Source organism: Pseudomonas sp. CJQ_9 (assembly GCF_043106615.1).
In the GTDB taxonomy this organism is placed as follows: Bacteria; Pseudomonadota; Gammaproteobacteria; order Pseudomonadales; family Pseudomonadaceae; genus Aquipseudomonas; species Aquipseudomonas juntendi.
Genome location: NZ_JBICMS010000013.1, coordinates 1 through 97,377 on the forward strand (window position 1 = coordinate 1; position 97,377 = coordinate 97,377).

The 97,377-nt window shown below is 61.8% G+C and carries 87 protein-coding genes, 2 tRNA genes and 5 pseudogenes; 48 read left to right on the plus strand and 46 right to left on the minus strand.

The annotated features are described in order from the left end of the window. Window positions 1–463 precede the first annotated feature (463 nt). The 8 genes from ACF8SD_RS02085 to ACF8SD_RS02120 all read left to right on the plus strand — a co-directional run bounded on the left by ACF8SD_RS02085 (window position 464) and on the right by ACF8SD_RS02120 (window position 7,546). On the plus strand, window positions 464–1,795 hold the full coding sequence (locus ACF8SD_RS02085; RefSeq protein ID WP_054913225.1) for an OprD family porin: 1,332 nt from the start codon (window positions 464–466) through the stop codon (window positions 1,793–1,795). Window positions 1,796–1,963: 168 nt separating this feature from the next. Next, on the plus strand, window positions 1,964–2,602 hold the full coding sequence (locus tag ACF8SD_RS02090) for a peroxiredoxin (protein ID WP_009682239.1): 639 nt from the start codon (window positions 1,964–1,966) through the stop codon (window positions 2,600–2,602). 231 nt (window positions 2,603–2,833) lie between these two features. Further along, window positions 2,834–3,427, plus strand: coding sequence for an NADPH-dependent FMN reductase (gene ssuE, locus ACF8SD_RS02095; RefSeq protein ID WP_029884767.1), 594 nt, complete (start codon window positions 2,834–2,836; stop codon window positions 3,425–3,427). 84 nt (window positions 3,428–3,511) lie between these two features. Then, on the plus strand, window positions 3,512–4,477 hold the full coding sequence (locus ACF8SD_RS02100; RefSeq protein WP_029884766.1) for a sulfonate ABC transporter substrate-binding protein: 966 nt from the start codon (window positions 3,512–3,514) through the stop codon (window positions 4,475–4,477). 59 nt (window positions 4,478–4,536) lie between these two features. Further along, window positions 4,537–5,685: an FMNH2-dependent alkanesulfonate monooxygenase gene (ssuD, locus tag ACF8SD_RS02105; protein WP_392484426.1), complete on the plus strand. Its 1,149-nt coding sequence runs from the start codon at window positions 4,537–4,539 to the stop codon at window positions 5,683–5,685. A 10-nt stretch (window positions 5,686–5,695) separates the two neighbouring features. Further along, the gene (ssuC, locus tag ACF8SD_RS02110; protein ID WP_054913222.1) at window positions 5,696–6,493 is read left to right on the plus strand and encodes an aliphatic sulfonate ABC transporter permease SsuC; all 798 of its coding nucleotides are present in this window, start codon (window positions 5,696–5,698) and stop codon (window positions 6,491–6,493) included. Next, window positions 6,490–7,302 (plus strand): aliphatic sulfonates ABC transporter ATP-binding protein, encoded by an 813-nt coding sequence (ssuB, locus tag ACF8SD_RS02115; RefSeq protein ID WP_392484427.1) that lies wholly within the window; start codon window positions 6,490–6,492, stop codon window positions 7,300–7,302. The genes ssuC and ssuB overlap by 4 nt, the downstream gene beginning before the upstream one ends. A 28-nt stretch (window positions 7,303–7,330) precedes the next feature. Continuing rightward, window positions 7,331–7,546 (plus strand): molybdopterin-binding protein, encoded by a 216-nt coding sequence (locus ACF8SD_RS02120; RefSeq protein ID WP_003255829.1) that lies wholly within the window; start codon window positions 7,331–7,333, stop codon window positions 7,544–7,546. A gap of 114 nt (window positions 7,547–7,660) precedes the next feature. Here ACF8SD_RS02120 and ACF8SD_RS02125 read toward each other — a convergent pair whose 3' ends face one another. The 4 genes from ACF8SD_RS02125 to ACF8SD_RS02140 all read right to left on the minus strand — a co-directional run bounded on the left by ACF8SD_RS02125 (window position 7,661) and on the right by ACF8SD_RS02140 (window position 12,731). Then, a complete protein-coding gene (locus tag ACF8SD_RS02125; RefSeq protein WP_182390237.1) occupies window positions 7,661–8,293 on the minus strand; it encodes a TetR/AcrR family transcriptional regulator in 633 nt (210 codons plus the stop codon). Continuing rightward, window positions 8,293–9,870 (minus strand): glutamate--cysteine ligase, encoded by a 1,578-nt coding sequence (gene gshA / locus ACF8SD_RS02130; protein WP_009682246.1) that lies wholly within the window; start codon window positions 9,868–9,870, stop codon window positions 8,293–8,295. The genes ACF8SD_RS02125 and gshA overlap by 1 nt, the downstream gene beginning before the upstream one ends. 153 nt (window positions 9,871–10,023) lie before the next feature. Continuing rightward, complete coding sequence (locus tag ACF8SD_RS02135; protein WP_009682247.1) at window positions 10,024–10,407, minus strand: PaaI family thioesterase; 384 nt, start codon at window positions 10,405–10,407, stop codon at window positions 10,024–10,026. Further along, window positions 10,407–12,731: a Tex family protein gene (locus ACF8SD_RS02140; RefSeq protein WP_274411362.1), complete on the minus strand. Its 2,325-nt coding sequence runs from the start codon at window positions 12,729–12,731 to the stop codon at window positions 10,407–10,409. Before ACF8SD_RS02140 ends, ACF8SD_RS02135 begins: the two co-directional genes overlap by 1 nt. A gap of 216 nt (window positions 12,732–12,947) precedes the next feature. Between ACF8SD_RS02140 and ompR the strand changes: the two genes are divergently transcribed. Together ompR and ACF8SD_RS02150 are read left to right on the plus strand one after the other, a co-directional pair. Then, window positions 12,948–13,688 carry a two-component system response regulator OmpR gene (ompR, locus tag ACF8SD_RS02145; protein WP_009682249.1) on the plus strand — a complete coding sequence of 247 codons (741 nt, stop codon included), beginning with the start codon at window positions 12,948–12,950 and terminating at the stop codon, window positions 13,686–13,688. Between the two features lie 13 nt (window positions 13,689–13,701). Then, window positions 13,702–15,015 carry an ATP-binding protein gene (locus ACF8SD_RS02150; RefSeq protein ID WP_173887263.1) on the plus strand — a complete coding sequence of 438 codons (1,314 nt, stop codon included), beginning with the start codon at window positions 13,702–13,704 and terminating at the stop codon, window positions 15,013–15,015. Window positions 15,016–15,127: 112 nt separating this feature from the next. Here ACF8SD_RS02150 and rimK read toward each other — a convergent pair whose 3' ends face one another. Together rimK and ACF8SD_RS02160 are read right to left on the minus strand one after the other, a co-directional pair. Continuing rightward, window positions 15,128–16,033, minus strand: coding sequence for a 30S ribosomal protein S6--L-glutamate ligase (gene rimK / locus ACF8SD_RS02155; RefSeq protein WP_009681234.1), 906 nt, complete (start codon window positions 16,031–16,033; stop codon window positions 15,128–15,130). Next, window positions 16,030–16,512 (minus strand): ATP-dependent zinc protease, encoded by a 483-nt coding sequence (locus ACF8SD_RS02160; RefSeq protein WP_009681235.1) that lies wholly within the window; start codon window positions 16,510–16,512, stop codon window positions 16,030–16,032. Before ACF8SD_RS02160 ends, rimK begins: the two co-directional genes overlap by 4 nt. A gap of 109 nt (window positions 16,513–16,621) precedes the next feature. On the opposite strand from ACF8SD_RS02160, the gene ACF8SD_RS02165 reads away from it, so the two are divergent. After that, a complete protein-coding gene (locus ACF8SD_RS02165; RefSeq protein WP_054913217.1) occupies window positions 16,622–17,023 on the plus strand; it encodes an RNA-binding S4 domain-containing protein in 402 nt (133 codons plus the stop codon). Between the two features lie 82 nt (window positions 17,024–17,105). Here the strand turns inward: ACF8SD_RS02165 and ACF8SD_RS02170 are convergent, their stop codons facing one another. Beyond that, window positions 17,106–17,900: a phosphatase PAP2 family protein gene (locus tag ACF8SD_RS02170; protein WP_173887265.1), complete on the minus strand. Its 795-nt coding sequence runs from the start codon at window positions 17,898–17,900 to the stop codon at window positions 17,106–17,108. Window positions 17,901–18,009: 109 nt separating this feature from the next. Between ACF8SD_RS02170 and hslO the strand changes: the two genes are divergently transcribed. From hslO to ACF8SD_RS02190, 4 genes and pseudogenes are all read left to right on the plus strand, one after another. Continuing rightward, window positions 18,010–18,909, plus strand: coding sequence for an Hsp33 family molecular chaperone HslO (gene hslO / locus ACF8SD_RS02175; protein ID WP_054905720.1), 900 nt, complete (start codon window positions 18,010–18,012; stop codon window positions 18,907–18,909). A 179-nt stretch (window positions 18,910–19,088) separates the two neighbouring features. Continuing rightward, entirely contained in the window at window positions 19,089–20,630 is a 1,542-nt protein-coding gene (locus tag ACF8SD_RS02180) for a phosphoenolpyruvate carboxykinase (RefSeq protein ID WP_392484428.1), read from the plus strand. A 116-nt stretch (window positions 20,631–20,746) separates the two neighbouring features. Further along, window positions 20,747–21,356: pseudogene (locus ACF8SD_RS02185) on the plus strand (transposase). A 509-nt stretch (window positions 21,357–21,865) separates the two neighbouring features. Then, window positions 21,866–22,306 (plus strand): thioesterase family protein, encoded by a 441-nt coding sequence (locus ACF8SD_RS02190; protein WP_173887268.1) that lies wholly within the window; start codon window positions 21,866–21,868, stop codon window positions 22,304–22,306. Between the two features lie 54 nt (window positions 22,307–22,360). Here the strand turns inward: ACF8SD_RS02190 and ACF8SD_RS02195 are convergent, their stop codons facing one another. The 3 genes from ACF8SD_RS02195 to fdhD form a co-directional block, all read right to left on the minus strand. Next, window positions 22,361–22,840, minus strand: coding sequence for a glycine zipper domain-containing protein (locus ACF8SD_RS02195; RefSeq protein ID WP_392484429.1), 480 nt, complete (start codon window positions 22,838–22,840; stop codon window positions 22,361–22,363). 294 nt (window positions 22,841–23,134) lie between these two features. After that, on the minus strand, window positions 23,135–25,480 hold the full coding sequence (locus ACF8SD_RS02200) for an FdhF/YdeP family oxidoreductase (protein WP_392484430.1): 2,346 nt from the start codon (window positions 25,478–25,480) through the stop codon (window positions 23,135–23,137). 5 nt (window positions 25,481–25,485) lie between these two features. Then, entirely contained in the window at window positions 25,486–26,316 is an 831-nt protein-coding gene (gene fdhD / locus ACF8SD_RS02205) for a formate dehydrogenase accessory sulfurtransferase FdhD (protein WP_047150096.1), read from the minus strand. Window positions 26,317–26,493: 177 nt separating this feature from the next. Between fdhD and lysM the strand changes: the two genes are divergently transcribed. Then, complete coding sequence (gene lysM, locus ACF8SD_RS02210; RefSeq protein WP_392484431.1) at window positions 26,494–26,934, plus strand: peptidoglycan-binding protein LysM; 441 nt, start codon at window positions 26,494–26,496, stop codon at window positions 26,932–26,934. A 130-nt stretch (window positions 26,935–27,064) separates the two neighbouring features. Here the strand turns inward: lysM and yrfG are convergent, their stop codons facing one another. Beyond that, window positions 27,065–27,727, minus strand: coding sequence for a GMP/IMP nucleotidase (gene yrfG / locus ACF8SD_RS02215; RefSeq protein WP_173887276.1), 663 nt, complete (start codon window positions 27,725–27,727; stop codon window positions 27,065–27,067). A 64-nt stretch (window positions 27,728–27,791) separates the two neighbouring features. Between yrfG and nudE the strand changes: the two genes are divergently transcribed. Next, entirely contained in the window at window positions 27,792–28,358 is a 567-nt protein-coding gene (nudE, locus tag ACF8SD_RS02220) for an ADP compounds hydrolase NudE (RefSeq protein WP_173887278.1), read from the plus strand. Then, window positions 28,355–29,173: a 3'(2'),5'-bisphosphate nucleotidase CysQ gene (cysQ, locus tag ACF8SD_RS02225; protein WP_173887279.1), complete on the plus strand. Its 819-nt coding sequence runs from the start codon at window positions 28,355–28,357 to the stop codon at window positions 29,171–29,173. Before nudE ends, cysQ begins: the two co-directional genes overlap by 4 nt. Window positions 29,174–29,312: 139 nt before the next feature. Here the strand turns inward: cysQ and ACF8SD_RS02230 are convergent, their stop codons facing one another. Genes ACF8SD_RS02230 through rfbC form a run of 4 tightly spaced genes read right to left on the minus strand, consistent with a single transcriptional unit; the run spans window position 29,313 to window position 33,573 of the window. Continuing rightward, a complete protein-coding gene (locus ACF8SD_RS02230; RefSeq protein WP_392484432.1) occupies window positions 29,313–29,768 on the minus strand; it encodes a YiiD C-terminal domain-containing protein in 456 nt (151 codons plus the stop codon). Next, the gene (locus ACF8SD_RS02235; RefSeq protein ID WP_392484433.1) at window positions 29,768–31,174 is read right to left on the minus strand and encodes a sigma-54-dependent transcriptional regulator; all 1,407 of its coding nucleotides are present in this window, start codon (window positions 31,172–31,174) and stop codon (window positions 29,768–29,770) included. The genes ACF8SD_RS02230 and ACF8SD_RS02235 overlap by 1 nt, the downstream gene beginning before the upstream one ends. Next, window positions 31,171–32,985, minus strand: a complete 1,815-nt coding sequence (locus tag ACF8SD_RS02240) for an ATP-binding protein (protein ID WP_392484434.1) — start codon at window positions 32,983–32,985, stop codon at window positions 31,171–31,173. Before ACF8SD_RS02240 ends, ACF8SD_RS02235 begins: the two co-directional genes overlap by 4 nt. Before the next feature lie 42 nt (window positions 32,986–33,027). Next, entirely contained in the window at window positions 33,028–33,573 is a 546-nt protein-coding gene (gene rfbC, locus ACF8SD_RS02245; protein WP_173887285.1) for a dTDP-4-dehydrorhamnose 3,5-epimerase, read from the minus strand. 277 nt (window positions 33,574–33,850) lie between these two features. Here rfbC and aguA point away from each other — a divergent pair, with 277 nt between their 5' ends. The 3 genes from aguA (at window position 33,851) to ACF8SD_RS02260 (ending at window position 37,081) form a co-directional block, all read left to right on the plus strand. Beyond that, window positions 33,851–34,957: an agmatine deiminase gene (aguA, locus tag ACF8SD_RS02250; protein WP_173887287.1), complete on the plus strand. Its 1,107-nt coding sequence runs from the start codon at window positions 33,851–33,853 to the stop codon at window positions 34,955–34,957. Window positions 34,958–35,144: 187 nt separating this feature from the next. After that, window positions 35,145–35,342 carry a hypothetical protein gene (locus ACF8SD_RS02255; protein ID WP_249414315.1) on the plus strand — a complete coding sequence of 66 codons (198 nt, stop codon included), beginning with the start codon at window positions 35,145–35,147 and terminating at the stop codon, window positions 35,340–35,342. A 419-nt stretch (window positions 35,343–35,761) separates the two neighbouring features. Then, a complete protein-coding gene (locus tag ACF8SD_RS02260; protein WP_029885603.1) occupies window positions 35,762–37,081 on the plus strand; it encodes an OprD family porin in 1,320 nt (439 codons plus the stop codon). A gap of 186 nt (window positions 37,082–37,267) precedes the next feature. Here the strand turns inward: ACF8SD_RS02260 and ACF8SD_RS02265 are convergent, their stop codons facing one another. Continuing rightward, window positions 37,268–38,644 carry an ATP-binding protein gene (locus ACF8SD_RS02265; RefSeq protein ID WP_173887288.1) on the minus strand — a complete coding sequence of 459 codons (1,377 nt, stop codon included), beginning with the start codon at window positions 38,642–38,644 and terminating at the stop codon, window positions 37,268–37,270. Beyond that, window positions 38,637–39,359 carry a response regulator gene (locus ACF8SD_RS02270; RefSeq protein ID WP_392484435.1) on the minus strand — a complete coding sequence of 241 codons (723 nt, stop codon included), beginning with the start codon at window positions 39,357–39,359 and terminating at the stop codon, window positions 38,637–38,639. Before ACF8SD_RS02270 ends, ACF8SD_RS02265 begins: the two co-directional genes overlap by 8 nt. Before the next feature lie 139 nt (window positions 39,360–39,498). Between ACF8SD_RS02270 and ACF8SD_RS02275 the strand changes: the two genes are divergently transcribed. Next, a complete protein-coding gene (locus tag ACF8SD_RS02275) occupies window positions 39,499–41,796 on the plus strand; it encodes a TonB-dependent siderophore receptor (protein WP_173887292.1) in 2,298 nt (765 codons plus the stop codon). 189 nt (window positions 41,797–41,985) lie between these two features. On the opposite strand, the pseudogene ACF8SD_RS02280 reads toward ACF8SD_RS02275, so the two are convergent. Further along, window positions 41,986–42,351: pseudogene (locus ACF8SD_RS02280) on the minus strand (hypothetical protein); the annotation flags it as partial. A 224-nt stretch (window positions 42,352–42,575) separates the two neighbouring features. Between ACF8SD_RS02280 and ACF8SD_RS02285 the strand changes: the two are divergent. After that, window positions 42,576–42,926 (plus strand): type II toxin-antitoxin system RelE/ParE family toxin, encoded by a 351-nt coding sequence (locus tag ACF8SD_RS02285; protein ID WP_054912525.1) that lies wholly within the window; start codon window positions 42,576–42,578, stop codon window positions 42,924–42,926. Here the strand turns inward: ACF8SD_RS02285 and ACF8SD_RS02290 are convergent. From ACF8SD_RS02290 to ACF8SD_RS02300, 3 genes are all read right to left on the minus strand, one after another. Continuing rightward, entirely contained in the window at window positions 42,923–43,246 is a 324-nt protein-coding gene (locus ACF8SD_RS02290; RefSeq protein ID WP_392484436.1) for a helix-turn-helix domain-containing protein, read from the minus strand. The genes ACF8SD_RS02285 and ACF8SD_RS02290 overlap by 4 nt on opposite strands. A gap of 586 nt (window positions 43,247–43,832) precedes the next feature. Then, window positions 43,833–43,908, minus strand: a tRNA-Thr gene (locus ACF8SD_RS02295). Window positions 43,909–44,006: 98 nt separating this feature from the next. Continuing rightward, a complete protein-coding gene (locus tag ACF8SD_RS02300; protein ID WP_173887297.1) occupies window positions 44,007–44,255 on the minus strand; it encodes a hypothetical protein in 249 nt (82 codons plus the stop codon). Window positions 44,256–44,754: 499 nt separating this feature from the next. Between ACF8SD_RS02300 and ACF8SD_RS02305 the strand changes: the two genes are divergently transcribed. Further along, complete coding sequence (locus ACF8SD_RS02305) at window positions 44,755–45,030, plus strand: DUF3077 domain-containing protein (protein ID WP_029885296.1); 276 nt, start codon at window positions 44,755–44,757, stop codon at window positions 45,028–45,030. A gap of 230 nt (window positions 45,031–45,260) precedes the next feature. On the opposite strand, the gene ACF8SD_RS02310 is transcribed toward ACF8SD_RS02305, so the two are convergent. The 5 genes from ACF8SD_RS02310 to ACF8SD_RS02330 all read right to left on the minus strand — a co-directional run bounded on the left by ACF8SD_RS02310 (window position 45,261) and on the right by ACF8SD_RS02330 (window position 49,568). Then, on the minus strand, window positions 45,261–46,466 hold the full coding sequence (locus tag ACF8SD_RS02310) for a methyltransferase (RefSeq protein WP_392484437.1): 1,206 nt from the start codon (window positions 46,464–46,466) through the stop codon (window positions 45,261–45,263). Window positions 46,467–46,594: 128 nt separating this feature from the next. Continuing rightward, window positions 46,595–47,284, minus strand: a complete 690-nt coding sequence (locus ACF8SD_RS02315) for an ABC transporter permease (RefSeq protein ID WP_009682869.1) — start codon at window positions 47,282–47,284, stop codon at window positions 46,595–46,597. Continuing rightward, entirely contained in the window at window positions 47,284–47,976 is a 693-nt protein-coding gene (locus ACF8SD_RS02320) for an ABC transporter permease (protein WP_009682870.1), read from the minus strand. The genes ACF8SD_RS02315 and ACF8SD_RS02320 overlap by 1 nt, the downstream gene beginning before the upstream one ends. Before the next feature lie 54 nt (window positions 47,977–48,030). Next, on the minus strand, window positions 48,031–48,783 hold the full coding sequence (locus ACF8SD_RS02325; protein ID WP_009682871.1) for an ABC transporter substrate-binding protein: 753 nt from the start codon (window positions 48,781–48,783) through the stop codon (window positions 48,031–48,033). Between the two features lie 11 nt (window positions 48,784–48,794). Next, the gene (locus ACF8SD_RS02330; RefSeq protein ID WP_009682872.1) at window positions 48,795–49,568 is read right to left on the minus strand and encodes an ABC transporter ATP-binding protein; all 774 of its coding nucleotides are present in this window, start codon (window positions 49,566–49,568) and stop codon (window positions 48,795–48,797) included. A gap of 641 nt (window positions 49,569–50,209) precedes the next feature. On the opposite strand from ACF8SD_RS02330, the gene gabP reads away from it, so the two are divergent. Next, a complete protein-coding gene (gene gabP / locus ACF8SD_RS02335) occupies window positions 50,210–51,595 on the plus strand; it encodes a GABA permease (protein ID WP_029887657.1) in 1,386 nt (461 codons plus the stop codon). A 338-nt stretch (window positions 51,596–51,933) separates the two neighbouring features. Here gabP and ACF8SD_RS02340 read toward each other — a convergent pair whose 3' ends face one another. The 5 genes from ACF8SD_RS02340 to ACF8SD_RS02360 form a co-directional block, all read right to left on the minus strand. Further along, window positions 51,934–52,374: a hypothetical protein gene (locus ACF8SD_RS02340; RefSeq protein ID WP_009682874.1), complete on the minus strand. Its 441-nt coding sequence runs from the start codon at window positions 52,372–52,374 to the stop codon at window positions 51,934–51,936. A gap of 184 nt (window positions 52,375–52,558) precedes the next feature. Next, window positions 52,559–52,634 (minus strand) — tRNA-Phe (locus ACF8SD_RS02345). 90 nt (window positions 52,635–52,724) lie between these two features. Continuing rightward, complete coding sequence (locus ACF8SD_RS02350; protein ID WP_173887302.1) at window positions 52,725–52,997, minus strand: oxidative damage protection protein; 273 nt, start codon at window positions 52,995–52,997, stop codon at window positions 52,725–52,727. Continuing rightward, a complete protein-coding gene (gene mutY, locus ACF8SD_RS02355) occupies window positions 52,997–54,061 on the minus strand; it encodes an A/G-specific adenine glycosylase (protein WP_009682877.1) in 1,065 nt (354 codons plus the stop codon). The genes ACF8SD_RS02350 and mutY overlap by 1 nt, the downstream gene beginning before the upstream one ends. Continuing rightward, entirely contained in the window at window positions 54,058–56,304 is a 2,247-nt protein-coding gene (locus ACF8SD_RS02360) for an AsmA family protein (protein WP_392484438.1), read from the minus strand. Before ACF8SD_RS02360 ends, mutY begins: the two co-directional genes overlap by 4 nt. Before the next feature lie 251 nt (window positions 56,305–56,555). Here ACF8SD_RS02360 and ACF8SD_RS02365 point away from each other — a divergent pair, with 251 nt between their 5' ends. The 6 genes from ACF8SD_RS02365 to hisF all read left to right on the plus strand — a co-directional run bounded on the left by ACF8SD_RS02365 (window position 56,556) and on the right by hisF (window position 61,727). Further along, entirely contained in the window at window positions 56,556–58,217 is a 1,662-nt protein-coding gene (locus ACF8SD_RS02365; RefSeq protein ID WP_047150101.1) for an OFA family MFS transporter, read from the plus strand. Between the two features lie 282 nt (window positions 58,218–58,499). Beyond that, window positions 58,500–59,093 (plus strand): imidazoleglycerol-phosphate dehydratase HisB, encoded by a 594-nt coding sequence (hisB, locus tag ACF8SD_RS02370; protein WP_009682881.1) that lies wholly within the window; start codon window positions 58,500–58,502, stop codon window positions 59,091–59,093. Continuing rightward, complete coding sequence (hisH, locus tag ACF8SD_RS02375) at window positions 59,094–59,732, plus strand: imidazole glycerol phosphate synthase subunit HisH (RefSeq protein ID WP_009682882.1); 639 nt, start codon at window positions 59,094–59,096, stop codon at window positions 59,730–59,732. Then, on the plus strand, window positions 59,733–59,993 hold the full coding sequence (locus ACF8SD_RS02380; protein ID WP_009682883.1) for a DUF2164 domain-containing protein: 261 nt from the start codon (window positions 59,733–59,735) through the stop codon (window positions 59,991–59,993). It begins immediately after the preceding gene. Between the two features lie 121 nt (window positions 59,994–60,114). After that, the gene (gene hisA / locus ACF8SD_RS02385) at window positions 60,115–60,846 is read left to right on the plus strand and encodes a 1-(5-phosphoribosyl)-5-[(5-phosphoribosylamino)methylideneamino]imidazole-4-carboxamide isomerase (protein ID WP_173887307.1); all 732 of its coding nucleotides are present in this window, start codon (window positions 60,115–60,117) and stop codon (window positions 60,844–60,846) included. A gap of 110 nt (window positions 60,847–60,956) precedes the next feature. Next, window positions 60,957–61,727: an imidazole glycerol phosphate synthase subunit HisF gene (hisF, locus tag ACF8SD_RS02390; protein ID WP_392484439.1), complete on the plus strand. Its 771-nt coding sequence runs from the start codon at window positions 60,957–60,959 to the stop codon at window positions 61,725–61,727. 102 nt (window positions 61,728–61,829) lie between these two features. Here the strand turns inward: hisF and choV are convergent, their stop codons facing one another. From choV to ACF8SD_RS02405, 3 genes are all read right to left on the minus strand, one after another. Beyond that, window positions 61,830–63,008 carry a choline ABC transporter ATP-binding protein gene (choV, locus tag ACF8SD_RS02395; RefSeq protein ID WP_009682886.1) on the minus strand — a complete coding sequence of 393 codons (1,179 nt, stop codon included), beginning with the start codon at window positions 63,006–63,008 and terminating at the stop codon, window positions 61,830–61,832. After that, window positions 63,005–63,853, minus strand: a complete 849-nt coding sequence (choW, locus tag ACF8SD_RS02400; RefSeq protein ID WP_173891635.1) for a choline ABC transporter permease subunit — start codon at window positions 63,851–63,853, stop codon at window positions 63,005–63,007. The genes choV and choW overlap by 4 nt, the downstream gene beginning before the upstream one ends. Before the next feature lie 81 nt (window positions 63,854–63,934). Beyond that, window positions 63,935–64,882, minus strand: coding sequence for a choline ABC transporter substrate-binding protein (locus ACF8SD_RS02405; protein WP_173887309.1), 948 nt, complete (start codon window positions 64,880–64,882; stop codon window positions 63,935–63,937). Window positions 64,883–65,332: 450 nt separating this feature from the next. Between ACF8SD_RS02405 and ACF8SD_RS02410 the strand changes: the two genes are divergently transcribed. Beyond that, entirely contained in the window at window positions 65,333–66,709 is a 1,377-nt protein-coding gene (locus ACF8SD_RS02410) for an L-serine ammonia-lyase (RefSeq protein ID WP_392484440.1), read from the plus strand. Between the two features lie 447 nt (window positions 66,710–67,156). Next, on the plus strand, window positions 67,157–68,263 hold the full coding sequence (locus ACF8SD_RS02415; protein ID WP_274411380.1) for a GlxA family transcriptional regulator: 1,107 nt from the start codon (window positions 67,157–67,159) through the stop codon (window positions 68,261–68,263). Window positions 68,264–68,367: 104 nt separating this feature from the next. On the opposite strand, the gene ACF8SD_RS02420 is transcribed toward ACF8SD_RS02415, so the two are convergent. Next, the gene (locus ACF8SD_RS02420) at window positions 68,368–68,625 is read right to left on the minus strand and encodes a hypothetical protein (protein WP_028635296.1); all 258 of its coding nucleotides are present in this window, start codon (window positions 68,623–68,625) and stop codon (window positions 68,368–68,370) included. Between the two features lie 379 nt (window positions 68,626–69,004). Between ACF8SD_RS02420 and ACF8SD_RS02425 the strand changes: the two genes are divergently transcribed. Then, window positions 69,005–70,951 (plus strand): zinc-dependent metalloprotease family protein, encoded by a 1,947-nt coding sequence (locus ACF8SD_RS02425; protein ID WP_392484441.1) that lies wholly within the window; start codon window positions 69,005–69,007, stop codon window positions 70,949–70,951. Window positions 70,952–71,189: 238 nt separating this feature from the next. After that, window positions 71,190–73,109 carry a reprolysin-like metallopeptidase gene (locus ACF8SD_RS02430; RefSeq protein WP_392484442.1) on the plus strand — a complete coding sequence of 640 codons (1,920 nt, stop codon included), beginning with the start codon at window positions 71,190–71,192 and terminating at the stop codon, window positions 73,107–73,109. Between the two features lie 25 nt (window positions 73,110–73,134). Here ACF8SD_RS02430 and ACF8SD_RS02435 read toward each other — a convergent pair whose 3' ends face one another. The 4 genes from ACF8SD_RS02435 to choX all read right to left on the minus strand — a co-directional run bounded on the left by ACF8SD_RS02435 (window position 73,135) and on the right by choX (window position 76,620). Next, window positions 73,135–73,629, minus strand: coding sequence for a thioesterase family protein (locus ACF8SD_RS02435; protein ID WP_392484443.1), 495 nt, complete (start codon window positions 73,627–73,629; stop codon window positions 73,135–73,137). A gap of 10 nt (window positions 73,630–73,639) precedes the next feature. Then, a complete protein-coding gene (locus tag ACF8SD_RS02440; RefSeq protein ID WP_173887319.1) occupies window positions 73,640–74,605 on the minus strand; it encodes an L-carnitine dehydrogenase in 966 nt (321 codons plus the stop codon). A 63-nt stretch (window positions 74,606–74,668) separates the two neighbouring features. Next, a complete protein-coding gene (locus ACF8SD_RS02445) occupies window positions 74,669–75,553 on the minus strand; it encodes a 3-keto-5-aminohexanoate cleavage protein (protein WP_054905537.1) in 885 nt (294 codons plus the stop codon). A 122-nt stretch (window positions 75,554–75,675) separates the two neighbouring features. Beyond that, window positions 75,676–76,620, minus strand: coding sequence for a choline ABC transporter substrate-binding protein (choX, locus tag ACF8SD_RS02450; RefSeq protein WP_173887321.1), 945 nt, complete (start codon window positions 76,618–76,620; stop codon window positions 75,676–75,678). A gap of 142 nt (window positions 76,621–76,762) precedes the next feature. On the opposite strand from choX, the gene ACF8SD_RS02455 reads away from it, so the two are divergent. Beyond that, window positions 76,763–77,710, plus strand: coding sequence for a GlxA family transcriptional regulator (locus tag ACF8SD_RS02455; protein WP_173887323.1), 948 nt, complete (start codon window positions 76,763–76,765; stop codon window positions 77,708–77,710). Window positions 77,711–77,713: 3 nt separating this feature from the next. Here ACF8SD_RS02455 and ACF8SD_RS02460 read toward each other — a convergent pair whose 3' ends face one another. The 3 genes from ACF8SD_RS02460 to ACF8SD_RS02470 form a co-directional block, all read right to left on the minus strand. Further along, a complete protein-coding gene (locus ACF8SD_RS02460) occupies window positions 77,714–78,331 on the minus strand; it encodes a hypothetical protein (RefSeq protein ID WP_173887325.1) in 618 nt (205 codons plus the stop codon). A 73-nt stretch (window positions 78,332–78,404) separates the two neighbouring features. Then, complete coding sequence (locus tag ACF8SD_RS02465) at window positions 78,405–79,097, minus strand: hypothetical protein (protein ID WP_173887327.1); 693 nt, start codon at window positions 79,095–79,097, stop codon at window positions 78,405–78,407. A 138-nt stretch (window positions 79,098–79,235) separates the two neighbouring features. After that, entirely contained in the window at window positions 79,236–79,652 is a 417-nt protein-coding gene (locus tag ACF8SD_RS02470; RefSeq protein ID WP_173887329.1) for a lysozyme inhibitor LprI family protein, read from the minus strand. A 285-nt stretch (window positions 79,653–79,937) separates the two neighbouring features. Here ACF8SD_RS02470 and ACF8SD_RS02475 point away from each other — a divergent pair, with 285 nt between their 5' ends. The 7 genes from ACF8SD_RS02475 to ACF8SD_RS02505 all read left to right on the plus strand — a co-directional run bounded on the left by ACF8SD_RS02475 (window position 79,938) and on the right by ACF8SD_RS02505 (window position 89,403). After that, entirely contained in the window at window positions 79,938–80,915 is a 978-nt protein-coding gene (locus tag ACF8SD_RS02475) for a dipeptidase (protein ID WP_009682902.1), read from the plus strand. 77 nt (window positions 80,916–80,992) lie between these two features. Then, entirely contained in the window at window positions 80,993–81,523 is a 531-nt protein-coding gene (locus tag ACF8SD_RS02480; RefSeq protein ID WP_029886397.1) for a DUF5943 domain-containing protein, read from the plus strand. 15 nt (window positions 81,524–81,538) lie between these two features. Continuing rightward, complete coding sequence (gene dgcA, locus ACF8SD_RS02485) at window positions 81,539–83,599, plus strand: dimethylglycine demethylation protein DgcA (RefSeq protein WP_019096852.1); 2,061 nt, start codon at window positions 81,539–81,541, stop codon at window positions 83,597–83,599. Between the two features lie 177 nt (window positions 83,600–83,776). Continuing rightward, a complete protein-coding gene (gene dgcB / locus ACF8SD_RS02490; protein ID WP_392484444.1) occupies window positions 83,777–85,729 on the plus strand; it encodes a dimethylglycine demethylation protein DgcB in 1,953 nt (650 codons plus the stop codon). Then, complete coding sequence (locus tag ACF8SD_RS02495; RefSeq protein WP_392484445.1) at window positions 85,729–86,961, plus strand: electron transfer flavoprotein subunit alpha/FixB family protein; 1,233 nt, start codon at window positions 85,729–85,731, stop codon at window positions 86,959–86,961. The genes dgcB and ACF8SD_RS02495 overlap by 1 nt, the downstream gene beginning before the upstream one ends. A 10-nt stretch (window positions 86,962–86,971) precedes the next feature. Next, window positions 86,972–87,742, plus strand: coding sequence for an electron transfer flavoprotein subunit beta (locus tag ACF8SD_RS02500; RefSeq protein WP_003255694.1), 771 nt, complete (start codon window positions 86,972–86,974; stop codon window positions 87,740–87,742). Window positions 87,743–88,536: 794 nt separating this feature from the next. Continuing rightward, window positions 88,537–89,403, plus strand: coding sequence for an RHS repeat-associated core domain-containing protein (locus ACF8SD_RS02505; protein WP_392484446.1), 867 nt, complete (start codon window positions 88,537–88,539; stop codon window positions 89,401–89,403). 92 nt (window positions 89,404–89,495) lie between these two features. On the opposite strand, the gene gbcA is transcribed toward ACF8SD_RS02505, so the two are convergent. Beyond that, complete coding sequence (gene gbcA, locus ACF8SD_RS02510; protein ID WP_392484447.1) at window positions 89,496–90,788, minus strand: glycine-betaine demethylase subunit GbcA; 1,293 nt, start codon at window positions 90,786–90,788, stop codon at window positions 89,496–89,498. 295 nt (window positions 90,789–91,083) lie between these two features. On the opposite strand from gbcA, the gene gbcB reads away from it, so the two are divergent. Further along, a complete protein-coding gene (gbcB, locus tag ACF8SD_RS02515) occupies window positions 91,084–92,184 on the plus strand; it encodes a glycine-betaine demethylase subunit GbcB (RefSeq protein ID WP_173887334.1) in 1,101 nt (366 codons plus the stop codon). 103 nt (window positions 92,185–92,287) lie between these two features. Here the strand turns inward: gbcB and ACF8SD_RS02520 are convergent, their stop codons facing one another. Beyond that, window positions 92,288–93,160 (minus strand): methyl-accepting chemotaxis protein, encoded by an 873-nt coding sequence (locus tag ACF8SD_RS02520; RefSeq protein ID WP_392484449.1) that lies wholly within the window; start codon window positions 93,158–93,160, stop codon window positions 92,288–92,290. Continuing rightward, window positions 93,143–94,039: pseudogene (locus ACF8SD_RS02525) on the minus strand (MCP four helix bundle domain-containing protein); the annotation flags it as partial. The gene ACF8SD_RS02520 and the pseudogene ACF8SD_RS02525, both read right to left, overlap by 18 nt. A gap of 150 nt (window positions 94,040–94,189) precedes the next feature. Between ACF8SD_RS02525 and ACF8SD_RS02530 the strand changes: the two are divergent. From ACF8SD_RS02530 to ACF8SD_RS02545, 4 genes and pseudogenes are all read left to right on the plus strand, one after another. Beyond that, complete coding sequence (locus ACF8SD_RS02530; RefSeq protein WP_009683367.1) at window positions 94,190–94,420, plus strand: hypothetical protein; 231 nt, start codon at window positions 94,190–94,192, stop codon at window positions 94,418–94,420. Then, the gene (locus ACF8SD_RS02535) at window positions 94,417–94,719 is read left to right on the plus strand and encodes a cell division protein ZapA (RefSeq protein WP_029886391.1); all 303 of its coding nucleotides are present in this window, start codon (window positions 94,417–94,419) and stop codon (window positions 94,717–94,719) included. The genes ACF8SD_RS02530 and ACF8SD_RS02535 overlap by 4 nt, the downstream gene beginning before the upstream one ends. A 248-nt stretch (window positions 94,720–94,967) precedes the next feature. Continuing rightward, window positions 94,968–95,996 (plus strand): annotated as a pseudogene (locus ACF8SD_RS02540) (cache domain-containing protein); the annotation flags it as partial. Window positions 95,997–96,131: 135 nt separating this feature from the next. Then, window positions 96,132–96,860: a methyl-accepting chemotaxis protein gene (locus tag ACF8SD_RS02545; protein WP_392484450.1), complete on the plus strand. Its 729-nt coding sequence runs from the start codon at window positions 96,132–96,134 to the stop codon at window positions 96,858–96,860. A gap of 135 nt (window positions 96,861–96,995) precedes the next feature. On the opposite strand, the pseudogene ACF8SD_RS02550 reads toward ACF8SD_RS02545, so the two are convergent. Beyond that, a pseudogene (locus ACF8SD_RS02550) lies at window positions 96,996–97,377 on the minus strand (beta-eliminating lyase-related protein); the annotation flags it as partial.

Consider the following 97,377-nt stretch of genomic DNA (forward strand, 5'->3'; position numbering starts at 1 on the left):
ACGATGGCTGCTGCGACGCTGAGCGTTTAGGGCCCCTTCGCGCCCCATCGCGACACAAGGCCGCTCCTACAAAGCCTGCGAAGGGTCATAACCTGGGTCAATAGCGAAATCAGATGAGCCTGCCAGGCTTCTCCGTCCCTATAGAACGTTAAGGAATTAGGTTATTAGCAAACGTTTGCAAATAGCTAAATGCTATTAGAACCCGCAGAGCTACAACGATTGGTTGCAAAGGTTCGTTACATATTCCCTAAAAATCTTAGAAATTCACAAAACGGTCATTTTGGATTTATAGGATTGTCATTATCCTGTAGCGCAGGTGGCGCCTTAGACCAAAGTCGAGAAACGTTTAGAAACGTTTGACTTACCAGTCGCACTTTGGGACTAAATCGCCAATCCACGGTGAGCGGGGCACAAGACCCTGCCGCCAGAGATACACAAAAATTAGAACGTAGAGGAGCACAGCATGTACAAGTCCAGCCTGGCCGTGGCCGTGGCACTGGGGGTTTTCGCCCAAACAGCAGGCGCTGCCGGTTTCGTTGAAGACAGCAAACTGTCCCTCAGCTCGCGCACCATGTATTTCAACAACGACAACCGCGATGGCGGTGCTGACAACCGCGAGTCGGGTCAGGGCTTCAAGCTCGACTACATTTCCGGTTTCACTGAAGGCACCGTTGGCTTTGGTGTCGATGCCCAGGCCTTGTGGGGTATCCACCTGGACGGTGGCCGTGGCAAACACCCTGACAACAGCAGCTTCTTCCCAAGCGACTCGGACGGCTCGGCCGCCAGCCAGTGGGCACGTTTTGGCGCCAACGCCAAGGCTCGCTTCTCCAAGACCGAAGTGCACTTCGGTAGCGCCCTGGCGCCAAACCTGCCGATCCTGGTAGCCAACGACGGGCGTCTGCTGCCGCAAACCTTCGAGGGTGGCACCATCCAGTCGAAGGAAATCGACAACCTGACCATCAACGCCGGTCAGCTGACCCACGCCATGGGTCGTGCGTCGAGCAACCGTACCGGCCTGTCGGTCGCTGGCGCCACTGCCGACAGCAACAAGTTCCGCTACGGCGGCCTGGACTACAAGCTCACTCCAGACCTGACCCTGCAGTACTACTACTCGAACCTGGAAGACTTCTACAAGCAGCACTTCCTGGGCGCCACGCATGTCTTCAAGATCGCCGACGACCAGTCGTTCAAGACCGACCTGCGCTACTTCGACAGCAGCAGCGACGGCAACAACGGTCACGGCGGCGGCTACAACTTCAGCAACAACGGTGGTTACGCCAAGAACACTGGCAAGGTCGACAACAAGACCTGGACCGCCATGTTCACTTACACCCTTGGTGGCCACGCGCTGATGCTCGGTCGTCAGCAAGTCAGCGATGACGGCGGTTTCGTCTGGCTGAACCAGGGCAACGTGGTTGACGGTAACGGCCGCCCTGAAGGCGCTGCCGGTTCCAGCTTCTACCTGTTCACCGACAGCATGATCAACCAGTTCGCCCGTGCCGGTGAGAACACCAACTTCGGCCAGTACTCGTATGATTTCGCCTCGCTGGGCGTTCCGGGCCTGAAGGCTTCGGTTTCCTACCTGCGCGGTGACGACATTCGCTATAAGAGCGGCCACGGCACCTACAATGAATGGGAACGTGACGCCCGCGTCGACTACACCATTCAGCAAGGTACCCTCAAAGGCCTGGGCTTCAGCCTGCGCCAGGGTGTGTACCGCGGTGGCAGCAACGAAGCCAGCGCCGACCAGGACCAGACTCGCTTCATCGTGAACTACACTTACAGCTTCCTGTAAGCCGCAGCGACACCAAAGAGCCTCGCCTAGTGCGAGGCTTTTTCATGTCTGCAGACTGTAATGTCAAAAAGCTATAAATAAATCATTATTTATTCTTTTTGTTTTTAGTCAGTTGCAGGCACAGTCAATTCACACGCTGACCACAACCCAGCCCAGGAGCCGCAGCCTATGAGCCTAAAACTCGGCGATATCGCCCCCGATTTCGAACAGGATTCCAGCGAAGGCAAGATCCGTTTCCACGAGTGGCTGGGTAACAGCTGGGGGGTGCTGTTCTCCCACCCGGCTGACTTCACCCCGGTATGCACCACTGAGCTGGGCCTGACTGCCAAGCTCAAGGACGAATTCGCCAAACGCGGAGTCAAGGCCATTGCCTTGTCGGTCGACCCGGTCGATTCGCACCACAAATGGATCGCCGACATCAACGAAACCCAGAACACCGTGGTCAATTTCCCGATCATCGCCGACGCCGACCGCAAGGTTTCAGACCTTTACGACCTGATCCATCCGAACGCCAGCGACACCCTGACCGTGCGCTCGCTGTTCGTGATCGACCCGAACAAGAAGGTGCGGCTGACCATCACCTACCCCGCCAGTACCGGGCGCAATTTCAATGAAATTCTGCGGGTGATCGACTCGCTGCAACTGACTGACAACCACAAAGTGGCCACGCCAGGTAACTGGCAAGACGGCGACGACGTGGTGATCGTGCCTTCGCTCAAGGACGAAGAAGAGATCAAGCAGCGCTTCCCCAAAGGGTACCGGGCCGTCAAACCCTACCTGCGCCTGACCCCCCAGCCTAATCGTTAACGCATTCCTCGTTGCATCGCTCTTAGCCACACAGGGATTTTCGGGCCGTTTCGACGGCCCTTTTTTAGCTGCAAGCTGCAAGCTGCAAGCTGCAAGCAAAAGCAGGTCAGCTTGCGGCTTGTAACTTGAAGCTTTAAACCAAAATGGAATAAACAAATAAAAAAATATGATTTCTAGATATATAAACTGATTGCTAATGTCACCCCCAACAGAACACAAGGAAGCGCTGCAATGTTGGTCGTCTCAATCGGTGGTAGCCCAAGTCCTCGTTCACGCTCCGGCGTGCTGCTGGAGCGTTCGCGCCAGTGGCTGCAGCATCGCGGCGTCGAAGTGGTGACGTTCCAGGTACGTGACTTCCCCGCCGAAGACCTGCTGCATGCCCGTTTCGACAGCCCGCAGGTACAGCACTTTCAGCAACTGGTGGCCCAGGCCGATGGCCTGATCGTCGCTACACCGGTTTACAAGGCATCGTTTGCCGGTGCTCTGAAAACCTTGCTCGACCTGCTGCCGGAACGCGCGTTGGCACACAAGATCGTGTTGCCGATCGCCACCGGCGGCAGCATCGCCCACATGCTGGCGGTGGATTACGCACTCAAGCCCGTGCTGTCTGCACTCAAGGCGCAAGAGACCCTGCAAGGGATCTTCGCTGACGACAGCCAAGTCGCTTACGCAGAGGGCAGCAAGCCCGCGCAACTGCTCCCCGCGCTGGAAGAACGCCTGCAGGACTCGCTGGAAACCTTCCACGTTGCTCTGGCCCGTCGGCCGCGCCCCGTGGCCCCCGGTGTACTGAACGAACGCCTGCTCAGTGCTCGTTGGAGCATCTGACCGGTTTTATCCGCTTCACCACCTTACTCGCCCGTCAACGAGGCAAGCAGGTGCAACCCGAACCCTATCGCACAGGAGAGCGCCATGCGCACAGTCTTCTTGCGTCGCGGTCTGGTCGCCCTGTTCGCGGCGGCTGTGTCCTTCGGCGCCATTACCCAAGCCCAGGCCGAGAGCCTGCGTATCGGTTATCAGAAATACGGCACCCTGGTGCTGCTCAAGGCCAAGGGCACGCTGGAGAAGCGCCTGGCCGAGCAGGGCGTACAGGTGCAGTGGACCGAGTTTCCCGGCGGCCCGCAGCTGCTTGAAGGGCTGAACGTCGGCTCGATCGATTTCGGCGTCACCGGTGAAACACCACCGGTATTCGCCCAGGCCGCCGGCGCCGACCTGCTCTATGTGGCCTATGAACCGCCCGCGCCGCACAGCGAAGCGATTCTCGTGCCCAAGGGTTCGCCGGTGCAGTCGGTGAAGGACCTCAAAGGCAAGAAAGTCGCCCTCAACAAAGGCTCCAATGTGCACTACCTGCTGGTGCGTGCACTGCAAGACGCAGGCCTTCAATACAGCGACATCCAGCCGGTTTACCTGCCGCCGGCCGACGCCCGCGCAGCCTTCGAGCGCGGCAGTGTCGACGCCTGGGTGATCTGGGACCCGTACCAGGCCGCCGCCGAGCAACAGCTGCAGGCGCGCACCCTGCGTGACGGCAAGGGCCTGGTCGACAACCATCAGTTCTATCTCGCTACCCGCAACTACGCGACCGAGCACCCAGCGGTGATCAACACCGTTATCGAGCAAGTGCGCGCCGTGGGCGAATGGTCGCAGGCCAACCCGCAGGAAGTCACCGACCAGGTGGCGCCGCTGCTCGGCTTGCCTGCCGACATCACACTTACCTCGGTCAAACGCCAAGGCTACGGCGCCGCGCCCCTGACCCCGCAGGTAGTGGCGGCGCAGCAGAAGATCGCCGACACCTTCCAGGCGCTCAAGCTGATACCCAAGCCGTTGAGCATCAAGGATGTGATCTGGACACCCCCGGCCAAGGTCGCTAGCGCGCCTTGAATGATGCGCCATGCCGGGGCACCGCCCCGGCTCGTGCCCCCCTTGAGGAGACAACTCCAATGAGTCTGAACATTTTCTGGTTCCTGCCCACCCACGGTGACGGCAAGTACCTGGGCACTGCCGATGGCGCCCGCGCGGTCGACCACGGCTACCTGCAACAGATCGCGCAAGCTGCCGACCGGCTTGGTTTTGGTGGGGTATTGATCCCGACCGGGCGCTCCTGCGAGGACTCCTGGCTGGTCGCGGCCTCGCTGATCCCCGTGACCCAGCGCCTGAAGTTTCTGGTGGCCCTGCGCCCCGGCATCATCTCGCCAACCGTGGCTGCTCGGCAGGCAGCCACCCTCGATCGCCTGTCCAACGGCCGGGCGCTGTTCAACCTGGTCACCGGCGGCGACCCTGACGAGCTGGCCGGTGACGGCCTGCACCTGAACCACCAGCAGCGCTACGAGGCGTCGGTCGAGTTCACCCGTATCTGGCGCAAGGTGCTGGAAGGCGAAAACGTCGATTATGACGGCAAGCACCTTCAGGTGAAGGGCGCCAAGCTGCTCTATCCGCCGATTCAGCAGCCCCGCCCGCCGCTGTATTTCGGCGGTTCTTCAGAAGCTGCCCAAGACCTGGCGGCTGAACAGGTCGAGTTGTACCTGACGTGGGGTGAGCCACCGGCAGCCGTGGCCGAGAAGATCGCCCAAGTGCGCAAAAAGGCCGCTGCTCAAGGCCGCGAAGTACGTTTCGGTATCCGCCTGCACGTGATCGTGCGCGAAACCAACGAAGAAGCCTGGGCCGCCGCCGACCGCCTGATTTCGCACCTGGACGATGACACCATTGCCCGTGCGCAGGCCTCGCTGGCGCGCTTCGACTCGGTGGGCCAGCAGCGCATGGCCGCCCTGCACGGCGGTAACCGCGACAACCTGGAAGTCAGCCCCAACCTGTGGGCGGGTGTTGGCCTGGTGCGTGGCGGTGCGGGTACCGCGCTGGTAGGTGATGGCCCGACCGTGGCCGCACGGGTCAAGGAATACGCCGAGCTGGGCATCGATACCTTCATCTTCTCCGGCTACCCGCACCTGGAAGAGTCGTACCGAGTGGCCGAGCTGCTGTTCCCGCACATTGACGTGAACCGCCCGGAACAACCCAAGACGGGTGGCTACGTGAGCCCGTTCGGCGAGATGGTAGCCAACGACATCCTGCCCAAGTCTGTCGCGCAGAGCTGAGGGCCAGGCCATGAGTCGTGCAACTTCCAATAACCTTGCCCAGCGGCTGGCGCCATGGGCGCTGCCGGTGCTGCTGCTGGCCGCCTGGCAGCTGGCGGTCAGCGCTGGCTGGCTGTCGACGCGCATCCTGCCGGCGCCTAGCGCCGTGGTCAGTGCTGGCGTCGAGCTGGTGCGCAGCGGTGATATCTGGACCCACCTGGCCATCAGTGGCTGGCGTGCCGGGCTGGGCTTCGTCATCGGCGGCAGCATCGGCCTGGTGCTGGGCTTCATCACGGGCCTTTCGAACTGGGGCGAGCGCCTGCTCGACAGCTCGGTGCAGATGATACGCAACGTGCCGCACCTGGCACTGATCCCGCTGGTCATCCTGTGGTTTGGTATCGATGAGTCGGCGAAGATCTTCCTGGTCGCGCTGGGCACGTTGTTCCCGATCTACCTGAACACCTACCACGGCATTCGCAATGTGGACCCGGCGCTGGTGGAAATGGCCCGCAGTTATGGGTTGTCCGGCTTCAGCCTGTTCCGCCAGGTGATCCTGCCGGGTGCGCTGCCGTCGATCCTGGTGGGCGTGCGCTTTGCCCTGGGCTTCATGTGGCTGACCCTGATCGTTGCCGAAACCATCTCGGCCAACGCCGGCATCGGCTACCTGGCCATGAACGCCCGTGAATTCCTGCAGACCGACGTGGTGGTGCTGGCCATCGTTTTGTACGCCGTGCTCGGCAAGCTCGCCGACCTCGCCGCCCGTGGCCTGGAGCGTGTGTGGTTGCGCTGGCACCCAGCCTATCAAGTGGCGAAGAAGGAGGGCGCATGACCGTGCTCAAGAAACGGCCGCCACGCCTGCTGCGTTGCATCCCGCTGGCCGCCAACGGCGTGCGCAAGGCCTTTGGCCAGCGCGAGGTATTGAAAGGTATCGACCTGCACATTCCGGCCGGCCAGTTCGTGGCCATTGTTGGCCGCAGCGGCTGCGGCAAGAGCACCTTGCTGCGTTTGCTGGCCGGGCTCGATCAGCCCAATGCCGGGCAGTTGCTGGCTGGGGCCGCGCCGCTGGACGAAGCGCGCGAAGAAACCCGCCTGATGTTCCAGGACGCACGCCTGCTGCCTTGGAAGAAGGTGATCGACAACGTGGGCCTGGGCCTGTCTGGCGACTGGCGCTCGCGAGCGCTGGATGCCCTGGAGGCGGTTGGCCTGGCCGACCGCGCCAATGAGTGGCCGGCAGCGCTCTCGGGTGGCCAGAAGCAGCGTGTGGCGCTGGCCCGGGCGCTGATCCACCAGCCGCGCCTGCTATTGCTGGACGAGCCGTTGGGCGCGCTGGATGCCCTGACCCGTATCGAGATGCAGCAACTGATCGAACGCCTGTGGCGTCAGCACGGGTTCACCGTGCTGCTGGTTACCCACGATGTCAGCGAGGCGGTTGCCGTGGCTGACCGGGTGATCCTGATCGAAGACGGCGAGGTCGGGCTCGACCTCACTGTCGACCTGGCACGGCCTCGGGCGCGTGGTTCGCACCGCCTGGCTGCGCTGGAAAGCGAAGTGCTCAACCGTGTGCTGTCGGCCCCGGGCGCTGCGCCCGAGCCGGATCCTGTAGCCCCTCTGCCCACGCAACTGCGTTGGGCGCACTGAACCCCCAGAAGCCAAAAGGAAGCCAATCATGACTATCAAAGCCATCAACGTGCGCAACCAGTTCAAAGGCACTGTGAAAGAAATCCTCGAAGGGCCGGTACTGTCGGAAATCGACGTGCAGACGGCTTCGGGCATCGTCACTTCGGTGATCACTACCCGCTCCGTGCGTGAGCTGGAGCTGCAGGTGGGCAGTGAAGTGATTGCCTTTGTGAAGTCGACGGAAGTGTCTATTGCCAAGCTGTAATGGGGCTGCTTTGCAGCCCTTCGCGGGTAAACCCGCTCCTACATTAGTCCGCAAACGCAGGCCAATGTAGGAGCGGGTTTACCCGCGAAGGGCCGCAGCGCGGCCCCAAGATCTTCAGCTGGAACGCTTGGCCAGAAACGGCGGCAGATACAACCCCAGATACGCCTCGAACACCCGCTTGCCTTCCTCGGCCATACGCGGGGTGATCGCCTCATGCAGCTGCACCGAGCGCGCATACACCCGGTCGCTCAGCTCCATGGCCAGGGCAAACACATCCACATCCAGCGGCATCACCGGCAGGTGGAAATGCTGGTCGAACAACTTGTACATCAGGTCGCCCAGTTCCATGTCGTGCTGCCGATCGGCTTGCACCACTTCACTCAGCCCGTGCTGGGCCAGAATCAGTTGCCGCGCTGCTGCATCCTGGTTGTAGATATCCAGCATGCGCTGCTCGATCAGCCGTGACAGCTCATGCCAGGTACTGAACGCCTGGCTGTCGATCGGTGCCCTCAGAGCCTCACGGAAAGCCCGGTGCACGTCGGCGGTCAACGCCTCGAGCAACGCCGGCACGCTGGCGAAGAAGTGATAGACCGACGACGGCGGAATCTGCGCACGCTCGGCCACGCTGTAGATCGACATTGCCGCCACCCCCACCTCGGCCAGCAGTTCGCGGGCAGCCGCCAGGATCGCTTCGATCCTGGCCTGGCTGCTGGCACGCGGTTTGCGCGGGGTAGCGGTACGCGTCATCAGTTGCTGATCGCCAGGATGCTGGCTTGATAGGCACCCACGAACAGGTCGAAATCACCGACTTCTTCCTGCTCCAGCTCGGCCTGCCTGGCCAGCGACTCGCGGGCCAGCGTCTCGTAGGTTTGTTGCTGCTCCTGGCTCAGCGGCTGTTCACGGAAGGTCTCGGCGTGAATACGGCTCTGGCGCAGCGAAAACTGCACGAAGCTTTCGTCATGCTCGGTCATGCGCGCCAGCACCTGGGCCGAAGGCGTCAGCGAGGCGTCATCGACCTTGGCCTGTTGCGCATCCAGCGCCTTGCTGTGGGCGTCGGTATCTTCGGCTTGGTCCAGTAGCTCGGCCAACTGTCGAATACGCTCGATCAGCTCGCCGGCCCACACCTTCAGGCTGACCGGCTGGCCGTTGCGCTGCAATTCCAGGCCCGGGCGGCGACCTTCCTTGACCACGGCCAGGAAGTTGCTGGTGCACTGGCCACACTCGGCATTGCCCAGTTGCGGGCTTTCTTCCAGGGCACAGAACAGCAGGAATGCATCGAGGAAGCGCGCCTCGGTTAGGTCGATGCCAACGGGCAGGAACGGGTTGATGTCCAGGCAGCGTACTTCCACATACTGCACGCCGCGCGAAGTCAGGGCCTGGATCGGCCGCTCGCCGGTATAGGTGACGCGCTTGGGGCGTATGTTCGAGTAGTACTCGTTTTCGATCTGCAGGATGTTGGTATTCAGTTGTACCCACTCACCGTCGACGTGCGTGCCGACCTCGACATAGGGCGGGTAGGGCGTGCCCACCGCCTTGCGCAGGCTGTCGGTGTAGCTGGCCAGGTTGTTGTAGCAAGGCGTGAGGCCCGCCTGGGCGTTGCTCTGGTAGCCCAGGTCGCTCATGCGCAGGCTGGTGGCGTAGGGCAGGTACAGGGTTTCGGCGTCCAGCTCTTCGAGCTGGTGCGGGCGGCCACGCATGAAGCCTTTATCCAGGGCCGGCGAGGCGCCAAACAGGTACATCAACAACCAGCTGTAGCGGCGGAAGTTGCGGATCAGCGCAATGTAGGCCGACGACTGATAGTCGCGGTCGGGCTCGCTGCTGCCTTCGGCAGCACGCAGCAAAGGCCACAGAGCCTCTGGCAGCGAGAAATTGTAATGGATGCCGGCGATGCACTGCATGGTGCGGCCATAGCGCAAGGCCAGGCCTTTGCGGTAGACGTGCTTGAGCTTGCCGATGTTCGAGCTGCCGTACTCGGCGATCGGGATGTCCTCTTCGGCCGGCAACGTGCATGGCATCGATGGGCTCCACAGGTACTCGTCGCCCAGCTTGCTGTAGACGAAACGGTGGGTCTGTTCGAGGCTTTCGAGCACTTTCGCCGGGTCGGCCAACGCGGGGGTGATGAATTCCAGCAGCGACTCGGAATAGTCAGTGGTGATCTGCTCGTTGGTCAGCGCCGATCCCAGTGCATCCGGGTGCGGGGTCTGGGCCAGGCGACCTTCGTCGGTCACGCGCAGGCATTCGCGCTCAATACCGTGCAGGCACTGCTTGAGCAGGGGAAGATTGGCGCCGAGCAGGCTCAGGCGGCGGTTGAGGAGTTCGCTCAAGATGTATTCCTTCACGCGTCAGTCGCCCCAATATGGGGGTAGAGATAACGGTCTACAAGGGTAGGGAGAAAGGAACTGGCGTTGTCGCCTGGTTTACGCGGGTCCAGCAGTGCCAGCGCACTGCTGAAAATACCGCAGATACTGCTTGGTGAGCTAGAGAACCGCAAAGGTTCCTTGCGCCTTGGCCACCAGTTTGTCGCCCTGGACTACGTCGGCGTCGACCACCAGGGTACGCCGCCCGGCATGCAGCACGCGGGCGGTGCACAGGACCTCACCGTCACTGACGGCGCGCATGTAGTTGATCTTGCATTCGATGGTGACGCTTTGCTGGTCAAAGCCATGGTTGGCCGAACAGGCCAGACCCATGGCGATATCCACCAGGCTGAAAATAGCCCCGCCGTGCAGCTTCTGGCCACGGTTGCGCAACTGCGGCTGCAGCGCCAGGGCGACCTCGGCAACGCCGGGCTCCAGGCGTTGCAGGCGGCAGCCAAGGAGCTGGCTGAAGGCGCTTTCGACATATTCGCGTGGTATGTCCATCACTTCTTCTTCAGTTGCTTGGCGTTGGCGAACAGCGCGGCCATGGCGTTGTTGGCCGGGGCCGCGGTAGCGGTTTCACGTTGGCGCGGCGCCTGTTGCTGGCGGTTGCCTGCCGGGCCACGGTTACCGCCGCGGTTGCCGTCGACCTTTTCGCCCGGGGTGTCGCTCATGCGCATCGACAAGCCCACGCGCTTGCGCGGGATGTCCACCTCCATGACCTTGACCTTGACCACGTCGCCGGCCTTGACCGCCTCGCGCGGGTCCTTGACGAACTTCTCCGACAGCGCCGAGATATGCACCAGGCCGTCCTGGTGTACGCCGATATCGACGAAGGCACCGAAGTTAGTGACGTTGGTCACCACGCCTTCGAGGATCATGCCTGGCTCCAGGTCCTTGAGGTCTTCGACGCCATCCTGGAAGGTGGCGGTCTTGAATTCCGGGCGGGGGTCGCGGCCGGGTTTGTCCAGCTCCTGCAGGATGTCGGTCACGGTCGGCAGGCCGAAGGTTTCGTCGGTGAAACGCTTGGGGTCCAGGCGCTTGAGGAAGCTGCTGTCGCCGATCAGCGAGCGAATGTCGCGGTCGGTATCGGCGGCGATGCGCTGTACCAGGGGGTAGGCTTCGGGGTGAACCGCCGAGGCGTCCAGCGGGTTGTCGCCGTTCATCACCCGCAGGAAGCCGGCAGCCTGCTCGAAGGTTTTCTCGCCCAGGCGGCTGACCTTTTTCAGCGCCGCGCGGGTGGCGAACGGGCCGTTGGCGTCGCGGTGCGCGACAATGTTCTGTGCCAGCGTGGCGTTAAGCCCGGAGATGCGCGTCAGCAGCGCCACCGAGGCGGTATTCACATCCACGCCCACGGCGTTCACGCAGTCCTCGACCACGGCGTCCAGGCCACGGGCCAGCTTCAACTGCGAGACGTCGTGCTGGTACTGGCCGACGCCGATGGATTTCGGGTCGATCTTCACCAGTTCAGCCAACGGATCCTGCAGGCGGCGGGCAATCGATACGGCGCCGCGGATCGATACGTCCAGGTCCGGGAATTCGCGGGCGGCCAGTTCCGATGCCGAGTACACCGACGCGCCGGCTTCGGAGACCATGACCTTGGTGATTTTCAGGGCTGGATATTTCTTGACCAGTTCGGCGACCAGCTTGTCGCTTTCGCGGCTGGCGGTACCGTTGCCGATGGCAATCAGCTCCACCGAGTGCTTGGCGCACAGCGCGGCCATGATGGCGATGGTCCGGTCCCAGTCGTTTTTCGGGGCGTGCGGGTAGACCGTGGTGTGGTCCAGCAGCTTGCCGGTGGCGTCGACCACGGCGATCTTGCAGCCAGTGCGCAGGCCAGGGTCGAAGCCCAGTGTGGCGCGCGGGCCGGCCGGGGCCGCCAGCAGCAGGTCGTGCAGGTTGTGGGCGAACACGTTGATCGCCTCGCCTTCGGCGTTGTCGCGCAGTTCGCCGAACAGGTCGGTTTCCAGGTGGGTGTAGAGCTTGACCTTCCAGGTCCAGCGCACCACTTCAGCCAGCCATTTGTCGGCCGGGCGGCTGCGGTTCTCGATGCCGACGTGGTTGCTGATCATCAGCTCGCACGGGTGCAGGGTACCCGGCAGTTCTTCACCGACTTTCAGCGAAGCGCTCAGCACGCCCTCGTTGCGCCCGCGAAAAATTGCCAGGGCGCGGTGCGAAGGGGCGGTGCGCAACAGCTCGTCATGGGCGAAGTAGTCGCGGAACTTGGCGCCTTCCTCTTCCTTGCCGGCCACCACCCGGGCACTGAGCACGGCTTCCTGCTTGAGGAAGCTGCGCAGTTTGTCGAGCAACGCGGCGTCTTCGGCAAAGCGCTCCATGAGGATGTACTTGGCGCCTTCCAGGGCGGCCTTCACGTCGGCCACGCCCTTGTCGGCATCGACGAAGCGTGCCGCTTCGCTTTCCGGGGTCAGTGACGGGTCGTTGAACAGGCCGTCGGCCAGCTCGCCGAGGCCGGCTTCGAGGGCGATCTGGCCCTTGGTGCGGCGCTTCTGCTTGTAAGGCAGGTACAGGTCTTCGAGGCGGGTCTTGGTGTCAGCCAGCTTGATTTCGCGGGCCAGTTCCGGGGTCAGCTTGCCCTGTTCCTCGATGCTGGACAGGATACTGGCGCGGCGTTCGTCGAGTTCGCGCAGGTAGCGCAGGCGCTCTTCCAGATGGCGCAGCTGGGTGTCGTCCAGGCTACCGGTCACTTCCTTGCGGTAACGGGCGATGAAAGGCACGGTCGAGCCTTCGTCCAACAGGCCCACGGCCGCCTCGACCTGCTGGGGGCGTACGCCCAGTTCCTCGGCGATACGGCTGTTGATGCTGTCCATGTAAACCACCTGACATTTGTGAATACGGGGGTCGCCTATGGGCTTTCGCCCGGCGGCGCAGGATGAAAGCGGCGCATTATACCCATCGCAAACCGCTTGCGGTGATGGCGCCCGGCCAGTCGGAACTGGCGCCCGGGGAAAAATCTGCTAACAATGCTCACGGCACGCGTTGCAATGGCTACGCCATAATGCGCGGCGATCTCAGAGGAGTTATTCATGACCGGCACGCCGAACACCGCAGAAGGTGAAAAGATTCTCATCGTCGACGACGATCCGGGGCTGAGCAGCCTGCTGGAACGTTTCTTCACCAGCAAAGGCTACCGAGCCCGCGCGGTGCCCAACACCGAACAGATGGACCGCCTGCTCTCCCGCGAGGTGTTCAACCTGGTGGTGCTGGACCTGATGCTGCCAGGCGAAGACGGCCTGTCGGCGTGCAAGCGCCTGCGCCAGCACAACAACCAGATCCCGATCATCATGCTCACTGCCAAGGGTGACGAGCTCAGCCGCATCAAGGGCCTGGAGCTGGGGGCCGATGACTACCTGGGCAAGCCGTTCAACCCGGACGAGCTGATGGCCCGGGTCAAGGCCGTGCTGCGCCGCCAGGCACCCACCGTGCCAGGGGCACCGGGTAGCGAAGACGAGTCGGTCACCTTCGGCGACTACGAGTTGTCGCTGGCCACCCGCGAACTCAAGCGTGGCGACGAAGTGCACATGCTCACGACCGGTGAGTTCGCCGTGCTCAAGGCGCTGGTCATGCATGCCCGCGAGCCGCTGACCCGCGACAAGCTGATGAACCTGGCCCGTGGCCGTGAATGGGATGCCCTGGAGCGCTCCATCGACGTTCAGATTTCGCGCCTGCGGCGCATGATCGAGCCCGACCCGTCCAAGCCCCGCTACATCCAGACCGTGTGGGGCGTAGGCTACGTGTTCGTGCCGGACGGAAACGCCGGAAAGTGATGCCTGACCGTCGATGAAAACACCGCTCTGGTTTCCGCAAAGCTTCTTCGCTCGCACCCTGTGGCTGGTGTTGATCGTTGTCCTGTTCTCCAAGGCCCTGACCCTGGTCTACCTGCTGATGAACGAGGACGTACTGGTCGACCGGCAGTACAGCCACGGTGTGGCGCTGACTTTGCGCGCGTATTGGGCTGCCGACGAAGAAAACCGCGACAAGATCGCCGAGGCGGCAGGCCTCATTCGTGTGACCGGCTCGGGCGTGCCCGAAGGCGAGCAGCACTGGCCCTACAGCGAAATCTACCAACGCCAGATGCAGGCCGAGCTGGGCGAGGACACCGAAGTACGCCTGCGCATTCATGCGCCGCCGGCGCTGTGGGTAAACGCGCCGAGCCTGGGCCCGGGCTGGTTGAAGGTGCCGTTGTACCCGCACCCGCTACGCGGGCAGAAAATCTGGAACGTGCTGGGCTGGTTCCTGGCCATTGGCCTGTTGTCCACCGCTTCGGCGTGGATCTTCGTGCGGCAGTTGAACCAGCCGCTCAAGCGCCTGGTGTTCGCCGCCCGCCAGCTGGGCCAGGGGCGCAGCGTGCGGTTGCCGATCAGCGACACCCCCAGCGAGATGACCGAGGTGTACAAGGCCTTCAACCAGATGGCCGAAGACGTCGAGCAGGCCGGGCGCGAACGCGAGCTGATGCTGGCCGGGGTCTCGCATGACTTGCGTACACCGCTCACGCGCCTGCGTTTGTCGTTGTCGTTGCTCAACAGCGACAACGACCTGAGCGACGATATGGTCCGTGATATCGAAGACATGGACGCGATTCTCGACCAGTTCCTGGCGTTCATCCGTGATGGCCGGGACGAGCCGGTCGAAGAGGTCGACCTGGCGGATCTGGTGCGCGAGGTGGTCGCCCCCTACAACCAGCCGGAAGAACGTGTGCGTCTGTGCCTGGAGCCGATCCCGCCGTTCCCGCTGCGCCGCGTGTCGCTCAAGCGCATGTTGGGCAACCTGATCGGCAACGCCTTGCACCACGCAGGCAAAGGGGTCGAGGTGGCAGCCTATGTCTCGGGTGACGAAAGTGCGCCGTACGTGGTGCTGAGTGTGCTGGACCGCGGTACCGGCATTGATGAGTCGGAGCTGGAGACCATCTTCAACCCGTTCATCCGGGGTGACCGGGCGCGGGGTGGCAAGGGGACCGGGCTGGGGTTGGCCATCGTCAAGCGTATTGCGGCGCAGCATGGCGGCAATGTCGAGCTGCGCAACCGGTCCGGCGGCGGTATCGAGGCACGGGTGCGGTTGCCGTTGGGGCTGTTGCTGCCGCGTAACGCCGTTTGAACTTGGTTGGCTGGCCGGCCCCTATCGCCGGCAAGCCAGCTCCCACAGATCATGCACAAAGTCTGAAAACTGTGCAGTACCTGTGGGCTTGCCGGCGCTAGGGCCGGGTGAATCAGCCTTTCCCCTTGGTCCGGGTCTGATTCGGCCCGCCATTCTTCTCCAGGTGCTCGATGATCATCCCGGCCACGTTCTTGCCAGTGGTCACTTCAATGCCTTCCAGGCCTGGCGATGAATTCACCTCCATCACCAACGGCCCATGGTTGGAGCGCAGGATATCCACGCCCGCGACACTCAAACCCATCACCTTGGCTGCGCGAATCGCGGTGATGCGCTCTTCGGGGGTGATCTTGATCAGGCTGGCGACCCCGCCACGGTGCAGATTGGAACGAAACTCACCAGGCTTGGCCTGGCGTTTCATCGAGGCAATCACCTTGTCCCCCACCACGAAGCAGCGGATATCCGCACCGCCGGCCTCCTTGATGTACTCCTGCACCATGATGTTCTGCTTCAGGCCCATGAACGCCTCGATCACCGACTCGGCTGCCTGCGGGGTTTCGCACAGCACCACGCCGATACCCTGCGTGCCTTCCAGCACCTTGATCACCAGGGGGGCACCGTTGACCATGCGGATCAGGTCGGGGATATCGTCGGGCGAGTGGGCGAAACCGGTGATCGGCAGGCCAATGCCGCGCCGTGACAACAGCTGCAGCGAGCGCAGCTTGTCGCGCGAGCGGGCGATAGCCACCGACTCGTTGAGCGGGTACACGCCCATCATTTCGAACTGGCGCAGCACCGCACAGCCGTAGAAGGTTACCGAGGCGCCAATCCGCGGGATCACGGCATCGAAACCTTCCAGCGGCTTGCCGCGGTAGTGGATCTGCGGCTTGTGGCTGGCAATGTTCATGTAGGCCCGCAAGGTATCGATCACCACCATTTCGTGGCCACGCTGAGTACCGGCTTCGACCAGGCGGCGGGTGGAATACAGACGCGGATTGCGCGACAGCACAGCGATCTTCATGCAGCACCTGTGACAGGGGAAAGGGTGGCCGGGAAGGCCGGTTTGTCTTGCACGTACTTTACGCCTGGGTTGACCACCAGCTGGCCCTGCACCAGGGCTTTTGAGCCGAGCAGCAGGCGGTAGCGCATGCTCTTGCGGCAGGCCAGGGTGAATTCCACCTCCCACACGCGGTCACCCAACGCCAGTGGCGTACGAATGACATAACGGGTCTGGGCATGCCCGTTAGAGCTGCGGATGATCTTTCTGTTCACCAAGGGTGCTTCGCAGCGGCGATGGCGCAGTTGCACCACCGTGCCCAGGTGCGCGGTGAAGCGCACCCAGGGTTGGCCATTACGCTCGAAGGGTTCGATATCGGTGGCGTGCAGGCTGGAGGTACTGGCGCCGGTGTCGATCTTGGCGCGCAGCCCGGCCACACCGAGGTCGGGCAAGGCGACCCACTCACGCAGGCCGATCACAGTCAAATGGTCAAATGTCTTCACTAAGCACACCCTGCGAATGAGGTGGTGAACTGTAAGCACGGCGGGGACTTTTTGCATCCGTAAGTGAAGGTAGTACAGTTCGATGAAAGACAGAATCCGAGGAAACGCAATGGCACAAAAAGCCGAAGACGACGATAAGGTGCGCCTGGACAAATGGCTGTGGGCGGCGCGTTTCTACAAAACGCGGGCGTTGGCCAAGGCCGCGATCGAGAGCGGCAAGGTGCATTGCCGGGGCGAGCGTTGCAAGCCGGGCAAGGAGCCGCGCGTGGGCGACGAATTCGTGCTGCGAACCGGCTTCGATGAGCGCACCGTGGTGGTGAAGGCGTTGTCGGTGGTGCGGCGGGGGGCGCCCGAGGCGCAGACGCTGTATGAAGAGACTGAAGAGAGTGTGCGGCGCAGGGAGCAGGCAGCCGAAATGCGCAAGGCAGGGGCGATGGGGGTAACTACCGATGGTCGGCCGAACAAGAAGCAGCGGCGGCAGATTCACCAGCTGCATGGGAACTTCGAATAACCGGGGCCGCTTCTACAAGGGTGCACGCAGTGCTGTAGGAGCGGCCTCGTGCCGCGATGGGCTGCGCAGCAGCCTCAGGGGGCTAGCGGACTACCGCCAACCGCCCGACCAACGGCAATTTTGCAGCAATCGAGAACAACGGCGCCGTCCAGCGCATCAGTGCCGCGCTACCCTTGGCCGCCAACGGCGTGTAATAGCTCCAGCCCAACGCCAGCACTGCCATCAGCAACCCGCCGATGTAGTCATCCTGCCCCCAGTGCGCGCCGGCCACCAGGCGCGGCAGCATGAACAGCACCGCCAGCGCCCAGATCACCACGAACTGCACCAGGCGGCGGCTGAACACGCTCATGAACAATGCCCAGATCAACAACACCGAGGCGTGGTCGCCGGGGAAACTCTTGCTGGAGCGGTCCTTCAGCTCCCACTTGGCTTCCAGGTGGGGGTAGTAGTCGCTCAGGTGCACCACGTCGGCGAACATCATCGAGGGGCTCTTGTGTTGCCAGCCCGCGGCATCCACCCACTTGGAAAACAGCGCGCGAATCACCACTAAGAGAAGCAGCGTGACCAGAAAGCCAAAAAACGCCTGGCGAACCTGTGCTGCCTTGAACACCCAATCACCGCGAATCAGCAGTGCCAGCAGGATCAGGCCGACCACGATGTCGAACGGGCGCATGCTGCCCACGGTCCAGATATAGCGCCAGGTGGTGTTGTCAGCCAACGGTGCATTGAGGCTGCGGAAAAGCCACTCGTCGAAAGTCAGGCACAGGATCTGGCCAAAAGGCCATAACCAGAAACACAGTAGAGCGATCGGCAGCAGCGTGCAGGCTGCCAGCGGTCCCCAGGACCACCTTGCTTGGAACAGTGGTCGATTATCCATAAGATACCTCTATCTCCTATAAGGGAAACGAGCGCCTGAAGGCGCTCTGCGATGGGATTACTGATTCCCTTTCATTATTTTGTCATCATTTTCAGATAGCCAGACAACCATGAGCGACTTGCCAGAAAAAGATTTCACCCAACGTTTCATCTTCGACGAGCGCGATGTGCGCGGCGAGTGGGTGTCTCTCGATGACAGCTACGCTGCAGTGCTGGCGCGTCATGAATACCCACAGCCGGTGCAAACCCTGCTTGGCGAGCTGATGGCCGCCACCGCTTTGCTGGTCGGTGCCTTGAAGTTCGACGGCCTGCTGATACTGCAGGCGCGCTCCGCCGGGCCGATCCCGCTGCTGATGGTCGAATGCTCCGGTGACCGTGACATCCGCGGCATGGCCAGATATGAAGCGGATCAGATCCCGGCCGACGCCAGCCTGGCGCAGCTGATGCCCGACGGCCACCTGACCCTGACAATCGACCCGGTCAAGGGCCAGCGTTACCAAGGGACTGTCGACCTCGATGGTGCCAACCTCTCGGAGTGCTTCACCAATTACTTCGTTCAGTCCCAGCAGTTGAACACGCGGTTCTGGCTGAATGCCGAAGCTGGCAAGGCGCGCGGCCTGCTGCTGCAGCAACTGCCACGCGATCGCCAGCCGGACGATGAAGAGCGCGAAGACAGCTGGCAGCACGTGGTTGCCCTGGCCCAAACCCTCAAGCCGCAAGAGTGGGCAGAAGCCAATGAAACCCTGCTGCACCGCCTGTACCACGAAGATGCCGTGCGCCTGTTCGATGAACAGCCGCTGCGCTTCAAATGCAGCTGCTCACGCGAACGTTCCGGCAATGCCCTGGTCAGCTTGGGTGAGCATGACGCCAAGGCACTGGTGCAAGAGTGCGGCGGGCAGGTAGAAATCGATTGCCAGTTCTGCAACCAGCGCTATTTCTTCGACGCCAGCGATGTGGCGCAACTGTTTGCCGGCGGCGGCACGGACGTAGCCTCAGAAACTCGCCACTGAAACGTTTAAGCTCAGGAAAATCTCCTGTCGAATTGCGCAAAAACGCAGTTCTGACAGGAGGGGCCTACTTTTTTTGGGCTTTTCTGGCATAATCCGGCCACTTTTTTCGCTGTAGTAGTTTTTTCGAAACAACTACAAAACGTTTGGAGCACTCGGCCTCGGGCCGGATGGGGTATCTCATGACGCAAGCCAATAACACCGTGTACACCGACCTGAGCGTCGATGAGCTGGTAAAAGAAGCGCTGCAACGCGGTGAAGGTGTACTAGCCGATACCGGCGCGCTGGTCGTGGAGACCGGTCACCGTACTGGCCGTTCGCCGGCTGACCGTTTCATCGTCGAAGAGCCTTCCACCCAGGACGCCATCGCCTGGGGCCCGATCAACCGCAAGTTCCCGGCCGACAAGTTCGATGCCCTGTGGGACCGCGTCGAGGCGTTCAACAACGCCCAGGATCACTTCGTTTCCTACGTTCACGTAGGGGCTGCCGCCGAGCACTACCTGCCGGTGAAAATGACCACCCAGACTGCCTGGCAGAACCTGTTCGGCCGTTGCCTGTTCATCAACCCTGAGCAGTACAACCCGGTGGGTCGCGGCGAGTGGCAGGTGCTCAACGTGGCAAACTTCGAGTGCGTACCTGAGCGTGATGGCACCAACTCCGACGGTTGCGTGATCATCAACTTCGCGCAGAAAAAAGTGCTGATCGCCGGCATGCGCTACGCCGGTGAAATGAAGAAAGCCATGTTCTCGGTGCAGAACTTCCTGCTGCCGGCTGCCGACGTGCTGCCAATGCACTGCGCGGCCAACATCGGCGAAGCAGGCGATGTAACCCTGTTCTTCGGCCTGTCCGGCACCGGAAAAACCACCCTGTCGGCCGACGAAAGCCGTTACCTGATCGGTGACGACGAGCACGGTTGGGGCGAAGGCGTTGTCTTCAACATCGAAGGCGGCTGCTATGCCAAGTGCATCGACCTGTCCGAGAAGAACGAGCCGGTCATCTGGAAAGCCATCAAGCACGGTGCGGTGCTGGAGAACGTCGTCCTCGACGCCAACAAGCACGCTGACTACACCGATGTCAGCCTGACCCAGAACAGCCGTGCGGCCTACCCGCTGGAGCACGTTGCCAAGCGTTCGGAAAAGAACCTGGGCGGTGAGCCAAACGCAGTGATCTTCCTGACCTGCGACCTGACCGGTGTTCTGCCTCCGGTGTCGATCCTGAACAACGAACAGGCTGCCTACCACTTCCTGTCCGGTTACACCGCGCTGGTCGGCTCCACCGAAATGGGCTCGGGCGGCGGCATCAAGTCGACCTTCTCGACCTGCTTCGGTGCACCGTTCTTCCCACGCCCGGCTGGCGAGTACGCCGAGCTGCTGATCAAGCGTATCAAGGGCTTCAACTCCAAGGTCTACCTGGTCAACACCGGCTGGACCGGTGGTGGCTACGGCGTTGGCAAGCGCTTCAGCATTCCGACCACCCGCGCGGTGATCGCTGCCATCCAGAGCGGCGTGCTGGTCGGTGCTGAAACCGAGCACCTGGACATCATCAACCTGGACGTACCGAAGGCCGTCCCAGGCGTTGATACCGAATTGCTCAACCCGCGTACCAACTGGGCTGACAAAGCTGCCTACGACGAGGCTGCCAAAGGCCTGGCCAAGCTGTTCATCGAGAACTTCAAGAAGTTTGAAGTTTCCGACGCCATCAAGGCCGCTGGTCCGCAGCTGTAAGCTGCAACCAGCCGCAATGAGAAAGCCGCCAGCAGTGGCGGCTAATGAGATGGTCACCCCGACACCCTGCGAGGGCTACGCTTTCGCAGGGTGTTTTCATTCTGGAGGCCATCATCATGAGCGATTTGCCACTGGTCGGTATCGACCTCGGCAAACACACATTTCATCTCCACGGCCAAGATAAGCCCGGCCGGGAGCTGTTTCGCAAGAAGCTCTCACGACAGCAAATGATGCGGTTCTTCGCCAACCTGCCAGCGTGCACCGTGGTGATGGAAGCGTGCGCCGGCGCACATTTCGTCGCTCGTGAGCTGACCGCTCTGGGACATCAGGCCAAGCTGATCTCTCCTCAGTTCGTTCGTCTGTCTGGACGAGCAGATCAAGGCGCTGGATAAAGAGTTGATTGGCCAGCTGGCCGACGATGATCTAGGGCGTCGTTTGTTGAGCATGCCCTGTGTCGGGCCGATCACCGCCAGCCTGCTGGCTGTGGAAATAGGCGATGGCCAGCAATACGGCTGCAGTCGCGATTTTGCCGCTTCTCTAGGCTTGGTGCCCAGGCCGTACAGCACTGGCGGCAAAGCTAACTTGCTAGGGATCAGCAAGCAGAAGGGGGCTCTGGCGGACTGGGTGCGAGCGCTTATGACGCGACGACACTCAAACGTGGTCGCCGGTGCGCTGGCCAATAAATTCGCCCGCATAGCTTGGGCGATTTCTGCTCATCACACCTAATACGAAACAGGGCCAGGCGCTTTGAACGCCTGACCCTGTGGTTGTTGCTGTACCACGATTCACCTTTCAGGTTTTGCGATAGCTGAGCAATAGATGAAATAAACGGCCTACCGGCCTGGCGAGGATCCTGACATAAAAATCGGCTTTCGAAGCCGAGCGGCTTTTAAGGATCGTCAGGCGCGGCTCTCATCGTGGCGCGGGCTTGCCCCAATTTGACGCCGGATAGATTTAAGCAAGCCATCCATTTCATCCGTTAATCAGTATTGCAAAAAATGGGGTGACCATAGATTTTTTGTTGTCCGGCTGATGCAATGCCTTGTAGGAGCGGCCTTGTGTCGCGATGGGCCGCAGAGCGGCCCCGGGATTTTAGCGTCACTGCATAAATTGTCGGGGCCGCTTTGCGGCCCATCGCGACACAAGGCCGCTCCTACAGGGTGAGGCGCAGGCAGCGAGAACCTGGTTTTTCTGTTTCACTGTCAGCATCCATTGCGAAGACAAGAGTCAGCCAGATGACCGAATCCCCTCAGCGCACTGCCTTCTCCCACTTTCACCCGATTCTCACCCGCCCGCAGGACAACGACCTGAACGGCCATATCGCCGGGGCCACGGTGCACGGCTTCTTCGAAGCGGCGATCCAGGCGTTCCTTGTCGAGCAGGCCGAGTTGGACCTGCGTGACGGCGAACTGGCGGCTTTTGTGGTCAGTTCGGCAGCAGATTTCTATGCATTGCCGGGCTTCCCGGATGTGCTGGAAGTTGGGCTGGGCGTAACGCGCCTGGCGGGCAGTACGGTGGAGTACCGCCTGGCGTTGTATCGCCCAGGTGAGCCCGAGGCCTGTGCGGCGGGCACGGTGGTGCAAGTCTTCATCGAGCGTGTCAGGGGCCGGCCTGTGGCGTTGCCAGAGGCGCTTCAGGTGATTCTTTCCGGCTTGGTGCTGGAACAACACGCATAAAAAAACCCGCCGGGAGGGGCGGGGTTTTTGTTGCCGGGGCAGGGCCCTCAGGCGTTAGTCGCGCCAGTGGCGCTTGTGCTTGCGGTGGCCGTAGTGATGGCCGCGGTCGTAGTGGCGACGGTCATCGTAGCCACGGCGGTAGCGACGGTCGTCATGGCGCTCATCGTCGTCGGCCTTGTTGCCCAGGTAGTTACCCAGCGCACCGCCAGCACCGCCGCCGGCGGCTGCACCGATGTAGCTACCAGTAGTGCCGCCTACCGAGCGACCCACCACGTTACCGCCTGCCGCGCCCAGGGCACCGCCAATAGCGGCTTCACCGCGCTGGCGCTTGTCGGCACCCAACGCACCGCCGGCCGCACCGCCCAGGCCAGCACCAATGGCGCCGCCAGTGCTACCGCCGATGGAGTTACCGACAACGGAGCCCAGTACCCCACCCAATGCGCCGCCAATGCCGGCCTCGGTGGTGCCGCCTGCCATGGCAACGCCGCTGAGCAAGCTGAAAGACAACAACAAAATCGAGGAGTACTTCTTCATCAAGAGAGCCTCATAAGGATGACGAGGCGAATTTGAGGCTAAGCGAGGTGGCTGGCAACGGAAATCCGACGAGTAACACGAGTTGTACACAATTCTCTAAGTCACTGTATTTGTTGTGAAACTTAAACCGCTTTCGGCTGTCTGAGATCTTTATGGCAAAAGCCCTGAACCTTGCGGAACAGGGCTTTTTTCGTTTTTGGAGCCTCTGGCCTGTTCGGGGCTGAAGCCGCTCCGACAGGGTTTTGCTCCAGCCTGTGGGAACGGTTTTAGCCGCGAACAAGGCTGGCACCTCTATTACAGGATACGCCCGTCGTCTTGCGCCCGCTCCAGCTTGATGGCGATGAACTTCGAGGTTGGCGTATGGCTGCCATCGCCAATGCTCTCCAGCGGCACCAGCGGGTTCACCTCCGGGTAATACGCCGCCGCCTGCCCGGCCGGAATATCGAACGCCAGCAGGGTAAAGCCGCGCACCCGGCGTACGTGTTCATCCCCCCACAACGACAGGATGTCGACCTTCTGCCCTGGCTGGAAGCCCAGGCGGATGATGTCGGCTTCGTTGGCGAACAGCACTTCACGCTGGCCGCGCACGCCACGGTAGCGGTCGTCCAGGCCGTAGATGGTGGTGTTGTACTGATCGTGCGAGCGCATCGACTGCATGATCAGGTCCGGCACCTGGCCGCTGGCACGCACACGCTCGTCAAGCAGCGTATCGGGCAGCAGGTTGGCCTTGAAGTTGGCGCGGCCGGTGTTGGTCTTCCATGTGCGGCTGGCGGCGTTATTGCCCAGGTAGAAGCCACCTGGGTGCTGCAGGCGTTCATTGAAGCCGCTGAAGCCTGTGATGGTGTCGGCGATCAGGTCGCGGATGCGCGCATAGTCGGCGACCAGCCAGTGCCAGTCCACGGGTTTATTGCCCAGCGTCGCGGCGGCGATGCCAGCAATGACCGCGGGCTCCGAGCGCATCTGCGAAGACAGTGGTTTGAGCTGGCCATTGGATGCGTGCACCATGCTGAACGAGTCTTCGACCGTTACCGCTTGCGGCCCGTCGGCCTGCAGGTCAATGTCGGTACGGCCCAGGCACGGCAAAATCAGCGCTTGCTTGCCATGAACCAGGTGGCTGCGGTTGAGCTTGGTGCTGATGTGCACGGTCAGCTCGCAGTTGCGCAGCGCCTGCGCAGTGCGCTCGGTGTCCGGTGTGGCCTGGGCGAAATTGCCGCCCAGGCCGATGAACACCTTGGCCCGGCCGTCGAGCATGGCGTGAATCGCTTCGACCGTGTTGTGGCCGTTGTGCCGTGGCACGGGGAAGCCGAAGCGCTTTTCCATGGCATCGAGCAGCGCCATGGGTGGGCGCTCGTTGATGCCCATGGTGCGGTCGCCCTGCACGTTGCTGTGGCCACGTACCGGGCACAGGCCTGCGCCTGGTGCGCCGATATTGCCGCGCAGCATCTGCAGGTTGACGATTTCCTGAATGGTCGGCACCGAGTGGCGGTGTTGGGTGATACCCATCGCCCAGCACATGATGACCCGCTTGGCGCGGCAGTACATGCGCGCCGCCAGTTCGATGTCGGCCATGGGCAGGCCGGATTGCGCCTGGATGTGGTCCCATGGCGTGGCATCTACCACGGCCAGGTAATCGTCCACGCCATGGCCGTGCTCGGCGATGAAGGCATGGTCGAACACCGCCGGTTCACCCTTGGCCTGGGCTTCACGCTCCCACTGCAGGGCGAACTTGGCCATGCCACGCAGCAGCGCCATGTCGCCACCCAGCGCCGGGCGGAAGAATGCCGTGTTGGTTGGGCGGTCGCTGTTGGTCAGCATTTCCAGCGGGTTCTGCGGGTGCTGGAAGCGCTCCAGGCCCCGCTCCTTGAGCGGGTTGATGCAAACTACCTGAGCGCCACGTTTCACCGCGTCGCGCAGCGGGTCGAGCATGCGCGGGTGGTTGGTGCCGGGGTTCTGGCCCCAGACAAAAATCGCGTCGGCATGTTCGAAGTCGTCAAACGTGACCGTGCCTTTACCCACCCCGATGCTTTGCCCCAACGCCACGCCGCTGGCCTCGTGGCACATGTTCGAGCAGTCGGGAAAGTTGTTGGTACCGAAGGCGCGCACGAACAGCTGGTACAGATAGGCTGCTTCGTTGCTGGCCCGCCCCGAGGTATAGAACTCGGCCTGGTCAGGGGTGGCCAACTTGTTCAGCTCGCGGGCAACCAGGGCAAAAGCGGCGTTCCAGCTGATCGGCTGATAGCGGTCGCTGGTCGCGTCGTAGACCATCGGCTCGGTCAGGCGGCCCTGGTACTCCAGCCAGTAGTCGCTTTGCTGCAGCAGGGCGGTGACGCTGTAACGGGCGAAGAAAGCAGCATCGACACGCCGCTTGGTGGCCTCCCAGTTCACGGCCTTGGCGCCGTTCTCGCAGAACTTGACCATGCCGCTTTCTGGCGAATCGCCCCAGGCGCAGCCTGGGCAGTCGAAACCGCCGTTCTGGTTGGTCTTGAGCAGGGCGCGAAGGTTCTTCAGCGCGTTATCGCTGCCAACCCAGGCCTTGGCCACGCTGCGCAGCGCGCCCCAGCCACCGGCAGGGCCGTGGTAGGGCTTGTAGCGAGGGGTTGAGGCTGGGGCATTGTCCGGTAGGTGTTGGTACGAGGTCACGACTGTTACGACTCCGCCGCGGGGCTATAGACCCGCGGTGCGCTGTGCTTGGGTAGATGAATGAGGTTGAGGTTGTGCTTGCGCGCCCATTGCAGGGCAAGCCCGGTGGGGGCGGACAGGCTGACCAAGGTCTGGATGCCGGCGCGCAGCACCTTCTGTATCAATTCCAGGCTGCAGCGGCTGGTGACGATCGCAAGGCCGCCCTGGCTGTCGATGCCCTGGCGCAGCAGCGCGCCGATCAGCTTGTCGAGGGCGTTGTGCCGGCCAATGTCTTCACGGCCCAGCAGCAGTTCGCCGTGGCGGTCCATGAACAGCGCGGCATGCACCGCCCCGCAGTGCTGGCCCAGCGGCTGAAACGCATCGATGCGCTCGCGCAGGCCCACCAGCCATGCTGCCGGTGGCAGCGGCGCACCGGGCAGCACGGCCAGTTCGGGCAACGCCTGCTCCAGCGCCTCGACCCCGCACAGGCCGCAGCCGCTGGTGCCGGCCAGCTGCCGGCGCTGGTTTTTCAGGTTCCAGAAGGCTCGGCTGGATATTTCCAGGTCTGCATACAGGGCCGAGCCACTGCCCGAGAGCTTCAGGTCGTAGATTTCCGAGGTGCCTTCGACGATGCCGCTGCCCACGCTGAAACCGACGGCGAAATCTTCCAGGTCGGTCGGGCTGACCAGCATCACTGCCTGGTTGAGGCCGTTGTAGACGATGGCCAACGCAACCTCTTCGGCCAGCGGCGTGCTGTCACCTTTACCGTCGCTGAGCTGGACGTATGCGTAGGTGTTGCTGGCGGCCGGCAGGGACAAGGGCGATGAGGCCGTGCAGACCGGAGGTTTGCTGTTCATCGGGGCGGGCTGTTCATTCGGCGGCTGGGTATAGCACAAGCCTAGGCGCGTGGGCCTGTGGCGTCTAATCGCTAAGGTCTATGCCTTGATAGAGCGCGTCGATTGGTCGCAGGCGGCAGGTAGGGAAATCCTGGCCTAGACTTTCGTCTCCGAGGTTTATGTCACAAGGAGAACGCAATGAGCCTGATCAGTTTCGTGAAAGAAGCCGGCGAGAAGTTGATCGACCTGCTGACCCCAGGCAATGCCAACGCTGAGGAGCAGCTCAAGGAACACGTTGCCAAGGTTGGCCTGGGCAACCCGAATATCAGCGCTACTGTAGAAGGTGACAAGATCATTCTCAAGGGCGAGGTGGCCAGCCAGGAAGAGAAGGAGAAGATCATTCTGGCGGCAGGCAATATCAATGGTGTGGCCAGCGTAGACGATCAGATCACTGTGACTGGGCCGGTGGTGATGGCGGCCCGGTTCGTCACGGTGAAGAAGGGTGACACGCTGTCGGCCATTTCCTTGGCGGTGTACGGCAATGCCAACCAGTACAACAAGATATTCGAGGCCAACAAGCCGATGCTTTCGCACCCGGACAAGATCTACCCTGGGCAGGCGCTGCGTATTCCTGAGTGATTTTTGCAGGCTTTATCGGCTCTATCGCCGGCAAGCCGGCTCCCACGAGGTTGCTGCAAGGCCAGAGGCCGGTGGTCACCTGTGGGAGCGGGCGTGCCCGCGAACACCGGCGTAGCCGGTGCCAGGGCCCTTACAAGCCAATCAACAGCTGCCGGTAATCCTCGACCGCAGCAAACTCTTCGGTATCGCGTGGCTGCGCCTGGCTATCCGGCTGGCGCACAGCCAGCAGGTGCGCCACACCAAAGTGCCGTGCGCTGCGCAGTATCGCCAGGGTGTCATCGATGAACAGGCTACGCCCCGGCTCAAAACCGATGTCCGCCTGCAAGGCGTCCCAGAACTGTGGGCTTTCCTTCGGGTAACCATAGTCATGCGAGCTGATCAGCCGCTCGAAGTAGGGTGCCAGCTCCACCCGTTCGAGCTTCAGCGACAGCGAATCACGGTGGGCATTGGTGATCATCACCACGCGCTTGCCTGCACCGCGAATCGCCGCCAGGAACGTGTCGGCATCCGGGCGCAACGCGATCAGGTCGGCAATTTCCCGCTTCAGCTCCCGGATCGGCAGGCGCAGCTCCCGGCTCCAGAAGTCTAGGCAGTACCAGTTCAGCGTGCCGGCATTGCGCTCGAACAGCGGTTGCAGTTCCATTTCTGCCATGGCCCGGCTCACCCCATGCAGTTCTGCATAGCGCTGGGGCAGGTGGTCCAGCCAGAAGCGGTTGTCGTAATGCAGGTCGAGCAGGGTACCGTCCATATCCAGCAGGACGGTATCGATGGCAGACCAGGGAAGAACAGGCATGGGAAACTCTCGATCAGTCGGCAAGCCACGGTATAGTAACCCGTTCACGCCAAGGAGCCGCCCCATGCGCCAGAAACCCACCGTCCTCAGCCGCGAAATCGTCGCCAGCAGCCGCCTGTTCCGCGTAGAGGCTGTGCAATTGCGCTTCAGCAATGGTGCCGAGCGCACCTATGAGCGCTTGGTCGGCCGGGGTAACGGCTATGGCGCGGTGATGATCGTGGCCATGCTCGACGCCGAGCACGCCGTGCTGGTGGAAGAGTATTGCGGTGGCACCGATGAGTACGAGCTGTCGCTGCCCAAGGGCCTGATCGAGCCCGGCGAAGATGTGCTGGCAGCCGCCAACCGCGAGCTCAAGGAAGAGGCCGGGCTTGGCGCGCACTTGCTCGAGCACCTGACCGAGCTGTCGCTTTCGCCGGGCTACATGAGCCAGAAAATCCAGGTGGTGCTGGCCACCGACCTGTACGAAGAGCGCCTGGAAGGCGATGAGCCGGAGCCGATGCGGGTCGACAAGGTCAACCTGCGCGAGCTGTCGGCCTTGGCCATGCATCCGCAGTTCACCGAAGGCCGCGCCCTGGCGGCGCTGTACCTGGCGCGCGACCTGCTGATCCAGCGGGGGCTGCTGGCGCTATGAACGACGAGCAGCTGATGGTTGAAGTGGTCAAGTTGGCCTTGACTGCGGGCGAGGCGATCCTGCCGTTCTGGCGTGCGGATGTGGCAGTGACCAACAAGGCCGATGATTCGCCGGTGACTGCCGCAGACCTGGCAGCACACCGGGTGATTGCCGATGGCCTGCTGGCGCTGGCGCCGCAGATTCCGGTGTTGTCCGAAGAGGACTGCAACATTGCGCTGGCCGAGCGCCAGGGCTGGAGCCGCTGGTGGCTGGTGGACCCGCTGGATGGCACCAAGGAATTCATTGCCGGCAGCGAGGAGTTCACAGTCAATATCGCCTTGATCGAAAACGGCGAGGTGGTGTTTGGCGTGGTATCGATGCCCACCAATGGCCGCTGCTACTTTGGGGGCCGCGAATTGGGGGCCTGGCGGGCAGAAGCGGGTGAGGCGGCCCGGCCGATCCAGGTGCGCAACGCCCCGCCGGCGGGTGAGCGGTTTACCGTAGTTGCCAGCCGCCGGCACTCCAGCCCCGAACAGGAAGCATTGTTGGCGGGCCTGGGTGCGGCAGTGGGTGAACTGGAGTTGGCCAACATCGGTAGCTCGTTGAAGTTCTGCCTTTTGGCCGAGGGCAGCGCCGATTGTTATCCACGCCTGGCGCCGACTTCGCAGTGGGATACGGCGGCGGCCCAGGGTGTGGTGGAAGGGGCGGGTGGTGAAGTGATCGGGCTGGACGGTTTGCCGTTCCGTTACCCGGCGCGCGAGTCTTTGCTCAACCCGTATTTCCTGGCGTTGCCGGCCAAGGCAGCGTGGCGCCAGGCCTTTCTTGAGCTGATCTAGCGGGCCTGGCCGGCCTTGTGTTGCGATGGGCTGCAACGCAGCCCCCAAGGTTTGGGGATGGTGCATAAATTGCCGGGGCTGCTTTGCAGCCCATCGCGACACAAGGCCGCTCCTACAGGGGGCGCGACAGCCTTCGTTCTCAGCGGTGCAGCACGTACTGGCCGCTGAAGGTGACGGCCGGCTCATCACTCCCGGCATTGCTTACCGTGGTTTCCAGCGTCAAGCGCGCCCGCCCACGACGCTGGTACAGGGTGAGGAAGCGTTCCCAGGCTTTCCCTTCCGGCGCCGGGCAACGGGCTATTGCCGCCCCGGTAACCGGCAGCGGGTAGCTGATTTGCCCTTCCTGGATGACGATATGCCCGTCATCTATCCCCAGTTCGCGCAGCCGCAGGTGCAACCAGCCCCAGCCCACAAGCACTGCTGCACAGTACAGGCTGCCGCCGAACATGGTGCTCTTGTGGTTGACGTTGGCCGCCAGCGGCAATTGCAGGCGTAGGGTGTGGTGTTGCCAATCAATGACCTCCAGGCCCATTTCGCGGGTCAGCGGGATGTCGCCATGCAGTACGGACTGCAGGTACTGGCTATCGGTGCTCATCAACGGTTGTCCTCATGGTCGTCGTGCCCGCCACTACCGCCCTCGAAGCTCAAGCCATGCTTGCGCAGCTTGTCGTGCAAGGTTTTGCGCGGGATGCCCAGCGCCTCTGCCAGGCTGCGCATGGAGCTGTGGGGCTGGGCCAGCTCGGCGGCGATCAGCGAACGCTCGAACTGCTCGACCTGTTCGCTCAGGTTGCCACTCAACACCGAAGGCGCCGCAGCCGCAGTCGCTGGCAGCTGACCATCCAGCGCCAGCTCAAGGCCAAGGGCGAAACGCTCGGCGGCGTTCTGCAATTCACGCACGTTACCTGGCCAGGTGTGGCGCAGCAGCATCGCCCGCTGCGCCGGCAGCAAGGCGTGTGGCGCCAGGCTGTGGCGCTGGCTGGCGGCGTCGGCAAAATGCTGGAACAGCACCAGGATGTCGTCGCCGCGGTCCCGCAGCGGCGGAATACGCAGTGGCGCTACGTTTAGCCGGTAGTACAGGTCGGCCCGGAAGCGGCCTTGGTCGGCGGCCTGGCGCAGGTCTTCCTTGGTGGCGGCGATAATGCGGATATCCAGCGGGATCAACTGGTTGCCGCCCAGGCGCTCCACCACCCGCTCCTGCAACATGCGCAGCAGCTTGACCTGCACGTCCAGGCTCATACTCTCGATTTCGTCGAGGAACAGCGTACCGCCGTTGGCGAACTCGAATTTGCCGATGCGCCGTTTTTGCGCCCCGGTGAACGCTCCGGGTTCATGGCCGAACAGTTCGCTTTCGACCACCGACTCGGCCAGTGCCCCGGCGTTGATCGCCACGAACGGCCCATCACGGCGGCTGGAAAGGTCATGCAGCGCACGGGCGACCACCTCCTTGCCGGCACCGGTTTCACCCAGGATCAGCACATCGGCGCGGGTTCCGGCCAAGGCGCCGATCTGCTCGCGCAGGCGCTGCATGGCCGGCGAATGGCCGACCAGGCGCGTGGCCAGTTGCTGGCGGTCGCTCAGCGCCAGGCGCAGGCTGCGGTTGTCCAGCACCAGGCGGCGCAGGGCCAAGGCACGGCGTACGCTGTCGAGCAGGGCGTCGCTGGCGAAAGGCTTTTCCAGAAAGTCATAGGCACCGGCGCGCATTGCCTGTACCGCCAGGGGCACATCCCCATGGCCGGTAATCAACAGCACGGGCAGTTCGCTGTCGCGGCCGTGCAGTTGCTCCAGCAACTGCAGGCCATCGATGCCGGGCATGCGGATGTCGCTGACCACCACGCCGGGCCAGTCGGTCTCGATACGCTCAGCCAGACCTTGGGCATCGCCCAGCGCGACCACTTTCAGCCCGGCCAGGTCCAAGGTCTGGCTCAGGGCCTGGCGCAGGTGCGGGTCATCGTCGACCAGGATGACCTGGGCTTGGCTGTCGATCTGTGTCTCGGGGGTCATGCCGAGGGGTCCTCCGAATTGGGCAAGGTCGCGCCAGGCGCAGCCTTGCGTAGCTGCAGGGTCAGCAGAGCACCACCTTCCGGGTGGTTGGCCAGCAGCAGTTCACCCCCCAGGGCGCGCATCAGGCTTTCGCAGATGGCCAACCCCAGGCCCAGGCCCTGGGTGCGGGTCTTGGTGGTGAAGAACGGCTCCTTGGCATGCTCCAGGGCCTGGCGGCTGAAGCCGGGGCCATTGTCGCGGATGTACAGGTAGACGCAGTCATCACGCTGTTCGGCACTTAGCCACAGGCGGCGCGGGTTGGCTTTTTCGGTCAGGGCATCCAGGGCATTGGCCAACAGGTTGCCCAGCACCTGGCGCAGGCGGGTTTCACCGGCCTGTACCCACAAGGTGGCTTCCGGCAGGTCGCGAATCAGCTCCACGGCCATTGCCCGGCGGCGCTTGGCCAGCAGCGCCAGGGCATCGTCCAGGGCTGGCTGCAGGGCGACGCTTTCCGGCGCATGCCGATCACGGCGGGCGAAGGCCCGCAAGTGGGCGATGATCGACGCCATACGCCCGGTGAGCTCGCCAATCAGCTTGAGGTTGCCGCGGGCGTCCTCGGTGCGTTGGTGGTCGAGCAGGATCTCGGCGTTTTCCGCGTAGCTGCGAATGGCCGCCAGCGGTTGGTTGAGTTCGTGGCTGATACTGGCCGACATGGTGCCAAGCACCGAGAGCTTGCCGGCCTGCACCAGCTCGTCCTGGGCGCGCACCGCCTCTTGCTGGGCGTTTTCGCGCTCCAGTACGGCGCGCTTGAGGCGGGTATTGAGGCCCTCGAGGTCGGCGGTGCGTTCGGCTACGCGCTTTTCCAGCTCCTGACGGGCGCGGGCTTCGAAGTCGATGCGGTCAATGTAGTGGCGGCGCCGTTGCATCACCAGCCCGGCCAGCAGCATTGCCACCAGCAGGGTGCCGGCGCCAATGGCCATCACCGTTTGCACCGAACGGTCTACCAGCATGCGCGGGGCAAGGATGCTGACCTGCCAGCCGGTTTCCTTGATGTCGCGGGTCTGGGTGATCCAGGCATCCGGGCCGAGCACCAGCGGTTGCGGAGCCTGGGTGGGGTAGGGCTGGATGGCGATGATGGCCTGACGCTCGGCATCGCTCAGTGCGCGGGTGGCACGGAAGCGCCAATCGGGCCGCGAAGTGAGGATGACCACGCCATTGTGATCGGTCAGCAACAGCTGCTCTGGTGTGCGGCCCCACAGGGTTTCGGTGTGGTCGAGGTCGACCTTGACCACCAGCACGCCCACGATGCGCTCGCGATCACGTACGGCGGCGGCGAAGAAGTAGCCGCGTTTGGCCGACGTTGTGCCCTGGCCGAAGAAGCGGCCCAGGTGGCCCGCCATGGCTTCGTTGAAGTACGGTCGGAAGGCGAAGTTGCGGCCCACGAAGCTGTCGTGCTTGTCCCAGTTGGACGCTGCCAGGGTGTTGCCGCTGACATCCATCAGGTACATCACCTCGGCGCCGGTCTGCTGCACGATGCCCTTGAGCAGGCGGTTGGCGTTGGTCACCGCCTCCAGGCGGAATGGGTCGGCCAGTACGCTGCGCAGTGCCGGCAGGTCGCCGAGGATCTGCGGCAAGGTTTCATAGCGGTGCAGGGTGCCGAGCAGGTTGGCTACGTACAGGTCCAGGGTCTGGCGGTTCTGCGAGGCCAGTTCCTGCTGGTAGTAACGTTCGGCCAGGTGGTGCAGGGGCCACAGTAACGGCGCCAGGCACAGGGCCAGCAAGGCCAGGCTGCGCCAGCGGGGACGGCGTGGGGGCGTGGGTTTAGCAATCATCACGTAAATGCGCCAGAAAGGTCTGGCGCAATTATGCGCTAGTTACGGCAGCAGTTCCGCCTCTGCCCATGCCAGGCCAAGCTTGTCCTTGTCTGATAGCAGCGGTAGTTGCTGCAGCCCCCAGTCGATGGCCAGGTGCGGATCGTCCCAGCGGATGCAGCGATCGGCGCCGGGGTTGTAGTAATCGGTGGTCTTGTACAGGAACTCGGCCGACTCGCTCAGCACCGCAAAGCCATGGGCGAAGCCTGCCGGTATCCATAACTGGCGGTAGTTGGCTGCCGACAGATTCACCGCGACCCACTGGCCGAAGGTTGGCGAGCTTTTGCGCACATCCACGGCGACATCGCGGATTTCGCCCTGAACCACGCGCACCAGCTTGCCTTGGGTATTCTCAACCTGAAAATGCAGCCCGCGGAGCACGCCCTTGACCGAGCGCGAGTGGTTATCCTGGACGAATTCGACATTCACCCCGGTCTGCCTTGCGAACTCGCGGGCGTTGAACGCTTCGAAGAAAAAGCCACGGCTGTCACCGTAAACCGTGGGCTCGATGATCAGTACATCGGGGATTGCAGTCGGGATGATGTTCATGGCGGTTCGCTTGCCGTTCGTTAACTATTGACCCTAGTCGCCCTTGCTGGAAATTTCCGCATTCAGCAGTGACAGGATGCGTACGATATGGCCAGGGTAGGCGGTCAAGCGATGGATGCTAACGGGTTAACCCGCATTAAATTCGATTTCTATCGATATTGAGATAACAGCTTGTCTGAAAATCCGGCGTATCAGGCTTTGAATATCGATATGTATCGGTTATAAATAGATCAACGTCTTACCGCAATCCGGCCCAGGGCCATCACAGAGGTCAACCATGAAAACCCTCAACTCCACGCCACGTGCCGATGGTTTCCACATGCCCGCCGAGTGGGCTCCGCAAACCCAGGTATGGATGGTTTGGCCGGAGCGTTCGGACAACTGGCGCCTGGGTGGCAAACCGGCGCAAGCAGCGCATGTAGCCTTGGCCAAGGCCATTGCCCGTTTTGAGCCGGTTACCGTTGCGGTTTCCGCAGGGCAGTACGAGAACGCGCGTCGCCAGCTCGACCAGCCGAACATTCGGGTGGTCGAAATCAGCAACGACGACGCCTGGGTGCGTGACACCGGCCCGACCTTCGTCATCAACGACCAAGGCGAAGTGCGCGGTGTGGACTGGGGCTTCAACGCCTGGGGCGGCTTCGATGGTGGCCTGTATGCGCCATGGAACCGCGACGAGGAGCTGGCGGCCAAGGTGCTGGAAATGGAGCGCTGCCAGCGCTACCACACCGAAGGCTTCGTGCTCGAGGGCGGCTCGATCCACGTGGACGGTGAAGGCACGCTGATCACCACCGAGGAATGCCTGCTCAACCGCAACCGCAACCCGCACCTGACCCGCGAGCAAATCGAAGCGGTGCTGCGCGACCACCTGGCGGTGGATACCGTGGTGTGGTTGCCCGATGGCCTGTACAACGATGAAACCGACGGCCACGTCGACAACTTCTGCTGTTACGTGCGCCCGGGCGAAGTGTTACTGGCCTGGACCGATGATTCCAACGACCCCAATTACGCCCGTTGCCATGCCGCCATGGAAGTGTTGCAGAACACCCGTGACGCCAAGGGCCGAGCATTCATCGTGCACAAAATGCCCATTCCAGGCCCGCTGTACGCCACGGCTGAAGAATGTGCCGGTGTCGACCACGTGGCCGGCAGCCAGGAGCGTGACCCTTCGGTGCGCCTGGCCGGTTCCTACGTGAACTTCCTGATCGTCAACGGCGGCATCATTGCGCCAAGCTTCGATGACCCGGCAGATGCCGAAGCCAGAGCGATCCTTGCGCGGATATTCCCCGACCACGAAGTGGTGATGATTCCTGGGCGCGAGCTGCTGTTGGGCGGTGGCAACATCCACTGCCTGACCCAGCAGCAGCCGGCACCCGTCACGCGCTGATTGCCAGCCCGGTGACAAAGAGGCTCGTCTGCTGACGGGCCTTTTTTTCGGGCGACGCCCAGCTGCTTGTTTTTGGCATAGGTTTTGTATTGTTTTTCAAGGAGATAGCTTGGCTCTGCCAGGTTATCCGAGCTGTAACAATACCTACGTAGATTAGCCGCTCACGGGTTAGGGAGTACGTGTAGACATGAACGCAGCAAGTGAGTCGGCTTTGCGCCCATCGGCAGTTGGTCACCCATCGCTCAAGCGGGTCGCGGCGTGGTTGAAACACCATGGAAGCATCAGGGTCAGGACGACCGACCCACGACGTCTGCTTGCCGGACGCTACCCGCAAGGTTTGATCAGCGACGCTGAAATGCAAGCGCTGATGGCGGTGTGGCACTAATCGATTACAGCTGTGCCGACCTCTTGGCGGCGATAGCCGCGAAGAGGCTGGCACCTGCCACGCGCCCCTCCCCACACGCACCCGGTAAATTGTCGGGGCAGTCAAGATGCCGTTTCTGACAAAAAGATAAAATCCCCGCCTATAGCGCCGACATGCATTGAAATGCCTCGTATCACGGGATGATCTTGGTTATATCAACCTGCATTTCACGACTTTTTGACATTTGTAATCGCACGCGGCTAGGATTCGGCCCAACGCCTGCTGGCCACCTCCGTTGGCCATGCTGCTGCCAGAGGCCGCCCGTGCAGTTACCGGCCGGCCTTCAAGTCTGGATCCGCATAGCGTCGAACCTACGTAGGGGCGTTGGTTCCTGGCGTTGTATTGCAGAGCGTTTTTGATTAAGCGATAAGGAAAACAACATGTTGAAAACCAGGATCAGCCTGGTCGCCCTGGCGATGATCGCCGCGACCCAGGCACAGGCCAATGATCAGGCCGAGAGCAAGGGCTTCATCGAGGACAGCCACGCCAACGTCCTTCTGCGCAACGCTTACATCAACCGTGACAAGAAGCACGGCACCGACGACCAGATCGAATGGGGCCAAGCAGTCATCGGCAACTTCTCCTCCGGTTTCACCCAAGGCACTGTCGGTGTCGGCGTCGACGCATTCGGCCTGTATGCCCTGCGCCTCGATGGCGGCAAAGGCCATAACGGTGGCGCGGGTGTCGACTTCTTCAAGCCGCACGAAACCACCAACGCCGACGGCAACGCCAGCTCGCCGCACAACCTGGCGCGTGGTGGCGCAGCCGTGAAGTTCCGCATTTCCAATACCGTGCTCAAGTACGGTGACCAGATGCCAGCACTGCCAGTGCTGCAGTACGACGACGCACGTCTGCTGCCAGAAAGCTTCACCGGCACCCTGATCACCTCCAAGGAAATCAAGGGCCTGGAGCTGAACGCCGGCCGCTTCACCCAGGAAGCGCGCAAAAGCGCCGAGCGTCGTGATGGTGGTGGCCTGAAGTCGATCAACGTGCTGGGTGGTAGCTACAAGTTCAGCGACAACTTCACCGGCTCGCTGTACACCGCAGACAACGAAGACGTAATGCGCAAGCACTACCTGGGCTTGAACTACGTCTTCCCGATTGCCAGCGACCAGTCCCTGACCCTGGACTTCAACGGCTACAAGTCGGACATCAACAACAAGTACGTCAAGGCCGCCGGCCTGAACGGCGACTCCAACACCATTTGGAGCCTGGCGGCCACCTACGCGTATGGTGCGCACTCGTTCACCCTCGCCCACCAGCGCAGCACTGGCAGCACCGGCTACAACTACGGCTGGTACCAGAACCAGGGCGGCGTGGGTGACGGTGGTTCGACCATCTACCTGGCCAACTCGTACTGGTCCGACTTCAACGCCGAGGACGAGCGTTCCTGGCAGCTGGGCTACGGCCTGGACTTCGGTGCCTACGGCATCCCTGGCCTGACCTACAAGCTGGCCTACGTAGTGGGTGACAACATCAACACCCGCAACAACGCCAACCCGCAGGGCTTCGGCGAAGGCAAGGAACGCGAAATCTTCAACCAGGTCCGTTACGTGGTGCAGGACGGCCCGGCCAAAGACCTGTCCATCAAGCTGCGTAGCTCGTTCGTGCGTACCAACAACGCCGTACAGCAGAACGGCTACAACGACGATGGCAACGAAGTACGCGTATTCGTCGAGTACCCGATCAGCATCTTCTGATGGTGAGCTGAGTGTTCTGGGGCTGCTTTGCAGCCCATCGCGACGCAAGGCCGCTCCTACAGGAATGCCCCGAACCGGGCACCTTGTGGGAACGGCCTTGTGTCGCGAAAGGGCCGCACCGCGGCCCCGGCGATCTGCGCCACACCCCCAAAAATCGAGCTGCCACGCCGCCCCTAGCGACACGGCTCACCCCGGTAGCAACACGCTAACCCGCAATCCACCCCCTTCGCGGTTCATCAGCAGCAGCTCACCGCCATGGCTGCCAGCGATGCGTTGCGCAATGCTCAACCCCAACCCGTATCCCCCGGAGGACTGGTTGCGCGACCCTTCGCCGCGTACGAACGGGTCGGTAATGGTCGCCAGCAGCCCCGGCGCAATCCCCGGGCCACGGTCGTCGATATGGATCAGCACCCCGCTGTTCGCCCGTTCCAGCGTGACTGAAACCTCCTTGGCATAACGCAGTGCATTGACCAGCAGGTTCTGCAGGCAACGCTGCAGCAGCAACGCATCCACACGCACGCCGCCTGCCTGGCCATGCACCGGCAATGGCTCTTTGTCGGTCGCCAGGTCGGCGCACAGCCGTGCTACCAGTCGGTCCAGGTCCACCTGCTGCAAGTTCTGCTGCTCCCCGGCTCGCAGGTAGTCGAGCACCTGGCCGATCATGTCGTCCATCTGCCTGATGTTCTGCCGCAGACGCTGGTGGTGTTCATCGTCCGGCAAGCGTTCCAGGCGCAGGCGCATGCGGGTCAAGGGGGTGCGCAGGTCATGTGACACAGCGGCGAGGAAGTAGGCCTTGTCGTTGACCATGGCAATCAGGCGCTGCTGCATGGCGTTGAACGCCTGGGCAGCCTGGCGTACTTCCTGCGGGCCATCCAGCCCCAGTGGCGGCTGCTCAAGATTGGTGCCCAGGCCGCGGGCAGCATCGGCCAGGCGCTGCAACGGGCGCAGGCACAGGCGCACGGCGATCAGGCAGACCAGCAGCACCGCGACAATGCGCAGTGCATACACCCGCAACAGGTAATCGCTTATCAGTACCCAGGCCGATTCGCCGCTCCAGCCCTGCAGCTCCTGGCCCTCGATGATAAGCCAGTGGCCATCGGCCAATGGCACCGCAAACTGCATATGGGCCTGGGCGGTACGCAAACCGAACAGGCTGCGCCAGACTATCGGTTGGCCCGACGCGTCGGTCAGTTGCACATTCATCAGGCGTACCGCCTGAGCATGCCCCAGCTCGTACTTGAGGGCTTGGCGCAGCAGCAATTCGACCCGCCGGCGCTCCCGGCGCTGGTCATGCGTTTGTTCGGGCAGGTGCTCGGCACAGCGCAACTGGTAATGAGCCGGCACTGGCAGCGCGGCATCGTGGCAGTCGGCGCGGGAGATCAGGGGCGCACTGCGCGCGGCGATCAGCCGCACGGGGGCTTCGAACACCTGGGCGAAGCGCACATCGAACCAGATGCTGCTCGACATCAGCTGCACCACCAGCGTGCCGCTGACCATGATCAGCAATAGCTGGCCGAACAGGGTGCGCGGCCACAGCCGGCGAAGCCAGCGCACCTCAGGCATCGGCCTGGTGCTGGCCGATGGTCAGCAAGTAGCCTTCGTTGCGGATGGTGAGGATTTGCGCGGCCCCGTCCGGTGCGCGCCGCAGGTGCTGGCGCAGGCGGCTCACGCACATGTCCACCGAGCGGTCATCAGGCAGGTGGTCGCGGCCGAATGCGCTGCGCGTCAGTTGGTCGCGGGAAACCACGCGGTTGTTGGCCTCCAGCAGCTCGCGCAGCACCCGGTAGTCGGAGCGTGGCAGGGGCAGGGTCTGGCCATCGGGGCGCGTGAGCAGGCGCTTGACGTGCTCCAGGCGGAAGCCGGCGAACAGTTGTGCATCGCCCCCTGCAGTGTCTTGCGCCTGGGTTTCCAGGCGTTGCGGGCGGCGCAGCACCGCCTTGATCCGGGCAATCAGCTCGCGTGGCTCGAACGGCTTGGCCAGGTAATCGTCGGCACCCACTTCCAGGCCGATGATGCGGTCCAGCGTGCTGCCTTTGGCCGACAACATGATCACCGCCAGCCCGGGCGTGGCCTGCAATTGGCGACAAAGGCTGAGTCCGTCTTCACCGGGCAGCATCAAGTCGAGTACCACCAGATCCACGGTGTGCCTGGCCATTTGCGCGCGCATCTGCTCGCCGTCGGCCGCCTCCAGCACGTTGTAACCGGCGTCGGCCAGGTAATCACAAAGAAGTTCGCGGATCTCGTCGTCATCGTCGACGACCAGCAGGGTCGTGCTCATGCGGAAAACACCTGTCGGGTGAGGCCCAGGGGCGCTCATTACATTCAATTACATCCCCGTACATGTCGGGTCTGGCGCCGGGAGGGCCGATCCCTAGAATCCTAACAAAAAATCATCTGCAAATACGAAGCCTTCCCAAATGAATCCCTACAGCATTTCGAACGCGCTCCCCCCCACCCTTGCAAGCGGCAACCGCCTCAAGCCACTGGCGTTCTGCATTGCCGTGGCTATCAGCGGTGGTGCCATGGCCGCCGACAGCCAACCCCTGGAGCTGGACGCCACGCAAATCGAAGACAGCGCGCTGCTGCCCACCGACGCTGCAGGCCAGCTGGGTTACACCGTCGAGAGCACCCGCAGCTCCACCGGCCTGAACCTGACGCCACGGCAGACCCCGCAGTCAGTCACCACCATCACCCGCCAGCAGATGGAAGACCGCGGCATCCACACCATCGAACAGGCGCTGGAAACCACACCAGGGGTAACAGCCAACAAGTCCGAAGTGGGCGGGCGTACCGACTACCGCGCCCGTGGCTATTCGATCAGCAACTGGAAGGTCGATGGCCTGCAGACCCAGGGCGGTTCTGACTTCAGCGGCAGCGGCAATGCCCTGAACATGGACCTGTACGAGCGCATCGACATCGTGCGCGGTGCCAACGGCCTGCTTGGCGGCACCGGTGACCCATCGGCCACCGTCAACCTGATCCGCAAGGCGCCGACCAAGACCTTTGGCGGTAGCGCCTACGCCACCTACGGCAGCTGGGACAAACGCCGCCTGGGTGCCGACCTCAACCTGCCGCTCTCCGAGGACGGGCGCCTGCGCTCGCGTTTCGTGATGACCCAGCAGGACGCCAATTCGTTCCGCGACAACCAGTCCGACCGCTCCCGCGCGGCGCTGGCCAATTTCGAGTTCGACCTGGACGACGCCACCACCCTCGGTGCCGGCTACCAGTACGAGTACAACAAGGTGGTGGGTGGCGGCTGGGGCGCGAACATTCCGCTGTGGTACCGCGACGGCAGCAAGACCGACCTGCCACGCAGCACCAACGTGGTGCCCAGTTGGAGCTTTGGCGAGTACACCACGCGCACCGCTTTCGGCTCGCTGCAGCACCGCTTCGACAATGACTGGACGCTGGACCTGAAGGCATCCCAGGCCACCACCGAAGCCCTCAACCACCGCGGCCTGGCCAAGGTCAACTCGGCAGGGCGCGGCACCTATGGCGGCTACTGGGACCAGGATGGCAGCGGCGCCGTACTGAACGGCCTGCACAGCTCCACCGACACCACCCAGCAGTCGGCGCAGATCGACCTGTCTGGCCCATTCCAGCTGTTCGGCCGCACCCACCAGGCCATGGTGGGCTATAACGACAGCCGCACCGTGGGTTGGTCCCCGCAGTACACCTGCACCATGGTGGGCGACGGCATGGCCAGTGCACCGGCGCTGGGTTGCCAGTTCCGCGCCAACAACGGCTTCCCGGTGAGCGATTGGCACAACGGCGTGGACGACGACTACGACCTCATCGCCTCGCGCACCGGCCTGCACAGCAAGACCACCACGCGCTTGCAAGGCATGTACGCCGCTACCCGCCTGAGCATTACCGACCCTTTGTCGGTGATTGTCGGCGTGCGCACCAGCAACTACGCGTCGGTGACCCGTAGCGTGGCCGGCGAGCGCAGCAGCCAGGAAGAGAACGGCATCGTCACCCCATACCTGGGCGCGGTGTACGACCTCAACGACACCTACTCGCTGTACGCCAGCTACACCGACATCTTCACCCCGCAAACATCGGAAACCGTGAGCGGCAGTAAAGTCGAGCCGATTCGTGGGCAAAGCTATGAAACGGGTATCAAGGGTGAATGGTTCGACGGCCGCCTGAACGCCTCGGCAGCCTACTTCCGCACCAAGCAGGAAAACAAAGCCGTGCTCGATGGCGACCTGACCACCCCGACCGGTGCCAGCGCCTACAAGGCCGGCTCAGGTGTGGAAACCGACGGTATCGACCTGGAAGTGGCAGGCGCGTTGACGCCTGAATGGAACGTATACGCCGGCTACACCTACCTGCACTTCCGCCGTGTCGACAGCGACGGCCGCAGCGACCCGTCGCACCTGTTCAAAGCCTCCACCACCTATCGCCTGAGCGGCCCGCTCGACCGCCTGACCGTAGGTGCCGGTGTAACAGCCCAGAGCAACATCCGCGCTATTTCCAGCCCCGCAGGCCAGCCGGTCAACGGCGTGAGCAGCGGTGCAACCGATGTGAACTGGTCGGGTTATGCCATCTGGAACGCCATGGCCAAGTACCAGGTAACCGATGCCACCAGCGTTACCCTCAACGCCAACAACCTGTTCGACAAGCACTACTACACCCAGTACGGGTTCTATGCCGGCGGCATCTACGGCGACCCGCGCAACCTGTCGCTGACGGTAAGCACTGCCTTCTGATATGTAGGGGCGGCCTTGCGTCGCAGCCCTACGAGTTGCGCTGTCGCGCAGAGAACACAACTCGTAAGCGCGACGCGGCCGGTGTGGGAGCGGGCGCGCCCGCGAAGAATCCAACGCGGTGGCTGGCACCGGCTGCGCCGGTGTTCGCGGGCGCGCCCGCTCCCACAAGGGCCCTGCTAAATCCACCAGTTACATCGGGCGAGTTGGGCGGGGCTCTGGGGCGTGGGCTGGAAACAAAAAGGCCCACCTTTCGGTGAGCCTTTTGAGTACTGCATAAGCATGTAGCGTCACATGGGCCTCGCGGTTCGCCTCCAGAAACCGGCTCCACCAGGTCATGATCATCCGGCGCTCTTCGAGAAACTCGGCCTTGTGGGTATAAGCGGCCCGCACGTTGTTGCGTTCCTTGTGGCTCATCTGCCGTTCGATGGCCGTCTCTGACCACAGCCCGTACTCGACCAGCGCACTGCACGCCATGGCTCGGAACCCGTGGCCGCAGATATCCACTTAGGTGTAGTAACCCAACGCCCCGTATGCCGCATTCACCCGGTTCGCAGAATCGTTTTCACAGTTTGGCATCCTCTACGAACGCCACATTCAGGCCACCTCAAGTTGCCGAGTTAGAGATCGAACCCGTCGCAGCAGGTAGGACGCAACACGATATTTCAAGCTTAAACCGCGCAACATTTCTATTCCCACCAACTGCAAGCGACTGCGCTAAGTTCCCCACCCTCTGGCAATGATGCCGCCCCCAAGCTCACTATCTCGCCGTGGATAGACCATTGAAAAAATTTGCGTTTGTAAGTGCAGCCGCGGAGCGTGAGTACAAAGAACTGCCCAAGGACGTTCAGGACGATTTCGGCAAGGACCTGCGGCGCATTCAGTATGGCCAGGACCCTGTTCGGCCGTTCAAGTCATTGACGGAATCAGTAGGGGCGGGGGCGATCGAGCTCATCATAAACGGCAGCCCGGCATTCCGATGCGTGTATGTGGCCAAGTTCGCGGACATGGTCGTTGTGCTGCATTCGTTCGTAAAAACGACCAACAGGTCCGACCGGCACGCGATGCAGGTCGCCCAAGAGCGAATGAAGGAGCTCAAGCACGAGTTGCGCAAAATGGGGTACAGGGTTTAGCTGCCCGGCGCTTGGGTGATCACGATCTGGGGAGATGAACTGCCATCGTTTGTGGGAAGCGTCAGGCTGGTACGAAAGCCAAGCTTGTCGAGCATATCCATCATGGCGTCCAGGGTGAATTTCTCGATTTTGCCATTCGCCAACTCCGATACCCGAGACTGGGTTACGTTCAGCCTGGCGGCCGCCTCGTGTTGTTTGAGGCCCGTTTTTTTGATGCAGTCGGTAATGAAGATGGAAAGGTCCATTTTCAAGGCCATTTTGCTGGCCGTTTCTGCATCGTGGGTGGCGTGGAAGGGGCTTTCGTGGAATTGAAGCGGCATGGGCTTGCCTCAGCAGAAATATCTAAAATTTACGATAAAATCTTAGGTGGGCTCGATGGGCAAGTCAAAGCGTTTGTGTTTGGGGGCTTTTCTTGATGGTCAGAGAATGCGCCACTTGAGATTGCTGGGGATGCTGCGCAGCCCATCGCGAGGCAAGGCTCCTGCATTGGTCCACGCGACGGAGCGGGTTCACCCGCGAAGGGGCCGGGCCTGCTGGCGTGATTTCCTGGGTATTCACCGTGGCAGCCACCACCGCATTCGCGGCTGAAGCCGCTCCTACATCGTGCGAGTTGGGCAGGGCTCAGGGGCGAGGGCTGTAAACAAAAAAGGCCCACCTTTTGGTGGTCGGTGGTCGGTGGTCGGTGGTCGGCACATATCTGCGGCTCGACACCGCCCGACGTAGGAGCGGGTTCACCCGCGAAGGGGCCGGGCCTGCTGGCGAGATTTCCTGGGTATTCACCGTTGCAGCCACCACCGCATTCGCGGCTGAAGCCGCTCCTACATCGTGCGAGTTGGGCAGGGCTCAGGGGCGAGGGCTGGAAACAAAAAAGGCCCACCTTTCGGTGAGCCTTTTGAGTACTGCGTATGGTGCCGGCACCAGGAATCGAACCCGGGACCTACTGATTACAAGTCAGTTGCTCTACCATCTGAGCTATACCGGCAATGGGGCGTCATTATAGCGATCGGTTGGCGCCTGTAAACCACTTCGTTGCGATTGTTCGCAAAAGAGCTAAGTCACCGACCCAAAAGAAGAAATTTCTTACCAGCCGCGGTGCAGCGTGGTGACGCTTGGCTCGCTTTTACCTGGGTTGAAAAACAGCTTGTCGTTGTCGCAGCCGCGCTTGCGGCAGGGGCTTTCGGTGCGCATGGGCAGGCCGTTGTCACCGCCCAGCTGCATGCCGGGGTGGTTCCAGCCCAGGTTGTCGTTGGGGTGGGACGCTGGGTGTTGGGAGCAGGCGGTCAGGGCCAGGGCGAAGCTGAGCAGGGCGAGGGGCTTGGTTAGCGGCATGGGTGGGTCCAATGTCGAATCTGGCGCAATGCCAGAAGATCGCAGGGCCGCAGGGCAGCGCGCGATTCACTTTTTAATGATTTGGGGCGCGGATGATACACCGATGTGGGTGGATTTAGCATGGAATTGCCTGGCAGGGCCTCTTCGCGGGTGAACCCGCTCCTACACTTATCGATTAGCCTGCAGGTACGAAAATTCTGAACCTGAGACCTGAAGGCTTCAGGATCTGTAGGCTTCAGACGTATCCTACGCGCGCCGCCGAAGTATCGCTGTTGTCGGGGAAATGGCTCACGGATAACGTTTCCGGGTCGCTCAGGCGACCGGGTGTGAGAACCCTGCTTCGAATAATGCGCTACCCCTTTATGGCGGCCGTACGTGGGCAGACTTCGGTCTGGCCGGGCTTCCTTATTCGACCGGTTTCTCACCCCGCGTACGGCTGCCACCTGAAATCCGTGAGAAAGATTTTTGGCAGTCCCTTTTCCCCGAATAAGGTTTTGCCATGAAGAAAGAAATTACTGACCCCATCACCACCGCAGGCGTAGAAACCTTCCTCCCCGCCGGCAACCCCTCCCTCAATCTGCTCCGCGTCGAGCCCGGTATCCCGGTCGATGCCGCCTATGAGCATGTCTCCATCCTGATGGGCTACATCAAGCACTTGGTCCGTGAGGGCGATATGGAAGACGACCATAAATTCCTGGGTGCTGCCGATTACCTGTGCGACATGGCCAAGGCGCTGATGAACGATATCGAGATCGCCAAGAACAAGGCGCACTAGGGCCCCGCAAACGCTCCCTGTGCTAACCACAAGAAATGTTTATGCACAAGTGGCATTCGCAGCTTTAGCGAAAGCCATGCCGCATCGCTACACCGCTTGTCTTTGCGCAAATGCCTGTTTTTGCTGGGCTGCAGGTGCGCGGCGGAATAAGCCAAGCGTTTGAAATAGCGCTTGGCTCCAACAGGTAATCACAAGCTTGTTCACAGAGTTATCCACAGGTTGTGCTGCGGCTAACGGTCGCGTTCAGCGAGGATCAGCAGGTTGCGTGGGGTCAGTGGATAGTCGCAGAAACGCCCCAGCCGCACTTCGAAACCCTGCTCTTTCAGGAAGAGGGCGCGATCGAGCACCAGCCACAGCTCTAACGGCCGGCGGAACAGGTTACGCACCCGCTCCAGGTTGCGTACCTCGGCGAGGCGTTGCCAGCCTGCGGCTTCCAGCGCTGGCCAATCAGGGTTGCCGCTTAGCGGCAGGTTTTTGAGCTGCGCCAGGTCACGGCAGTAGTGCTCGAAGGGCTTCTCCAGCCAGGCCACTGGCAGGGAAGGTGTGGGCAGGTATTGGTCATGTTGCCGTTGCTGGCGTTGCAGCAAGTCGAAACCGAGGCGGCGGGCCATGGAGGCGTCGCGCTGGCGCCGTACGCGGGCGCCAGCGGTCACGGTTTCGCTCAGGGGCAGGCCAAGGTCGTCCAGCGACAGTTGCAGACGGGAGGCTTGTGCGGCTGTGGATAACGCCTGGTACTGCTGCTGCGCGATCCGGTTGTAGCAGCACGGCGCCACGGCCAGTTGCCGGCAACCTTGCTGGCTGGCCAGCTGCAACAGGCGTACATGCAGGTCGCCACAGGCGTGCAGGGCAACCACGCTTCGTGCACCATCAAGGTGGCGGGCGCTGTCGCCGGCCATCACGTCCTGGTGTACGTGCACGGCTGGCAGGTGATGATGCGCACTCAGGGCTTGGCCAGCGGCGACCAGCTCGGCATCGTATTCCAGGCAGGTCAGTTGCTGGCCGGGTTGCAGCAGGCGGCGGCCGAGGTGGCCTTTGCCCGAGCACCAGTCCAGCCAGTGGCGGGGCTGGTTGCGGAAGGCCAGGTGGCTGGCGAAGGCTTCGATCTGCTGCCACTTGCGGCCGGGGACTGCTACGTCCAAGCGGTGGGCGGCGGGGGGCAGGTCGGTTGCTGGGAGGTTGCCCACGGCGGATAGCTTTTCTGCTTGCCGGGCCAGTTGAGGGAACGGGGCCGGCAACACATCGGCAGCGTCGGGATGTTCTGCATCTGCCAGGGACGATTTGCGCAGGTGGGCGGCCAGCTCGGGGTGTGAGGTTTCCCAGTCCAGTTGCAGGGTGGTGAAGGGGCGCGGTTTCCACAGCTGTTGGTGCTCGATCAGGAACTGGTCGAGGGCCTGGAAGCGGGTGCTTAGCTGGTCGCTGTGGAGGTAGTTGGCCATGGGTAGATGTGTGTAGGTTTTAAGGGCCTCTTCGCGGGCACGCCCGCTCCCACAAGTACAGCGCCAGCCTTGAATATGGCGCTATACCTTGTGGGAGCGGGCGTGCCCGCGAAGCAGTCAGTGAGCGATCAACGGCCCTGGCTGGCATCCACGCGCAGCCAGCGCTCCAGCAGCTTGAAGCCCTGCACCAGCAAGAACGAGATCGCCAGGTAGAACACCCCGGCCGCGAAGAATATCTCCACTGGCAGGTAGGTGCGCGCGATGATGGTGCGGGCCATGCCGGTCAGTTCCAGCAGGGTCACGGTACTGGCCAGGGCACTGGCCTTGAGCATCAGGATCACTTCGTTGCTATACGCCGGCAGGCCGATGCGCGCGGCGCGCGGCAGCATGATGTAGAACAGCGTTTTGCCCCGCGACATGCCCAGCGCCCGTGCCGCCTCGATCTCGCCCTTGGGTATCGATTGCAGGGCGCCACGCAGGATCTCGGCAATATAGGCCGCCGTGTGCAGGGTCATGGTCAGCACCGTGCACCAGAACGGATCGCGCAGGTACGGCCACAGCGCGCTGGAACGCACGGCATCGAACTGCGCCAGGCCGTAGTACACCAGGAACAGCTGTACCAGCAGCGGCGTGCCACGGAAGAAGAAGATATAGCTGAACGGCACTGCGCGCACATACCAGTGGCGCGAGGAACGGGCGATGCCCAGCGGGATGGCCAGGATCAACCCGGCAACCACCGCAATGGCCACCAGCTCCAACGTCAGCACGGCGCCTTCAGCCAGGCGTGGCAGCCATTTGAAGATGACTTCCCAGTTCATTATTCGGCCCTCGCAAAGCCGCGAGCGGCGCGTTTTTCCAGGAAGTACATGCCGGTCATGGCGATTACCGTCAAGCTCAGGTAGATGCAGGCCGCGACCATGTAGAAGGTGAACGGTGCCTTGGTCACGGTCACGCCGATTTGCGCGTGGCGCATGATTTCTTCCAGGCCGATCACCGACACCAGTGCGGTGTCTTTCATCAGGATCATGAACAGGTTGCCCAGGCCGGGCAGGGCGATGCGCCACATTTGCGGCAGAATGATCCGCGACAGGATGCGGCCCTTGGACAGGCCCAGCGCCAGGCCGGCTTCACGGTGGCCCTTGGGGATCGCCAGGATCGCCCCGCGGAACACTTCGGTGGCGTAGGCGCCGAAGCACAGACCCAGGGCAATCACCCCCGCAGCAAAAGCGCTGAGCTCAAGGCCGGGCATGTTCAGGGCTTCGCCGAGGGTGTTCATCAGCCCGACGGTGCCGAAATAGATAAGCAGTACCCACAGCAGCTCGGGCACGCCGCGCACCAGGGTCGAGTAGAAACCGCCAAGCCATTGCAGCGGCTTGATCGAAGAGGTCTTGGCCAGGGCGCCAAGCAGGCCCAAAACCAGGCCCAGCAGCAAGGCGCATAGCGCCAGTTTTACGGTCATCAGGGTGCCGGCCATCATGGCCGGACCGAATCCGTGCAGGTCGATATTCATGGGCAGGTCATTCTAGGGACTTGCGCGCCCCAGGGGGCGCGCAGTCAGGGCGGATCATTCGATGCTGAACGGGAAGTACTTGTCGTTGATCTTCTTGTACGTGCCGTCGGCCTTGATTTCTGCCAGGGCCTTGTTCAGGTTGTCGCGCAGCTGGGTGTCACCCTTGCGCACGGCAATGCCGATCTTGTCGCTGTCCATCACCGGCTCGCCCTTGAATTCGAAGTTGGAGCCGTCTTTGCTTTTCAGCCACTCGTACTGCACGTACTTGTCGGCCAGGATGCCGTCGATGCGGCCGGACACCAGGTCCAGGTAGGCGTTTTCCTGGGTGTCGTAGAGTTTGACGTCTACGCCCGGGTAGTTGTCTTCAAGGTAGGTGCCGGCCAGGGTGGCGCGCTGGGTGCCGATGACCTTGCCCTTGAGCGAGGCCTTGTCGGTCTTGAAGTCGACGTTCTTCGGTGCGATGAACTGCAGCTTGTTGGAGTAGTACGGGTCGGTGAAATCGACAGCCTGCTTGCGCTCGTCGGTAATCGACAACGACGACACCAGGAAGTCGAACTTCTTGGCGTTGAGGGCCGGAATGATGCCGTCCCAGTCGGAGGTCACGACCGAGCACTCGACCTTCATCTTGGCGCACAGGGCGTCGCCGATGTCCTTGTCGAAGCCGACCACATTACCGCTGGCATCCTTGTTGTTGAACGGTGGGTAGGCGGCTTCGATACCCATGCGCAGTTTTTCTGCGGCCATGGCGTTCGCCGACATCACCAGCGTGGCAGCAGCTGCCAGGAGAAACTTCTTGTAGGTGTGCATGTATTGCTCCGTTAGCGGTGGCTGGACATGAATTGCTTGCAACGCGCCGAGGTCGGGTTTTCGAAGACCTGTTGCGGCGATCCCTGCTCTTCTACCAGGCCCTGGTGCAGGAAGACGACTTCACTGGACACATGGCGGGCGAAGCTCATCTCGTGCGTCACCAGCAGCATGGTACGGCCTTCTTCGGCCAGTGCGCGGATAACGTTAAGCACTTCCTGGACCATTTCCGGATCGAGCGCCGAGGTTGGCTCGTCGAACAGGATGACCTTGGGCTTCATGGCCAGGGTACGGGCAATGGCGGCGCGCTGTTGCTGGCCACCGGAAAGCTGGGCAGGGTAGCTGTGGCGTTTGTCGTAGATGCCGACCTTGTTCAGCAGCGCTTCGGCGGCTTCTACAGCCTCGGCCTTGCTTTGGCCGAGTACACGGCGTGGCGCCTCGATGATGTTGTCGAGGATCGACATGTGCGGCCACAGGTTGAAATTCTGGAAGACAAAGCCGATTTCGCTGCGCAGGCGGTTGATCTGGCGATTGTCGGCGGCGATCAGGTCGCCGTTTTTGGCGGCCTTGAGCTTGAGGCTTTCGCCAGCGACCAGGATTTCGCCCTGGTGCGGGTTTTCGAGCAGGTTGATGCAGCGCAGCAGGGTGGACTTGCCGGAGCCTGACGACCCCAGGATGGAGATCACGTCACCGTCGCGAGCGGTCAGCGAAATACCCTTGAGAATTTCCTGCTCGCCGTAGCGTTTGTGCAGATTGCGGATTTCCAGCGCGGGCGTGGCCTGAGCCATGTGCGGTCCTCATGTGTACGGGTGCGTTCCCAGCTGTTGGCGGCCTTCCTGGCGTGCGCCAAGCTAGCATAGCGGCATTATGACGGCCAACAGGGTCGCCGGGGACTGTAGGCGCTGGTGGGGCAGTTTGTCGCATCGCTACAGCGTAACGTCGCGCAGATGTCTGCGAAGGTGTCGCCCGGCACCAGTGCCTTGATGAAAAAAGGCGCGATGGTGCCAGCTTTGGCCAGCTCATGGAAGCGGTTTTAGACCATTCGCCGGTAAACCCGACGTTCCACGTTGCGCGCCCCTCGCCGCAGCGGGTTTGACCGCGAAGACCCATCCGGCATTTCTGGTTGTACCTGGCGGTTGCACTTTTTTGCATTGCAGCGGTGCACGGGTGTTACCGAGGGGCACCTTTGGTGCGTTTGTAAGTGGGTATTTCAGTAATCTGCCTTATTAACGGCCTTTTGGTCACTTACTGGCCGAATGCCCTCCAAACAGAGTCCTGCAAGGCCCTGCGAGCATTCTGACGAATGCAGTGCGCACCTGGCGCGCTTATTGCCAGCAGGAAACCGCCGATTGCAGCGACGCCTAGTCCAACCCCAGGCGCGCTCCGTAACCGCAGTCGGAGTGGTCCACTCCTTACAAAGGTAGTTTCAATGAGCGGTAACAATTCCAATGACCTCGCTCAGGGGCTCAAACAACGGCATGTGACCATGCTGTCCATCGCTGGCGTCATCGGTGCCGGCCTGTTCGTAGGCTCTGGCCATGCCATCGCGGCCGCCGGCCCGGCCGTGCTGCTGGCCTACGCCGCCGCCGGTACGCTGGTGGTGCTGGTAATGCGCATGCTGGGTGAAATGGCGGTCGCCTCGCCTGACACCGGTTCGTTCTCTACTTATGCCGACCGTGCCATCGGGCGCTGGGCCGGCTTCACCATTGGCTGGCTGTATTGGTGGTTCTGGGTGCTGGTGATCCCGCTTGAGGCCAACGCCGCTGCGGCCATTCTGCATGCCTGGTTCCCGGCTGTAGACCTGTGGGCCTTCTCCCTGGTCATCACCCTGGCGCTGACCCTGACCAACCTGTGCAGCGTAAAGAACTACGGTGAGTTCGAGTTCTGGTTCGCCCTGTTGAAAGTGCTGGCGATCATCGGGTTCATTGCTGTGGGTTGCGCGGCCATGTTCGGTTTTGTGCCCAATAGCCAGGTCAGCGGTGCCAGCCACCTTTTCGATACCCAGGGCTTCATGCCGAACGGCCTGGGTGCCGTGCTGGCGGCCATGCTCACCACCATGTTCTCGTTCATGGGTACGGAAATCGTCACTATCGCCGCTGCCGAATCGAAAGACCCAGGCAAGCAGATCAGCCGCGCGACCAATTCGGTGATCTGGCGTATCTGCCTGTTCTACCTGGTGTCGATCTTCCTGGTGGTGGCTCTGGTGCCGTGGAACGACCCGGCGCTGGCCGAAACCGGCTCCTACCAGACTGTGCTCAGCCGCATCGGCGTGCCGAATGCCAAGCTGATCGTCGACATCGTGGTGCTGGTTGCGGTGACCAGCTGCCTGAACTCGGCGCTGTACACCTCTTCGCGCATGCTGTTCTCGCTGAGCAAGCGCGGTGATGCCCCGGCTGTTGCCCAGCGCACCACCAAGGCCGCTACCCCGCATGTGGCGGTATTGCTGTCCACGGCTGCGGCGTTCCTGTGCGTGTTCGCCAACTTCGTGGCCCCGGCCCAGGTGTTCGAGTTCCTGCTGGCAAGTTCAGGTGCCATTGCGCTGCTGGTGTACTTGGTGATTGCCGTGTCGCAACTGCGCATGCGCGCACAGCGTGAGGCCCGTGGTGAGAAGATCACCTTCAAGATGTGGCTGTTCCCGGGCCTGACTTGGGCGACCATTGCCTTCATCGTGGCGATTCTGGTGGTGATGGCCCTGCGCGAGGACCACCGTGCCGAGATTATCGCAACGGCGCTGCTGAGCATTGGTGTGGTGGCGGCTGGCTTGCTGGTGCACCGCAAGCGTGAAGCTGCCGGGCGGGTGGCGCTGGATAACTGATCCACGCTGGCTGCACTGAAAAGGCCGCGCCCTGAGGGGGGTGCGGCCTTTTTTGTTGCCTGTGCCGGCCCTTTCGCGGGCATGCCCGCTCCCACAGGGTTGGCGTTGCCCTCGGGCTTGTGCTTGACCTGTGGGAGCGGGCGAGCCCGCGAAGAGGCCGGTACAGGCTATATGGCCCTGTCAACCAAACTGTTTTTGCTGCTGCTTGGCCACCAGCTCGGACGCGCCCTTTCGCGGGCATGCCCGCTCCGACAGGGGGGGCGTGGCCCTCGGGCTTGTGCTTGACCTGTGGGAGCGGGCGAGCCCGCGAAGAGGCCGGTACAGGCTACATGACCCTGTCAACCAAACTGTTTTTGCTGCTGCTTGGCCACCAGCTCGGAGGCCGCGACATAGGCCGCCTGGAACTCATCGCTCTCCAGCCAGGCCATGGTCGCCTCTTCATCGGCGCCGTCGAGCCACGCGCGGTAGGCGGTGAACACCAGCACGATATAGTCAGTGGCGTGCTCTTCCTTGTGCCCCTTGAGCACCAGCGCCAGAAGCGGGTCAACCAGGAATACCGAAATCATCGGCACCAAGCCGCCGCTCTCCTGTGCTTCCTTCATCTTGGTGAACATGGCGTCGTAGCTGCCCGACTCCATCGCCTTGTTGTACACCTGCTCGACGCTGGCGCTGTCACCGGCACTGGCCTTGACCGCCTGCCCGCTGCGTACCATGCGGTTCTGCTTGGCCTTGCTGGCGGCACGCTTGGCGCGTTTTTGTTGCTTGGTAGGGGTGGCCATGAGGGCTTGAATCCTTGGGTGTGTCTGGAAAGTGCGCGTATTGAAGCGCAGTTGCCCAGGAAACCCAAGCACCGGAGAGCGAAGAGGCCCCGCGGCTGAGAAATGCCAGGCAACAAAAAACCCGCACTAGGCGGGTTTCTTGTTGTCGCTTCGGGTAACTTTGCAACCACCAGAAGCTTGAAGGTGGTGCCCAGAGACGGAGTCGAACCGCCGACACGAGGATTTTCAATCCTCTGCTCTACCGACTGAGCTATCTGGGCGACGAGGTGAATTAAATAGATTTTCTCCCGGGCCGTCAACGACTTTTTCAAAAAATTTTAAATTAATTCCGTCGCTTACGGTTCGTGGGGTCATTCCGAGGGTGGCACGTAGCCTTCCGCCTGGGCGTATTCCTCACCGGCGAAAAACTTGTCCATTTCAGCCTGGAGGAATTTGCGGTCCTCGGCGTTCATCATGTTCAGGCGCTTCTCGTTGATCAGCATGGTCTGGTGCTTCTGCCAGTCGGCCCAGGCTTTCTGCGAGATGTTGTCGAAGATGTCCTGGCCCTTGGCGCCGGGGTAGGGCGGGCGTTCCAGGCCTGGCAGTTCTTCGTTGTATTTGCGGCACATCACGGTGCGGGTCATCAGGCATCTCCTGCAATCAGTTCGTCGGCCGCGCGCTTAAGCAGTTTTTTCACCGGAGCGGCAAGGCCCAGGCGCGGCGGGGTGGCGAGGTTATACCAGAGCCAGTCAGCCTCGGCCACGTGCTCGCCAAGCGGCGCGACACGTACCAGCCAGGGCTCGATCGCCAGCTGGAAGTGGCTGAAGGTATGGGTCAGGCCATCCATGGCCTGGCTGCCGGCCAGGCGCAAACCGTGCTGGTAGGCCAGGTCGTCGAGTTGGGCGATGTCGTCCAGCTCTGGCAGGCTCCACAAGCCACCCCACAGGCCGCTGGACGGGCGCCGATAAAGCAGAATGGCGCCCTCGTGGTTGGCCAGCAGTGGCATCAGCGTGCGGCGCTGCGGCAGCGCCTTGCGCGGTTTGGGCTCGGGGTAGCGGGTTTCTTCACCGTGCAGGTGGGCTTCGCAGCCACGTTGCAGCGGGCAGATCAGGCAGCTTGGCTTGCTGCGCGTACACAGCGTGGCACCCATGTCCATCATGGCCTGGGTGTAGTGGTTGGCGCGCTGCTGCGGGGTGAAACGCTCGGCGGTGGCCCACAGCTGGTTGGCCACCTTCGGCTCGCCCGGGTAGCCGCCCTGGGCGGTGAAGCGGGCCAGCACGCGCTTGACGTTGCCGTCGAGGATCGGCGCGCGAATGCCCATGCTGATGCTGGCGATGGCACCGGCCGTGGAGCGGCCGATGCCGGGCAGCTCGGTGAGCTGCTCGACACTGCGCGGAAACTCGCCACCATGTTGCGCCACGACGATCTTCGCGGCTTTTTGCAGGTTGCGGGCGCGGGTGTAGTAACCCAGCCCGGTCCACAGGTGCAGCACTTCGTCTTCGGGCGCTTCGGCCAGCGCCTGCACGGTCGGCAGCGCCTGCATGAAGCGGTCGAAGTAGTTCAGTACGGTGCTGACCTGGGTTTGCTGCAGCATGATTTCCGACACCCACACCCGGTACGGGGTTATGCCCTGTTGCCAGGGCAGGTCGTGGCGGCCGTGTTCGTCGTACCAGTCCAGCACAGCGCTGGAGAACTGCTCGGGGGTCATCGCTTGAATAGCCCCTTGAGCGCGTCTTTCAATTCCGGGCTCACTTTGTCTCCGAGTTTTTCATCGAGTTTTTCGTCGATCTTGTCTTTCAGTCGGTCACCGGCCAGCTTGGCTGCGACCTTGCCCAGGCCGTTCTGGTCCAGGCGGCAGGCCTTGGCGCCCAGCTCCAGCGGGCCGCGGCACTGCAGCGGAACTTCAACCCCCACGTAGCGCTCGTTGACCTGGCAGGCCGGGTCCGGCATGGCACGCTGGTCGCCTTCGACGATCACGCCGATGTTGTAGTCCATACCCAGTACACGCAGGTCGAGGTCGCCATGGCCGTTCACGGTCAGGCCCGGGATGCGTGCCTTGAGGTCTGGGTTGCTGGCAACGCCATTGCGCACCACCAGGCTGCCACGCAGTTCCTGGAACGGGGTGTCCTTGCCGCGTGGCTCGCCGGTGAGGGTTTTGCGGTTGAGGGTGGCGATGGCCTGGCACAGTTGCTGCTCAAGGTTGGCATTGACCAGCACACCGTCGTTGATGGTGAAGTTTGCACTGCCGTTGAGCGTGTCCACCAGTGCCTTCTGGCTGTTGCCGGTGGCGGTCAGATCACTGGTCAAGGTCAGCAGGCCCTTGACCGGTGGTGCCTGCTCCTTGCCGTCGGCCTTGATGAAGTGTTCCACCGGCACCCGTTGGATGCTGGTGCTGACGCCCAGCTGTGGCACGGCAGGGCGCACATCGACCGTACCCTTGGCGTCGAAGGTGCCGTTGTACAGGCCGCCGCGTAGCGTTTGCAGGGTCAGCAGGCCGCCCTGGCCGCTGGCCTTGAGCTGGGCGTCGACGATCGGCAGTTTGTCCAGGGTCAGCGAGCCAAAGGCCAGTTCGGCCTGCAGGTCCAGCGTACGCAGGCGGTCGACCGGCAGCAGCTTGTCATCGCTCCAGGCTACCTGGGTCGGTGCGTTGGGCAGCGGTGTGGTGCCGGCACCGGCAACCGCGCTGGCTTCCTGTTGCTTGACCTCGGCCTGGCGCGCAGCCGTGGCGCCTTTGGCTTGTTCGCTCTTGGCCGGCAGGTAGCGGTCGGCGTCGAAGCTGTCGCCTTTAAGCTGCACGCGCAGGGCTTGCCTGGCGAAGTCTTCGATGGCTACGTGCCCGCTGAACGTGCTGTCGTCAAGCTTCACTGCCAGGTCGTCCAGGCTCAGGCTGCTGGGTGTGCCTTGCAGGCGGGTCACCAGCTCCAGCTTGCCGAAGGCTGCCGGGTCGTTGGTTGCCGGTAGCGGGTGGCCGATGCCGTCCAGGAAGGTGCGCAGGTCGAACTGGGCAATGGACAGGCCGCCGCTCAACTGGGGCGTCTTGTCCAGGTCGCGCAGGTTCAGTTCACCCAAGGCGCGCAGTTGGTTGGCCGAGACTTTCAGGCCGTTCCAGGAGGCGACGTTGGCGGCCATGTCGACCAGCAGCTGGCCCTGGGCAACGAAGGCCACTGTTTTGCCGCCGGTCGGTTCACCCGAAGTTTCGCCCGACAGGCGCATGTCCTCGAAGTTGTAGCGCTTGAGCTTGCGGTCGAAACGCAGTTCGCCGGCCAGCTCGGTGCGGGCTTTGATATTCGGCTGGCTGGCACTGACAAAAGCACTGGCCTTGAGCGGGATGTTCGCGCCTTCATGCACAGGGCCGGTGCTCAGCTGGATGCTTTCGGCGCTGTAGCTCTGGCCGGTCTTGGCGTCGGTGTACTGCACCCGGGCGTTGTTGACGGTCAGGCTGTCGATGTCCAGTTTGACAGGGCGTTCGTTGCTGTCGGCGGCCGCGGGTTTCTGCCCGGTGGCTGCCTGGGGCGGTGCGTCGGTGGCAGAGCCAGCCTGCGCAGGCAGCGGCTTGCCAATGTCTTCCCAGTTGCCGTGGCCTTGTTCGTCACGGGCCAGGGTCAGGTTCAGGCCCTCGACGCGCACGTCGCTCATTTGCACCTCGCGGCGCAGCAGCGGCAGTACCCGTACCGACAGGCCGAGCATCTGCAGGTCGGCGAACGGCTCGTTGGGTTTGGCCAAGGTGGCGATGCTGGCCTCGTGCAGCTCCAGGCCCAGCCATGGGAACAGGCTCCAGCCGATATCACCGTTGAGGGTCAGTTCGACATGTGCCTTGTCGCGCGCCAGTTGGCGAATCTCGTCTTTATAGTCGTTGGGATCGAATAGGTGGGTCAGGGCGAAGCCCAGCGCCACGATGATCAGCAGCAACCCGAGAAGCCCCAGTCCCAGGATTTTGCCGAACGCTTTCATGGGCGAATCCTTGTAGTCCGATTTTGAAATTCAAGCGGCTGAGTATAGCGCCGCCATGCATATCCCTGCGTATTCGACCAGAGATGCAGGATATTTCCTACGCTTTTAGCCGGTAGTACGGCTTTAAAAGGGGGACATGATCGATTCAGCCGAGCAAAAAAACACGATATCAGATTGCTTTCACGCGACTCGATCCTGCTAACCTTGCGCCGCTTTGCCTGCCCTCACCCTATAAGAAAAGGATCATGTTCATGACCAGTACCGTCACGACGGGCGCCCCGGCGAGTACGCCAGGCTTCCTGTCGAAGGAGCGCATCATCGCCCGCCCGGGCTTCAACCGTTGGCTGGTTCCGCCAGCTGCCCTGGCCATTCACCTGTGTATCGGCATGGCCTATGGCTTCTCGGTGTTCTGGCTGCCACTGTCGCAAGCCCTGGGCATCACCGCCCCAGTGGCGTGCGCGGCCGACATGGGCTTCGTGGCCCGCCTGTTCAGCGCCGAATGCGACTGGCCCATTTCCATGCTGAGCTGGATCTACACCCTGTTCTTCGTCTTCCTGGGATGCTCGGCGGCCGTGCTGGGTGGGTGGCTGGAGCACGCCGGCCCACGCAAGGCCGGCCTGGTATCGGCGCTGTGCTGGTGTGGCGGCATGCTGATTTCGGCCATTGGGGTCAAAACCCACCAACTGTGGCTGATGTGGCTGGGTTCCGGGGTTATCGGCGGTATCGGCCTGGGGCTGGGGTATATCTCGCCGGTGTCGACCCTGATCAAATGGTTCCCGGACAAGCGCGGCATGGCCACCGGCATGGCCATCATGGGCTTCGGCGGCGGCGCCATGGTCGGTGCGCCACTGGCCACCGCACTGATGGGCCACTTTGGCAACGCGCAGGAAGTGGGGGTGTGGCAGAGCTTCGTTGCCATGGCGGCGATCTACTTCGTGTTCATGACTGCCGGCGCCCTGGCCTACCGCGTGCCGCCCACCGGCTGGAAGCCTGAAGGCTGGACTGCGCCGCTGAAAAAAGCCGGCAATACCATGGTCACCGACCGCCACGTGCACGTCAGCGTGGCGTGGAAAACTCCGCAATTTGCGCTGATCTGGCTGGTGCTGTGCCTGAACGTGTCTGCCGGCATCGGTATTATCGGCATGGCTTCGCCGCTGCTGCAGGAAGTGTTCGCTGGCAAGCTGCTGGGCAACGAGCTGACCTTCAGCGAGCTGAACGCCGCGCAGCTGGCGCAGATCGCCGCGATCGCCGCCGGCTTCACCGGCCTGCTGAGCCTGTTCAACATCGGTGGCCGGTTCTTCTGGGCATCGTTCTCCGACTACATCGGGCGCAAGAACACCTACTTCGCCTTCTTCGCCCTGGGCGTGGGCTTGTACAGCCTGGTACCGAACATGGGCCACCTGGGCAATGTGGCGCTGTTCGTGGCGGCGTTCTGCATCATCCTGTCGATGTATGGCGGTGGCTTCGCCACGGTGCCGGCGTACCTGGCCGACCTGTTCGGTACGCAGATGGTCGGTGCCATTCATGGGCGCCTGCTGACCGCCTGGGCGGCTGCAGGGGTGCTGGGGCCAGTGCTGATCACCTACCTGCGCGAGTCGCAGCTGGCAGCCGGGGTAGAGCGCGCGGCGGCCTATGACATGACGCTGTATATCCTTGCCGGGCTGCTGGTGCTGGGCTTTATCTGCAACATGCTGGTGCGGCCGGTTGCCGACAAGCACTTCATGAGCGATGCCGAGCTGGCGGCCGAGCGGGCGTTGAGCCATGACAAAGGCGCCGATGGCGCACGCTCGCTGGAGTGGAAAGCCGCGCCGGGGAGCCTGCCGCTGGTGCTGCTGGCCTGGGCGGTGGTGGTGGTGCCGTTGGCCTGGGGGGTGTGGATTACCCTGCAGAAGACGGCGGTACTGTTCCATTGATGAGTGATACAGCCGGTTGAGTTTGCCGGCTGTACCGGCACTATCGCCGGCAAGCCAGCTCCCACAGGTCCACCCTAGGCTTTGAACACGGTGGGGGCCTGTAGGAGCGGCCTTGTGTCGCGATGGGCTGCAAAGCAGCCCCCTTCCCTCGGTTGTATAGACCTGTAGCGCTATCAACCCCCCGTCATTGCTCGCTTTGCCATATGTCATCCGCGTTTCAAGCTGGCGCGTTCTGGGCCTATAATGGCACCCTTTTCGCCCAATGATTTTGCGGAGCTGGTGATGGTCGAACGTAAGGCTTCCGTCGAGCGCAATACCCTGGAAACCCAGGTCAAGTGCTCGATCAACCTCGATGGCAGTGGCAAGGCCCGATTCGATATCGGTGTGCCTTTCCTGGAACACATGCTGGACCAGATCGCCCGCCACGGGCTGATCGATCTGGATATCGAGTGCAAGGGTGACACCCATATCGACGACCACCATACCGTCGAAGACGTTGGCATCACCCTGGGCATGGCATTCGCCCAGGCCATCGGTGACAAGAAGGGCATCTTCCGCTACGGCCACGCCTACGTGCCGCTGGACGAAGCGCTGTCGCGCGTGGTCATCGACTTCTCGGGCCGCCCAGGCCTGCAAATGCATGTGCCGTATACCCGGGCCAGCGTCGGTGGCTTCGATGTCGACCTGTTCCAGGAGTTTTTCCAGGGCTTCGTCAACCACGCCCTGGTTACCTTGCACATCGACAACCTGCGTGGCCACAACACTCACCACCAGATCGAAACCGTGTTCAAGGCGTTCGGCCGTGCCCTGCGCATGGCGGTCACCCTGGACGAGCGCATGGCCGGGCAGATGCCGTCCACCAAAGGGTGCCTGTAAATGCAGACGGTAGCCGTAATCGACTATGGCATGGGCAACCTGCACTCGGTGGCCAAGGCGCTCGAGCACGTCGGTGCCGGTAAAGTGCTGGTGACCAGTGATGCGGCGGTCATCCGCGAGGCGGATCGCGTGGTGTTCCCTGGGGTAGGTGCGATTCGCGACTGCATGGCCGAAATCCGCCGCCTGGGCTTCGACAGCCTGGTGCGCGAAGTCAGCCAGGACCGGCCGTTCCTGGGCATCTGCGTGGGTATGCAGGCACTGCTCGAACACAGCGAGGAAAACACCGGCGTCGACTGCATCGGTTTGTTCCCCGGCCAGGTGCGCTTCTTCGGCAAAGACCTGCAAGAAGACGGCGAGCACCTGAAGGTGCCGCACATGGGCTGGAACGAAGTCAGCCAGACCATCCACCACCCGCTGTGGCACGACATTCCGGACCGCGCACGTTTCTATTTCGTGCATAGCTACTACATCAATGCCGGCAAGCCTGGCCAGGTGGTCGGCCGTGGCCACTACGGCGTCGATTTCGCTGCCGCACTGGCCGATGGCTCGCGCTTCGCCGTGCAGTTCCACCCAGAGAAAAGCCATACCCATGGCCTGCAGCTGCTGCAGAATTTCGTCGCCTGGGACGGGCGCTGGTAAATGAGCAGGTCAAAGACCAAGGCCCCGATCATCACCCTGGCCCCTGAGCAGGAGCGCGACGCGCTCGCTACGCTCAAACGCTTCCTCGAAGACCGCTTCGAGCTGGAGCTGGGGTCTTTCGAGGTGGCTGAGGTCCTTGAGCTGTTCAGCAAAGAAATTGCACCCCATTACTACAACAGGGCGATTGCCGATGTTCAGCTGCACCTCAAGGAGCGGTTCGAGAGCATCGAAAGCGATCTGTGGGCGCTTGAAAAAAGCTGAAAGCTTCAAGCTTCAAGCTTCAAGCTGCAAGCTGAAGCTGGATCGCCTATCGAATACACGACGCGCATTGCTTGCAGCTTGTCGCTTGCAACTTGCCGCTTGAATTGACGAAGGAAAGAGCATGCTGATTATCCCCGCTATCGATCTGAAGGACGGTGCCTGCGTGCGCCTGCGCCAGGGCCGTATGGAAGACTCCACGGTATTCTCCGACGACCCGGTGAGCATGGCCGCCAAGTGGGTCGAGGGTGGCTGCCGCCGCCTGCACCTGGTCGACCTGAACGGCGCCTTCGAAGGCCAGCCGGTCAACGGTGAAGTGGTCACTGCCATTGCCAAGCGCTACCCCACCCTGCCGATTCAGATCGGCGGCGGCATTCGTTCGCTGGAAACCATCGAGCACTACGTCAAGGCTGGCGTCAGCTATGTGATCATCGGCACCAAGGCGGTCAAGCAGCCTGAGTTCGTCGCCGAGGCGTGCAAGGCCTTCCCGGGCAAGGTCATCGTTGGCCTGGATGCCAAGGACGGCTTCGTCGCCACCGACGGCTGGGCCGAAGTCAGCTCGGTGCAGGTGATCGACCTGGCCAAGCGTTTCGAGGCCGATGGCGTTTCGGCGATCGTCTACACCGACATCGCCAAGGACGGCATGATGCAAGGCTGCAACGTGCCATTCACCAAGGCATTGGCCGAGGCCACCTCGATTCCGGTAATTGCCTCGGGCGGCATTCACAACCTGGGTGACATCAAGGCTCTGCTGGACGCCAAGGCCCCCGGCATCATCGGCGCCATCACCGGCCGCGCCATCTACGAAGGCACCCTCGACGTGGCCGAGGCCCAGGCCTTCTGCGACAACTATTGAATAGGAGCGGCAAGCTGCAAGCTGCAAGCTGCAAGAGAAAAGCCGGACCGCGTACTGCTTTATCTTGCAGCTTGCCGCTTGAAGCTTGCAGCTGCTCCCCAGGAGCTTCCATGGCTTTAGCTAAACGCATCATCCCTTGCCTGGACGTGGACAACGGCCGGGTGGTCAAGGGCGTCAAGTTCGAGAACATCCGTGATGCCGGCGACCCGGTGGAAATTGCCCGTCGCTACAACGAGCAGGGTGCCGACGAAATTACCTTCCTCGACATCACCGCCAGCGTCGATGGCCGCGATACCACCCTGCATACCGTCGAGCGCATGGCCAGCCAGGTGTTCATCCCGCTGACCGTGGGCGGTGGCGTGCGTACCGTGCAGGACATCCGCAACCTGCTCAATGCCGGGGCAGACAAGGTGTCGATCAACACCGCCGCGGTGTTCAACCCAGAGTTCGTGGGCGAGGCGGCAGACCGTTTTGGCTCGCAGTGCATTGTCGTGGCCATCGACGCCAAGAAGGTGTCCGGGCCGGGTGAAGAACCCCGCTGGGAAATCTTCACCCACGGTGGGCGCAAGCCGACCGGGCTGGATGCGGTGGAATGGGCGAAGAAGATGGAGGGCCTGGGTGCCGGCGAGATCCTGCTGACCAGCATGGACCAGGACGGCATGAAGAGCGGCTTCGACCTGGGGGTTACCCGGGCCATCAGCGATGCGCTGGGTATTCCAGTGATTGCCTCGGGCGGGGTGGGTAACCTGCAGCACCTGGCTGACGGTATTGTGCAAGGGCATGCCAGCGCGGTGCTGGCGGCCAGCATTTTCCACTTTGGTGAGTACACGGTGCCAGAGGCCAAGGCTTACATGGCAGCGCGCGGGATCGTGGTTCGCTGAAACGTTGATTGGGGCTGCTTGGCAGCCCTTCGCGGGCACGCCCGCTCCTACACTGTGGGAGCGGGCGTGCCCGCGAAGGGCCGCAACGCGGCCCCAATTGCATCACCCGTGGTTCTTGCCGAGCAGCGCGTGATACAGCTCGGTATCCCCCAGAATCCCCACCAGTTTGTCGTTCTCCTGCAGCACCAGCTTGTTGCCGGTGTGGTAGCGAATCTGCAGCGCTTCACGCATGCCGATATCCGCATGCACCAGCGTCGGCCGACGCCCCAGGCCTTCTACCGACTGCCCCGGCGCCCACTGCTGCATCTCCAGGCCGTTTTGCCCTTGGCGTGCGCGCTTGATCGAGTTGCCTTCGCCCAGGTCCAGCCACGAGTCGCCGCTGGGGTCGAGGCACACCGAACCATTGACCCGTTTGCAGTTGTCCAGGCTGCGCATCAGGCTGCGGCCGCAAAGTACGTTCAGCGGGTTGGTGTGGGCGACGAAGGTACGCACGTACTCGTCGGCCGGGTTTAGCACGATCTCTTCCGGCTTGCTGTACTGGATGATCCGGCCGTCTTTCATGATCGCGATACGGCTACCCAGCTTCAACGCCTCGTCCAGGTCATGGCTGACGAACACGATGGTCTTGCTCAGCTTGGCCTGCAGGCCCAGCAGTTCGTCCTGCAAGCCCTGGCGGATCAGCGGGTCCAGTGCCGAGAAGGGTTCGTCCATCAGCAGGATGTCGGCGTCCATCGCCAGCGCGCGGGCCAAGCCAACGCGTTGCTGCATGCCGCCCGACAGTTCGTCCGGCTTCTTGTTGCGCCACTGGGTCAGGCCCACCAGCTCAAGCTTCTCGTCGACCAGCTTGCGCCGTTCCTTTTCCGGGCGGCCCTGCATTTCCAGGCCAAAGCTGATGTTCTCGCGTACCGTCAGCCAGGGCATCAGGGCGAACTTCTGGAACACCATGGCAATGCGCTTGGTGCGCATCATTTTCAGCTCGGCCGGGGTGCAGTGGGCGATGTCGATGTGCTTGCCTTCATGTTCGACAAACAGCTTGCCGCGGCTGACGGTGTTCAGGCCGTTGATGCAGCGCAGCAGGCTCGACTTGCCCGAACCGGACAGGCCCATCAATACGCAGATCTCGCCCTTCTGGATGTCCAGGTTGGCTTTTTCAACGCCCACCACCAGGCCGGTCTGCTTGAGGATCTGCTCGCGAGTCTGGCCTTTGTCCAGCAGTGCCAGCGCCTCGCGTGGCTTGTTGGAGAAAATGACGTCGACGTCTTCGAAACGAATGATGCTCATGCTTCACCCCTTACCGGCAGTTCCGGTTGCTTGCAGATACGGTCGAGCATGATCGCCAGCAGCACGATCGCCAGGCCCGCTTCGAAGCCCAGGGAAATATCGGCGGTGTTCAGTGCGTTGACCACAGGTTTGCCCAGGCCGTCAGCGCCGACCAGGGCGGCGATCACCACCATCGACAGCGACAACATGATGCACTGGGTAACGCCGGCGGCGATGCTGGGCATCGCATGCGGCAGTTCGATACGGGTGAGCAGTTGGCGGCGCGAGCAGCCAAACGCCTTGCCGGCGTCCATCAGCTCCTGCGGTACGTCGCAGATGCCCAGATAGGTGAGGCGGATAGGGGCGGCAATGGCGAACACCACGGTCGAGATCAGCCCTGGCACCACGCCCAGGCCGAACAGCGTCAGGGTGGGGATCAGGTACACGAAGGTGGGTACCGTTTGCATCAGGTCGAGCACCGGGCGCATGGCGGTGTAGAACATGGGTTTGTGCGCGGCAACGATGCCCAGCGGCACACCGATGGCCACGCACACCACGGTGGCGAAGGTCACTTGTGCCAGGGTTTCCATGGTTTCCTGCCAGTAACCCAGGTTGAAGATCAACAGGAACGACAGGGCGACGAATGCGGTCAGCGACCATTTACGCTGGATGAGGTGCGCCAGGGCGGCGAACAGGGCGGTGAGGACGAACGGGTTGAACCAGGTCAAGGCACTGGTGACGCCGTGGATCATGAACTCCAGGCCCTGTGCGATGGCGTCGAAGTAATTCGCGCCGTGCAGGGTCAGCCATTCAACGAACGAGGCGATGTACTGACCCAGCGGTATTTTCTGATCGATAAGCATGATAGCGAGCTTCCACCTGCATAGATTGAACTCAACCCGGAGCAGGCACGGTCCTGCCCCGAGGTAGCGCTATAGCGAATTGCGTTATTGCGTCAGCTTGGCCTTGGCCGCCTCCAGGCCGGGTTTGCCATCCACGGTGGTCACGCCGGCCAGCCAGGTGTCCAGCTTGCCTGGGTTGTCCTTGAGCCATTTCTTGGCAGCGGCCTCGGGCTTCATCTTGTCGTCCAGGACGTAGCCCATCATGGTGCTTTCATCCTTGAGCTCGAACGACAGGTTCTTCAGCAGTTGGCCAACGTTGCTGCACTCCTGCACGTAGCCTTTGCGGGTGTTGGTGTATACGGTCGCCTTGCCGAAGTCGGGGCCGAAGTATTCGTCACCGCCGGTCAGGTACTGCATCTTGAAGCGGGTGTTCATCGGGTGCGGTTCCCAGCCCAGGAACACCATGGCTTCGCCACGTTTCTGTGCCCGGTCGACCTGCGACAGCATGCCGGCCTCGCTGGACTGCACCAGCTTGAAGCCGGCGTCCTTCAGGCCGAAGGCGTTCTTGTCGATCATGCTCTGGATGGTGCGGTTGCCATCGTTGCCGGGTTCGATGCCGTAGATCTTGCCGCCCAGCTCCTGCTTGAACTTGGCAATGTCGCTGAAATCCTTCAGGCCTTTGTCATACAGCGCCTGGGGCACGGCCAGGGTGTACTTGGCGTTTTCAAGGTTGGCGCGCACGGTGTCCACAGTGCCGGCGTCGCGGTACTGCTTGATATCGTTTTCCATGGTCGGCATCCAGTTGCCGAGAAACACATCCAGGTCCTTGCCGGTAGCCAGCGACTTGTAGGTCACAGGTACCGAGATCATGGTGGTGTGGGTTTTATAACCCAGTGCTTCGAGCACAACGCTGGTGGTCGCAGTGGTGACCGTGATGTCGGTCCAGCCGACGTCAGAGAAACGAACCGTCTGGCACTGCTCGGGCTCGGCGGCTTGAGCCAGCAACGGTGCGGACAGCAACGCAACCAGCAACAGCGAGGGTGAACCTTTCATGGGTGGACTCCTGAGATTTTGTCTTCGGGTTCGCGTGGGTCGCCGGACGTTCTGACGGTCCGGTCGACCAGGCCTGCAGAGGGCAGGATGCGTGGCCGTGCTTTACGAGTCGCTTTCGATAATCCTCCACCGCCGGGCAATCGCCTACTGGTAGGGTCGTATCCAGTACGGAACGGGTCGTATCCAGTATGGGCGATGTCGCTTATGGATTTTTCCAGCCCCTCGCCCGCATTTTTGCGTCACCAGGCCGCTGGAAAACGGCGTATCGGGGCCATTCCCCAAGTAAAACCGTGCGGCGCTGCTGGACAAAATGGCGTCGGTTGTAGACGGCGAGAAGGCCGGTAAAAGCCCGATGATGCTGGCAATTCAAGGCGGCCCTGCTTGAGCCTAGCAGCTACCCCGCCGTGCGCATGGCGCGCACAGACAAGCCCAGCAAGAGGTGATTCGGTAATGGCCATCAGCGTGTTCGACCTGTTCAAGATCGGTGTCGGGCCTTCCAGCTCCCACACCGTCGGCCCCATGCGTGCTGGCGCCCTGTTTGTCCAAGGGCTGCGCGAGCGCGGCGAGTTGGAACGGGTACGGCGGATCGAGGTGCGCCTGTATGGCTCGCTGTCGGCCACCGGCGTCGGCCACGGCACCGACAACGCCACCATCATGGGGCTGATGGGCGAGTGGCCAGACGCCATTGACCCGACCCAGATCGTGCCGCGCATCGCCGACCTGCGCGAAACCAATACCCTCAAGCTGGACGGGCGCCTGCCTGTCGAGTTCGTGTGGGCGCGCGACATGCTGTTGCTGGACGAGAACCTGCCCTACCACCCCAACGCCATGACCTTGATTGCCGAAGGCGAGCAGGGCGAGTTGCACCGAGACACCTATTACTCGGTGGGTGGCGGCTTTGTGGTGGATGCCGCGCAGGCCGCCAGTGGTGTGCTGGATGCCGACCAGACGGTGCTGCCGTACGATTTCAACAGCGCCGCCGAGCTGCTGCAGCTGTGCAAGCAAAACGACCTTAGCGTGTCGCAATTGATGATGGCCAACGAAAAGGTCTGGCGCAGTGAAGAAGAGATTCACGCCGGCTTGCGCAAGCTCTGGCAAGCCATGCAGGAATGCGTCAACAACGGCCTGAAATACGAGGGCACGTTGCCCGGTGGGCTCAATGTGCGCCGCCGCGCCGCCAAACTGCACCGCAGCCTGCAGGAAATCGGCAAGCCTAACGTGATCGGCTCGACCATGAGCGCCATGGAGTGGGTCAACCTGTTCGCCCTGGCTGTCAACGAAGAGAACGCTGCAGGCGGGCGCATGGTGACGGCGCCTACCAACGGCGCGGCGGGCATCATCCCGGCGGTGTTGCACTACTACATGCGCTTCAGTGATGAGGTGGACGAGTCCAGTGTTACCGATTTCTTCCTGGGCGCTGCGGCGGTTGGCATCCTGTGCAAGAAGAACGCCTCCATCTCCGGCGCCGAAGTAGGCTGCCAGGGCGAGGTCGGCTCTGCCTGCGCCATGGCCGCTGCCGGCCTTGCGCAAGTGTTGGGCGCGACCCCGGCGCAGCTGGAAAACGCCGCGGAAATTGCCCTGGAGCACAACCTGGGGCTGACCTGCGACCCGGTAGGCGGGTTGGTGCAGGTGCCGTGCATCGAGCGCAACGCGATTGCTGCGGTAAAAGCCATCAACGCGGTGCAAATGGCCCTGCGTGGCGATGGCGAGCACTTCATCTCCCTCGACCAGGTGATCCGCACCATGCGCGACACCGGTGCCGACATGCACGACAAGTACAAGGAAACCTCCCGCGGTGGCCTGGCGGTCAGTGCCATCGAGTGCTGATGCCGAGTAGGCACCCAGGGCCTCTTGGTGGTGAACCCGCGAAGAGGCCTGCGCGTTTCAAGGCGGCGCAAAAGGCCTGGCCGTGCTCCTTTATGGTGCAGCCAATCCCTACCAGTTGTCGGATGTCGCAATCAGTGTGGGGCTTGTCGGTGACACTAAACAGTGTCGTTTCTGGGCAACCGCCCCACGGCGTGTCACTAAACTGCTCAGCCGTTACCCGCACGGCGCCTAGCACGGCTGTTTGAGACAACTTGGCCAGTACATTCAAAGCCTCTGATTTGCCTGACAAAGGCGTCGTTTTCAGGTTTTTTTGGATAGCCATTCAATTTCAGGCACGGCGTTTGCGTAGGTAATGGTCACCCACCCCCCGGCATGTGGCGGGGGCAATAACAAGAAAATGAGTGCCCGCATGAGGCACATCCAGCATTTGTGTGAGGAGAAACCGCGATGACGTCCTACACCTCCGGGGCCCCGTCCCAGAACCGCACAGCACCCCAGTCCATCGGGTTTCTTCTATTGGACAATTTCACCCTGATTTCCCTGGCTTCGGCTGTGGAGCCCCTGCGTATGGCCAACCAGCTGTCCGGCCGCGAACTGTACCGCTGGCACACGCTGACGGTCGATGGCGGCCAGGTGTGGGCCAGCGATGGTTTGCAGATCACCCCGGACGCGGCCATGCACAGTGCCCCTGCGATCGACACCGTTATTGTCTGCGGTGGTGTGGGCATTCAGCGCACCGTTACCCGCGAGCACGTGACCTGGCTGCAAGCCCAGGCGCGTCAGTCGCGGCGCCTGGGGGCCGTGTGCACGGGCAGTTGGGCCTTGGCCTGTGCCGGCCTGCTCGACGGCTTTGATTGCAGCGTGCACTGGGAATGCCTGGCCGCCATGCAGGAGGCCTACCCGCGGGTCAACATGAGTACCCGGCTGTTCACCCTCGACCGCAACCGCTTCACCAGCTCTGGCGGCACCGCGCCGCTGGACATGATGCTGCACCTGATCAGCCGCGACCACGGCCGCGAGCTGTCGGCGGCCATTTCCGAAATGTTCGTCTACGAACGCATTCGCAACGAGCAGGATCACCAGCGCGTGCCGCTCAAGCACATGCTCGGCACCAACCAGCCGAAGTTGCAGGAAATCGTCGCGCTGATGGAAGCCAACCTGGAAGAGCCGATCGACCTGGACGAGTTGGCGGTGTATGTGTCGGTGTCGCGGCGCCAGCTCGAGCGGTTGTTCCAGAAGTACCTGCACTGCTCGCCGTCGCGCTACTACCTGAAGCTGCGCCTGATCCGCGCCCGGCAGCTGCTCAAACAGACGCCCATGTCGATCATCGAAGTGGCATCGGTGTGCGGTTTCGTATCCACGCCGCACTTCTCCAAATGCTACCGCGAGTACTTTGGCATTCCGCCGCGTGATGAGCGCGTGGGCTCCAACACCACGCAGCAAGTGGCAATGATGCCGATTCCGCAGGCCATGACCTTGTCGCCGCACAGCGGGCCGATGGCGGCCCTGAGCCAGGCGCGTAACGAATCGACCTTTGCCAGCGTAAGGCTCTGAAACGGCATCGCCGGCAAGCCCGCTCCCCTAGGGCTTGCACAGGTCTTGAGCCTGTGTGATCCCTGTGGGAGCCGGCTTGCCGGCGATAGGGCCGTAAGGAGAAATCAGGCGCGCTTGCTGAACTGCGCCAATGCCGGCAGCAACTGCTTGTCGATGGCCTGGCGTACCGCCGGCAGAATCGTCGCGCTACCGGTATACATCTGTTCCACCATCCCCTTCAGGGCCCGTGCATTGGGCTCGGTCAGCCCGCGCACCACTGCCTCGCAGGCCTGTTCGGCAGTGGCCCCGGCTGGAATGTCGAATCCACGCGCCCGCAGGTGGCCTGCCAGGTCGTCCTGATCAATCAAATCCGCATGCATCATGGCTGTTGTCCCTTTTGTCGCGAAGAGAGTGCTGCTGTGATTTACGACCGATTCTGTGACGTGGGCGACAGGCCCGCAACAACAGAATGCCGGCATGGCTGCCATGACTAAGAACAGGTCGTTTACGGCTAAATCCAGCGCCTTCCCAGGCCCCACACTGAGGCCATTCACGGTACCAGAGGGTTTGGTCACCCTCGTTCATGCACAGTGGATGTTGCTCGCTCTTGGCCCCGGATGCTCACGGCTTTCCGGGGTTATTTTTTTGTTTTAAACCAACTGCCTGTGCCTGCACATCCATCCACCTGGCATTTTTGTCAGGTGACAGTAAAGCTGCGCTAGTGATCTGCTGAGGGTGATGGATATCCTCAGGAGCGGCAATGTGAAAACGGCAATTTGGAACAGGATCCTGCTGGCTTCAACGGTGATGTTTTTTGGGGGATGTTCGTCCTCTGGCCCCACCGTGACTGCAGCCACAAGTACCCCAGCCCAACTGTTCACCCTTGAACCCACCCCTACGCGCAAAGGCCTGCTAGACACGGCTAGCGGCAACCTGGCCACATTGCTGGCCGACCCTGCGAACGCAGAGTTTACGCTGGTGAAGATCAACCCGGCACTTATCAGCCAGCAAACGCAGGATTTGGCGGTGAGCTTACCGGACGGTAAAACCGCGCAGTTTCATCTACGCGATTTCACCACCATCACACCGGGTATTGACGGTTGGGTGGGCTACAAGCCGTCGGCATGGAAAGCGGCCCATGCGGCATCTGCTTCGGAGATCGAAAACGATCCGCTTTACTACCTCTCTTTGGTGCGTGAGGGTGACAAGTTGGTGGGCCGCGTAATTGTCGAAGGGCAGCGTTATCGGCTGGATTCAATCGGCTCGGGTCAGTATGTGCTGATCAAGGTTGATGAATCCAAGCTTCCTGCGGAAGGCGAACCCCTCGTCGACCCAGCAGGGCAGGCGCTCGATGAAACCCAAGGGCAAGTTCCGCAGTCCGCTCACAGCACAATACGCGTGATGTTTCTGGCCACTAATCAACGAAGGGCCAAAAGCCCCAACTATCGGATTGAGCTCGCCCAGGCGCTGAACGACGCCAATCAGTACATGAGAAACAGTGACGTACAGATCACTTATGAACTGGCCGGTTTTTTTGATGAGCCTTACGACGAAACCGGAAGAAATTACTCACAGCAACTGGATGATATCCGTCTAGCCCAACCATTCGCGGGGAATGTCTTGCGCAGGAGAGAGGTGTTGGGAGCAGACATGATTTCAATGTATTCTACAGCGACTGAGTATTGCGGTCTTGCCTGGTATGAGTCGAGTAAAGAGCAGGCTCATTCGGTCATCAGCTGTACCACCTCGCTTGCTCACGAACTCGGTCATAACTTGGGCGCCAAACATAACTGGGAGGAAGGAAATGCAGAGCGCAAACCGCCCTATGTGCATGGCTATCGATACACGGGAACGCCTAGGTTCAGCACGCAGATGTCGTATGGATGCTCGCCAGCGTGCCCAAGGGTTGCGTACCACTCTAACCCTCGGCTGACGTACCAGAGCATTCCTCTTGGGACTGAGGCACATCATGATGTCGCGCGCCGCTTTAACGAACGCAGGGAAAGGGTAGAGAATTTCTATCCCGTGCCGCTTGCGCCGCCTATGGAGTTGGAATTCTACCCCGAAAAGAATTTTTCTGGACGCCATTGCAGCCTAGAGTTTCTCCCCAATGACATACGCCCCAACTGCAATGAAGTGCATTCGGTTAAAGTCAAGAATTTCAAAGCTGGAATGAGGTTGTGTTTCTACGCCACCGCCTTTGACTTTGCCTGTTACCGCGGTTCGTACACGGGTGCTTTTGAGGTGGCGGACCTTGATGCGTCAGGCACATTGCCTGCTGGGCTGGAGCGAGAAATCCCTCCTGGTAATACACCTTTGGTCGGGAAAATTCGAAATATCGTGTACACTCAGGACACTTCCGTAACTATTCAGCTTTATTCTCTTGCTGACTATCGAGGTGATACCTGCACATTCCGCCTGTCCCAAGGCGATGCGCGCAAGATTTCAGATTTTTCAGGATGCGACTTAGTAGCCAGCGGAAAATCACGCTCCGCGAAGGTGTACGCTTTCCCCGGGGCTAACTCCAAACTTTGTTTCCTTAACACCGACGACCGTCGAAGTCTTTGCTTCACAGGGAGCTATCAGGGCAACTTTCAGATCAGAAATTGGGACGTGGGCAGTGGCCTGCCCCAGGGGCTTGTTCGTACGCATGCAGGGGGTGGTTACATGAACGGCTCCGTGCACCGTGTTTCCTTCGGCAAACAATAGCCCTGGTTGGCTGCCCGCTCCTCTCTCTGCCAGCCGCCGCGCCCACCGGATGAAGGTGCTGGTGCATGCCGCAGGCAGGCCTGCTGAGCTCGTGCACTTTCGCACGAGCACAACAGTGCAGTCGATGAAGTTGTTCATGATCATCAAGGCAGCGATGCAAACCTGATAAATTTGCCTGTTGTGCCGAGTGGGCAGCTGATCTGTAATTTCACTCTCCGGTGAAAGGGAGACTAGCCCCATGAAACTTTGGTTGCGGTTGATTTCAGCGACTATATTGGTGTCAGCAATTTCGGGCGTGCTTGCCAGTGATCATAATGAGGGTGCATCGCCCACCACACAACTTTTCCAACTAGCCGTAGGCGATGACCTTGAGGGCCTGAAGCGCGATAGACAGGTGTATCCGTTGTTCAGTGATCTGTTGAAAGATCCAGCAACCCAACACGTGCAGCGGGTGGTGGTGAATAGTTCTTTGGTAGACCAGGCCAACAAAACGCTAAGTGTTCCGCTCGGGCATAACAAGACAGCGACCTTCAGGTTGCGGCGCAGTGTTCCACCTGCGCCGGGTATGGTGGGATGGGTCGGAGACTCGGTAGCTGGGCCGCTGGGTAACAACGACACCGAAATCGTTTTTGACCCCTTTACCTGGATTTCCTTGGTACGGGACGGGCAGCGGTTGACTGGCGCTATTCATGTAGAAGGTGCAGCCTACCGATTACAATATGTTGGGGGCGGGCAACATGTATTAGTCAAAGTCGATGAAGCCAAAATGCCTGCTGAACATTTCACCGATGTGCGGCAGCCTCAAACAGACCCTGGTGCTGGAAAGGCACCAGAATCTGACCACAGCACCATCCGTGTGCTGTTTTTTACAACCCATGAACGGCGCGTCAAAAACCCGGATTACCGTGCGACGCTAGCCCGTGTCGTGCAAGATGCCAATCAGGTGATGCTCAACTCGAATGTACCCGTTACCGTCAGTATTGCGGGGTTCATGGAGCCTGATTACAAGGAAGGCGACAAGACCGGTGTTGAGCAGTTCACGGACTTCAGGACGCCGGGGCGGGACTTGAATAATGAGGTGCAGCGCTGGCGCGATGAGCTTCTGGCCGACGTGGTAACGTTGTATACGTCCTACCCGGGGACAGGGGGTGAGGTCGCCACAGGCGGCTATGTCATTGTCGGTGCTGCTGACGCGTTCGCTCACGAGATTGGGCACGTGTTGGGCGCCGCGCATGGTTGGAACGGAACATCGCCTGGCTACAAGTTCGGTTATAGCCATGATAATCCGAAATTCCATACCCGGATGGTCACCACTTGGGGGTCCATACCCTATTTCTCCAATCCAAGGCTCACTTATCAAGGCGTGCCAATGGGTACGCCCGAACACCATGATGTGGCTCGCACCCTGGATGAGCATCGGGAAGAAATCGAAAACCTCTACCCCCCACCCCCCGCACCTAGACTCTATGTTGAACTTTATGCGGAGCGTAATTTTCTTGGTCAGCAGTGCAGCATGTTCATGGTGCCCGGTATGCATCTGCCCCCTTGCACCGCCGTGAAATCAATGAAGGTCAGTGACTTTACCGACGGCAGCAAGTTGTGCTTGAAGTCCTACAGGCTCGATCTGTCGTCTTGTTATGTGGGTGCCTATGCAGGCGACTTTGAAGTCGCAGATATCGACAAGAAAGCGGCATTGCCGCACGGCTTGCGTCGTGAAGCTTCCGGCTCGAAACCACTGGTTGGCAATATCGACCACGTTGAGTATGCGAGGGATGACAAACTCACCATTCAACTCTACTCGCAGGCGAATTTTCGAGGTGCCTCCTGTGAGCTTCGGCTCCCCGCTGGGGCAGTATACGACCTGTCAACTTGGGCGGCGTGCAGTGCGGTGTCCAACGGCAAGTCGCGTTCGGCGAAGGTTTACGGCTTTCTTGGCGATGCCAGGAAACTCTGCTTCCATAGCGAAACCTCGGCCAAGAGCCTGTGCTTCAGCGGGTCTTACAAAGGCCGTTTTGAGGTCGCCAATTGGGACAGTGGCAGTGGGCTGCCTGAAAACCTCATCAGGGTCCATCGGGGAGGAGGGTATATGAACGGGGCCATCTATCGTGTCTCCTACGATATTGATACACATGATCAACCGCCTATGCCCAGCCGTTGATGTGCGTGGGTAAGGGGCCGAAGGGTTAACGGGTTGAGCCATCAGCCGGCTGGCTCAGGCGGCGGATGGTTGCGCCAACGTAGTTGGGTATCGAAATATCATCCTGTTGCGTTTGCAGGCGCTGTATCGCCGCCATGCTGCGCGCTTCGAACGGCGCGGAGGTAGGCCCGGCCAGGTCAACGTGCAGGAGCATCTGCTCGCTGGCAGCCAGCACCTCATCGAACCCGGACCGGTGCAGGCTGTGATAAACATGCAGGCGCTTGCGATCAACGCCGATGATCTGCGTCTGCACCCACACCTCGGTGCCAAGCTTCACCTCATGCAGGTAGTTGATGTGCGCCTCCAGGGTGAACAGCGAATGCCCACTCTGCCCTCGGCTGTCGGCATCCAGGCCGATGCGCTCCATCAGCGCATCGGTGGCGTAGCTGAAAATCAGCAGGTAAAAGGCATCGCGCAGGTGCCCGTTGTAGTCCACCCAGTCCTCCTGGACTGGGGTGCGGTAGGTGATCAGTGCGGGCATTGTGGTCTCCTCATTCGCCGAACGACATGCCGTGCTTTTGCTTGCTGCTCTTTACGGCTTCCAGCACGGCAAGCAGGGTGTCATCACGATAGCGTTCCAGTGCGGCAATGCTGCGTTCTCCCAGTTGCGCCGAGGTGCCGTCCACCACATCGTCAATCAGCTTGTCGGTCAGGTCCGGTGCGGGCAGGTAGGTCCACGGCAGTTTCAGCGCCGGGCCGAACTGCGACATGAAGTGGCGCATGCCTGCGTCGCCACCGGCCAGGGTGTAGGTGAGGAAGGTACCCATGAACGACCAGCGCAGGCCGGCGCCAAAGCGGATTGCGTCGTCGATTTCACCGGTGGTCGCCACGCCGTCGTTCACCAGGTGCAGGGCCTCGCGCCAGAGTGCTTCGAGCAGGCGGTCGGCTATGAAACCGGGCACTTCCTTGCGTACGTGCAGCGGGCGCATGCCCAGGGCGGTATAGATGACCTTCGCTGCCTCGATGGCTTCGGGCGCGGTACGTTTGCCACCGACGATTTCCACCAGCGGCAGCAGGTACACCGGGTTGAACGGGTGGCCCACCACGCAGCGCTCCGGGTGCGTGGCAGACTCGTAGAACTCGCTGGGCAGCAGGCCGGAAGTGCTGGAGCCGATGATGGCCTCGGGCTTGGCCGCGGCGCTTATTTTTGCGTGCAGGTCGAGCTTCAGGTCCAGCCGCTCTGGCGCGCTTTCCTGAATGAAATCGGCATCGCGTACGCATTCCTCGATGGTGGCAACGAACTTCAGGCGGGCTTGTGACGCGCCGGGCGCCAGCCCCTGCTTCTCAAGCGCTGGCCAGGCATTGGCAATACGCTTGCGCAGCGCCGGTTCTGCGCCAGGTGCAGGGTCCCAGGCGATCACGTCCAGGCCGTGGGCCAGGGCGCGGGCAACCCAGCCGCTGCCGATCACGCCGCTACCCAGGGCGGCGAAGGTCTTGATCTGGGTGATGAAGGGCATATCGAGTCCTCAGGCTAAAAAAATGCTCAGAATTGGCGCCAGTCCTTATGGGAGCAGGCGGGATCAGCGGCGCTTGAGGTTCATTTTTTCCCGGCCCTCGGCCGGGGTCAGTACACGGGCGCCAAGGCGCGAGATGATCTCCACCGCCCGTTCGACCAGCTGGCCATTGCTGGCCAGTACGCCACGGTCCAGATACAGGTTGTCTTCCAGCCCCACCCGCACGTTGCCGCCTAGCAACACGGCCTGCGCTGCCATCGGCATCTGCATGCGGCCGATGCCGAAACCTGCCCAGGTCACATTGGCCGGCAGGTTGTCGACCATGGCTTTCATGGTGGTGGTGTCGGCCGGCGCGCCCCACGGGATGCCCAGGCATAGCTGGAACAGAGGGTCGTCCAGCAGGCCTTCCTTCATCATTTGCTTGGCGAACCACAGGTGGCCGGTGTCGAAAATTTCCAGTTCTGCCTTCACGCCCAGTTCGGTGATGCGCTTGGCGCCGGCACGCAGTTGCGCAGGGGTGGACACATAGATCGAGTTGCCGTCGCCGAAGTTGAGGGTGCCGCAGTCGAGGGTGCAGATTTCCGGCAACAACGCTTCCACGTGGGCCAGACGCTCCAGCGGGCCGATCAGGTCGGTGCCGGCGCCGAATTCCAGTGGCGTTTCACCCGGGCCGATTTCCAGGTCACCCCCCATGCCGGCGGTGAGGTTGACGATGATGTCCACGTCGGCTTCACGAATGCGTTCCATGACTTCGCGGTACAGCGCCACGTCACGGCTGAAGCGGCCGGTTTGCGGGTCGCGCACGTGGCAGTGGACCACAGTGGCGCCCGCCTTGGCAGCCTCTACGGCAGCGTCGGCGATTTGCCGGGGGGTGACGGGGACAAGGTGGCTTTTCGAGGCAGTGTCGCCGGCACCGGTAAGGGCGCAGGTGATGATGACGTCGTGGTTCATGGTGCGGTTCCTTGTGGTGTATGTGCTGGCCTTTTCGCGGGCAAGCCCGTTCCCGCAGGGGCCCGTGATGGCCCTGCCCAGGTGTGCCCTGTGGGAGCGGGTTCAGCCGCGAAGAGGCCCTGTCAGTTGGCGGTAAGCTTGAGGTTGTCCGCAGCCGGCTTGCCATCGAAGGTGGTCACCCCTTCCAGCCAGCGCGCCTTGTCTTCGGGGTGGTCTTTCAGCCACTGGCGGGCGGACTCCAGCGCGTCCTTGTGGTCGAGCAGCGGCTGCATCATGCGGCTCTCGTCCTCGGCGCTGAATGTCAGGTTGGCCAGCAGGCGATTGGCGTTGGGGCAGCGTTCGGCGTAGTCCGGCGCGGTCACCGTCCACACCGTGGCACGGCCTTCGTCGGGGCCGAGGGCGTCCTGGCTGTCACCCAGGTAGGCCATGTCGATGTTCACGTTCATCGGGTGTGGTGCCCAGCCGAAGAACACCACGGCTTCCTTGCGCCGCACGGCGCGGTCGACCGCGGCGAGCATGCCCGCCTCGCTGGACTCGACCAGCTGGAATTTGCCCAGACCAAACTGGTTCTTGGTGATCATGGCCTTGATCTGCGTATTGGCCCCCGAGCCTGGCTCGATGCCATAGATCTTGCCGCCCAGTTCCTTTTCGAACTTGTGGATGTCGGCAAAGGTTTTCAGGCCCTTGTCATACAGATATTTCGGCACGGCGAGGGTGGCGCGGGCGTCTTCCAGGCTTGGCTTGTCGAGCACCTTGACCTGCCCGGCGTCGACGAACGGGGTGATGGTCTGGGTCATGATCGGGTTCCAGTAACCCAGGAACATGTCCAGACGCTTGTCGCGGATGCCGGCAAAAATGATCTGCTGCGAAGCGCTGGTCTGTTTGGTCTGGTAGCCCAGGCCATCGAGCAGCACCTGAGCCATGGCGCTGGTGGCAATGACGTCGGTCCAGTTGACCACGCCCAGGCGAACGTTCTTGCAGGCCGCGGGTTCGGCGGCCAACAGTGGGGAAGTGGCGATGCTGCTCAGGGCAAGGGTCAACAGGCTGCGGCGGATCAAGCTGTGCATGGTGGCTCTCCATCGGCAGTGCATATTGTTATGGGGTCCGGTCTCTCTGGACCGTGTGAATACGCTACGCTGGCGTCATCTTGCCCAAGCGCACGCTAGCGACAGGAATTAGCACCTGGGCGACCAGTTTCTGTGGAGGGGGATGATGGAGACGATTGCCTTTCTGTTGGTGCCCGGTTTTTCCGCCATGGGGTTCATTTCCGCGGTGGAACCACTGCGGGTAGCCAACCGTTTTGGCGGGCCGTTGTACCGGTGGCAGGTGCTGAGCATGAACGGTGAGGCGGTGCTGGCGAGCAATGGCATGTCCATCAATGCCGATGCCGCTCTAGGGGAGGGCGAGCCGCCCGACATCCTGCTGGTGGTTGCGGGCTTCGAACCACTTGCCCATGTCGCATCCAAACTGCTGCATGCGCTGCGCCGGCTCAACCATGAGGCTGTGATGCTTGGGGGGATCGACACCGGTGCGATGGTGTTGGCCGAGGCGGGGCTGCTCGAGGGCTACCGGGCGACGTTGCATTGGGAGGCGCTGGAGGCCTTCAAGGAACGCTATCCAGGACTTCAAGCCACCCAGGAGCTGTTCGAGATTGACCGCAGCCGCATCACCTGTGCCGGCGGAACGGCCTCGATCGATCTGATGCTGTACTTGATTGCCCAGGCTCACGGCAGCGAACTGGCGGTGAAAGTCTCCGAACAGTTCGTGCTGGGGCGTATCCGTCAGCGCCAGGACCACCAGCGCATGCAGATCGGCGCGCGTTATGGCATCAGTAACAAGAAGCTGATCCATGCCATTGGCGAAATGGAAAAACACTTCGAGCCACCACTGACCACGCTGGATCTGGCAGCCGCGATCAAGGTCACGAGGCGTCAACTGGAGCGGTTGTTTCGCATACACCTGGGTGCCACACCCAGCAGTTTCTATCTTGCGTTACGGCTGGACAAGGCGCGTCAGCTGTTGGCCCAGACCGACATGTCGGTGACCGAGGTCAGCATTGCGTGCGGGTTCGAACTTCCATCGTATTTTACGCGGCGCTACAAGCTGAAGTTTGGGCGGTGCCCGCGGGAGGAACGCCGGCCGGGCGGTTCCAACTGAGCTTCACTCAAGCTCGCGCTCGAGAATTGCCCTCAGTTTTTCCCGGTTGGTCGCTTGCAGGCCCTTGCGAAGCGGTGCAAAACCTTCTGCATTGAAGCGTGCACCCAGATGGTGGAATATCAGGTTCAACTTTCGGGTGGGCTCGTCCGGGTCGGTAACGCAATAGATATAAAACAGGATCGCGACCGGAACCTGGTCCCCTTCATGGTCCATTTCGATACTTAGATGTGAAGAAGCGTTCATGACGGTGAATGTACGTGCCCCCGCCGACTGCAGAGCGTTCTGAATATTTTCTTCCAGGCTTTTGAACCAAGGCCCTTTGGCGCGCGGTGGCGGTAGAAAGCCGCTGTACACATCGCTTAGCGCAAGCAGGTGCGGCTCATACACGATGGTTTTATGTGTATGTTCATACAGGGTGAATTTCAATGATTTCAAGGTGGCGAGGGCAAGCGCGAACCATTGCCGAGGCTGGGTCTCCATCGAGTATCTTTCATTGGCCAATGCTTGTGAATGACGCAGGCATAGCTGCAAGTCTTCCCAGGTCTCGAGTGTCAGCCAGGGGGCAGGCTTTATTCTTAGCCGCTCCTCGAAGATTCGGGTGTCCAGGCTTGTATCGCTCATGTGGCATTGTTCCTCGATGGCCGCACATGACCAGAACCGGGTACCAGCGCTTTCTGGTACCCGGCCTCGCTCATCAGCTAGTGAAAAAATCGCCGAGGTCTTTTTTGATTTTCTCGTTCACAAGTTCCCGCGCAGCGTCGAAGTGACGAACGCTGAAAGTGCCTTGTTGCGAAGCGCGATAGACGCGGGTGGAAGTTTTATCGACCTTGCGGGTCAGGGCGCCCTCACGCTCGATTTTCGAGTCGTAGCTGGCCTGGAAGCTGGTCATGTGCATGGCGGGCAGGCCTTGTGGCGTCATTTCGCACTGGGCTATCACGAAGGTGCTCGATTTGCCGGATTCGCTATGGCTGTGCTTTTCCAGGTGTGCCTTGACTTCCGGCTTCTGCACGACGGTTTGCAGAGCACGCTTGGCGCAAGCGGCGCGGCGAGGGTCCGCGGAAACGCTGATGGTGACCGACTTGGTGATCAGATCTGCCAGGGTCAGGTTGTCCTCGTCAATGGCGTCTTCGGCATGTGCAGCACCTGTCATGGTCCAGCCGAATTTGCTCAGGCCATCGTTGTAGAAGTTGTACCACTCGCGCTGCTGGGTTTCCTTGTTGAACTTCTTGTTGGCCAGCGCGGTCATCAAGCCCAGGCCGCACAGGATGTCTTGTGCAACGTCGGCAGGCACATTGTCAGCGAAAACGCAGAGGGCCTGGCCGGTAGCGGCAACGCGCTCCTGGCCCTCTTTGCGGATTTTTTCCATTTCAACTTTGATGTCAGCCACTTTGTAATTCCTTGATAGTTTTGAATTTCAAGACACACGTGGTGAGCACGTGGTCTGAGGGCACTATCGAGCAATGACGCAGGCGGCATCAGCGGCATGTGGTTCCTCGGGCGTTGGTCCTTCTCTTGTGCGTGCTGTTCAATCTTCAGGCGCTGGCTCGTCACCGTCTTGCGTGCCCAGGCTGCGCAGGTATTCCGCCCGCTCATCGCTGCGCTGTGCAATGCAGCTGTTCCAGGCGGTCTGGTAGGCCTTGCTGCCTGGCTGTTCAGCGTGGGTTTCGACCTTGCAGTCTGCATCACGCAGTTGACGCCAGAGTTGCTCGGCCGCTTCTATTCGCGACATCAGGCCGGCTTCGTCGCCGAACTGGTCACGCATGCGCGCGGCGAGTTCGTCGTAGGCCGACTGCAGCTCACGCTCGGCGACCTGCTTGTTGAATGCTGCGCAGGCAAAGGTTTGCTGGTCGGTTTCCACATTGTCGCAAGGTGTGCTTTCTTCCTCGCTGGCCTGGGCCCCGCTAACAACGGCCAGCAGCGCCAGCCATGCCATTGATTTCATCCTTTTCCCCCTCACCTGGCTGTCGAATCGCAGGGATTCTCGCTCAGCCTGCGCTCTGGTGGTAGCTACCTGACCAAATGTTCATGAAGTGGCCGGAAATGCCGTTGTCGAGACTGTCTCGCATCGCCAGCCCGCGCGCCAGATGCCCTGTTGTCGCGCATTGACGCTTTCGGCAAACCCCCTGTCGTTTTTGCATCGGGGCGCCTTTGGGCACAGGCATATGCTGGCCCCAAAGCGCCGGCACAAGGTTTGGCGCCAACCCATTCGATAAAAGGGGACAGCCTGATGAGCCCAGCCGAACTTCACGCCGACAGTATCGTCATTGACGGCCTGATCATTGCCAAGTGGAACCGCGAGCTGTTCGAGGACATGCGTAAAGGCGGGCTCACTGCGGCCAACTGCACGGTATCGGTGTGGGAAGGGTTCAAGGCAACCGTCGACCAGATCGCCGCCAGCCAGAAGCTGATCCGCGACAACAGCGACCTGGTAATGCCGGTGCGCACTACCGCCGACATCCGCAAGGCCAAGGAACTGGGCAAGACCGGCATTCTCTTCGGCTTCCAGAACGCCCACGCCTTCGAAGACCAGATCGCCTACGTGGACGTGTTCAAGCAGCTGGGCGTTGGCATCGTGCAGATGTGCTACAACACCCAGAACCTGGTGGGCACCGGTTGCTACGAGCGCGACGGCGGCCTGTCGGGCTTTGGTCGCGAGATCGTAGCCGAAATGAACCGCGTCGGCATCATGTGCGACCTGTCCCACGTCGGCTCCAAAACGTCCGAAGAAGTCATCCTCGAATCGAAAAAGCCGGTGTGCTACTCGCACTGCCTGCCATCGGGCCTCAAGGAGCACCCGCGCAACAAGTCCGACGCCGAGCTCAAGTTCATCGCCGACCACGGCGGCTTCGTGGGCGTGACCATGTTCGCCCCGTTCTTGGCCAAGGGTATCGATTCGACCATCGACGACTACGCCGAAGCCATCGAGTACACCATGAACATCGTGGGTGAAGACGCTATCGGCATCGGTACCGACTTTACCCAAGGCCACGGCCAGGACTTCTTCGAGTACCTGACCCACGACAAGGGTTACGCCCGCCGCCTGACCAACTTCGGCAAGATCATCAACCCGCTGGGTATCCGTACCGTGGGTGAATTCCCCAACCTCACCGAAACCTTGCTCAAGCGCGGCCACTCCGAGCGCGTGGTGCGCAAGATCATGGGCGAGAACTGGGTCAACGTCCTCAAGGACGTGTGGGGCGAATAAGCCGCTCTCCAAGCCTGAATGCCCCTGCCAGCAACGCCGGGGCACCCAAACAAAAATTTTTATGGAGTTGAGTTTCCATGGCCAAGATCGCCCCGCAATTGCCAATCGAAGTCGACAGCGAGACCGGTGTCTGGACCAGCGACGCCCTGCCGATGCTGTACGTGCCGCGCCATTTCTTCGTCAACAACCACATGGGTATCGAAGAGGTACTGGGCGCCGACAAGTACGCCGAGATTCTCTACAAGGCCGGCTACAAGTCCGCCTGGCACTGGTGTGAAAAAGAAGCCGAATGCCATGGCCTGGAAGGCGTGGCGGTGTTCGAGCATTACATGAAGCGCCTGAGCCAGCGTGGCTGGGGCCTGTTCGAGATCCAGGACATCGACCTGGATAAGGGCACCTGCAGCGTCAAGCTCAAGCACTCTGCGTTCGTGTACGTCTATGGCAAGTGCGGCCGCAAGGTCGACTACATGTTCACCGGCTGGTTCGCCGGCGCCATGGACCAGATTCTCGCTGCCCGCGGCAGCGCTATCCGCACTGTGGCCGAACAGGTCTATGGCGGGTCGGAAGAAGGCCACGAAGATGGCCTGTTCGTTACGAAGCCGTTGTAAGCCGGAGATAGCGTCATGGCATTCGAAGCAATGTTCCAGCCGATCCAGATCGGCAAACTGACCATCCGCAACCGCGTGCTCAGCACCGCGCACGCCGAGGTCTACGCCACTGACGGCGGCATGACGACCGACCGCTATGTGAAGTATTACGAAGAAAAGGCCAAGGGCGGTATCGGCCTGGCGATCTGCGGCGGTTCGTCGGTGGTGGCCATCGACAGCCCCCAGGAATGGTGGGCATCGGTCAACCTTTCCACCGACCGCATCATCCCGCACTTCCAGAACCTGGCCGACGCCATGCACAAGCATGGGGCCAAGATCATGATCCAGATTACCCACATGGGCCGTCGCTCGCGTTGGGACGGCTTCAACTGGCCGACCCTGATGTCGCCTTCGGGTATTCGCGAACCGGTGCACCGCGCCACCTGCAAGACCATCGAGGTGGAAGAGATCTGGCGGGTGATCGGTAACTACGCCCAGGCCGCGCGTCGCGCCAAAGAGGGCGGCCTGGACGGTGTCGAGCTGTCGGCAGTGCACCAGCACATGATCGACCAGTTCTGGAGCCCGCGGGTCAACAAGCGTACCGACGAATGGGGCGGCACGTTCGAGGGCCGCATGAAGTTCGGCCTGGAAGTGCTGAAGGCTGTGCGCGCCGAAGTCGGTGACGATTTCTGCGTGGGCATGCGTATCTGTGGCGACGAGTTCCACCCCGATGGCCTCAGCCACGAAGACATGAAGCAGATCGCGGCCTACTACGACGCGACCGGCATGCTGGACTTCATCGGTGTGGTCGGCTCGGGTTGCGACACCCACAACACCCTGGCCAACGTCATCCCGAACATGAGCTACCCGCCAGAGCCGTTCCTGCACCTGGCGGCCGGTATCAAGGAAGTGGTCAAGGTCCCCGTGCTGCACGCACAGAACATCAAGGACCCGAACCAGGCCACGCGCATTCTCGAAGGCGGCTACGTGGACATGGTCGGCATGACCCGTGCGCACATGGCCGACCCGCACCTGATCGCCAAGATCAAGATGGGCCAGATCGACCAGATCAAGCAGTGCGTCGGTGCCAACTACTGCATCGACCGCCAGTACCAGGGCCTGGATGTGCTGTGCATCCAGAACGCCGCCACCTCCCGTGAATACATGGGCGTGCCGCACATCATCGAGAAGACCACTGGCGTGAAGCGCAAGGTGGTGGTGGTAGGTGCCGGCCCGGCGGGCATGGAAGCGGCCCGCGTGGCCGCCGAGCGTGGCCACGATGTGACCCTGTTCGAGAAGAAGGACCAGATCGGCGGGCAGATCACCATCGCCGCCAAGGCACCGCAACGTGACCAGATTGCCGGTATTACCCGCTGGTACCAGCTGGAGCTGGCGCGCCTGAAGGTTGACTTGCGCCTGGGCACCGCCGCCGACGTGGCGACGATCCAGGACCTGCGCCCGGACGTGATCGTGCTGGCGGTAGGTGGCCACTCGTTCCTTGAGCAGAACGAACACTGGGGCGCCGCCGAAGGGCTGGTGGTCAGCAGCTGGGACGTACTCGACGGCAAGGTTGCGCCGGGCAAGAACGTGCTGGTGTACGACACCATCTGCGAGTTCACCGGCATGTCGGTGGCCGACTTCATCGCCGACAAGGGCAGCCAGGTCGAGATCGTCACCGACGACATCAAGCCGGGCGTCGCCATGGGTGGTACTACCTTCCCGACCTACTACCGCAGCATGTACCCGAAAGAAGTGATCATGACCGGCGATATGATGCTGGAAAAGGTCTACCGCGAAGGCGACAAGCTGGTGGCGGTGCTGGAGAACGAGTACACCGGCGCCAAGGAAGAGCGCGTGGTTGACCAGGTGGTGGTGGAAAACGGCGTGCGCCCTGACGAGCAGCTGTATTACGCGCTGAAGGAAGGTTCGCGCAACAAAGGCCAGATCGACGTGGAGGCGCTGTTCGCCATCAAGCCACAGCCGATCCTCAGCCAGCCGGGCGAAGGCTACCTGCTGTACCGCATCGGTGACTGCGTGGCCCAGCGCAACGTGCATGCGGCGATCTACGACGCCTTGCGCCTGTGCAAGGACTTCTGATCGTTAATAGTCGCCGCCATCGGGCGCGATCCCTGTAGGAGCGGGTTTACCCGCGAATGCGTCAGCACTGACAACACCGTTGCCTGACCGGACGCATTCGCGGGTGAACCCGCTCCTACATGGGGCCAGTCTCGCCCTCAGGTCGGCGCAAGAATCCAGCTGTTGTGGGAGCCTCCCATGTTGAACACCCTGTTACCCATCCTGCTGTTCGCTGCCCTTGGCCTGGCAGTGCTCGGCGCCTTGCGCCGGGTGCGTATGTGGCGACGTGGCCGGGCCTCCAAGGTCGACCTGATCGGCGGCCTGCTGGCCATGCCGCGCCGCTACCTGGTGGACCTGCACCATGTGGTCGAGCGCGACAAGTACATGTCCAAGACCCACGTGGCCACCGCAGGCGGCTTCGTGCTGTCGGCCGTGCTGGCGATCCTGGTGCACGGCTTTGGCTTGCAGAGCAAGATCCTTGGTTACGCGCTGCTGGTCGCCACGGTGATCATGTTCAGCGGTGCCATCTTTGTCTTCAAGCGCCGCCTCAACCCGCCTTCGCGCCTGTCCAAGGGCCCGTGGATGCGCCTGCCCAAGAGCCTGCTGGCGTTTGCCGTGAGTTTCTTCATCGCCACCCTGCCGGTTGCTGGCATCCTGCCGGCCAACACCGGTGGCTGGGTGATGGTCGGCATCCTTGGCCTGGGCGTGCTGTGGGGCGTGTCCGAGCTGTTCTTCGGCATGACCTGGGGCGGCCCGATGAAGCACGCCTTCGCCGGTGCCCTGCACCTGGCCTGGCACCGCCGCGCCGAACGCTTTGGCGGTGGCCGCTCCACCGGCCTCAAGCCACTGGACCTGGAAGACCCCAACGCGCCGCTGGGCGTGGAAAAACCGGTGGACTTCACCTGGAACCAGTTGCTTGGCTTCGATGCCTGCGTGCAGTGCGGCAAATGTGAAGCCATGTGCCCGGCCTTTGCCGCCGGCCAGCCGTTGAACCCAAAAAAACTCATCCAGGACATGGTCATCGGCCTGGCCGGTGGCACCGACGCCCAGTTCGCCGGCAGCCCGTACCCTGGCAAGCCGATTGGCGAGCACGGCGGCAGCCCGCACCAGCCGATCGTCAATGGCCTGGTCGACGCTGAAACGCTGTGGTCGTGCACCACCTGCCGTGCCTGTGTCGAAGAGTGCCCAATGATGATCGAGCACGTCGATGCCATCGTCGACATGCGCCGCCACCTCACCCTGGAAAAGGGTGCCACGCCGAACAAGGGCGCCGAGGTGCTGGACAACCTGATCGCCACCGACAACCCTGGCGGTTTCGCGCCTGGCGGGCGTATGAACTGGGCCGCCGACCTCAACCTGCAACTGCTGTCGCAGGTGAAAACCACCGAGGTGCTGTTCTGGGTGGGCGATGGCGCATTCGACATGCGCAACCAGCGCACCTTGCGCTCGTTCGTCAAAGTGCTCAAGGCATCGGGTGTCGACTTTGCCGTGCTTGGCCTGGAAGAACGCGACAGCGGCGACGTGGCGCGCCGCCTGGGCGACGAAGCGACCTTCCAGCAACTGGCCAAGCGCAATATCCAGGCCCTGGCCAAGTACAAGTTCCAGCGTATCGTCACCTGCGACCCGCACAGCTTCCATGTGTTGAAGAACGAATACGGTGCATTGGGCGGCGACTACCAGGTGCAGCACCACAGCACCTACATTGCCGAGCTGATCGCCGCCAACAAGCTGAACCTGGGCCAGCACAAGGGTGGCAGTGTCACCTACCACGACCCGTGCTACCTGGGCCGTTACAACGGCGAGTACGAAGCCCCGCGTGCGGTGCTCAAGGCGCTGGGTATCGAAGTGCGCGAAATGGAGCGCTCGGGCTTCCGTTCGCGGTGCTGTGGCGGTGGCGGCGGTGCGCCGATCACCGACATCCCCGGCAAGCAGCGTATTCCGGACATGCGCATGGACGACATCCGCGAAACCAAGGCTGAGTTGGTAGCCGTGGGTTGCCCACAGTGCACCGCCATGCTCGAAGGCGTGGTCGAACCGCGCCCACAGATCAAGGACCTGGCCGAGCTGGTGGCTGATGTGTTGATCGAAGAAGACGCGCCTGCCGCCGCAAAGCCGCAAGCGGCCAAACGTGAACCTGCGGAGGTGCACTGATGAGCGACATTGTCCGCCGCGACCCACGCGCCGAGTGGATCGCCCGTAACCGTCTGCATCCGCTGCATGCTGCGATGCAGACGCAACAGACCAGCTGGATGGGCCCCAACGGCATCATCCGCAAAAACCCACATGCGCTCGCCGCAGGCTTTGTGGGCCCGGCCGGCCTCAAGCGTATCGACCGCAGTGGCGCCCAGCAGGGCACGGCTGTGGGCGGCCGACGTACCGCGGCGGCCGAGGTCAAGTTGCCGCTGCACCAGGTGCCTGAGCCGGCGTTCTACATTGCCGTGGTGCCAGACATGGTCGGCGGCCGCCTGAGCAGCCACGACCGCGACCTGCTCGGCCTGGCCCATAGCCTGGCCGGCAGCGACGGCGCCGTGCTGGCAGTGGTGTTTGGCGAACACAAGGAAAGCAACTTTTCCACAGCCGGTGTCGATCGCCTGCTGGTGCTCGAAGGCGAGGAATTCGCAGGTTATGCGCCGGAGCAACTGGTGCAGGGCCTGCGCGCTGTGGATAACCAGTTCATCCCGCGCCACTGGCTGCTGCCCGACAGCCGCAGCGGTGGCGGCGAGCTGGGCCGGCGCCTGGGTGCGTCCCTGGGCGAGCGCCCGGCGACGCGGGTCTGGCAGGTCAAGGACGGCCAGTGCATTGGCCGTGCCGGTGCCGGCCAGCAAGACCTGCAACGCGCCGTGCCACGGCTGATCCTGGCGGCGGCGGAGTGTGCCGAGCCGGTCAGCGAAACCCGCCATGAAGCGTTGCCGGTGGAGTTGTCCACAAGCATCGCGCGCAGCCTGTCGCGCATCGAGGACCTTGGCTCGGTGGCTGTAGACCCGGCCACCATCGCCATGGCCGAAGCCGAATTCATCGTGTCGGGCGGCAACGGCGTCAAGGACTGGGACCTGTACCACAAAGCCACTGCGGCCCTCGGCGCGACCGAAGGCGCCTCGCGGGTGGCGGTGGACGATGGCTTCATGCCGCGTAACCGTCAGGTGGGTGCCACCGGTACCTGGGTCACTGCACGGGTTTACGTGGCTGTGGGTATCTCGGGCGCGATCCAGCACCTGCAGGGCATCGGTGCCTGCGACAAGGTGGTGGCGATCAACATGGACCCGGGCTGCGACATGATCAAACGGGCTGACCTGTCGGTAATTGGCGACAGCTCGGCGATTCTCAAGGCGTTGATCGAAGCTGTGGACAACTACCGCAGCGGCGGCCAGCGCGACGCGGCATAAGGGCACGAGCATGAGTACGAAAGTGATCAGCCTGGTTTCCATCGGTGCCCACCCCAGCTCCGGCCGCGCCCGCCGCGCCGAGCAGGATGCCCGCGCCGTGGAGTTGGGCTTGCAGCTGGCTGGGGATAACTTGCAGGTGGTGCATGCTGGCGATCCACAGGAAGAGGCTTTGCGCGCTTACCTGGGCATGGGCCTGGACCACCTCGACGTGCTGGAGCAACCGGCCGGTGCCGATGTGCTGGGCGTGCTGGGCGATTATCTGCGCGATGCCGGGGCCCAACTGGTGCTGACCGGCAGCCAGGCCGAGACCGGCGAGGGGTCGGGCATGTTGCCGTTCCTGCTGGCGGAGAAGCTGGGTTGGCCGTTGATTGTAGGGTTGGCCGAGGTGGAGTCGATCGACAACGGCACCGCCCAGGTCCTGCAGGCTCTGCCACGTGGCCAGCGGCGCCGGCTGAAGGTTCGCCTGCCGCTGCTGGCGACTGTGGATAACGCCGCACCTAAGCCGCGCCAGAGTGCCTTTGGCCCGGCACGCCGGGGCGTATTGGCGGCGCGTAACGTGGCCATCGTCGAAGACGAACTGCTGGCCGAGGCAGAGCTGCAACCGGCCCGGCCACGGCCCAAGCGGTTGAAGGTGATCAAGGCCAAGAGCGGTGCCGATCGCATGAAGGCAGCGACGGCCAAGGCCAGTGGTGGCGGTGGCAAGGTGTTGAAGGACGTTTCTCCTCAGGAAGGCGCCGAAGCCATCCTCAAGCTGCTGGTGGAAGAGGGCGTGCTGCGTTAAGGCTTCACGCGATCCCTTGTAGGAGCGGCCTTGCGTCGCGATGGGCTGCGCAGCAGCCCCTGGATTTCGAGCCTGACTCAAGATTGCCGGGGCTGCTGCGCAGCCCATCGCGACGCAAGGCCGCTCCTACATCGACCGCATCTTCTTCAAGTCATGCACGATAACTGTGGCCACTTTCCAATTTGTCGCGCATAGCTGTGAATAAGTCTTTTCCTGAGTGACATCAGCTAGCGGCCAGCAGAAATATGAGATACACCGAGTTATGGTGGATAAGTGTTGATGCATCGCTACAGGCCAAATATCCCGGGCCTTTAAAGGAGTTGATCAGAAAACGGTCAGGCTTTCTTCCGCCCATTGGGTATCCCCATCAACATCGTGCCGGATCTTGCCCACAATCGCTGTGAGCTGGTCTGTGGATAATCTGTTTGGTAGTGTCTGCAAACCACGCAGTACAAGGCCTTGACAGGTTTGGTTAAAAAACAGTCAATCCAGGCGGAGATCCCCTTTATCCCTGAGAATTAGGGTGTTGATTCGCTTATCCACAACCTTCTCGCTGAATGCGCTTGTGTTGCCCACAAATTTTGTTGGTGGTTCTGTGGGTAAGATGTAAAGAATACTCTACAGGTGCCCTATCGCGCGGAGTTGATAGAAATGATCAAATTTTAGCCAAAATCCCGGCGGGATTTTGGCTTGAGAGCCATGACAGGCCAAGGGGTAACTGATAATTTTGCCAGTATCACGTGATTGAGTTGGATGGGTAGAGTGCTAGTGATTTCAAGTCATTAGGGCACATCATGACCGTCTCACATTTGCTTAAGGTCGACCGACAGCAGTCTGTCTTGGGTGAGGGTAGCGATATCGTCCGTGCCTTTACCGTTTACGGTGGGTTCAATCCCGTCGATAGCCTATACACGGGTTTCTCCGGCGAGATTAGAGATCAACTGACTGGTTGCTATCACCTGGGCCAGGGCTATCGCACTTTTAACCCTGTACTCATGCGCTTTCACTCACCTGACGCAATAAGTCCTTTTGGTCTTGGAGGCATCAACGCCTATGCCTATAGTGATCCCGTTAATACCCGAGATCCTAGCGGGCATAATGCCTTGTTTATCTCGGCGTTCGCCCAGCGGGTAATGACAGCACTGTTCGGCACAATTTCAATTGGGAAAGCACTCCTGAGCAAGCCTCCCACAACCCGGGTTGATCGCGTGATTTTGCGCATGACTGTAGGGGGTGGCGGGTTGAGTATCACAGGGGCAGTGGGGCAGACTGCTGGTGCGGTTTCGTTTGCGTATGTGTCCAACGCAGGCCTCGTCTTGGCGGGAGGGGGAACTGTAGCGGGCTTTGCAAAAGCGCTTTATGACGAGCGCAGTAGCCTTGCTAGCAGGGTGCTTACCAACCTTCGCGCCGCTGTGGGGGTGAAGGCGAAACAACCCAGATCTCAAGATCTGGAAATCAATTCCCCGGTGTCAGACGTGCCTTTAGCCACTTGTCCCTTACCTTCAGCGCCCCCTGAAAGCCCGGGCTTTCGTCTTAGTGCCGAGGCGCTTCGCCCGGATGTTGCGGTAACAGTGCCTCGACCCTTTACATCACTCGAACTGCTGGAAAGTGACATGAGCTACATGAGTGATATGAACAAGCGAGTTCGACAGCCTGCTTGAGATGAGCATGACGTTAAGCTCATATATCAAATGTATACCGAGGCCGCATCGCACATCACGAACACTACCGTAATGTGCGACGCCCTCATGGGTTATTGAGCCTTTACCTCCTTCAGGTAGGGGGCAGGCTCTGCGCCCAAGTTGGCCAATACGCGGGCGCTGTACCAGTCAATGAAGTTCACCACACCAAACTCGTAAGTCTTCGAGTAAGGCCCAGCCTGGTAAGCGGTGGAGTTGATCCCACGCTGGTTCTCTTCCGCCAGACGGCGGTCCTGGTCGTTGGTGGCGTCCCACACCTTGCGCATGTTCTCGGGGTTGTAGTCCACGCCTTCCACGGCATCCTTGTGCACCAGCCACTTGGTGGTGACCATGGTTTCCTGGGCACTGATCGGCCATACGGTGAACACGATCATGTGGTCGCCCATGCAGTGGTTCCACGAGTGCGGCAGGTGCAGGATGCGCATCGAGCCCAGGTCCGGGTTCTTGATGCGGCCCATCAGTTTCTGGCAGGCCTGCTTGCCGTCCATGGTCATCGACACGGTGCCCTTTAGCAGCGGCATGCGCACGATACGGTTACGCAGACCATGGCTCTTGTGCAGGTAAGGGATCTTCTCGGCTTCCCAGGCGGCGGCAGAGGCGGCCACGTGGTCCTTGAATTCCTGGCTGGCGCGCGGGTCGTTGGTGTCGTCCCATTCCAGCAGGGTTTGCAGCAGCTCCGGGTGCGAACCGTTGCAGTGGTAGCACTCGCGGTTGTTTTCCAGTACCAGCTTCCAGTTGGCCTTTTCCATCAAGGTGGTCTGCACCGCCACCTTGGTGTTTTCCATGTCGTACGGTTCCATGTAGTGGTCCAGGGTGGCCAGGAACTCGTCGATGGCTGGCGGGTTCTGCGCCAGGCTGATGAAGATGTAGCCGCCTGCGACCTTCACGTTCACGGGCTTGAGGCCATACTGGTTCATGTCGAAGTCGGCACCCATCTCGGTGCCGGCGAACAGCAGGCGGCCGTCCAGCTCGTAGGTCCACTGGTGGTATGGGCACACCAGCTTGGCCACCTTGCCTTTTTCGCTGACGCACAGGCGGGAGCCGCGGTGGCGGCAGACGTTGTGGAAGGCATGCACCTTGCCTTCGGCACCGCGCACCACGATGATCGGGTTCTTGCCGATCTGCAGGGTGATGTAGTTGCCCTTGGCCGGGATCTCGCAGGTCATGCCGGCAATCAACCATTCCTTATGGAAGATTTCCTGCATGTCGATCTGGAACAGACGCTCGTCGGTGTAGAACGGCTGGGGCAGCGAGTAGGTGCGCTCGCGGGTCTGCAGCATCTCGGCGGTAGCCTTGCGTGCAGGTTCAAGTGGATCGCCCAGGCTCAGGGTTGCGGTGACGTCCATCGTGTATTCCTCGGGGCCGAGTGCGGCCGGCAAAAGGTGGCTAATCGTTGTGGTGGTGCCGCAAGGCTGTCGTTGAAAAAACAGCATGTTGTTTTGCCGTGGAGTGTGCGTCCGAAGACGTCGTGAACCGTATCCATGGGCGACATGGCCGAATTGAATAACGACGCGCCAGCCCTTGTGCCACGGGCCTGGTCGCGATAAGCACGTCGATGTCGCAGGCAGGAATGTGCGTCGTGTTCAGCTTGCGCATTATCGCAGCCATAAAAAGGGCCATAGTCGGCCGCTGGAGATGAACATGTCCGATACCTTCCTCAATCCGGTCACTACCCAGACCTGGGCCAATGGCCGCCACATCGTGCGCTGCGTCAAGGTCATCCAGGAGACCTGGGACGTGCGCACCTTCTGCTTCATGGCCGACCAGCCAATCATGTTCTTCTTCAAGCCAGGGCAGTTCGTCACCCTGGAGCTGGAGATCGAAGGCAAGCCGGTGATGCGTTCCTATACCATCTCCAGTTCGCCGTCGGTGCCGTACAGCTTCTCGATCACCGTCAAGCGCGTGCCGGGCGGGCTGGTCTCGAACTTCCTGCACGACACCATGCACGAAGGCCTCGAGGTGCCGGTGCACGGCCCTGTGGGCCTGTTCAATGCCATCGACTTCCCTTCGGGCAAGGTGCTGTACCTGTCGGGCGGGGTGGGCATTACCCCGGTGATGTCGATGGCGCGCTGGTTCTACGACACCAACGCCAATGTCGACATGGTGTTCGTGCACAGCGCCCGCTCACCGAAGGACATCATCTACCACCGCGAGCTGGAGCAGATGGCTTCGCGCATCCCCAACTTCAGCCTGCACATCATTTGCGAAAAGCATGGCCTGGGTGAGCCGTGGGCGGGTTACCGCGGTTACCTGAACCAGCGGCTGATGGAGCTGATCGCGCCGGACTACATGGAGCGCGTGGTGTTCTGCTGCGGCCCGACGCCGTATATGAACGCGGTCAAGCGCCTGCTCGAAGCGGTCGGCTTCGACATGGCCAATTACCACGAGGAATCGTTCGGCGCCACGCCGCCGGAGGCCAAGGCCGACGCAGTGGAACACGCCGAGCAGGCGGCCGATGCCCCAGAGGTGGACGCCTCCGACCTCAACCTGGTGGAGTTCATCGGCAGCGAGAAGAGCATTCGCATTGCCCCAGGCGAGACCGTGCATGCCGCGGCAGCCAAGGTTGGCCTGATGATCCCGAAAGCCTGCGGCATGGGCATTTGCGGTACGTGCAAGGTGCTCAAGCTGGGTGGCGAAGTGGAAATGGAGCACAACGGCGGCATCACCGAAGAGGACGAAGCCGAAGGCTACATCCTGTCGTGCTGCAGCGTGCCGAAAGGGGATGTGCGGATCGATTACTGATCCGCAATTGGGGGGCTGCTGCGCAGCCCATCGCGACACAAGGTTGCGGTCCCTTGTAGGAGCGGCCTTGTGTCGCGATGGGCCGCAAAGCGGCCCCGCTGTTTCAAGTACGGAACCGGGCTACAAGGCCATTGAGGTCCACGGCGAGGCGCGACAGTTCGGCACTCGCTGCACTGGTCTGATGCGCCCCGGTCGCACTCTGCACCGACAGGTCATTGATATTCACCAGGTTGCGGTCCACCTCCCGCGCCACCTGTGCCTGTTCTTCGGCGGCGCTGGCGATCACCAGGTTACGCTCGTTGATCTGCGCTACCGCCCCGGCAATGGTGTCCAGCGCCAGGCCGGCCCCGCGCGCGATGTTCAGCGTTGATTCAGCCCGCTCGGTGCTGGTACGCATCGACTCCACAGCCTGTTCCGTACCCCCCTGAATGCTGCCTATCATGCGTTCGATCTCACTGGTCGACTGCTGGGTACGGTGCGCCAGTGCCCGCACTTCGTCCGCCACCACGGCAAAGCCACGGCCCGCTTCACCGGCACGCGCCGCTTCGATGGCCGCGTTGAGTGCCAGCAGGTTGGTCTGGTCGGCCAGGCCACGGATCACGTCCAGCACCTTGCCGATATCTCGTGACTGCTCGGCCAGGTGGGTGACCAGCTTGGCAGTACCTTGCACATCGCCGCTCATGCGCTCGATGGCAGCCACGGTTTCCAGCACCAGGTCTCGGCCGTCGCCGGTCGAGCGGCTGGCTTCACTGGACGCCTCGGAAGTGCTCACCGCGTTGCGCGCCACTTCTTCCACGGCGCTGGTCATTTCGGTAACGGCGGTGGCGGCTTGCTGGATTTCGTTGTTCTGCTGTTGCAGGCCACGGGCGCTTTCATCGGTGACCGTGTTCAGCTCCTCGGCTGCCGAGGCCAGCTGGGTGGCGGAGCCGGCGATCTGTTGCAAGGTGTCGCGCAGCTTGTCCTGCATGCGGGCCATGGCGCGCAACAGGCGGGCGGCCTCGTCGGTACCTTCGGCGCGTACGGTGTGGGTCAGGTCACCGTCGGCAATTTGCTCGGCGCTCTTGAGCGCCTCTTCGATCGGCTTGACGATACTGCGGGTCAGCAGGAAGGCACAGACGAAGGTCAGTACGCTGGCGCCGATCAACAGGCCAATGACCAGCGCGAAGGCCGTGCCGTATTGCTCGGCGGCCTTCTCGTTGGTGGCGCGAGTCTGCTCGGTGTTGATGCGTAGCAGGGTATCCATCACCTTGTTCATCTGCTCGGAGTTGGCCATCAGGTCGCGGTTCAGCATGTCGCTCAGTTCATCGAGGCGGTTCTCCTGGCTGAGGGTGCGCATGCGCGACTCAAGTTGGCGGTACTGGCTGAGCAACTGGCCGAACTGGTCGAAGGCTGCCTGTTCGTCGTCGGCGCGGATCATGGGCACGTAGGCCTCGCGGGCGCGGTCCATCTGGGCATTGCGCTGGTCGAGCAGGTTCAGGGTATCGCGCTGGGTCTGGGCATCGCGGTTGACCAGCAGGCGGTACGAGAGCGTGCGCATGCGCAGGTTCAGCCCGGTCAGCTCGTCCAGAATCTTGATGCTCGGTACGTTGACCTGCTCGATGACTTCGCCTGCCTGGCGGATGTTGCCCATTTGTACCAGCGAAAAGGTGCCGAGCCCGAGCATCAACAGGCCAATCAAGGCGAAGCCAAGTAGCGCGCGCGGGGCGATATTCATGTTGCGTAGAGACATGGCAGAAGGGATCCAGGCAAGAAAGGGCAGGGGCTTGAGGTGCGACGAAATGGGACTTGCCGGGCTATCGGTCGTGACTGCCGAGTCTTGAGTGGGGCCGCAAAAAATTATGAGGGCGCTAACCATTTCCTGACCGGCGGTTGACCCAGGTCGGAACAAGGGAGTGGTTCCTCTGTCAATCTGCGGGTCAGCAACCTTGTGAATCCGATATTTAATGGCGATGGGCGGCAGTTTTCTTTATCGTGTGCGCCCCTCGCAACAACCTGAGATAGACCCATGCTGGAAGCTTCCCTGAATCAAATCGAGCAACTGGTCAGCGACCTGATGCAGAAGAACGCTCAACTTGCCGAGCAGAACACCGCCCTTGGCCAGGAACTGGCCCAGGCCAAGGAAGAAAACGAAACCCTGCAGCTGTCGCTGATGGAGCAGGAAGAAAAGAACGGCGCCACCGCCGCACGCATCCAGGCTCTGGTTGAGCGCGCCAGTGCGGGCGTTGTCGGCGCATGAGACTGCAAGAGCAGCCGATCAATGTCGTGTCGATTCTCGGCATCGACTATTCGATCAAAGCGCCTGAAGGCCAGGAAGAAACCTTGGCCCAGGCGGTACGGATGCTCAACACTGCCCTTAACGAAACCAAGCGCCAGTACCCGACGTTGATCGGTGACAAGCTGCTGGTACTGGCTGCCCTCAACCTTTGCTCCAGGCAGGTCGAGTTGCAGAAAGAGCACCAGCAAACCCTGGCGCGCACCCAGGCGCAGATCGACGCGACCGTGGATGCGATCGTTCGCACAATCGCAGAGTCCTGATCAATCGTTTGGGCGCTACGCCCGCCTTTCGCGACACAAGGCCGCACCTACAGGGTTAACCCGACCCCTGCAGGAGCGGCCTTGTGTCGCGATGGGCTGCAAAGCAGCCCCAGGTTCCAGTGTATTGTTCCCAATGACTGGATTAACTGAATACTCAAGTGTATACACTTCTCGCAAAACAATAATGTTGCGGGGGGTAGGGCATGGGTTTCTGGCGCAAGAGCATCCAGTGGCAATTGATAACCAGCATGGGTGGTGCCTTGCTGGCGAGCATCCTGGTGGTGGTCATCATCTTCACCGTGGCACTCAATCGCCTCACCGAGCGTTACCTGGTAGATACCGCCCTCCCGGCCAGCATCGAGGCCATCCGCAACGAAATCGAACACATGCTGGGCCAGCCGCTGGTGGCAGCGGCAGACATTGCCGGCAATACCCTGCTGCGCGACTGGCTTGCCGCCGGTGAAGACCCCGCCCAGGTCCCGCAGTTTCTCGAATACCTCACGGCAGCCAAGCAGCGCAACCGGGCGTTCACCACCCTGTTCGTGGCGACCGAAACCGGCCATTACTACAACGAAAATGGTCTGGACCGAACCCTCGACCGCAGCAACCCCAAGGACAGCTGGTTCTACGGCTACGTCGACAGCGGTGCTGAGCGGTTCATCAACATCGATGTCGACGGCTCCACCGGCGAGTTGGCGCTATTCATCGACTACCGCGTGGAAAAGAACGGCCAATTGGTCGGCGTGGCCGGCATGGGCCTGCAAATGACCGAGCTGTCGAAACTGATCCACGACTTCAGTTTCGGCGAGCATGGCAAGGTATTTCTGGTGCGCAACGATGGCCTTGTCCAGGTGCACCCTGAAGCAGCGTTCAGCGGCAAGCGCCAGCTCGGCGAACAGCTTGGCACCCAGGCCGCCAAGGCGGTAATGAGCGGCGGCGCCAGCCTGCGCAGCGGCCGCTTCGAACGTGACGGCGAACAATACCTGGCGTTTGGCTTGCCTTTGCGTGACCTGAACTGGACCTTGGTCGCCGAAGTGCCGGAAGCGGAAATCTACGCCCCCATGCAACAGGCGGTATGGCTGACCAGCCTGATTGGTGGCGCCGTAGCCCTGGTTTCGTTGCTGCTGGTGGTGTTGCTGGCACGCGGCCTGGTGCGGCCGCTGCGGCGCGTCACTGCTGCGCTGGTGCAGATTGGCAGCGGTGCGGGCGACCTCAGCCAGCGCCTGGATGACTCACGCCCGGATGAACTGGGCGACCTGGCCCGTGGCTTCAACCGCTTCCAGGGCAGCCAGCGCGACCTGATCGGCGAGGTACTGAATACTTCCGAGCGCCTGCACCGGGCCGTGGAGCAGGTGACGCAGGTAGTGGACAACACCGCCGAGCGCTCTGGGCGCCAGCAAGACATGACCGCAATGGTCGCCACCGCCGTGCACGAGATGGGCCTGACGGTGCAGGACATTGCGCGCAACGCCGGTCAGGCAGCTCAAGCGTCGCAGGCGGCACGGGATGAGGCATTGCAGGCGCGCGAGGTGGTGCAGCGGTCGGTGCGGGGCATCGAGGGCATGTCGGGCGACATTGGCAAGGCCGCCGATGCGGTCAGCCAGTTGGCTGATGAAGTGGCCTCGATCGATGAAGTATTGGCGGTAATCCGCAGTATTTCCGAGCAGACCAACCTGTTGGCGCTGAATGCTGCCATCGAAGCCGCGCGGGCAGGGGACATGGGCCGCGGGTTTGCCGTGGTCGCCGATGAAGTACGGACGCTGGCCCGGCGCACGCAGTTGTCCACTGATGAAGTGCAGCAGATGATCCAGCGCCTCAAGCAAGGGGCAGGTTCTGCGGTGACTTCGATGCAGGCAGGGCAACAGGCGACGGGCACCGGGGTGGAAGCGAGCCAGCGTACAGGGGCGTCGCTGGGTGCGATTACTGATCAGGTGGAGCACATCAGCGACATGAACCACCAGGTGGCTACGGCGACTGAAGAGCAGTCGGCGGTGACCGAGGAAATCAACCGCACGGTGCAGGGGATTTCCGATCTGGCGCGGGAGACGGCGGCTGAGGTGCAAGGGTGCCGGGAGGAATGTCAGGCGTTGCGTGGCTTGGCTGATGACCTGGCGCGGCAGATGGGTGGGTTCAAACTTTAGATTGGTGTTGGCTTCTTCGCGGGCTTGCCCGCTCCCACAGGTACTGCACAGCGCTTGAACGCGGCGGTAATCCTGTGGGAGCGGGCATGCCCGCGAATGCAATCTGTCAGGCGGTGATCATGCTGCGGATATCCGCCGCCAGCCCTTGCCCCGCAGTGCTTCGATGGCGTGCTCCGGCATCTGCAGGAACACCCCGTTGGCCTCCACCGGGAACATCAGCTCGACCCCCGGCAAATCACTCACCAACGATGCCAGCAGCTGCGCGCAACGGTTGGCATGGTTACCATGGCGCAGCCAGGCGCCACCTTCCAGCAGCCCCACCCACGGCGCCGACAGGAAGCGCTTTTTCGACGCCAACTGCCCCGCCTGCTTGCAGCGGTAGCCGAAGTCCTCGGCCAGCTGGCGGTTGAAGAACAGCATCGCCTCGCCCACCGCCATACCGTTCTTGGTGCCGCCAAAGCACAGCACGTCGGCGCCGGCCTTCCAGGTCAGCTCCTTTAGATTGGTGTTGGCTTCA

Coding starts and splice junctions, on each gene's coding strand:
- ACF8SD_RS02085 (WP_054913225.1), top strand. CDS start 464: ATGTACAAGTCCAGCCTGGCCGTGGCCGTGGCACTGGGGGTTTTCGCC.
- ACF8SD_RS02090 (WP_009682239.1), top strand. CDS start 1,964: ATGAGCCTAAAACTCGGCGATATCGCCCCCGATTTCGAACAGGATTCC.
- ssuE (WP_029884767.1), top strand. CDS start 2,834: ATGTTGGTCGTCTCAATCGGTGGTAGCCCAAGTCCTCGTTCACGCTCC.
- ACF8SD_RS02100 (WP_029884766.1), top strand. CDS start 3,512: ATGCGCACAGTCTTCTTGCGTCGCGGTCTGGTCGCCCTGTTCGCGGCG.
- ssuD (WP_392484426.1), top strand. CDS start 4,537: ATGAGTCTGAACATTTTCTGGTTCCTGCCCACCCACGGTGACGGCAAG.
- ssuC (WP_054913222.1), top strand. CDS start 5,696: ATGAGTCGTGCAACTTCCAATAACCTTGCCCAGCGGCTGGCGCCATGG.
- ssuB (WP_392484427.1), top strand. CDS start 6,490: ATGACCGTGCTCAAGAAACGGCCGCCACGCCTGCTGCGTTGCATCCCG.
- ACF8SD_RS02120 (WP_003255829.1), top strand. CDS start 7,331: ATGACTATCAAAGCCATCAACGTGCGCAACCAGTTCAAAGGCACTGTG.
- ACF8SD_RS02125 (WP_182390237.1), bottom strand. CDS start 8,293: ATGACGCGTACCGCTACCCCGCGCAAACCGCGTGCCAGCAGCCAGGCC.
- ACF8SD_RS02135 (WP_009682247.1), bottom strand. CDS start 10,407: ATGGACATACCACGCGAATATGTCGAAAGCGCCTTCAGCCAGCTCCTT.
- ACF8SD_RS02140 (WP_274411362.1), bottom strand. CDS start 12,731: ATGGACAGCATCAACAGCCGTATCGCCGAGGAACTGGGCGTACGCCCC.
- ompR (WP_009682249.1), top strand. CDS start 12,948: ATGACCGGCACGCCGAACACCGCAGAAGGTGAAAAGATTCTCATCGTC.
- ACF8SD_RS02150 (WP_173887263.1), top strand. CDS start 13,702: ATGAAAACACCGCTCTGGTTTCCGCAAAGCTTCTTCGCTCGCACCCTG.
- rimK (WP_009681234.1), bottom strand. CDS start 16,033: ATGAAGATCGCTGTGCTGTCGCGCAATCCGCGTCTGTATTCCACCCGC.
- ACF8SD_RS02165 (WP_054913217.1), top strand. CDS start 16,622: ATGGCACAAAAAGCCGAAGACGACGATAAGGTGCGCCTGGACAAATGG.
- ACF8SD_RS02170 (WP_173887265.1), bottom strand. CDS start 17,900: ATGGATAATCGACCACTGTTCCAAGCAAGGTGGTCCTGGGGACCGCTG.
- hslO (WP_054905720.1), top strand. CDS start 18,010: ATGAGCGACTTGCCAGAAAAAGATTTCACCCAACGTTTCATCTTCGAC.
- ACF8SD_RS02180 (WP_392484428.1), top strand. CDS start 19,089: ATGACGCAAGCCAATAACACCGTGTACACCGACCTGAGCGTCGATGAG.
- ACF8SD_RS02190 (WP_173887268.1), top strand. CDS start 21,866: ATGACCGAATCCCCTCAGCGCACTGCCTTCTCCCACTTTCACCCGATT.
- ACF8SD_RS02195 (WP_392484429.1), bottom strand. CDS start 22,840: ATGAAGAAGTACTCCTCGATTTTGTTGTTGTCTTTCAGCTTGCTCAGC.
- fdhD (WP_047150096.1), bottom strand. CDS start 26,316: ATGAACAGCAAACCTCCGGTCTGCACGGCCTCATCGCCCTTGTCCCTG.
- lysM (WP_392484431.1), top strand. CDS start 26,494: ATGAGCCTGATCAGTTTCGTGAAAGAAGCCGGCGAGAAGTTGATCGAC.
- yrfG (WP_173887276.1), bottom strand. CDS start 27,727: ATGCCTGTTCTTCCCTGGTCTGCCATCGATACCGTCCTGCTGGATATG.
- nudE (WP_173887278.1), top strand. CDS start 27,792: ATGCGCCAGAAACCCACCGTCCTCAGCCGCGAAATCGTCGCCAGCAGC.
- cysQ (WP_173887279.1), top strand. CDS start 28,355: ATGAACGACGAGCAGCTGATGGTTGAAGTGGTCAAGTTGGCCTTGACT.
- ACF8SD_RS02230 (WP_392484432.1), bottom strand. CDS start 29,768: ATGAGCACCGATAGCCAGTACCTGCAGTCCGTACTGCATGGCGACATC.
- ACF8SD_RS02235 (WP_392484433.1), bottom strand. CDS start 31,174: ATGACCCCCGAGACACAGATCGACAGCCAAGCCCAGGTCATCCTGGTC.
- ACF8SD_RS02240 (WP_392484434.1), bottom strand. CDS start 32,985: ATGATTGCTAAACCCACGCCCCCACGCCGTCCCCGCTGGCGCAGCCTG.
- rfbC (WP_173887285.1), bottom strand. CDS start 33,573: ATGAACATCATCCCGACTGCAATCCCCGATGTACTGATCATCGAGCCC.
- aguA (WP_173887287.1), top strand. CDS start 33,851: ATGAAAACCCTCAACTCCACGCCACGTGCCGATGGTTTCCACATGCCC.
- ACF8SD_RS02255 (WP_249414315.1), top strand. CDS start 35,145: ATGAACGCAGCAAGTGAGTCGGCTTTGCGCCCATCGGCAGTTGGTCAC.
- ACF8SD_RS02260 (WP_029885603.1), top strand. CDS start 35,762: ATGTTGAAAACCAGGATCAGCCTGGTCGCCCTGGCGATGATCGCCGCG.
- ACF8SD_RS02265 (WP_173887288.1), bottom strand. CDS start 38,644: ATGCCTGAGGTGCGCTGGCTTCGCCGGCTGTGGCCGCGCACCCTGTTC.
- ACF8SD_RS02270 (WP_392484435.1), bottom strand. CDS start 39,359: ATGAGCACGACCCTGCTGGTCGTCGACGATGACGACGAGATCCGCGAA.
- ACF8SD_RS02275 (WP_173887292.1), top strand. CDS start 39,499: ATGAATCCCTACAGCATTTCGAACGCGCTCCCCCCCACCCTTGCAAGC.
- ACF8SD_RS02290 (WP_392484436.1), bottom strand. CDS start 43,246: ATGCCGCTTCAATTCCACGAAAGCCCCTTCCACGCCACCCACGATGCA.
- ACF8SD_RS02300 (WP_173887297.1), bottom strand. CDS start 44,255: ATGCCGCTAACCAAGCCCCTCGCCCTGCTCAGCTTCGCCCTGGCCCTG.
- ACF8SD_RS02305 (WP_029885296.1), top strand. CDS start 44,755: ATGAAGAAAGAAATTACTGACCCCATCACCACCGCAGGCGTAGAAACC.
- ACF8SD_RS02310 (WP_392484437.1), bottom strand. CDS start 46,466: ATGGCCAACTACCTCCACAGCGACCAGCTAAGCACCCGCTTCCAGGCC.
- ACF8SD_RS02315 (WP_009682869.1), bottom strand. CDS start 47,284: ATGAACTGGGAAGTCATCTTCAAATGGCTGCCACGCCTGGCTGAAGGC.
- ACF8SD_RS02320 (WP_009682870.1), bottom strand. CDS start 47,976: ATGAATATCGACCTGCACGGATTCGGTCCGGCCATGATGGCCGGCACC.
- ACF8SD_RS02325 (WP_009682871.1), bottom strand. CDS start 48,783: ATGCACACCTACAAGAAGTTTCTCCTGGCAGCTGCTGCCACGCTGGTG.
- ACF8SD_RS02330 (WP_009682872.1), bottom strand. CDS start 49,568: ATGGCTCAGGCCACGCCCGCGCTGGAAATCCGCAATCTGCACAAACGC.
- gabP (WP_029887657.1), top strand. CDS start 50,210: ATGAGCGGTAACAATTCCAATGACCTCGCTCAGGGGCTCAAACAACGG.
- ACF8SD_RS02340 (WP_009682874.1), bottom strand. CDS start 52,374: ATGGCCACCCCTACCAAGCAACAAAAACGCGCCAAGCGTGCCGCCAGC.
- ACF8SD_RS02350 (WP_173887302.1), bottom strand. CDS start 52,997: ATGACCCGCACCGTGATGTGCCGCAAATACAACGAAGAACTGCCAGGC.
- mutY (WP_009682877.1), bottom strand. CDS start 54,061: ATGACCCCCGAGCAGTTCTCCAGCGCTGTGCTGGACTGGTACGACGAA.
- ACF8SD_RS02360 (WP_392484438.1), bottom strand. CDS start 56,304: ATGAAAGCGTTCGGCAAAATCCTGGGACTGGGGCTTCTCGGGTTGCTG.
- ACF8SD_RS02365 (WP_047150101.1), top strand. CDS start 56,556: ATGACCAGTACCGTCACGACGGGCGCCCCGGCGAGTACGCCAGGCTTC.
- hisB (WP_009682881.1), top strand. CDS start 58,500: ATGGTCGAACGTAAGGCTTCCGTCGAGCGCAATACCCTGGAAACCCAG.
- hisH (WP_009682882.1), top strand. CDS start 59,094: ATGCAGACGGTAGCCGTAATCGACTATGGCATGGGCAACCTGCACTCG.
- ACF8SD_RS02380 (WP_009682883.1), top strand. CDS start 59,733: ATGAGCAGGTCAAAGACCAAGGCCCCGATCATCACCCTGGCCCCTGAG.
- hisA (WP_173887307.1), top strand. CDS start 60,115: ATGCTGATTATCCCCGCTATCGATCTGAAGGACGGTGCCTGCGTGCGC.
- hisF (WP_392484439.1), top strand. CDS start 60,957: ATGGCTTTAGCTAAACGCATCATCCCTTGCCTGGACGTGGACAACGGC.
- choV (WP_009682886.1), bottom strand. CDS start 63,008: ATGAGCATCATTCGTTTCGAAGACGTCGACGTCATTTTCTCCAACAAG.
- ACF8SD_RS02405 (WP_173887309.1), bottom strand. CDS start 64,882: ATGAAAGGTTCACCCTCGCTGTTGCTGGTTGCGTTGCTGTCCGCACCG.
- ACF8SD_RS02410 (WP_392484440.1), top strand. CDS start 65,333: ATGGCCATCAGCGTGTTCGACCTGTTCAAGATCGGTGTCGGGCCTTCC.
- ACF8SD_RS02415 (WP_274411380.1), top strand. CDS start 67,157: ATGACGTCCTACACCTCCGGGGCCCCGTCCCAGAACCGCACAGCACCC.
- ACF8SD_RS02420 (WP_028635296.1), bottom strand. CDS start 68,625: ATGATGCATGCGGATTTGATTGATCAGGACGACCTGGCAGGCCACCTG.
- ACF8SD_RS02430 (WP_392484442.1), top strand. CDS start 71,190: ATGAAACTTTGGTTGCGGTTGATTTCAGCGACTATATTGGTGTCAGCA.
- ACF8SD_RS02435 (WP_392484443.1), bottom strand. CDS start 73,629: ATGCCCGCACTGATCACCTACCGCACCCCAGTCCAGGAGGACTGGGTG.
- ACF8SD_RS02440 (WP_173887319.1), bottom strand. CDS start 74,605: ATGCCCTTCATCACCCAGATCAAGACCTTCGCCGCCCTGGGTAGCGGC.
- ACF8SD_RS02445 (WP_054905537.1), bottom strand. CDS start 75,553: ATGAACCACGACGTCATCATCACCTGCGCCCTTACCGGTGCCGGCGAC.
- choX (WP_173887321.1), bottom strand. CDS start 76,620: ATGCACAGCTTGATCCGCCGCAGCCTGTTGACCCTTGCCCTGAGCAGC.
- ACF8SD_RS02455 (WP_173887323.1), top strand. CDS start 76,763: ATGATGGAGACGATTGCCTTTCTGTTGGTGCCCGGTTTTTCCGCCATG.
- ACF8SD_RS02460 (WP_173887325.1), bottom strand. CDS start 78,331: ATGAGCGATACAAGCCTGGACACCCGAATCTTCGAGGAGCGGCTAAGA.
- ACF8SD_RS02470 (WP_173887329.1), bottom strand. CDS start 79,652: ATGAAATCAATGGCATGGCTGGCGCTGCTGGCCGTTGTTAGCGGGGCC.
- ACF8SD_RS02475 (WP_009682902.1), top strand. CDS start 79,938: ATGAGCCCAGCCGAACTTCACGCCGACAGTATCGTCATTGACGGCCTG.
- ACF8SD_RS02480 (WP_029886397.1), top strand. CDS start 80,993: ATGGCCAAGATCGCCCCGCAATTGCCAATCGAAGTCGACAGCGAGACC.
- dgcA (WP_019096852.1), top strand. CDS start 81,539: ATGGCATTCGAAGCAATGTTCCAGCCGATCCAGATCGGCAAACTGACC.
- dgcB (WP_392484444.1), top strand. CDS start 83,777: ATGTTGAACACCCTGTTACCCATCCTGCTGTTCGCTGCCCTTGGCCTG.
- ACF8SD_RS02495 (WP_392484445.1), top strand. CDS start 85,729: ATGAGCGACATTGTCCGCCGCGACCCACGCGCCGAGTGGATCGCCCGT.
- ACF8SD_RS02500 (WP_003255694.1), top strand. CDS start 86,972: ATGAGTACGAAAGTGATCAGCCTGGTTTCCATCGGTGCCCACCCCAGC.
- ACF8SD_RS02505 (WP_392484446.1), top strand. CDS start 88,537: ATGACCGTCTCACATTTGCTTAAGGTCGACCGACAGCAGTCTGTCTTG.
- gbcA (WP_392484447.1), bottom strand. CDS start 90,788: ATGGACGTCACCGCAACCCTGAGCCTGGGCGATCCACTTGAACCTGCA.
- gbcB (WP_173887334.1), top strand. CDS start 91,084: ATGTCCGATACCTTCCTCAATCCGGTCACTACCCAGACCTGGGCCAAT.
- ACF8SD_RS02520 (WP_392484449.1), bottom strand. CDS start 93,160: ATGGCCCGCATGCAGGACAAGCTGCGCGACACCTTGCAACAGATCGCC.
- ACF8SD_RS02530 (WP_009683367.1), top strand. CDS start 94,190: ATGCTGGAAGCTTCCCTGAATCAAATCGAGCAACTGGTCAGCGACCTG.
- ACF8SD_RS02535 (WP_029886391.1), top strand. CDS start 94,417: ATGAGACTGCAAGAGCAGCCGATCAATGTCGTGTCGATTCTCGGCATC.
- ACF8SD_RS02545 (WP_392484450.1), top strand. CDS start 96,132: ATGGTCGCCACCGCCGTGCACGAGATGGGCCTGACGGTGCAGGACATT.